Source organism: Frankia sp. CcI49 (genome assembly GCF_001983215.1).
Taxonomy (GTDB): Bacteria; Actinomycetota; Actinomycetes; order Frankiales; family Frankiaceae; genus Parafrankia; species Parafrankia irregularis.
On record NZ_MOWP01000039.1, the window covers coordinates 1 to 115343 of the forward strand.

At 69.9% G+C, this 115343-nt stretch carries 109 protein-coding genes, 1 other RNA gene and 4 pseudogenes (1 of these 114 running past the window's edge); 52 read left to right on the plus strand and 62 right to left on the minus strand.

The window, feature by feature from the left end:
- The 24 genes and pseudogenes from CcI49_RS41780 to CcI49_RS33415 all read left to right on the plus strand — a co-directional run.
- On the plus strand, window positions 1-245 hold a 245-nt coding region (locus tag CcI49_RS41780; protein WP_206745186.1), incomplete at its 5' end, for a hypothetical protein.
- A 55-nt stretch (window positions 246-300) separates the two neighbouring features.
- Window positions 301-732: a hypothetical protein gene (locus CcI49_RS33305; protein WP_076833344.1), complete on the plus strand. Its 432-nt coding sequence runs from the start codon at window positions 301-303 to the stop codon at window positions 730-732.
- Window positions 729-1076, plus strand: coding sequence for a hypothetical protein (locus CcI49_RS33310; protein ID WP_076833347.1), 348 nt, complete (start codon window positions 729-731; stop codon window positions 1074-1076). The genes CcI49_RS33305 and CcI49_RS33310 overlap by 4 nt, the downstream gene beginning before the upstream one ends.
- Window positions 1077-1124: 48 nt before the next feature.
- Entirely contained in the window at window positions 1125-1508 is a 384-nt protein-coding gene (locus CcI49_RS33315; protein WP_076833350.1) for a hypothetical protein, read from the plus strand.
- Window positions 1505-1888 carry a hypothetical protein gene (locus CcI49_RS33320; RefSeq protein WP_076833354.1) on the plus strand — a complete coding sequence of 128 codons (384 nt, stop codon included), beginning with the start codon at window positions 1505-1507 and terminating at the stop codon, window positions 1886-1888. Before CcI49_RS33315 ends, CcI49_RS33320 begins: the two co-directional genes overlap by 4 nt.
- A 133-nt stretch (window positions 1889-2021) precedes the next feature.
- A complete protein-coding gene (locus CcI49_RS41785) occupies window positions 2022-2540 on the plus strand; it encodes a hypothetical protein (RefSeq protein ID WP_131831265.1) in 519 nt (172 codons plus the stop codon).
- Entirely contained in the window at window positions 2522-3526 is a 1005-nt protein-coding gene (locus CcI49_RS33325; protein WP_076833356.1) for a DUF932 domain-containing protein, read from the plus strand. Before CcI49_RS41785 ends, CcI49_RS33325 begins: the two co-directional genes overlap by 19 nt.
- A gap of 101 nt (window positions 3527-3627) precedes the next feature.
- Window positions 3628-4035 carry a hypothetical protein gene (locus tag CcI49_RS33330; protein WP_241840378.1) on the plus strand — a complete coding sequence of 136 codons (408 nt, stop codon included), beginning with the start codon at window positions 3628-3630 and terminating at the stop codon, window positions 4033-4035.
- A 239-nt stretch (window positions 4036-4274) separates the two neighbouring features.
- Window positions 4275-4634 (plus strand): hypothetical protein, encoded by a 360-nt coding sequence (locus CcI49_RS33335; RefSeq protein WP_076833357.1) that lies wholly within the window; start codon window positions 4275-4277, stop codon window positions 4632-4634.
- A gap of 58 nt (window positions 4635-4692) precedes the next feature.
- Complete coding sequence (locus CcI49_RS33340; protein ID WP_076833359.1) at window positions 4693-5013, plus strand: hypothetical protein; 321 nt, start codon at window positions 4693-4695, stop codon at window positions 5011-5013.
- Window positions 5014-5206: 193 nt separating this feature from the next.
- Window positions 5207-5599 (plus strand): hypothetical protein, encoded by a 393-nt coding sequence (locus tag CcI49_RS33345; protein ID WP_076833362.1) that lies wholly within the window; start codon window positions 5207-5209, stop codon window positions 5597-5599.
- A 5-nt stretch (window positions 5600-5604) separates the two neighbouring features.
- A complete protein-coding gene (locus CcI49_RS33350; RefSeq protein ID WP_076833363.1) occupies window positions 5605-6147 on the plus strand; it encodes a hypothetical protein in 543 nt (180 codons plus the stop codon).
- A 303-nt stretch (window positions 6148-6450) separates the two neighbouring features.
- Window positions 6451-6990 carry a hypothetical protein gene (locus tag CcI49_RS33360; RefSeq protein WP_076833365.1) on the plus strand — a complete coding sequence of 180 codons (540 nt, stop codon included), beginning with the start codon at window positions 6451-6453 and terminating at the stop codon, window positions 6988-6990.
- Between the two features lie 44 nt (window positions 6991-7034).
- Window positions 7035-7415 (plus strand): hypothetical protein, encoded by a 381-nt coding sequence (locus tag CcI49_RS33365; RefSeq protein WP_076833367.1) that lies wholly within the window; start codon window positions 7035-7037, stop codon window positions 7413-7415.
- A gap of 157 nt (window positions 7416-7572) precedes the next feature.
- Window positions 7573-7863: a hypothetical protein gene (locus tag CcI49_RS33370; RefSeq protein WP_241840379.1), complete on the plus strand. Its 291-nt coding sequence runs from the start codon at window positions 7573-7575 to the stop codon at window positions 7861-7863.
- A 65-nt stretch (window positions 7864-7928) separates the two neighbouring features.
- Window positions 7929-8177 carry a hypothetical protein gene (locus CcI49_RS33375; RefSeq protein ID WP_076833371.1) on the plus strand — a complete coding sequence of 83 codons (249 nt, stop codon included), beginning with the start codon at window positions 7929-7931 and terminating at the stop codon, window positions 8175-8177.
- A 481-nt stretch (window positions 8178-8658) separates the two neighbouring features.
- On the plus strand, window positions 8659-9207 hold the full coding sequence (locus CcI49_RS33380; RefSeq protein WP_076833372.1) for a hypothetical protein: 549 nt from the start codon (window positions 8659-8661) through the stop codon (window positions 9205-9207).
- A 29-nt stretch (window positions 9208-9236) separates the two neighbouring features.
- Window positions 9237-9866, plus strand: coding sequence for a hypothetical protein (locus CcI49_RS33385; protein ID WP_076833373.1), 630 nt, complete (start codon window positions 9237-9239; stop codon window positions 9864-9866).
- A 262-nt stretch (window positions 9867-10128) separates the two neighbouring features.
- On the plus strand, window positions 10129-10860 hold the full coding sequence (locus CcI49_RS33390) for a hypothetical protein (protein WP_076833374.1): 732 nt from the start codon (window positions 10129-10131) through the stop codon (window positions 10858-10860).
- Between the two features lie 71 nt (window positions 10861-10931).
- Window positions 10932-11537 carry a hypothetical protein gene (locus tag CcI49_RS33395; protein ID WP_076833375.1) on the plus strand — a complete coding sequence of 202 codons (606 nt, stop codon included), beginning with the start codon at window positions 10932-10934 and terminating at the stop codon, window positions 11535-11537.
- Between the two features lie 244 nt (window positions 11538-11781).
- On the plus strand, window positions 11782-12312 hold the full coding sequence (locus CcI49_RS33400) for a hypothetical protein (RefSeq protein WP_076833440.1): 531 nt from the start codon (window positions 11782-11784) through the stop codon (window positions 12310-12312).
- 352 nt (window positions 12313-12664) lie between these two features.
- Window positions 12665-13144, plus strand: a complete 480-nt coding sequence (locus CcI49_RS33405; RefSeq protein ID WP_076833376.1) for a hypothetical protein — start codon at window positions 12665-12667, stop codon at window positions 13142-13144.
- 463 nt (window positions 13145-13607) lie between these two features.
- The gene (locus CcI49_RS33410) at window positions 13608-14462 is read left to right on the plus strand and encodes a hypothetical protein (protein ID WP_241840380.1); all 855 of its coding nucleotides are present in this window, start codon (window positions 13608-13610) and stop codon (window positions 14460-14462) included.
- Window positions 14463-14756: 294 nt separating this feature from the next.
- Window positions 14757-15287 (plus strand): annotated as a pseudogene (locus CcI49_RS33415) (helix-turn-helix domain-containing protein).
- A 37-nt stretch (window positions 15288-15324) separates the two neighbouring features.
- Here CcI49_RS33415 and CcI49_RS43805 read toward each other — a convergent pair.
- The 4 genes and pseudogenes from CcI49_RS43805 to CcI49_RS44600 form a co-directional block, all read right to left on the minus strand.
- Window positions 15325-15429, minus strand: a pseudogene (locus CcI49_RS43805) (NlpC/P60 family protein); the annotation flags it as partial.
- A gap of 79 nt (window positions 15430-15508) precedes the next feature.
- Window positions 15509-18019 (minus strand): site-specific integrase, encoded by a 2511-nt coding sequence (locus CcI49_RS33425; RefSeq protein WP_198955711.1) that lies wholly within the window; start codon window positions 18017-18019, stop codon window positions 15509-15511.
- Window positions 18016-18687: a site-specific integrase gene (locus CcI49_RS42840; protein ID WP_198955712.1), complete on the minus strand. Its 672-nt coding sequence runs from the start codon at window positions 18685-18687 to the stop codon at window positions 18016-18018. Before CcI49_RS42840 ends, CcI49_RS33425 begins: the two co-directional genes overlap by 4 nt.
- Window positions 18688-19418: 731 nt before the next feature.
- Window positions 19419-20066 carry a C40 family peptidase gene (locus CcI49_RS44600; protein WP_083749877.1) on the minus strand — a complete coding sequence of 216 codons (648 nt, stop codon included), beginning with the start codon at window positions 20064-20066 and terminating at the stop codon, window positions 19419-19421.
- A gap of 122 nt (window positions 20067-20188) precedes the next feature.
- Here CcI49_RS44600 and CcI49_RS33440 point away from each other — a divergent pair, with 122 nt between their 5' ends.
- Window positions 20189-20890, plus strand: coding sequence for a hypothetical protein (locus CcI49_RS33440; protein WP_076833442.1), 702 nt, complete (start codon window positions 20189-20191; stop codon window positions 20888-20890).
- A 79-nt stretch (window positions 20891-20969) separates the two neighbouring features.
- Here CcI49_RS33440 and CcI49_RS43815 read toward each other — a convergent pair.
- Window positions 20970-21335: pseudogene (locus tag CcI49_RS43815) on the minus strand (C40 family peptidase); the annotation flags it as partial.
- 594 nt (window positions 21336-21929) lie between these two features.
- On the opposite strand from CcI49_RS43815, the gene CcI49_RS41790 reads away from it, so the two are divergent.
- Window positions 21930-22904, plus strand: coding sequence for a hypothetical protein (locus tag CcI49_RS41790; RefSeq protein ID WP_131831266.1), 975 nt, complete (start codon window positions 21930-21932; stop codon window positions 22902-22904).
- A 13-nt stretch (window positions 22905-22917) separates the two neighbouring features.
- Here the strand turns inward: CcI49_RS41790 and CcI49_RS33455 are convergent, their stop codons facing one another.
- From CcI49_RS33455 to CcI49_RS33515, 12 genes are all read right to left on the minus strand, one after another.
- Complete coding sequence (locus tag CcI49_RS33455) at window positions 22918-24075, minus strand: TniB family NTP-binding protein (protein WP_076833383.1); 1158 nt, start codon at window positions 24073-24075, stop codon at window positions 22918-22920.
- The gene (locus tag CcI49_RS33460) at window positions 24075-25901 is read right to left on the minus strand and encodes a DDE-type integrase/transposase/recombinase (RefSeq protein ID WP_076833384.1); all 1827 of its coding nucleotides are present in this window, start codon (window positions 25899-25901) and stop codon (window positions 24075-24077) included. The genes CcI49_RS33455 and CcI49_RS33460 overlap by 1 nt, the downstream gene beginning before the upstream one ends.
- A gap of 501 nt (window positions 25902-26402) precedes the next feature.
- Entirely contained in the window at window positions 26403-27122 is a 720-nt protein-coding gene (locus CcI49_RS42310) for a TnsA-like heteromeric transposase endonuclease subunit (RefSeq protein WP_076833386.1), read from the minus strand.
- A complete protein-coding gene (locus CcI49_RS33475) occupies window positions 27119-28909 on the minus strand; it encodes a TniQ family protein (RefSeq protein ID WP_158230849.1) in 1791 nt (596 codons plus the stop codon). The genes CcI49_RS42310 and CcI49_RS33475 overlap by 4 nt, the downstream gene beginning before the upstream one ends.
- A gap of 135 nt (window positions 28910-29044) precedes the next feature.
- Complete coding sequence (locus CcI49_RS33480; RefSeq protein ID WP_277872773.1) at window positions 29045-30004, minus strand: bifunctional lytic transglycosylase/C40 family peptidase; 960 nt, start codon at window positions 30002-30004, stop codon at window positions 29045-29047.
- A gap of 39 nt (window positions 30005-30043) precedes the next feature.
- Window positions 30044-31057, minus strand: a complete 1014-nt coding sequence (locus tag CcI49_RS33485; RefSeq protein WP_076833388.1) for a replication-relaxation family protein — start codon at window positions 31055-31057, stop codon at window positions 30044-30046.
- A gap of 24 nt (window positions 31058-31081) precedes the next feature.
- Window positions 31082-33571 carry a TraM recognition domain-containing protein gene (locus tag CcI49_RS33490; protein WP_076833389.1) on the minus strand — a complete coding sequence of 830 codons (2490 nt, stop codon included), beginning with the start codon at window positions 33569-33571 and terminating at the stop codon, window positions 31082-31084.
- A gap of 35 nt (window positions 33572-33606) precedes the next feature.
- Window positions 33607-35496: a DUF87 domain-containing protein gene (locus tag CcI49_RS33495; RefSeq protein ID WP_076833390.1), complete on the minus strand. Its 1890-nt coding sequence runs from the start codon at window positions 35494-35496 to the stop codon at window positions 33607-33609.
- The gene (locus CcI49_RS33500) at window positions 35493-36776 is read right to left on the minus strand and encodes a PrgI family protein (RefSeq protein ID WP_076833391.1); all 1284 of its coding nucleotides are present in this window, start codon (window positions 36774-36776) and stop codon (window positions 35493-35495) included. Before CcI49_RS33500 ends, CcI49_RS33495 begins: the two co-directional genes overlap by 4 nt.
- Window positions 36773-38851 carry a hypothetical protein gene (locus tag CcI49_RS33505; RefSeq protein ID WP_241840382.1) on the minus strand — a complete coding sequence of 693 codons (2079 nt, stop codon included), beginning with the start codon at window positions 38849-38851 and terminating at the stop codon, window positions 36773-36775. The genes CcI49_RS33500 and CcI49_RS33505 overlap by 4 nt, the downstream gene beginning before the upstream one ends.
- A gap of 117 nt (window positions 38852-38968) precedes the next feature.
- A complete protein-coding gene (locus CcI49_RS33510; protein WP_076833392.1) occupies window positions 38969-39388 on the minus strand; it encodes a pilin in 420 nt (139 codons plus the stop codon).
- Window positions 39385-40200, minus strand: coding sequence for a hypothetical protein (locus CcI49_RS33515; protein ID WP_241840383.1), 816 nt, complete (start codon window positions 40198-40200; stop codon window positions 39385-39387). The genes CcI49_RS33510 and CcI49_RS33515 overlap by 4 nt, the downstream gene beginning before the upstream one ends.
- Before the next feature lie 552 nt (window positions 40201-40752).
- Between CcI49_RS33515 and CcI49_RS33520 the strand changes: the two genes are divergently transcribed.
- The 5 genes and pseudogenes from CcI49_RS33520 to CcI49_RS43820 all read left to right on the plus strand — a co-directional run.
- A complete protein-coding gene (locus CcI49_RS33520) occupies window positions 40753-41466 on the plus strand; it encodes a hypothetical protein (protein WP_076833394.1) in 714 nt (237 codons plus the stop codon).
- Window positions 41463-42254: an SAM-dependent methyltransferase gene (locus CcI49_RS33525; RefSeq protein WP_076833395.1), complete on the plus strand. Its 792-nt coding sequence runs from the start codon at window positions 41463-41465 to the stop codon at window positions 42252-42254. Before CcI49_RS33520 ends, CcI49_RS33525 begins: the two co-directional genes overlap by 4 nt.
- A gap of 74 nt (window positions 42255-42328) precedes the next feature.
- Window positions 42329-43048: a recombinase family protein gene (locus CcI49_RS33530; RefSeq protein WP_076833449.1), complete on the plus strand. Its 720-nt coding sequence runs from the start codon at window positions 42329-42331 to the stop codon at window positions 43046-43048.
- Window positions 43049-43220: 172 nt separating this feature from the next.
- Window positions 43221-43367: a hypothetical protein gene (locus CcI49_RS42315; protein ID WP_158230850.1), complete on the plus strand. Its 147-nt coding sequence runs from the start codon at window positions 43221-43223 to the stop codon at window positions 43365-43367.
- A gap of 382 nt (window positions 43368-43749) precedes the next feature.
- Window positions 43750-44766: pseudogene (locus CcI49_RS43820) on the plus strand (recombinase family protein); the annotation flags it as partial.
- Window positions 44767-45036: 270 nt separating this feature from the next.
- On the opposite strand, the gene CcI49_RS43825 reads toward CcI49_RS43820, so the two are convergent.
- Window positions 45037-45333 carry a hypothetical protein gene (locus tag CcI49_RS43825; protein ID WP_241840384.1) on the minus strand — a complete coding sequence of 99 codons (297 nt, stop codon included), beginning with the start codon at window positions 45331-45333 and terminating at the stop codon, window positions 45037-45039.
- 91 nt (window positions 45334-45424) lie between these two features.
- Window positions 45425-45801, minus strand: a transfer-messenger RNA (tmRNA) gene (gene ssrA, locus CcI49_RS33550).
- Window positions 45802-46113: 312 nt separating this feature from the next.
- Here ssrA and CcI49_RS33555 point away from each other — a divergent pair.
- Both CcI49_RS33555 and CcI49_RS33560 read left to right on the plus strand, forming a co-directional pair.
- The gene (locus CcI49_RS33555; protein WP_076833396.1) at window positions 46114-46581 is read left to right on the plus strand and encodes a VOC family protein; all 468 of its coding nucleotides are present in this window, start codon (window positions 46114-46116) and stop codon (window positions 46579-46581) included.
- A 113-nt stretch (window positions 46582-46694) separates the two neighbouring features.
- Window positions 46695-47666: a YoaK family protein gene (locus tag CcI49_RS33560; protein ID WP_241840385.1), complete on the plus strand. Its 972-nt coding sequence runs from the start codon at window positions 46695-46697 to the stop codon at window positions 47664-47666.
- A gap of 218 nt (window positions 47667-47884) precedes the next feature.
- Here the strand turns inward: CcI49_RS33560 and CcI49_RS33565 are convergent, their stop codons facing one another.
- The 4 genes from CcI49_RS33565 to ftsE form a co-directional block, all read right to left on the minus strand.
- Window positions 47885-49465 carry an SAM-dependent methyltransferase gene (locus tag CcI49_RS33565; RefSeq protein ID WP_076833397.1) on the minus strand — a complete coding sequence of 527 codons (1581 nt, stop codon included), beginning with the start codon at window positions 49463-49465 and terminating at the stop codon, window positions 47885-47887.
- Window positions 49466-49470: 5 nt separating this feature from the next.
- Entirely contained in the window at window positions 49471-49947 is a 477-nt protein-coding gene (gene smpB, locus CcI49_RS33570) for an SsrA-binding protein SmpB (RefSeq protein WP_054570638.1), read from the minus strand.
- A 79-nt stretch (window positions 49948-50026) separates the two neighbouring features.
- Window positions 50027-50899 (minus strand): permease-like cell division protein FtsX, encoded by an 873-nt coding sequence (gene ftsX / locus CcI49_RS33575; RefSeq protein ID WP_076833398.1) that lies wholly within the window; start codon window positions 50897-50899, stop codon window positions 50027-50029.
- Window positions 50899-51789: a cell division ATP-binding protein FtsE gene (gene ftsE, locus CcI49_RS33580; protein WP_076833399.1), complete on the minus strand. Its 891-nt coding sequence runs from the start codon at window positions 51787-51789 to the stop codon at window positions 50899-50901. Before ftsE ends, ftsX begins: the two co-directional genes overlap by 1 nt.
- Window positions 51790-52019: 230 nt before the next feature.
- Here ftsE and CcI49_RS33585 point away from each other — a divergent pair, with 230 nt between their 5' ends.
- The gene (locus CcI49_RS33585; RefSeq protein WP_006544938.1) at window positions 52020-52202 is read left to right on the plus strand and encodes a hypothetical protein; all 183 of its coding nucleotides are present in this window, start codon (window positions 52020-52022) and stop codon (window positions 52200-52202) included.
- Here the strand turns inward: CcI49_RS33585 and cobA are convergent.
- The 4 genes from cobA to CcI49_RS44290 all read right to left on the minus strand — a co-directional run bounded on the left by cobA (window position 52190) and on the right by CcI49_RS44290 (window position 56378).
- Window positions 52190-52969: a uroporphyrinogen-III C-methyltransferase gene (cobA, locus tag CcI49_RS33590; protein ID WP_054570635.1), complete on the minus strand. Its 780-nt coding sequence runs from the start codon at window positions 52967-52969 to the stop codon at window positions 52190-52192. The genes CcI49_RS33585 and cobA overlap by 13 nt on opposite strands.
- A gap of 425 nt (window positions 52970-53394) precedes the next feature.
- Window positions 53395-54270: a polysaccharide deacetylase family protein gene (locus CcI49_RS33595; protein WP_054570634.1), complete on the minus strand. Its 876-nt coding sequence runs from the start codon at window positions 54268-54270 to the stop codon at window positions 53395-53397.
- A gap of 582 nt (window positions 54271-54852) precedes the next feature.
- Window positions 54853-55953, minus strand: coding sequence for a peptide chain release factor 2 (prfB, locus tag CcI49_RS33600; RefSeq protein ID WP_054570696.1), 1101 nt, complete (start codon window positions 55951-55953; stop codon window positions 54853-54855).
- A 299-nt stretch (window positions 55954-56252) separates the two neighbouring features.
- Complete coding sequence (locus CcI49_RS44290; protein WP_277872774.1) at window positions 56253-56378, minus strand: hypothetical protein; 126 nt, start codon at window positions 56376-56378, stop codon at window positions 56253-56255.
- 723 nt (window positions 56379-57101) lie between these two features.
- Here CcI49_RS44290 and CcI49_RS33605 point away from each other — a divergent pair.
- A complete protein-coding gene (locus tag CcI49_RS33605; protein WP_054570633.1) occupies window positions 57102-58178 on the plus strand; it encodes a hypothetical protein in 1077 nt (358 codons plus the stop codon).
- 84 nt (window positions 58179-58262) lie between these two features.
- On the opposite strand, the gene CcI49_RS33610 is transcribed toward CcI49_RS33605, so the two are convergent.
- Window positions 58263-58730, minus strand: a complete 468-nt coding sequence (locus tag CcI49_RS33610; RefSeq protein ID WP_054570695.1) for a pilus assembly protein TadG-related protein — start codon at window positions 58728-58730, stop codon at window positions 58263-58265.
- Window positions 58731-58764: 34 nt separating this feature from the next.
- Complete coding sequence (locus tag CcI49_RS33615; protein ID WP_076833453.1) at window positions 58765-61236, minus strand: molybdopterin-dependent oxidoreductase; 2472 nt, start codon at window positions 61234-61236, stop codon at window positions 58765-58767.
- A 625-nt stretch (window positions 61237-61861) separates the two neighbouring features.
- On the opposite strand from CcI49_RS33615, the gene CcI49_RS33620 reads away from it, so the two are divergent.
- Window positions 61862-62398 (plus strand): 2,4'-dihydroxyacetophenone dioxygenase family protein, encoded by a 537-nt coding sequence (locus tag CcI49_RS33620; RefSeq protein WP_076833400.1) that lies wholly within the window; start codon window positions 61862-61864, stop codon window positions 62396-62398.
- Between the two features lie 3 nt (window positions 62399-62401).
- Here CcI49_RS33620 and CcI49_RS33625 read toward each other — a convergent pair whose 3' ends face one another.
- The 3 genes from CcI49_RS33625 to CcI49_RS33635 all read right to left on the minus strand — a co-directional run bounded on the left by CcI49_RS33625 (window position 62402) and on the right by CcI49_RS33635 (window position 66109).
- Window positions 62402-64732, minus strand: coding sequence for a serine/threonine-protein kinase (locus CcI49_RS33625; RefSeq protein WP_076833401.1), 2331 nt, complete (start codon window positions 64730-64732; stop codon window positions 62402-62404).
- A gap of 424 nt (window positions 64733-65156) precedes the next feature.
- Entirely contained in the window at window positions 65157-65543 is a 387-nt protein-coding gene (locus tag CcI49_RS33630; RefSeq protein WP_054570630.1) for a VOC family protein, read from the minus strand.
- Between the two features lie 89 nt (window positions 65544-65632).
- Window positions 65633-66109 carry a ferritin-like domain-containing protein gene (locus CcI49_RS33635; protein WP_076833402.1) on the minus strand — a complete coding sequence of 159 codons (477 nt, stop codon included), beginning with the start codon at window positions 66107-66109 and terminating at the stop codon, window positions 65633-65635.
- Window positions 66110-66313: 204 nt separating this feature from the next.
- On the opposite strand from CcI49_RS33635, the gene CcI49_RS33640 reads away from it, so the two are divergent.
- The gene (locus tag CcI49_RS33640) at window positions 66314-67180 is read left to right on the plus strand and encodes a helix-turn-helix transcriptional regulator (RefSeq protein ID WP_083473847.1); all 867 of its coding nucleotides are present in this window, start codon (window positions 66314-66316) and stop codon (window positions 67178-67180) included.
- A gap of 94 nt (window positions 67181-67274) precedes the next feature.
- Window positions 67275-67739: a DinB family protein gene (locus CcI49_RS33645; protein WP_158230851.1), complete on the plus strand. Its 465-nt coding sequence runs from the start codon at window positions 67275-67277 to the stop codon at window positions 67737-67739.
- Window positions 67740-67761: 22 nt separating this feature from the next.
- Here the strand turns inward: CcI49_RS33645 and CcI49_RS33650 are convergent, their stop codons facing one another.
- From CcI49_RS33650 to CcI49_RS33665, 4 genes are all read right to left on the minus strand, one after another.
- Window positions 67762-68628 carry a hypothetical protein gene (locus tag CcI49_RS33650; RefSeq protein ID WP_054570627.1) on the minus strand — a complete coding sequence of 289 codons (867 nt, stop codon included), beginning with the start codon at window positions 68626-68628 and terminating at the stop codon, window positions 67762-67764.
- A complete protein-coding gene (locus CcI49_RS33655) occupies window positions 68628-69146 on the minus strand; it encodes a SigE family RNA polymerase sigma factor (RefSeq protein WP_076833456.1) in 519 nt (172 codons plus the stop codon). The genes CcI49_RS33650 and CcI49_RS33655 overlap by 1 nt, the downstream gene beginning before the upstream one ends.
- A gap of 230 nt (window positions 69147-69376) precedes the next feature.
- A complete protein-coding gene (locus CcI49_RS33660; protein ID WP_241840386.1) occupies window positions 69377-70366 on the minus strand; it encodes a hypothetical protein in 990 nt (329 codons plus the stop codon).
- Between the two features lie 242 nt (window positions 70367-70608).
- Complete coding sequence (locus tag CcI49_RS33665) at window positions 70609-71352, minus strand: helix-turn-helix transcriptional regulator (RefSeq protein WP_076833403.1); 744 nt, start codon at window positions 71350-71352, stop codon at window positions 70609-70611.
- A 123-nt stretch (window positions 71353-71475) separates the two neighbouring features.
- Between CcI49_RS33665 and CcI49_RS33670 the strand changes: the two genes are divergently transcribed.
- Window positions 71476-72441: an LLM class flavin-dependent oxidoreductase gene (locus CcI49_RS33670; RefSeq protein ID WP_076833460.1), complete on the plus strand. Its 966-nt coding sequence runs from the start codon at window positions 71476-71478 to the stop codon at window positions 72439-72441.
- On the opposite strand, the gene CcI49_RS33675 is transcribed toward CcI49_RS33670, so the two are convergent.
- Complete coding sequence (locus CcI49_RS33675; RefSeq protein WP_076833404.1) at window positions 72415-73305, minus strand: class I SAM-dependent methyltransferase; 891 nt, start codon at window positions 73303-73305, stop codon at window positions 72415-72417. The two genes, CcI49_RS33670 and CcI49_RS33675, sit on opposite strands and share 27 nt — an antisense overlap.
- 68 nt (window positions 73306-73373) lie before the next feature.
- Between CcI49_RS33675 and CcI49_RS33680 the strand changes: the two genes are divergently transcribed.
- Window positions 73374-73973 carry a TetR/AcrR family transcriptional regulator gene (locus CcI49_RS33680; protein ID WP_076833405.1) on the plus strand — a complete coding sequence of 200 codons (600 nt, stop codon included), beginning with the start codon at window positions 73374-73376 and terminating at the stop codon, window positions 73971-73973.
- A 215-nt stretch (window positions 73974-74188) separates the two neighbouring features.
- Window positions 74189-75478, plus strand: coding sequence for a cytochrome P450 (locus tag CcI49_RS33685; protein WP_083749872.1), 1290 nt, complete (start codon window positions 74189-74191; stop codon window positions 75476-75478).
- Between the two features lie 166 nt (window positions 75479-75644).
- On the opposite strand, the gene CcI49_RS33690 is transcribed toward CcI49_RS33685, so the two are convergent.
- Entirely contained in the window at window positions 75645-76784 is a 1140-nt protein-coding gene (locus tag CcI49_RS33690) for an endonuclease/exonuclease/phosphatase family protein (RefSeq protein WP_158230852.1), read from the minus strand.
- A 636-nt stretch (window positions 76785-77420) separates the two neighbouring features.
- Here CcI49_RS33690 and CcI49_RS33695 point away from each other — a divergent pair.
- From CcI49_RS33695 to CcI49_RS33705, 3 genes are read left to right on the plus strand one after another with little or no spacing between them, the layout of a single operon-like run.
- Complete coding sequence (locus tag CcI49_RS33695) at window positions 77421-78263, plus strand: SDR family NAD(P)-dependent oxidoreductase (protein ID WP_054570623.1); 843 nt, start codon at window positions 77421-77423, stop codon at window positions 78261-78263.
- A gap of 59 nt (window positions 78264-78322) precedes the next feature.
- A complete protein-coding gene (locus tag CcI49_RS33700) occupies window positions 78323-80284 on the plus strand; it encodes an NAD(P)/FAD-dependent oxidoreductase (protein WP_054570622.1) in 1962 nt (653 codons plus the stop codon).
- A gap of 50 nt (window positions 80285-80334) precedes the next feature.
- Window positions 80335-80820: a polyketide cyclase gene (locus tag CcI49_RS33705; RefSeq protein WP_054570688.1), complete on the plus strand. Its 486-nt coding sequence runs from the start codon at window positions 80335-80337 to the stop codon at window positions 80818-80820.
- Between the two features lie 112 nt (window positions 80821-80932).
- Here CcI49_RS33705 and CcI49_RS33710 read toward each other — a convergent pair whose 3' ends face one another.
- Window positions 80933-81601: a histone deacetylase gene (locus CcI49_RS33710; protein ID WP_076833464.1), complete on the minus strand. Its 669-nt coding sequence runs from the start codon at window positions 81599-81601 to the stop codon at window positions 80933-80935.
- 232 nt (window positions 81602-81833) lie between these two features.
- On the opposite strand from CcI49_RS33710, the gene CcI49_RS33715 reads away from it, so the two are divergent.
- A complete protein-coding gene (locus CcI49_RS33715) occupies window positions 81834-82238 on the plus strand; it encodes a YchJ family protein (protein WP_054570621.1) in 405 nt (134 codons plus the stop codon).
- 23 nt (window positions 82239-82261) lie between these two features.
- On the opposite strand, the gene CcI49_RS33720 is transcribed toward CcI49_RS33715, so the two are convergent.
- From CcI49_RS33720 to CcI49_RS33775, 12 genes are all read right to left on the minus strand, one after another.
- Window positions 82262-82756 (minus strand): SRPBCC domain-containing protein, encoded by a 495-nt coding sequence (locus CcI49_RS33720; RefSeq protein WP_198955714.1) that lies wholly within the window; start codon window positions 82754-82756, stop codon window positions 82262-82264.
- Window positions 82757-82821: 65 nt separating this feature from the next.
- Window positions 82822-83385 carry a hypothetical protein gene (locus CcI49_RS33725; RefSeq protein WP_076833406.1) on the minus strand — a complete coding sequence of 188 codons (564 nt, stop codon included), beginning with the start codon at window positions 83383-83385 and terminating at the stop codon, window positions 82822-82824.
- 555 nt (window positions 83386-83940) lie between these two features.
- The gene (locus CcI49_RS33730; protein WP_076833407.1) at window positions 83941-84483 is read right to left on the minus strand and encodes a hypothetical protein; all 543 of its coding nucleotides are present in this window, start codon (window positions 84481-84483) and stop codon (window positions 83941-83943) included.
- Between the two features lie 154 nt (window positions 84484-84637).
- Entirely contained in the window at window positions 84638-85525 is an 888-nt protein-coding gene (locus tag CcI49_RS33735) for a virginiamycin B lyase (protein WP_076833468.1), read from the minus strand.
- 595 nt (window positions 85526-86120) lie between these two features.
- Window positions 86121-86675, minus strand: a complete 555-nt coding sequence (locus tag CcI49_RS33740; protein ID WP_054570618.1) for a PIN domain-containing protein — start codon at window positions 86673-86675, stop codon at window positions 86121-86123.
- Between the two features lie 3 nt (window positions 86676-86678).
- Window positions 86679-87137 carry a helix-turn-helix domain-containing protein gene (locus CcI49_RS33745; RefSeq protein ID WP_054570617.1) on the minus strand — a complete coding sequence of 153 codons (459 nt, stop codon included), beginning with the start codon at window positions 87135-87137 and terminating at the stop codon, window positions 86679-86681.
- Window positions 87138-87393: 256 nt separating this feature from the next.
- Complete coding sequence (locus CcI49_RS33750) at window positions 87394-87831, minus strand: hypothetical protein (RefSeq protein WP_054570616.1); 438 nt, start codon at window positions 87829-87831, stop codon at window positions 87394-87396.
- Between the two features lie 122 nt (window positions 87832-87953).
- Window positions 87954-88310, minus strand: coding sequence for a TadE/TadG family type IV pilus assembly protein (locus tag CcI49_RS33755; protein ID WP_050795912.1), 357 nt, complete (start codon window positions 88308-88310; stop codon window positions 87954-87956).
- 149 nt (window positions 88311-88459) lie between these two features.
- A complete protein-coding gene (locus tag CcI49_RS33760) occupies window positions 88460-88663 on the minus strand; it encodes a hypothetical protein (RefSeq protein WP_054570684.1) in 204 nt (67 codons plus the stop codon).
- Between the two features lie 189 nt (window positions 88664-88852).
- Complete coding sequence (locus CcI49_RS33765; RefSeq protein WP_054570615.1) at window positions 88853-89974, minus strand: type II secretion system F family protein; 1122 nt, start codon at window positions 89972-89974, stop codon at window positions 88853-88855.
- Window positions 89971-90831: a type II secretion system F family protein gene (locus tag CcI49_RS33770; protein WP_054570614.1), complete on the minus strand. Its 861-nt coding sequence runs from the start codon at window positions 90829-90831 to the stop codon at window positions 89971-89973. Before CcI49_RS33770 ends, CcI49_RS33765 begins: the two co-directional genes overlap by 4 nt.
- A complete protein-coding gene (locus tag CcI49_RS33775; RefSeq protein WP_054570613.1) occupies window positions 90831-92180 on the minus strand; it encodes an ATPase, T2SS/T4P/T4SS family in 1350 nt (449 codons plus the stop codon). Before CcI49_RS33775 ends, CcI49_RS33770 begins: the two co-directional genes overlap by 1 nt.
- Before the next feature lie 702 nt (window positions 92181-92882).
- On the opposite strand from CcI49_RS33775, the gene CcI49_RS33780 reads away from it, so the two are divergent.
- Entirely contained in the window at window positions 92883-94799 is a 1917-nt protein-coding gene (locus CcI49_RS33780; protein ID WP_054570612.1) for a PAS domain-containing protein, read from the plus strand.
- Between the two features lie 45 nt (window positions 94800-94844).
- Here CcI49_RS33780 and CcI49_RS33785 read toward each other — a convergent pair whose 3' ends face one another.
- The 6 genes from CcI49_RS33785 to CcI49_RS33810 form a co-directional block, all read right to left on the minus strand.
- On the minus strand, window positions 94845-96509 hold the full coding sequence (locus CcI49_RS33785) for a hypothetical protein (protein ID WP_076833408.1): 1665 nt from the start codon (window positions 96507-96509) through the stop codon (window positions 94845-94847).
- 521 nt (window positions 96510-97030) lie between these two features.
- Window positions 97031-97522 (minus strand): hypothetical protein, encoded by a 492-nt coding sequence (locus CcI49_RS33790; protein ID WP_076833409.1) that lies wholly within the window; start codon window positions 97520-97522, stop codon window positions 97031-97033.
- Between the two features lie 23 nt (window positions 97523-97545).
- Window positions 97546-98907 (minus strand): patatin-like phospholipase family protein, encoded by a 1362-nt coding sequence (locus CcI49_RS33795; RefSeq protein ID WP_076833470.1) that lies wholly within the window; start codon window positions 98905-98907, stop codon window positions 97546-97548.
- A gap of 141 nt (window positions 98908-99048) precedes the next feature.
- Window positions 99049-99555, minus strand: coding sequence for a transcriptional regulator (locus tag CcI49_RS33800; protein ID WP_054570608.1), 507 nt, complete (start codon window positions 99553-99555; stop codon window positions 99049-99051).
- A 558-nt stretch (window positions 99556-100113) separates the two neighbouring features.
- The gene (locus CcI49_RS33805) at window positions 100114-101472 is read right to left on the minus strand and encodes a chromosome partitioning protein (RefSeq protein ID WP_054570607.1); all 1359 of its coding nucleotides are present in this window, start codon (window positions 101470-101472) and stop codon (window positions 100114-100116) included.
- Window positions 101469-102299 carry an SAF domain-containing protein gene (locus CcI49_RS33810; protein WP_054570606.1) on the minus strand — a complete coding sequence of 277 codons (831 nt, stop codon included), beginning with the start codon at window positions 102297-102299 and terminating at the stop codon, window positions 101469-101471. The genes CcI49_RS33805 and CcI49_RS33810 overlap by 4 nt, the downstream gene beginning before the upstream one ends.
- Before the next feature lie 541 nt (window positions 102300-102840).
- Between CcI49_RS33810 and CcI49_RS33815 the strand changes: the two genes are divergently transcribed.
- Window positions 102841-103077: a helix-turn-helix domain-containing protein gene (locus CcI49_RS33815; RefSeq protein WP_006541514.1), complete on the plus strand. Its 237-nt coding sequence runs from the start codon at window positions 102841-102843 to the stop codon at window positions 103075-103077.
- A gap of 71 nt (window positions 103078-103148) precedes the next feature.
- Here the strand turns inward: CcI49_RS33815 and CcI49_RS33820 are convergent, their stop codons facing one another.
- Complete coding sequence (locus CcI49_RS33820; protein WP_054570605.1) at window positions 103149-103718, minus strand: hypothetical protein; 570 nt, start codon at window positions 103716-103718, stop codon at window positions 103149-103151.
- A 217-nt stretch (window positions 103719-103935) separates the two neighbouring features.
- On the opposite strand from CcI49_RS33820, the gene CcI49_RS41795 reads away from it, so the two are divergent.
- Both CcI49_RS41795 and CcI49_RS33830 read left to right on the plus strand, forming a co-directional pair.
- On the plus strand, window positions 103936-105285 hold the full coding sequence (locus tag CcI49_RS41795) for a LysM domain-containing protein (RefSeq protein ID WP_158230853.1): 1350 nt from the start codon (window positions 103936-103938) through the stop codon (window positions 105283-105285).
- 78 nt (window positions 105286-105363) lie between these two features.
- A complete protein-coding gene (locus CcI49_RS33830) occupies window positions 105364-106041 on the plus strand; it encodes an Rv3235 family protein (RefSeq protein WP_076833411.1) in 678 nt (225 codons plus the stop codon).
- A gap of 151 nt (window positions 106042-106192) precedes the next feature.
- Here CcI49_RS33830 and secA read toward each other — a convergent pair whose 3' ends face one another.
- Window positions 106193-109132: a preprotein translocase subunit SecA gene (gene secA / locus CcI49_RS33835; protein ID WP_076833413.1), complete on the minus strand. Its 2940-nt coding sequence runs from the start codon at window positions 109130-109132 to the stop codon at window positions 106193-106195.
- Between the two features lie 343 nt (window positions 109133-109475).
- Between secA and CcI49_RS33840 the strand changes: the two genes are divergently transcribed.
- Entirely contained in the window at window positions 109476-110081 is a 606-nt protein-coding gene (locus CcI49_RS33840) for a GNAT family N-acetyltransferase (protein WP_054570601.1), read from the plus strand.
- Window positions 110082-110202: 121 nt separating this feature from the next.
- On the opposite strand, the gene CcI49_RS33845 is transcribed toward CcI49_RS33840, so the two are convergent.
- The 3 genes from CcI49_RS33845 to CcI49_RS33855 all read right to left on the minus strand — a co-directional run bounded on the left by CcI49_RS33845 (window position 110203) and on the right by CcI49_RS33855 (window position 113381).
- Window positions 110203-110916, minus strand: a complete 714-nt coding sequence (locus tag CcI49_RS33845) for a response regulator transcription factor (protein WP_054570600.1) — start codon at window positions 110914-110916, stop codon at window positions 110203-110205.
- Window positions 110917-111064: 148 nt separating this feature from the next.
- Entirely contained in the window at window positions 111065-111853 is a 789-nt protein-coding gene (raiA, locus tag CcI49_RS33850) for a ribosome-associated translation inhibitor RaiA (RefSeq protein WP_054570599.1), read from the minus strand.
- Window positions 111854-112511: 658 nt separating this feature from the next.
- Complete coding sequence (locus tag CcI49_RS33855) at window positions 112512-113381, minus strand: ComF family protein (RefSeq protein ID WP_241840388.1); 870 nt, start codon at window positions 113379-113381, stop codon at window positions 112512-112514.
- Window positions 113382-113653: 272 nt separating this feature from the next.
- Between CcI49_RS33855 and CcI49_RS33860 the strand changes: the two genes are divergently transcribed.
- Both CcI49_RS33860 and CcI49_RS33865 read left to right on the plus strand, forming a co-directional pair.
- Complete coding sequence (locus CcI49_RS33860; protein ID WP_054570597.1) at window positions 113654-114748, plus strand: hypothetical protein; 1095 nt, start codon at window positions 113654-113656, stop codon at window positions 114746-114748.
- Window positions 114745-115343: the 5' portion of a DUF4129 domain-containing protein gene (locus CcI49_RS33865; protein WP_054570596.1), read on the plus strand. 178 nt of this gene lie beyond the right edge of the window; 599 of the gene's 777 nt are visible here — the first part of the coding sequence; its start codon is at window positions 114745-114747; its stop codon lies off the right edge, out of view. Before CcI49_RS33860 ends, CcI49_RS33865 begins: the two co-directional genes overlap by 4 nt.

A 115343-nucleotide genomic window follows, 5' to 3' on the forward strand; every position in this document is an offset into this window, starting at 1 on the left:
AACACGCATCCGATCGAGACGAAAGGCATGTGGTCGTGTTCGACATCCTCGGTGATCGCGGGCGTGCGCTCGCGATTGTCCAGCGGCGCGGGCGGGATCACTTCCTGATGTTGCTGGATCGCTTGGCGTCGATTTACCACGGCTGCGACTGTGAGATCTACAAGTTCAGCCTGGAATGGATGGACGAACCGTACCTACTCAAGGCGCGGGGAATTCACGGCGACCTGTTGATCGGGTGGCGCTAGCCACCTACCGGCGGTGCACCTAAAGCGTGTCACCCGTCATGTGGAGGGAGGGTCTGTGACCTGTGACGTTCTGCCTGAGGAGTTCGCGCGCCGCTTTGAGCGGGGAGTATGGCGCGAACTGATCGAATCGGCGATGGTCGAATGGTCGCCGGACAAGACCACGAACCTGTACGGCAGTGGTTTCGACGGAACAGAAACCGAGTATCTGCGCGGCGATCCCGCCGACGATATCCGTGACTTCCTGGAAGGCGCCGAGCCCGACCTGTCGTCACTGATCGAGCGGCTGGGCGATCGGGCACCGGGCGCCGAGAAGCTGGGCCGGGACTGGGTCCTGTCGCGGCAGCGGCAGGGCGCGGGTCTGTGGTCCTGCGGCTACGGCCCGGAAGGCGACCGGATGCACGAACAGGCGATCTTCTACGGCGACATCCTGCTGGAGATCTCCGGGGTCGAGGAGGACTGCGACAGCTGGGTGGTGCGGGTCCTGTGACCGGCCGGCATCTGCGTCTTCACCATCGTTACTACTTCGAGCACGAAGCGTACGACGGAGACATCTACCCGCACGGCGAATGGTCCGAGGACCTCGACTGCGAACCGGACGAGTACGACCGTGAGGACGGGCTCGGTGCCGTGGACCTAGCCGTCGCCCGGTTGACGGGCTTGGGGGTTACAGAGCCTTCGGGCGGCCCGGACTTTCCTGGGCCGCACTGCTGGTGGGGCGGCAGGGTCACGCTGAGCCATTACACCGGTGAGATGCGGGAGACCTCCGCGCATCCGGAGGGGTTCAGCGACGCCGAGTGCCGCGAACTCTGGGCGCGGCTGACCGGCGCATAGCCGCCCCGCCTTCTGCGCTCTCTACCCGATTTTTCGAGAGGTGGCGCCATGCTCGGCGTGCTCGCGGACCCCACGGTGCGGATCGGGGTCCACATCGACGATGACCACGACTACTACCTGTCCCCCGTCGGCGACCTCGACGTGATCACCGAGGAACGGGACCGTTTCGCGGACGGGACGTGGGCTGCCTACATGCTGACGATCGTGGTGGAGTGCCTGCACTGCGACCACCGGTACAGCACGGACGTGCTCGGTGGCGTGGTGGTGGAGACGACCGCGCTGGCCGGGTCGATCATCTGGTCCGATGACCCGTTCCTCCTGGAGAACCCGGCCGACTACCTGACGATGCAGATCCGGGACCTGATCGCTCAAGAGCGTGACGACCCGACCCCGGTCACGGCCTGGCTGCCCCTGCCCGCGAACGCATCGTGAGCCGGGTCGAGTCGCTGCCGCTCGCGAACGGGGCGCCCGCCCGCCGGGGGACGGCCGCGTTGCTGGTGTCTCCGCATCGGGAGCCACTGACCGGTGGCGGCCCGGACGCCGTCCACGTCGAGCTGATCGTGATCCGCTCGGTGACCCGTGATGGGCGGGTTCGCGCCTATGAGGAGATGTGGCCGGGCGGGCGGCCCGTCCGGGTCGCCACGACCGCATGGAAGATCAGCAGCCTGATCGACGCGTCGGTGCTCGACCCGGACCGCGCGGTGGCGATCGCACGCGCGCACACCTACCCCGGCCACCGTCAGGTCCGACCGTGGGAGTCGCTCGCCGAGGCCCGTGCGGCGCTGAGTCCCGCGCGCACGCCCGCCCGGTAAGGCCGCCCCGGCCGAAGACGCCACCCGCCCGCACGGCGATGGACGTGCTTGGGCCCGCGCGTGGAGGGGGCCCCGCCTTCCCTGGCCGGCCCGACGCACGTGGTCGCGTGCTCTGCGGCAGAAAGGAACGGCAATGCGTGATCAACCAGATGTCAGCTCCGACTCGATCGCTACCGCGATGCAGGAAATGATCCTGGAGGATATTCGCGACGGACGGGTCCCCCAGACCGTCGACGCCTTCGAGCAGTTGCACGACTTTGTCGATGCCAACGATTACGTGCAGCAGGCGTTGGAGGCCCTCGGCCTGACAGCCCTACCGGACGATGCGGCCCGCGACAACGCGGCCATTGCCCTCGTCGACACATGGCTCGCAGGCGGATCGAGCCGCTGCCGCGGACGGGCGCCGGTGCTCGATCTGGCCCGTGTGGTCGTGATCGCTCGCGCACGCCTACCCGGACCACTGGCGGGTCCGCCCGTGGGCGCCGCTCACCGAGGTCTGCGCGGCGCTGAACCCCGCACGCACACCTGCCCCGTAGCTCCTTACCGCATGCCCGCCATCGGACGGCGTCCGGTGGCCCGTCGGCATGCCCTCACATCGCTACCCACCCCCGCCGCTCGATGGAAGGAAGCCGCATGTCGAAGGAAACCCTGACCTGGCTGAACGGCAACACGCTGATCGGTTTCACCGACAAGCGTGGCCACGCCTGGCACTACCGCGCCGACCAGCAGGGCGAGGCCAACCACTACCCGGGGCCGATCCCGGTCGACGACGTCGAGCGCCGGCTGTTCGACTGGGCCGCGCTCGAACAGCCGATCTACGTCGAGTCCCCGGTCACCGGCGGTCTGGACGTCGTCCCGGACCGCAAGGCGATCATCCGGTCCGACACCGGAAGCGTGATGGGGATCTTCAGCGACGGCTACCAGCCCCACCCCTACAAGGAATGGCTGGTCGACAACGTCGCGCAGCTCCTCGACGACGATCTCGCGATCGGGTCGGCCGGGCTGCTGCGCGGCGGAGCGGTCGCGTGGGTGTCGGTCGAGGTCCCCGACACGATCAAGACCCCGGAAGGCGTCGAGTTCCGTCCGAACCTGCTGGCCACCACGTCGTTCGACGGCTCGCTGTCGACGACCTACAAGCGGATCGTGACCAACGTCGTCTGTGACAACACGATGGCGGCCGGTCTGCGGGAGAAGGGCCAGCAGACCAAGGTCAAGCACTCCGCCCGGTCACACCTGCGGCTCGGCGAGGCGCGGGGGGCACTCGCGATCGTGCACACGATCGCCGACGACTTCGCCGCGGAGGTCGCCGAACTGTGCGCGCTGGACGTGTCCGACCGGCAGTGGGCGGCGTTCCTGGACGCCCACGCACCCATGCCGGAGGAGAAGGGGCGGGCGCGGACCAGCGCGGAGAAGCACCGCGACGTCCTGAACCGGCTGTGGAACCACGACGAGCGGGTCTCCCCGTGGCGTAACACCGGCTGGGGTGTGGTGCAGGCGGTCAACACCTACACCCACCACGAGCAGAGCGTTCGCGGTGCCACGCGGGCCGAGCGCAACATGCTGCGCGCCGTGACCGGTGGGGCCGACCAGCTCGACGGTTCCACCCTCACCACGCTGCGCACCCTGCTGCCCACCTGACCCGACACCCCACACCTGCCACTGCGCCCCGCCCCGGCCGCCCGCTGGGGCGGGCGCAGTGCGCTACCCGCACAGCTGACCGGAAGGGACCGGGTATCGCGATGTTCGCCGCACTGACCGTCGATGGCACGACCGTGAACAGCCTGGACGACGACAGCAGCATCAAGTTGATCTTCGACGCCGACATCGAGTTCCGCTGTTCCGCCTGCGGGGCGGACCTTGTCGAGACCCCGCACGGCTTTGACGACAACGGCGACAACGCATGCCCCGCCTACCAGTCGGACGAGCCCGGCGCGGACGGCGCCGGACCGCACACGCCTGAGCGGGTGGCGCTGTCGTGGTGCAACAGCGCTGGTATCCGCACCGACGAGGCCGACGACGCGATCACCCTGAGCCTGTCCACCGGCCACCCATTCGGCGCGTTCACGATCACCGTCCGACGGGTTCCCGACGATGCCGACAGCCCGCTCGCGGGACGGCTCCTGCTGCACCTGCCCTACCCGGACTAGCCGATGCCGCACGACCAGCTACACCCGCTGCAGTCCGGCACGTTCGTCATCGGCCGGCCCGTCCCGGCCCGACGAGCCCGCCTGACCGCCGCCTGAGCACGCGTTTCCCGACAGCCGGCGCCCCTCCCTGCCGCCCACCCGTGGCAGCCGGCAGGCGTCTGGCCCCGCCTGGGACATACCCGCCGGTCTGCCCCGGGGCCGGCGGTTCGCTACCGCCCCACGACCAGGAAGGCACACGCATGCCCACGACGCCGACGCTCGCGGTCGCCACTGACTTCATCCTGTCGCACGCCACCGAGCAGGACCTGACCCGCATCACCGAAATGGTCCAGCAGCGGCGGAACGCGCTCGCCGCGATCAGAAGCGCGTCCCTGACCACCGGGGCCCCTGTGCGGATCGCCAACATCAAGCCCCGTTACCTCAACGGGCTGACCGGCACCATCTGCCAGATCGAGGGCAAGCACGCCACGGTCATCCTCGACGTCGAGTCCACGGACCGGCTGCGCTTCATCCCCAGCAACAGGCGTTTCCCCGTTCCCTCCGAGGCGACCAGCTTCGACCTGCGTGGCGTGCCGCTGAGCTGCTGCCTGCCCGCCTGACCCTGCCGCTGCCGGCCGAGAGGCCGACGTTCAGCACTCCTCACAAGGGGGATCAGCAATGGACTCCGCGCGCACGACGATGCGTGTGACCCTCGATGGCCTCGGCGAGTACGAGGTACCAGCCAACGATCTGCGCTGGAACGGCTTCGCCTGCCCCGGCTTCACCCTCGACCAGGTTCGTGAGATCGCTGTCGATCTGCACCTGTCCAACCTGGCCGTCGGCTCCGACGACCAGGAGACGATCATCGTCGGAGACGACGAGACCGTCACGATCCACAACACCTGGTCGAACGAAACGGAGACGGTCGAGCCCAACCCGCGCGACGGCCTGTACTACGTCGGCGGTTTCCGTTGGACCTGGGAGATCGTCGGCGCGTAAGCGCCGCCGGACACCGGCCGGGGACGCGCCGTCCGCAACACCGACCGGGCCGCGTCCCGGCCCCGCCCGGCTCCCCCGTGCAGGACCCCGGTCACGGACGCCCCGAGCAGCGCCGGCAGCCGCACAGCTGGGCTCCCGCCCGCATGGCCCTGTGCACCTGCATACCCGCCCGCCCCGGAAGGGGGTTGTTCCTGTGCTGTTCGACCTGTCCGTGCTCCCGACCGCCGACGCCAATGATCTCAGCGCGGCCCTGTCCGCGATCAACACGGAGTTGCTGCGGCGGATCACCGCTGATGGCGGGTTCGCGGCGAAGGTCCGCGAGCTGTACCCGACGGCCGTCGCTGTGCTCTGCGACGTGGTGTGGGACGAGTACCCGACCGCGTCCGCGGAAGGCGTGCTCCTCGCCGACGGCAGAGTGATCCCCATCGACGCGCGGACCGCCCCGGACCTGTGGGGGGAGATCAGCGACGAGGTCGCGGATCTGGCCGCTGTCGACGGCGCGATTAGCGAGGACGTCACCCACGGCCATCTGATCCGCCTCGGCCCCCCGCCCGTGTTCCTCGGCGACGACCCGTCCCGGGCCTGATCCCGATGGGCCGCACCGCAGGCCGCCGGACGTCTCCGACGGCGGCCGACCTCGACACGCGCCGCCGCCGACCGGTCAACCCGGGCGGCCCGCCGACCGACGACGACCGTCTCGACGCCCGCGCGCTGCTCGCCACACTGACCGGAGGCGACACCAGCCGGCACACAGCGCTCAACGCCGCCCACCTCGCCGACCACACCGCCCCCAGCTACGACCCCGACCGGGTCGTCCGCATCCTGACCGCACTTCGTGACCAGCTCGCCGACGAGATCGACGCCTGGACCTATCACCGGATCTCCCGTGCCCGCGCCGAGGAGACCTGGCGGCACCACCTCGACGGCGGCGGCTGCGCCGCCTGCGTCGATCCGTGCGCGTTCTGCCTCACCTGGGCCAACACGCTCGATCTGGAACGGGTCGACGACGCCGACCGGCAGGTCTGGCGGCCCCGTCCCCGCGCGGACGCACAGCCCCGCCCGGCGACCCGACGCCGCCGCGCGGGCCGGGTCGCGGCACCCTCACCCGAACGGAGCAACGGCGAGGGCCCCTGAGTTCCCCCTACCCCCGACCTTCGTCGGCCACCCGGTCGTAGCTGGAATCTACGTACCCCGCACGTGCCACTACGCGCCACTGTGGGCTGTTGTCGCGGCAAGCGCCGCGCCCGGCGAATTCCACGTCGCTCTTCTCCACGACGACCAGAAATGTATCCGAAGCTGGTAGGACATTCCCGGTCTGAGTGAAGCGCTCGACCGGATGCGCGCCAAGGCCGATTTCTGGTCGGACTCCCCTCGACTAACCGCACCCTCAGCCCGGGAGGTTTCCCGGATTGTAGGCCGTCACGGAAAAGAGTGACAGTGAACCACGCCTCCGAGTTTCCCGAGCTGATGAGAAAGCTGCCGATCGACCGGCGCCGGAACGTTCCTATTCCTGCTGTCACCGCACATCATCCGGACGGGGAGCCAGATTTCTCGACCGTGGACGGCCGGGAGGCGTTCCGTCTCGCCTCCGAGGGACGGTGCGGCATCTGTGCCCAGCCGTTCGCCGACGAAGTCGCGTTTCTCGGCGGCCCCGGGGCCGCCGCTGTCGGGGCCTACCACGATCCGCCGATGCATGAGGGATGTGCCGAGGCATCCACCCGGCTCTGTCCTCACCTGGCCCGCCGCGACATGCGCCGGCTCACCGACCGGCGTTCCACCGGCGAGCTTCCCGCCGGCAGCTCTCCGGAGAAACCGGACGTGTGGGTGATGTGGATCTGCCAGGGATTCAGCGGGGCTGTCGTGAACGCCATGCCGGTGTTTCTTCCTGAAGCCTACACGCGGCTACGGATCTTCACCTATACCGCCGACGGCCAGTTGCACGAATCATTCGACACGACACCCGGCGTCGGCGGGTGAACCCGCAGCCCTGCCCTTCCTACTCCTGGAGAAAAGCGATCACGATGTGGAACGGTCCCCTGCTGCCCGGCGTGCGATTTCTGCGGAGGCGCCGGTGGGCCCCACCGCTGGACCCGCGGTCGCGGCGTGAGCACGCACGTGACGTGTTCGTCGACGCCCGCGACGCGTTGCGGATGGTCCTGGAAGACGACATCGAGACCGCCACGCGGACCGAATGCCCGTCGGCGACGGGGCTTGAGGTCGAGGTCTACGCGGACGAACTCGGGGAGGCCCGCGCCCGGTTGATCGCCGTCCTCACCGACGACGGTTCCACCGAGAACGTACGGGACATGCTCGTCGAATCGCTCGCCGACCTGCTCGACGAATGGGCGACCACCGCCAACGCCGACAGCACCGAGATCGTGTTCCGCTCACTACCCGAGTAGCACTGATCTCTGTTCGCTGCGTGCCCGCCCGCTGTGGCACCGGGCGCCTGGCGACCGGACCACCCCCACGCGGAGGGGCGTTTTCCCGCAGCGCTCGGTACGGACTTCCGCGCACGTTCTGAGTCTGGAAGGAACGACCCCGATGCCGGATTCATCGGTGAGTTACGGAACGATCGACATGTACGACGCGCTGCCTCCGCATCCCTGCGCGAGCTGGGAACCAGGAAACGTGGGCAGCTTCTCCCTCCGCATCACCGCGCTACTTGACGAGAGCGGCGGAATTCTCGTCCACGGCGACACCACGCGAACCCTGGAAGGCGCGGAGGAGCCGCCGATCAGGGTCCTGGTCGACGACGGAGAGGTTTACAGCAGTCCCGCCACGCTCAGCGGCGACTGTTCCGACCCCGACCACGGATATCCCGTTCCCTGGCGCACCGCCGAGGGCTGAGCGAACACCCGCACGTCGATGCCGGGCATTCCACCCGGCCCACCACGGAAAGGAACGTGATTCCCATGTTCTACCTGAGTCGCCGTCGCCGCCGGCAGCTGCGGTTCTGGGGGTTCGTCGTCCTGCTGGTATGGCTGCTGGGCGTCGCCGCCACGCACAACGTCACCATGTTCGCCGCCTATACGGCGGTCGCCCTCGTCGCGATCACCGTCGACCTGACCTCGGGCCGGCGCCACCGTGGCCGGCGCCGCCGCCCGGCCCGGCGGGCACGGCCGGGCAGCACCCGCGTTCACCGGCCCGGACGGGCTACCTGACCGTTTCTTCCGAAGGCCGGACTGCGATGCCGCGTCGCACCCGCATCACCGCCGTGGACCCGGAGCAGCATCTACGCCAGGCCCTCGTTCCGCACCCGGAAGCGGTCGAGGGTGCAACGACCCAGAGGAACACGCCGCTCTACAGCGTGGCTCTGGCCCACAACAAGAATCGCTCTCTCTGGACTACCGACGTTCGCGTCGAAGCTTTCCCGCGGCTGTTCGAGGACCGAACCATGGCGTTGGAGGTCATCGAGCGAGCGGCGGGGATCGCGCGGGAACTCAACCCCCAAGGTCGCCGTTCAGATCGCCTTTTTCGTCCACGACGACGGCGGCCGGTGAGCGGCGTTCGTGGACTAGCGGGAACACTTCCCGACAGAGGCGCCGCGCCCGCGTGAGGCCGGGCGGCCAATCAACGCCGGTTAGCGACACCAGCTTGCGGCGCACATGCCAACCACCAGGCTTGGAAAAGTGGAGTACAGCCATGCCCAAAAGCAAGATCGATCAGCTCGTGGCGGGCTACATCAACCTCGTCACCACCGCGATGTCAGCCCTCGACTGGGCCGAGGAGGAGATCACGCAGGCGATTGCCCGCCACCCGCGTAAGCGGGACCAGCTCTTTCACAGCTACCCGGCCCTCGTCCCGACCACAATCCTCTTTCCGGTCGAGTTCGTCTACCGAGGGCACTTCCGGGAGATCCTCGAACGGGTCGCCACCGGGAAAGACGCGCGCCCCGGTACGGCCGCCGAAGCGTGCTGCCTGCTGACCGAGGTCAGCAAGTCCACGCCTTTCCCGTCGTACGGCTACGGACTCTACTTCCGCTTGTGGGCGAAGGCGTTCCCCGACCACGCGACGATCGCCGCGGACTCTCAGATCGGCCACTACGAGGCGCTGTTCGGCCCGAAGATCGACGAGCTGGAGGGCGATATCCGCAAGGACCTGACCGTGCAGGACCGCCAGCTCGGCCCGATCACCTGTGACGGCGTACACAACGGCGTGATCGTGGACTGCGCCTACACCCGTACCCGGTAGCCAAGGGACTCACGGAACGGAGTACAGCCATGTCCGAGTCCAGCACACCGCTTCCGGCTCTGGCGGAGAGGATCGCCGCCGAACTGGGAGGCGACTGGAAGGTCGAGGCCGGTAACTGGCCGGAGGACGCCTTCCTGGTCAATAAGTCGAATCCGCTCTGCAAGATACACGTCCAAATGGGCCGGCACTACACCAAGCGAGACAAGGTCGAGATCTCTGGTATCTACCCGCACCGCGCGTCCGAGTACCAGACCGGTCGCACATCCAGGGACAGGACCTATGCCGCGCCGAACAAGTCGGCACTGGCGATCGCACGGCAGATCCAGCGATATGTCCTGCCAGGCTACGAGGCTGAGCTGGCGCGGGTGTGTGAGATTCTCGACGGCCGGCGCAGAACGCAGCAGCGCGCGGAGGAGATCGCGCGCGGCGTCATGGCCGCGTTCGGTCTTCCCTGGACAGGGCTCGACCGCACGGCCGACGAGTACCAGCGAGACCGCTGGCTTCCGGTCGCCAGCTTCTGGCGCCATCCCAAGGAGACGATCCGGAATTTCAGTGCCGAGCCCACGCACAGGGGCGAGGTCGAGTTCACGTTCTCCGCGCACGCCGGCCACGCTGTGAAGATCGCCGAGTTCCTGGCCTCTCTTCCTCCGGTGGATTAACGTCCGGCGTCGCCTCGACCGGTCGTGCGGCCGGCACGGTTGAGCGCCGCGATCTGCCCTCGGGTCGGGACCTGACCGACCTGGCCCCCACTGCCGGTTCTCACCGGCCAGGGCGGAACGAGGCCGATGGTGGCAGCCGACGTGCCGCCGTCGGCGCCTCGGCCCCCGCGCACCTCTCGGTCCGGGCCGTCACGCCCTGGCCTCCTCATCTGCTCTGCGATCAGCCTGTCCGCTGTGCCGCGCCCGAAGGGAGCGCCCTGCCATGCCCTCGACCCCGCATCTGCTCGGCTTCGCCGAACTCCTCGGCCGGCTCCGCCATGTCCTGACCGTCAACGGCGAGGACACCGTCACCCGCCGCCCCGTCGATCTGACCTACCAGCCGTACTTCGGCCGGGACGGCTGGCCCCGCCGTCTGCACGGGCACATCCTGTTCTGGCTGAACGGCCATCTCGATCCGTCCAGCCTGCTCAACCTCGATTCCGCCGCCGACGTCCTCGGGACGCTCGGCTACCCGCTGACCGTGAAGGCCGCCGTTCTCGCCAGTGAGGCTGAGCAGCTCAGCTTGCAGGGCTGGACCTGGGGCCACGCCGTCCACACGGCGGTCCTGCGCACCGTCGAGGACGACCAGCCGGAAGACACCCGCATCGGCGACGCCACCGTGATGGCCGTGCTTTCCCACGTCGCCGCCCACCATGCCCCCGAGACGACCAGCCCGACCCGGGCCGTCCCGCTGTTTCACCGCGGCTATCCGACCGGGCTTCTCGGCCACCTGGCCGCCGAGCTGCGTCTCGATGCCGTCCACGCCTCCGCGCTCGGGGACACCCGTGCCCTGGCGCTGTTCGGCCACCTCGGCTGGACGCTGTCCCCCCGCGCCAGCGCGGTCCTCACCACCGCCGAGGAGGTCGAAGCGGACGGAGCCACCTGGACCGACGTCGTCATCCAGGCCCGGGATACCCCCCTCGACCACCTGCCCCGCGAGCCCTGGGACCGCTGAACCGCGCCCAGCGCCCACAACCCCTCGGCCCCACCAACCTGCAAGATCACCCATTGGAGGGAAGACCCCGGATGGACACCACGACTGGTGGCACGGTGACGGAGACGGCCGCGCAGGACGATTCGGTGCTGGCCGCGTGGCAGGCGGAGATCACCCGCCTCGATGCCCTGTTGACCGATGCGAAGCGGGCATACATTGCCGCGCAGATGGGTCTGGTTGCCTACCAGATCCGCAGCTGGAAGCCGGAGGGTGAGCTCGCGGTCGACATGACCGATGCAGCCAAGGTAGAGACCACCGTGACGCACAACGGTGAGGATCTCGTTGTGACCGTCGACAGTATTCTCACCGCGGACGGATCGGAGATCGCTGCCTGGTTTCCTCGCCCGGGGCAGGCAGAACTCGACGGGTTGGACGAGCTGGTGTGCGGCTCCATCGAGGCCTGCATCGCGAACGGGTTGGAGCGTGACGGCGGGGAGATCACTCTCCCGCCACCCAGCGAGCCGGACCCCGCCGCAGCCGCCCACGACGAGGAGTTCCGCATCGACGGTCTGTGGCAGAGGGTCCAGGAGATCGGACGGCGCCGCGGCTATTGGAACGGCGCGGATGTCGTCCAGATGCTCACGGAATGGTTCGCAGAGCTCGGATTCCGTGTCGATGACACGGACGAGGAGGCCTGAGACCTGACTCTCTGGATGCAGGCACATGAGGTGGAAGGCCGCGGTCGCCGCCTTCGCCGTTGATCCCACAGCCCAGACACGATCGGGCCGCTGGGCCAAGCGGTACAGGGGCCGTGATGGCGCTCCCGGTGTGGTGTCCACCGGCCAGGCGCGATCAGACTGGTGTGACGGCCGGTCCGGCACCTCCCTCGCGGGTGCGCCGGACCAGGCTGCCGCTGCGACCCGCGCCCCCAGAGGACAGCTGATGAACTTCGAGTCCCACGTCTTGGTCGACATGACCGTCAAACAGGTCCAGGACGCCCTGGCGAAGGGTGACCAACCCGCGATCGCGGTCCTGGAAGGAGAGCCCTCGCGCACTCTGAGTAACTCGGCCTACCTGCGTGACCCCGCCCGCGCGGAAGCGTTCGAGCGGCAGGTCGCCGAGGAGGCGAACCACATCGATCTCGAACGTGTGATCTTGGCCGTCCCGCAGATCAGCAGGCCCGAGACCATCGACGAGGAGACCTCTGTCCGGCTGCGTTCCCCCTACACCGGCGGGCCGGTGCTCGAGGACGACGGCGAGATGCACGTGATCCTGTGGGTGCTCTGGGACACGGAGGAAGGCCACGAGTCCGGGATGGTCCCCTACCGGCGCAAGCGCGACGGCACACCCGTCTTCGACGCCTTCGACGGCTCGGACTACATCTTCTCGATCCCCCTGAACGTCGGCGGCGGCCCCGGCCTCGTCCTGCTACGGGAACTACTCAGCGAGAAGCTGCGACGCACCGGTCCCTGACCTGCCCCGCCGGACGGGAACCCGCGAGCGCGAGGTCCGCGCGCCGCCAGCCCGCGGCGGCCAACTGGGCAGTCCGTCGGCCAGCGCGCCGCTGCCAACCGTCCGGCAGCGCCCGTGGTCGTCACCACACACCCGCGGCCGGCGACGATCCGCGTCGTCACCGTCATGCACCGAACCACGGGGACTGTCCCTGTCCGCCGAGACCGGCATCGCGACCCCAGAACGCCACAGCCAGCCGGCGGCGGGTTGCGCGCCTCGGCATACGGTGGACACGCCCACGAGCCGTCTACACCTCGACCACCGTTCCACCGCCCTGGGATCCGGAACGGGATTTGGACCACTGGAGGCCGCGATGAACGACGCCACCTGGACCCTGGTGACCGACGTCGTGGACCGTGTCCAGCAGTCCATCCGGATGACCGATTACCCGGCCATCGTCGTCCTCGACGGGGACAGCCGCCAGGTCCTCTCCGACTACGACTACATCCACGGCGAGAACGCCCGGACCGACTTCGAGACCCGCGCCGCGGACCACGCTCGAGCCCTGCAAGCCCGCCGGTTCACCTTCGCGGTGCCGCAGATCATCGAGATGATCCCCGGCAGCCTGCAGGCCCACGAGTTCTCCGTCCGGCCGCTGCGCGACGGCGAACAGGAATGTGTGGTCTGGACCGCCTACGACGCCGACGACGGCGTCGACTACGGCTGGGCCCCCTACACCCGCCGGCCGTCTGGCCAGCCAATCTTCGACGAGCCCAGCACGTTCCACCTACCGGCGATGCCGACCAGCGGCTTCCCCGGTCTCCGCCTGCTGCGCCTGCTCACCGCCGACTAGCCCAGCGCCCACCGGGCACTGGTCGCGTGCGTCAGCCGGGCCGGCATGTCCGTCCCGGGCGCTCGCCGCGGTCCTCTACGGGCCGCGTTGCGGGCAGAGGCCACGCCCAGGCAGCCGGCGCTGGGTACCCGTCCCGAGGGCTTGACCGCGTAGCGCGGGTGATGGCAGGTTCTCCGGTTCTCGGACGACCACTCGCAGGTGAAGGGCCATCGGCGATGACGCCCTTCGGCTCTTCCGTAGCTGTCCCCTGACCGGCACCGTCGTCCTGCTGGGCAGGCAAGCCGCCGCCCTCGCCCAGTGCGCGGCGCGTGCAGACATCGCCCTCGGCGACACCCGGCCCCAGCCTGCCGAGGCACGCCCGCACAGCGACACGTCGCACGGGGCTGGCATTTGCCATTCGCGAGCACCGTCGGAGATCGCCATGTCCCCCTTCAATCACTGTTCGCTATCGGAGCAGTATGCGATGCTTCGAGTCTCTTCCCGTTCCCGGCTGATCCACCTGACGCTTTCCGGGATGACCGTGGCCCTCTGCGGTCTCCCCTTCCGCGAGCAGATTCCCTCGGACCAACCAGGCCCCACCGCCCCCGTCTGCGGGCGCTGCTCCCGCACGGCCGCCCTGCATCCGCTCGACCGGGACCCGCCCGGCTACGACCTCACCGTCACATCGACCAGGCCCGGCCAGGTCACCGCGGCCGACTCCGCCGGACGCACGATCAGCACCGCGGACACCATTGGACTTGCCCGCTTCCACGCCTGGGACCACGCCCACACCACCGCACTCGCGACCGCACGTCTGCGCCGCGACCGCCGACGGATGGGCCCCGCCGACCACGAGGCGTGGCGGGTTCTCCTCGCCATCCCGGCCGGCCGTTGGCGGCCCGCCGGCACGATCCACACCCGTACCGACGGGTTCCTCGCCGACCTCGACTATGCCGACGCACACAGCCAGCAGCGGTTTCACAGCCGCCATCAGGCACGCCGATGGATCATCGAACACCGCGTAGTGCACGGCTGGCCCCACTCCGGATGGTTCGTCCTCGACGGCGCCCGCCTCCTGCGCCGCACCAGCAGCCGCCACGCCGCCACCCGGTGGCTGCGCGGCTACCACGCGACCTTCACCGGACTGCACGCCACCGCCATCCGGCCCGCCGGCCCCGACGCATACCAGCACCACTATCCCGACGGCAGCGTCTTCACCGTCGCCCGCGCCACCCACGCCGCCGACCACGGCATCGGCCTGTCGACCGCACCCCGATACCCCTACGACGATCTCCCTTTCGACGAAGGCCCCACCCCCACCCTCTCCGGCACTCCGTAGGCGGAACCGGCGCCGACGCCAGCCGCGTGGCGCGGCCCCTCGAACCCCCACCGGATTCCCGCAGGAACCGCCGCGATCGTGCCCAGCCGTACCTGTCCGACCGCGTCCCTCCGGCTCCGGCCGCACCGCGACGGCCGGACGGCCGGACTGCTCACCGGCACCCGTGCAGCCCATACCGGACCCGACCGCGCTCCCGGCCTCATTAGGCCGGAGCCGCGATCCCGCCTGGGCGCAGAGACCCGGACCCCGCCTTTCCCACACCCGTTCCCGGCCCACCAATCCCAGGGAGGAAACATGTCCACGACCAGCGACAACCGCTCCTACGCCCGCGAGGTGGGCGCCCGACTGCGCGCCATCCGCACCCGGCAAGGCCACTCCCTCCAGCAGATCGAGACCCGCTCCGACGGCCAGTGGAAGACCGCGGCACTCGGCTCCTACGAACGCGGCGACCGGATGATCAATATCGAGAGGCCCGCCGCGCTCGCCGACTTCTACGGCGTCCCCGTCCACACCCTGCTGCCCAGCGAACGCCCCGAGCCCCTCCCACCGCAGGCCGCCCGCGTCGTGCTCAACCTGCCCGCCCTGGCCCTTATACCCGCCGACGACGCCGGGACGCTGCGCCGCTGGGTCGCCGAGATCTAGCGGGAGCGCGGCGACTACGCCGGCCGGGTCCTCTCGATCCGCGAGGGAGACCTGCGCACCCTCACCACCCTTTACACCCTCGACCGCGACCAGCTGCTCGACATGCTCCAGCAGTGGAAGGTGCTCGACTCCACGAGCACCCTCGCGAACACCTCTGTCGCGGCAGGAACGCAGGCGCTGTGATCCAGCCTGCTGTGCTTCCGTCCGCGTGTCCTCCCGCGGGCCCAGCCTTGTCCTGAGTCTGCGCGGTGCGGGGCAGATCGATTCCTTCGGCCTGGTAGGCAGCTCTAGTGAGTCCGGAGCAGTCGAAGCCGCCTTCGGCCGGTTCTCTGAACTTGCGCAAGTCGGACAGATCATATTTGTCTCGGTTGAGTCGTTAGCTGGACGGGTGTGAGAGGGTGGCCCTACTCGAGTGACCGGTTCTCGGGCGCATTAGTGGTGATGGTGCGTGCGACGAGGTGATGGACACTGGGCATGCCGAGATGGACGGTGGTCTGCCGGTTGGTGAGGCGGTCGAGATCGGCGAGTTTTGCTTCGGCGGCGGCGAGGCTGATGGTGAGGCCCTCGATTTCGCCGAGCCATCCTTGCTGTTCGGCTTCGCTGATGCGTGCTTGCAGGTTGTCGTGAACCTCGACGAGTCGTGGCCGCTGGGCCGGGTCAGGCCGCAGCATCGGGCATCGGATGCAGGCATGTTCATGGATGCACGGAGTGTTGTAGGCGCGCCCGCAGGTGCCGAGGGATACTTTGCGCCGTTGAAAGTGGCCAAAGAAGTCTTCCCATTCTTGTTCCGTCGGTGTCCGGTATTCTTCGCTGGGGCGCACGGAACGGCGTCGGGAGATCCACGCGCGGTGCGCTTCGATCGTTTCCTCGGGGTAGGTCGCCTTGTAGCCCATCGTGGTGTTGATGTCGCGGTGCCCGCAGATGGCCTGGGCGATGTGGGGTGGGAGGCCGCTCATGACAGCGTCGGTGACGAATATGCGGCGGAAGTCGTGCGGGGTGAAGTCGAGGGGCTTTTGGTCCGGTCCGGTCAGTCCGGAGTGCGCGAGGGCGTTGCTGAGCGCCTTCTCGATGGACCGGCGTGGTAGCGCTCGGTTTTCGGCGCCCCAGCGTCGTTGGAACAGCAGTGGCATCGGCGGAAGCCAGACGCATTCGTGGATGTCGTAGGAGGGGACGAGAGGCACGGTTCCAGTGGCGTCGCGGACGCGGCAGACCACGGCGCTGAGGACGTCGGCGAGTTCCGGGCTGATCAGCAGAAGGCGTTCGGTGTCAGTTTTCGACGGCGCTATCTGTAGGAGGGGAATCAGCTCGCCGGTGGCGGGAAGCTGGTATTGGATGAAGCTGTGGTGGGTAAGTTCGAGGAGCTCCTCTGCCCGGATTCCCGTGTGTCGCAGGATTTCCACCGTTGCCCATGCCCAGAACGCTTCGTGTTCTTCAAAGGTCAGGTCGTGGCGAACGCCGCTGTTCTGGTCGTCGGCCCAGACCTTCGTGCCGCCAGCGGTCGGCATGACCGGCCGTAGAAAAGTGCGGTCCGCGATGGTGAAGATCTCACCGGGGTCGGTGCGGCGAGCGACCGCGAGACGCTCCGCGGTGTCATGGCGGCGCTGTTCAACAATGCGGACAAGGGCGGGCAGGTGCGGCAGACGCTCGCGGGTGCGCTGGTCCATCCGCGCCTTGCGGCGCATCCGCTCTTTCCACCGATTGACGTCGGCAGGAGTGACCGGGCAGGGTGCGGCCCAAGGGCCCCAACGGGCTGGGTCTTCCAACGCCCACTGCGCAATGTCAAGATAGAAGGCACGGACTGCGAACATGCAGCTCTTGGCGTTCGCCCGCGGGGTCTCAACGTCGACGAAACCCCCGTCAGTGTCGGCCGCCTTCGTAGTTCTCACTTGGATGCGTTGCTTCCAAGCCGTGGCGACCTCGTCGGGAAGGTGGAGGGAGTAGATTCCGGGATGGTGGCGCTCCAGGTCTCCCCAGAACAGGCCCGCGAGCTTTTCCGCGAGTTCCTTCAGGCTGACGTAGTCCACTGCTGGCTGCCGGTAACGCAGATACTCGACGAGGAGATTCCGCACTGGCCGGCAGCGTAGAGCGAACCGATCCACGAGCGCCTCGACGGTGAGCTGTCCGGTTGCGCCGCGGAAGGCCCGTATCGTGGGTGGCGCATCGGGAGAGAAGATCCCGGCGTCGTGCAGGAGCTGGTAGAAATAGGTCTTGCAGGTTCCACCTTTGGCCTGCACCGAGCTTTGGACGTCCAGCAACTCCACGCAGTCGCCGGGGACGATATCGGAGATGATTCCGCCTTTGCAAGCCATGATCGTGGCGGTGCGGTAGAGAGCGAGACGGACCATCAGCGGCGCCGCGGCAGGGTTCTCCCGCGCGCAGGCCCGCAGCCGGGAGAAGCCGTCGGGGTCACGGGAACGTTCCATGGCCGCTTGGAAACGCGGGGAATGACGGGTCATCATCCACCGCACCCCGGGCCGGATCACATCCCCGCAGATCAAGGCGAGCAGGCCAGTCGAGAGACAGGGCTCGTTGGTGTCGTCGCCGACGCCCCGCAGCCATTGCACGGCTATTTCCCGCCAGTGCTTCCCGTCGAGCTCCTGCACTCCTGTGGCGAGCCATCGCTGCTGCCAGGTAGCGCCTGAATGGCCCTGCAGCCACCGCAGGACGCCGGTGATGCCGCTGCGTCGTTTCCATTGCACGGCCTGCTTGTCCGACCCGTAGGGCGGGGGAACAAGAAKCTCAACGATGTCACGACTGCCAAGGAAGGTTTCCGGCCACGACCCCGGAACTGCCCGTGGCGGGAACTGTATCCGCAGACGCGCAGCAGCGCCTGCGGTGCCGCGCATCGTCCCGGGTTTCCTGACAATGGATTGCGACCCGGCGGAAGGATCCGGCCGATCCAAGACCTCGGTCACGGTGTTCTCCCGGGGAAAAGGACCTGCAGGCTGTCAGGCCGGTATCCCACGGCCGGCGGAGGCGGTGGCGCGGCAAGGCCTGCGGCTTGGCGGGCATGGTGAGCGCGCATTCCGGCGAGGACCTCGCCTTCGAACGGGGTCGTGTAGATCTGCGTTGTCGTCAGGCTGGCGTGCCCGAGGACCCATTGCACGTCGGTCAATGCCACCTGGGGATCCCGTGCCATACGGTAGGCGGCCGTATGACGAAAATCATGCAAGGTCCAGTTACTCCCCAACATGGCCTGCGCCCGGTTGAGGGCCGCCCTGGCGGCATGATAAGTCAAGGGGCGAGCCGGCCGCCGCAATGTCCACCAGAGGGGGCAGTCCGGTCCGGACGGCACCAGATCATGAACCTCCTGCTGATACAGACGAAGCCATACGAAGGCGTCCGGAGACGCCGGCAGCCGCTGGATCGTCCGGGAACCTTTCCTCACAACGCTGATCAATTGCTGGCCCGAGTCAGCATCAGCCTGGGTAGCCCCCAACAGCTCGGACGCGCGAGCACCAGTTGACACGTAAAATGCAACCAGTGCACGGTCGCGGTGACTCAGCAGCGCCGCGAACAACTCGTTGAAACGCTCGTCCGGGATCGCGCGAGGTACCCGCTTCGGGATGCCCGGACGATACAAGCCGACCCTCGTGTTGCGAAACGGCTCCAACGGATTATGGTGTGCGTGGGGCCGTCCCTGGTCCTCCCGCTGCCGGACCAGCGGAAACGGATTTATGACAGGCCCATTACCCCAGCGCCGGTGGCAATCATAGAAGGCGCGTAGGACGGTTTCGCTATGCGCGACTGTACGGGCCGCATACTTCATCCCCGGGGAGGGCCTTCCCGTGACTGGGTTCGGGCGCCCCGCCCCCGATGCTTTCCTCGTTCGCTGGCTCCGCGCCGGCTTGTCGATAGTTCTCAGCCAGCTGGAGAAGTCACGTGCCTCGGCTCTGCCCGCCGCATCCCAGGACACATCAACCGCCCACAGGAAACGGAACCAGCGAAGAAGATCCAGCCCATAGGAGCGTTGCGTTGCCGCCGACCGGCCTGACGCCTGCAGATCCTTCAAATAGACCGTGACCGGCTCCACAACACGCCCAGTTCCGTCCAGCAGACGGTACGGCTCGAACAGCTCGCCCGTGTCTCGCAGGCATCCGACACAAGGCACTACCAGCGCGGCCAAGTCTCGCGACGCATTCCCAGTATCGATCATCGCCCTACTCCAGCGGACAGACGCACAGAACGGACGCTCACCACGCCGGAACCTCCACGCGATCCAGTGGTCTGATTGTCGCCATGCCCTTCGGTTACGACGGCGGACGGACACACGGCGAAAATCACCATTCCTATCCAGCCACGCCGTGGTCGCCTTCATCCCCGATCCGCAGGCCGTGTTACCCCTACAAGATTGCGCCAGATCGAGTCGATGCGGACGACGGCACCCCGATGAGGAGCATTAATCATTTGAGTTGACGAGATTGCAATCCCGACGTGCGTGACATCACCAGGCCCGGTCCCGAAGAACAGCAGGTCCCCCGGCTGCAGGACCGAGCCTGCGGGAACCAGCGGTCCCGCTTCGTACTGTTGCTGGGCGGTTCGGGGCAAGTTGACCCCGGCTGCCGCATAGGCAGCACGAGTCAGACCCGAGCAGTCAAAACCGCCGGTGACCTTGACCCGGCCATCTGGTAGTTCAGTCAACTGGGGGCCGTCTCCACCCCACAGGTAGGGGATGCCGAGTTGGCCCTGGGCGTAGACGACGGCAGCGTAACCGGCGTCGGACGGCGCGGTGTCGGCTCTGAAACCGCCACCGGTCGAGTGGTACTTGTCAACCGCATCGGAGCCTTTCAGCGGGCCGGCGCTGCGACCTGGCCACTGAACCTTCCGAGTGCGCTGGGCGGGCGCCTGCTCAGGTAGTGGATCTTTCAGTGCTCGCCAGGATTGGCTGTGGTTCGGTGGCCCGCTCTGCCTCCCGGGCAAGCAGCTTCTGGAAGAATCCGCCGTACGGGCACCCCACCCCATCGTGCGAGTGCGGCTCCCGAGCCGAACCAACTGTCGGTGCGAGTTGGTTGGACTCGATCAGCGTTGCTTCGGCTTCTGGCCGCTGGGCTCGCGTGAGTGTCACGCTGGAGGTGGTGCACCCTATGGACAAGCCGCTGATCCTCGATCCGACGGTCCTTCGAGCAGTCCGCCGCTACCGGCGCCGTCGGCTACTCGTCTCGGTCGTCGCACGCCTGTTCCTGCTGGTCCCCGCTGTCGTCTGTGCGGTTATGTGGCCGCCGTTCACGAGCCAAGATCTTGTGCACCAATGCGCCCTGCCTGTCGCGGCGTTTCTTGGCGGCGTTGCCAGCTTTGGTCTGTCCTCCGATCGCGTCACGTGGGCGTTGGACCATACGCCTCTTGCCTCCACGACCACACGCCTCGCGTCGCATGCCTTGGCGCTCCACGAGCTGCCGGCCGAAACCGACCCCGTCGAGGCCGTCAGGCTGCTCGATGTGCTGGCCTTCACAGCGGTGCGCATCACCGGCCCCGAGGACACCATTCCCCGGCTGGCAGCCGGGGATCTCGCGCTCCTCGCAGCCGTGGGCGCGGAAGCGGCTTACGAGGACATCATCGCGAGCAGGAGCTGGATACTCGGCACGATCCGCTACGCCCAGCACGTCGTGGCAGATACCGCCGACGACGACGAGATACGTGATCCCGATCCACGGGGCCCCGCCGACTACGCCAGGGACGCTGCCGCGGTTCTGGACTACACCGCCCGCAGCGTGCTCGCGCTGGTCTCGCTGGCCACGACCCCGCCGCCGCGAAAGGGCCGATGGCACAGGCGCCGACCGGGCCGCTAGGGCAAGCTGTTCGACTACGACACCGACACCAGAGATCGCCCTCACCGGCAGCAAACCCTGAAAGATCACAGGCCCTCCGCTACAAGGCAAGCCTGGACGCGCCCGCAAAGTCCGAGAAGGCACTGAAATTCCGCTCCGTGACTGTCCTTCCGAAATCGGGCGCATCGACCATGATGGTCCCTCCCAAAGAGATACCGACGTGATGGATGTTGCCTGGGGTTCCGAAGAACACCAGGTCGCCGGGTTGCAGCGGCGTTCCGGACGGCAGCAGCGGACTGGCGTCGTACTGCGTCTGGGCCGTCCTCGGAATCTGGATACCGACCGCGGCGTATGCCGCGTGCGTCAATCCCGAACAGTCGAACCCGGGATTGCCGTTGCCACCCCACACGTACGGCTTACCAATCTGCGCACAGGCGTACGCGACCGCCGCCAGCGCCGTACTACTGAAACCATCGGAACCCGACTGAACAAGCTGGCAGCCGAATGAAGACTTCAACGGCGGTTCAGAGCTGTTGTCGAGCGGTCTCGAACGCTTCAGGGAGACGGCGCTCGGAACTGGGCACTGAAGTCTCGGAACGTGCCGATAGGGCCGCCCCCGGTCCGGCGGATCTTTCAGTGGAGGGGCCTTTGAAGCTGGTACTTCGGCGGCGGCGCTACCCAACCCAGGCTCCCGCGACTCCAAGTGGGCGTCGCCCTGGGCGCCGCTGCTGGGTGGCTGAGGATGATCGCGTCGTCGAGGCCATGGGACGCAGAAGATCGGCAAGGCCGAGGCCCTCACCCTCCCCGACCTGCATCTTTGCGTCCTATCCGGGTCGAACGCCATTGCCTGTTCGCGAACCAGGCTAAACCTGTCGTACCTCCCAATTACCCTTCTCGCAGTGGAACGGGGGCGTCGTCGCCTGCTTGAGCAGCGGGGCGCCGGAGGCGAAGGGGATGTCCGGGGATGGCGCACGGCCGTAACTATGGGGCTGGAACCCGCGAGGCACTGTTCATGCTCAGTCGGGGATATTGTTACGAACCGAACTGCAAGGCGCGCGTCATGCGCGCGGTCGGTGACCGCTGGAGAATCAGCGTTATCATCGCCCACATATATGGCTTGAATGCCAAGAGTGCGCGTCACGATCCCACCAAGTCGGTGACCTATCTCAACAGTCCGAAGAACCTTATTCTCCTTTGCGTGGAACATTCTGACGAGATCGACGGGCCCGAGTGGAGAAAATACCCTGTCGAACTCCTCCAACAGTGGAAGGCCGAGAGGGAGGGTGATGCCGCGGACGAGCTAGACAAGCTGGACTGGCTGAACCGGGAACGGCTCCAGGAACTGATGAGCGAGGCCATCGTCGACACCAAAACGGAAATCGTAACGGCGATCGACAAAGTTTCCGATATCAGCCAAGGAACTCATAGAATCTTGAAGGAGATCGTAGCTGAGTCCTTCCATCTGGCGTATCTCGACGCCGATACCGTCGCATCCCTGGAGAACTCGGCTCGGGTGTTTCGAGAACTTCCGGATCATGTTCCTTCCCTGGAGAGCTCGGCGCGTGACCTTCGATCCCTACCGGATCATGTGGAGCTACTGCTGGCCGCAGCACGCAACCTTCGGGATCTTCCGAGCCATGTCGACGAACTGCATGGTGCAGCCGACCTCCTCAGGCGCCTTCGGGGAGAGTATGTGGAATTCGTGGAGCTGCTCGGCGTTCACTCAGAAAGCCTGCGATTGTCGGTCCGTCACGCTCAACTCTACGAGCTCATCGAAGAACTCCAGGGTGTGAACAGGCTGGCCGATCAGGTTCACAGCGCTTCGCGTTCCCTGGCTGGGAGGACTGACACGATTGAGGCGATGGAGCGAGCATCGAAGAATCTAGCGGCGGCTGCCGCGGCGGCGACGAGAGTGCGGATGCCACAGCCTCACCAGTGGTCCTGGAAGTCCTTCGGGTGGGGTGTCGCGGTCTGTGCGGCGTTTGTGATCGGGGTTCTTGTCCTGTGGGTCAACGGAACGAGCGCCGGCGGATGAAGATCGACACTGATCAGCTCGATGTTACCGGTTCATCGGTATTGGCGATGTCCGGCTGAGACTCGACTGACGGACGCTTCCGTTGCTTTCCCTGTGAGGATGATCGTGTCCGCCGGTAGTTTTCCTGTGCGAGCTCGCTGATCTCGATGGTGTCCATGAGGGTGCGGGTGATGGATTCCTGGCCGGTGTGGATGGCTTCGACGGCGGATTCGCGGATGAGGTCGGACAGGCCGCAGATGCTTCCTGCGCTGCGGTCGTGGAGATAGTCCCAGAGGCGGACGAGGCTGCCGGGCTGGTGGTGGTGGAGCAGGAGGGCGTCTTCCATGGCTTTGATGACGCCGATCCATTCTTTTTTCTCCGGGTCGCCGCCGAGAGTGAAGGGCCTCATTTTGTGGAGGGTGTTGCGTCCTGAAGTCTGGGTGGCGCGGGTGCTGCCGTGGCCTTCGAGGAACAGGCCGGAGGTTTTCAGGTCGACTCCGGTGTAGATGAAGGTGGCGGCGGTGTGGTTGGCAAGGTATTTGAGATGATCGTTGACGATCTTTCCTTCGCGGGCCGACAGGTCGAGGAAGTGGACGTCGTCGATGATGACGAGTTCGACGCCGCAAAGCCGCATGGCGTCGAGCACGGCTTTGGTGATCTCGTTTTTGGTGGCGTGGTTGGAGTGGGGGTGGCCGAGGTAGTCCGCGAGGATGACGGAGAGATCTTTCGGCGTGGCCTGGGAAGGGATGTTGAGATAGACAACCGGGGTGTAGTCGACGAGGTAGCCGTTGATGACGCTGGGTTCGGTGTCAATAGCGAACCGGTCCGGATAGCGGCTGCGGAGGGCCTGCTCGAAGTCCGCGGCGAAGATTTTCACCAAGGTTGATTTCCCGATGGTGGCTGGGCCGTCGAGGACAATACCGCGGCGGGCTCCGGGGGCTTGCCGTGCGTTGGTGCGCATGCGCCGATGAATCAGGTGGTGGATGCGTTTCATCTGTTCGGTGCGGACGAGGATCAGGGCGCTGTGGTAGTCCTCGCGAGCCTCGTCGAGGAGGGCGCGCTGGCCAGGGTCCATGCGCAGGTAGGCGGCGTGGGAAGGCATGGATGGCGGAGTGGGTGGGGCGGTGTCGAGATAGGCGCGCCATTCTTCTTTGGTGCGTGGCTCGGCAAGCCCGGGGTGCGCGAAGTGCATCAAGGGGTCCGAAGAAGGCGGGGTTTCCAGGTCTCGGCCGCGGGGATCTCGTCGAGATCGAACTCGTCGGCGGGAACTGGTGGCAGGTCTGTCGGGGGTTGACGGTCGTCGGCCGGCGGGCCAGCCCGCTCGGCGTCACGGTGTGCCGCTCGGCCGCGGTGGCTGTCGCGGGCGTGCCGGCTGCGTGCGGTCCGGGTCCAGGTCGCAGGGTCGTCAGCGCGGTTCTGAAGGTCCAGCAGAGCGGTGGCGATGTCGTCCTGGTCGGTGGGGTTGCGTCCGCGCTGGGAAACGAGTCGGCGGGCTTCACGGATGGTGACGTCGGTGAACGGCTGGTGGACGTCGAGGGCGTGAGTCCAGCGCAGGACATGCCACCGTCCGTCGTCGGGGTCGTGGAAGTAGGCGTGGAGCAGGTTGCGAGGGTCGCGGCGGATCGGCCAGAGGCCGTCCGGGTAAGGCGAGCGGGTCTTGCGGTAGCGGTAGAGGATGTCGGCGTTGTAGGTGAGATAGCCGATGCGGACGCCGGCCGGTTGGATGGTGCGGCCTTTCCCGTCGGCGATCGGCAGGAGTTCGTAGTAGAGGTCGGGATCGTTGGGGCAGTCGACGTAGCCCGCGGCGGCGATCGCCATGGCGTATGCCTCGTTCGGCGAGGCGCGTAGGTCGGGAAAGCCGTGGAGGATCAGCCCCTGATGGTGACGGCGCTGGTAGATCCCGACCGCGTATTCGGCGAACAGCTCGGCGATGTCGTCGATGCTCCACCGGGCGGTGTCCTCGGCGTGCAGGCCCCGGTGGGTGATGTCGGAGCCCTTGTAGCCGGCCAGGTGTTCACAGAACTGCCGGTTGATCGTCGCGAAGATGCGTTCGACATGGGGCTTGTCGGTCGGGGTGAACATCCTGGCGTCCTGGATGCTGATCCCCAGCCGCCGGCATGCGCGGGTGACGACCTCGGACTTGTAGGGCTTTCCGTGATCGAACAGCAGCGTCTCCGGATAGATGACCGGCCGGGCCGCGGCGTGCGCGAGACGCTGGTCAACGGTGAGGATCCGCTCGTGCGGGATCCGTAGCGACGCGAAGCGCAGCACGTCGGGCCAGTGCGGGCGCATCGGCTCCGGGGTCATCACATCCGCGAGCAGCAGGCCGATGTCGACGCTCTTCGTGCCGCGCGGGGTAAGCCGCCAGGCCAACAGGGACCGGGTCGCCAGGTCGAGGGCGACTGTGAGCTCGACCGGCACGGTGTCGTCGGTGTCCGGGTCGTAGGCAATCACGTCGAGTCCGGTGGTGTCCATCATCACGACCTCACCCGGGCGGGTGGCGGTCGCTTTCCCGAAGGTCCGGTCCGGCTGGTTCGCGGTGCGGATCCGCAGCGTCGCCGGGTCGTCGGGTCGGGGCCCGACCAGCGCCTGGTTGACGATCCGGCGGAAGCGGTCCTTGCCAGGGAGGACGACCTCGCCGGGACCGTGCTGGGCGTCGAGCCGGTTCTGGGTGCGCCGGTGGAAACGGTTCCCAATCGTCGCCGAGGATTCCAACCGGTCAGCGGCGGCCTGTTCACGGATCGCCGTGATAACCCGCGGGTCGACGGGGGCCAGCGGGGCGCAGGGGCGGGTCTTGCGCCGGTCAGCGAGGCCGACCAGGCCATCGTCCTGCCAGGCCCGGCGTAGTTGCCAGAGCCGTCGGCTCGTMAGACCCAGCTCGGCCGCCTTGGTGTCGATCCGCGCGGTCAGCGTGGTCTGGGCGGGATCGTAGGCAGGGTCGGGTTCGCTGTGATCGGCCGCGGTGGCGGTCGGGAAACCAGTCTCGACCTGGTGCAGGTGTTTCTCCAGTTCTTCCACGCGCGCAGGGGCGGGTCTTGCGCCGGTCAGCGAGGCCGACCAGGCCATCGTCCTGCCAGGCCCGGCGTAGTTGCCAGAGCCGTCGGCTCGTCAGACCCAGCTCGGCCGCCTTGGTGTCGATCCGCGCGGTCAGCGTGGTCTGGGCGGGATCGTAGGCAGGGTCGGGTTCGCTGTGATCGGCCGCGGTGGCGGTCGGGAAACCAGTCTCGACCTGGTGCAGGTGTTTCTCCAGTTCTTCCACGCGGGCACGTTCACCGGCGGGCAGGCCGAGCAGGATCGCTTCCCGGTCCACCGCCCCGGTGCRCACCTCACCTGCCTCCGCCGCCGCGCTATCGGGGATGGTGCGGAAGTCGGGGGCGGCGAGCAGCGCTGCCAGCAGGATGATCTGCATGCGGCCGGTCTCCGACCGCAGCCGCACGCCGGTATCGGTGAATCCCACGATCTGCTGGGTCTCGTTGTCGAACGCGACCCAGTCACCCAACGCCAGCCTGGTCGGCGCGGTCATCGGCCACGCACCCCGGTGCGTTCGGACAGCGGAGTGTCCAGATCGCAGACCAGCTGCTGACACCAGAGCAAGTGGAAGATAACTGGACGGGCCAGCTCCGGGGCGCCCGTCGCGGCGGCTAACTCCGCCACCGTGGTCTGCGCCGCGGCCTGAGTCGTGATCGACGCTGTCAGCCCGCTGGCGGCCCGCAGCGGCCGGCGGTAGCCAGCCAGCCAGGCGACGTTGGCGTAACGCTGCGAGGGCGGAACCGTCACCATCTCGTAGGCCCAGCCGATCCGATCGCAGGCGGAGGCAGTCCGTTCGGCCTGCTGAACCACCCGCGGATCGTGCCGGCGGCGAGGATTCTTCACATCGACGATCAGGACCGACCCGTCCGCGCGGCGGGTGAAGATATCCGGGACGTGCCGCCAGTCACCAGCGGCGTCGGTGCCATGCAGCTCCAGGGCCTGGGTGGCGATCGCGGTCACCGGGGCGTCGAAGTCCAGCAGCGTCAGCCACTGGCGTTCCAGGAAGCTCTCGTAGGCCAGCAACCCGCCTGTGGTGGCGGACCAGTACCAGCCGGGCGTGTGACGCTGCCCATGGTAGGCGGGGATCACACGCACCGGCCGGCAGGACTCGAAGGCAACACTGCCGGCTTCCTCCGCGAGGACCAGCCGATCGACCCCACCCGCCTCGACGTATCGGATCTTCAGTCTTCGGGTGCTGTGTCGGCTCATGCCGGGACCCCTCGACCCGCCAGCAGGCCAGCGCCGTAGCGAAGCAGGTCCTCGCAGGCCGCAGGCGGCAGGGCTGCGACGAAACGACGGCGGTGGGCGCCGTCCAGTCTGCGAGCAGCGCCCCGCGTCGGGCGTCCGTCCGCAAGCCGGGCGGGATAGGCGGGGGCGTCGCGGATGTCCCCACCGGTCACCTGCGCCCAGACCCAGGCAGCAGCGTGCCGATACTGCCCCGGGCAGGTCGGCATGCCCGAGCGGACAGCGATCCCGTCCAACACCAGCCGGGGTATCTCCGTCAGACTGGCAAGAACCTCGCGGCGCGCCGCGTAGTCGACCGGCCCCCGGGCCGCCAACCGGTCCATCACCTCCGAGACCGCCGCCCAGAACGCCTCCGGATCCGCCAGCCCGCGGATCACGCCGGCGTTCCCGCTCACCACCCCGGCGTGGCCGGCCATTCCCAGCCTGCCCACGGCCAGATCCCAGGACCGGGCGCCGAGCAGACGGCCGCACGCGGCGGCGGTCAGCCGCCGTCCGGCGACCTCCGCGATTCCTGGCAGGCAGGAGGCGACCAGCTCTCCGTAGTCCGCCACGTCGATCAGCTGAGGGATATGGCGATACTCCAAGCCGGCTGCGGTTGTCGTTCGTAGCACCGGACGCACGTCGGCGTCGAAGATCCGATGCCGGGAACGGCGGATCGCTTTCCATAGCCGCGGCAGAATGCCCGCGCAGTCCACCGTCCACATGCGGTCACGCCGATCCGACGCTCCGGTCAACATCCGTGCCTCAGCCGCCGCCAACGGCAGCAGCAGTTCCGTGCAGGCACCCGGATCCGCGGCGGCCAGAACCGGCACGGCCAGAAGCAGGTCCGCTGCCGCGTGGGCAGCGTTCGGCGGGTTCCGTATCCGCAGCGCGCCTTTCTCGTCCCGGTGCGCCGCCGCGGCTATGAACGCGTCGGCTGCCTGCGGTGGCATCCCCTGATAGCTCGTCACATAGTCGACCGGGGCGAACAGGCGGTGCAACGCGGCAGCGAACCGCAGGCTTTCAAACCACTCCCGTCCTGTGACCGGACCACCCGCGATCGACCCGGGACCGCCGAACGCCATCTCCAGCACCACACGCTGCACGGTGAGCACCTCAATCGTCGCCGGAGGGCTTTCCAACACGTCCAGCCGTTGCTGGCATCTCGATGGATGCTGCGGACCGGCGTTCCCACATTGCAGCGGGTCAGCGCCCCGCCGTCGGGACACATCACTGCGCCGCAGGTGCCCACGGCGCAACGGCATACCGCAGGCCGGGCAGCGGTCCAGTAGAAGCAGGCCATGCCGTGGACACGCCGCCGCCACGCCGAGTCTCCACCACAACGGCCAGACCCCACCCGACTCCGCCAGACACGCCGGGCAGGCCCTGCTACCGAGGAACAGCGCCCATTCCCGGTGCGGCAGCGGCCGGAGTGACGAATCATCGGAGAGATCCAAACCGGTCAGGTCCAGTGCGGTGCCCGCGAACCGCGCCAGGCACATCTCCTCGAACCGCTCAGCCGCCAGCCCCGTCGCGGCCGTCAACCCAGCGATGCTCACCGCAGTCAACCCCACGCCGTAGAACCGGGGGCGCATCGTGCTCCCACCCGGCCCGAGGCGGCACTCCAACCCCAGCCAGCGCGCCGCGTTCCCCGTCGACGTTCCGAAGTCGGCCGCGACCCGATCAACCCACGAGCCCAGCGCCTCCCCGTCAGCCGGTGGAACGACTACCGCCAACCGACGCACCCGCGCCGGGAAAACCCCAGCGTTCACCATCGCATCCCTCTTTCGCTGACGAGTGGCACCATCCCCACCGAAAAACCAGATCCACGATGAATCATCGCGGGCACGCCGGACACGGCCATAGTCATCACCGACAGCAAGCCTCGATAGACCACAGAACCTCCGCTACCGCGCCGGCCTGGACGCACCTGCATAGTCCGGGAAGCTACTGAAATTCCGTTCCGTCACCGTCCTTCCGAAATCAGGTGCATCGACCATCATGGTTCCTCCCAAAGAGATTCCGACGTGATGGATGTTGCCGGGGGTACCGAAGAACACCAGGTCGCCTGGTCGCAAAGGCGTTCCTGCCGACARCAACGGACCGGCGTCGTGCTGCGTCTGGGCCGTCCTCGGAATCTGGATACCGACCACGGCATACGCCATGTAAGTCAACCCCGAACAGTCGAACCCGGGATCCCCGTTGCCACCCCACACATACGGCTTACCGATCTGCGCACAGGCGTACGCAACCGCCGCCAGCGCCGCACTACTGAAACCATCGGAACCCGACTGAACTGTCGACTGAACAAGCCGGCACTCTACTGAAGAGCTCGACGACGGTTCAGAGCTGTACTTGGTGGCCTGGATGACGACCTGGCCGACGTAGGCGTCCGAATGGTTGTAGGCCCACAGAGCGCCGGTCAGATCGGTCGCGACGCGATTGTCGCATAGATAGTACGCCGCGGCGTACACGGCGTCCTGGGGGTTGTAGAGCGACGGCGGGTTCACCCCGCCCGCCGGTAACGGGTGGCGGGCGACGACCTCGGCGAACGTCGGCGCGAGGAACTGCATGGGCCCGCCGGCACCGGCACTGTTGGTGCCGCTGGCCACGCCCGGCAGCCGACTCCGACCATGATCGGATTCGACTTTGCCGATGGCGGCGAGGGTCGTCCAGGACAGACCGGGGCAGCTCGGGGCGGCCTGCATGTAGAGGTTGAGGTAGCCGGCGGGGATGTCGTCGAGGGCGGTCTGGCTGGGGCTGCCGCCGCTGGAGCAGCCGAGGAACCAACCGACGACTGGGAGGCACAGGACTCGTTCGGCCGCCCCTACGGCGGCGGCGCCCGTCATCACGATGAGCAGCACCACCGCGGCGACCGCTCCGGCGAGGTATCTGGTCGTGGCCGCTCACCCCCGGTACTTCTCGGGAGGCATCGGCGCGGGCGGATGCAGGCCCGCCCCGGTGGGGATGGCGTCCGGTCGGTCGGACACCGGCGCGGGTGCGGGCAGCCGGGGCCAGGCCTGGGGCAGTTGGTCGAGGGTGAGCCGGCCGGCGCGGCTGGGGGTGAGGGGCAGCCAGCGGGCGGGGGCCGGGTCGAGCTGGTCGTCGGGTGGGGCGAGGGTGGCGGCGGTGGTCGCGACGGGGACAGTGTGCGGCTGGTCGAGCCCGGCGACGGCATCGGCCAGGGCACGACGCGCGCGGGTCTCCCGCCCGGCGGTCGGGAACCAGAACAGAACCGGGGTGGTGATCCCGGTCGAGGCGGCCAGCCGCCCATATTTGTTGATCTTCGTGGCGAGACGGGCGTAGGGTTCGGTGGCCCAGTCGAGTTCGAGGAACCATTCGATGTCGCTGCCGCGGCTGGTCCAGCGGCCGTAGGCGTCGGGGCGGACGATGTCGCCGAACGCGGCCCGGGTGCGGGTTTCGGACCACCAGGCGGTGAGGGCGCCGGCCGGGTCGGGTCTGCGGGCGTGGGCGATGAGGTGGGTGAAGAAGCCGTTGACAGCAAGACGGTGGGCGAGTTGGGGCCAGTAGGCGACCCCGAGGGCCCGCTCGTGGCGGTAACCGGTCGAGGCCAGGTCGACGCCGTCTTCGGCGGCGAGGATCGCGGCGCCGGCGACGTCGCAGACGTAGTGCGCGGGTGGCATGCCTTCGCCGACGGGGCTCAGTGGCTGGAAGCGGTCGATGACGCGCCAGCGGTAGAGCTGGAGGAGCCGTTCGTTGGCGGTGCGCCGGGTGGGCCAGCCGGCCTGGACGAGCTGGTGGGTGGTCAGGACTCGGTGTTCGTAGAGGAGTCGGGCGACCCACCGGTCCCGCGGGCTGAGGTGGGGGGTGAGGTTGGTGAGGTGTTCGGCGTCGGCGACGACGCGGGCGGTCGGGCGCATCGGGGCCCGCAGCGCGCGCTGCGGCAATGGCTTGGCCATCGGGGAATCCTTCGGGGCGTGCGGTCAGGGGACGCGGCGTGGGTCAGCGGTGGGCTGCGGCCGTGGACCGGTGGGCGCCGGGGTGGCGGGCGCGGCGGCGCGGCGGCGCAGGGCCCGGCGGATCTGGACAGCGCGGCCCGGCACCGGCGGCGGCAGCTTCTCCGTGACGACGGTGAACGCGGGGGCCTCTTCGCCGCCGACGACGAGGCGGGCGGCGGCGTGGAACACGCCGAGGTTGGCCAGGTCGTGTTCGGCGAGCCGGGGCTCGGTGTGCCGGGCGAGCCTTTTGGCGTCCGCCGGGCTCACCGTGAAATAGATCTTCGAGCGGGCATTGGCGCCGATGCTCTCTTCCAGGTGCCGAGGCAGCTGGACAAGGTTCTGATGTGCCAGGGTGATTCCGAGCCGGTAGCCACGTGCGGCGGCGAGCATGTCTTCCAACGCGTACGGAAGCGTGAGAAAATTGTGCGCCTCGTCCAAGTACAAACTGGCGTCCGGCCTTTTCCCTTGAGGTAGGCGGGCCCGGCGGGTGGTGGCCTGCCAGACCGCGGACACAACGATCGAACCCATCAGCGCCGCGGTTTCGACGCCGAGGGCGTCTTGGGCGATGCGGACCAGGCAGACACCGCCGTCGTTGAGCACGGCGTCCATGTCGACGGTGGAGGGGCCGGAGGCGATCGCGGCCCGTACGAACGGCCGTAGCAGGAAGCCGCGGAGTTTGTTCATCAGCGGGGCGACGACGTGGCCGCGGGCGGCGTCGGAGAGGGCTTCGTACCAGGTCCAGAAGCCGGCCAGGATGTCGTCGTTGATCTCACCGAGGGCCCGGTGCCGGTAGGCGGTGTCGGTGAGCAGTTTCGGGAGGTCGGTGAGGACGGGGACGCCGGGCTGGGCGGCGAGGGTGAGCAGGCCGGCGCGGAAGATGTCCTCGGTGCGCGGCCCCCACGAGTCGGCGTACACGCGGCTGAAGATGCTAACCAGGTTGTCGACGGCCCGTTGCCGGTCGGGCTGGTCGAGCGGGTTCAGGCACGGAGGCCGGCTGGACGATTCGGCGTCAAACAGGACGAGGCGGTCGAGGGCGTCCATCGGATAGCGGGCGAGGATGTCGATGATCTGGTCGCCCTTCGGGTCGACATTGACCACGCCCCGGTGGGCGGCGACGTCGTCCAGGGTCATGCGGGCGAGGAGCTCGGACTTTCCTGCGCCGGTCGCGCCCAGGACATGCAGGTGGTGCCGGGCGTCGGGGACCCGCAGGCCGACCGGCCGCGTGTGCCCGGCGTCGGTCCGCCCGATCGGGCGGACGTTCGGGCCCGGACCGGCGACGCCGGGCGGTGGGGCGACCGCTTTCGCGCCGGCACGTTGCAGGCCGGGGGTCGCCTCGTCCACCGGCAGGTGCGCCAGCGCGCCGAGTTCGGCGACCGAGAGCAGGTCACCGTGGCCGAACTGCCGGCTGGCAAGGACGGGCAGCGGATGGCGCAGCCGGACGCGGCGGTAGTAGTTATGTTCGCCGTAGGCCGCGAACGCCGACGCGATCGCGTGCGCACGGCCGCGTAGCTGGCTGGTCACCTGGGCGGCGGTGGTCTCGTCGGTCTGTTCGTCGAGGATCGCGGCGATGGCGTAGCGGACACGGACCTCGTAGGGGGCTCCGCGCTGCTTGGTGACGATGGCGCGGTCTTCCGCGGACTGTGCCAGTGACGTCTGCGGGTCGGCCTTCGTGCTGGTGGCTGTCCGGCGTCCCTGTCGGGTGCGGCCAGGACCGGGGGTGAGCAGGTCCAGCAGCCCACCGATCAGGTGTGCGGAGCCGCCGGTGCGCAGGCGGCGGGCGGCCATGCGGGATCGGGCGACGCGGCGGCCGGTGACCGGCCGGGCCAGGATCTGCACCGTCGCGCGCTGGTTGCGGGCGAGGTTGCCGGGTGCGCCGAGCAGGGCGCGGATCGGGTCTGCGTCGTGGTCGGTACGGATGGGCAGTGCTTCGGGGCGGGCAAGGCAGAGTTCTCCGCCAGCAGCCAGCAGCCGCCGACCGGGCCGGGCGGTGACGGGCAGTGGCGTGCGGGCGGGGGTGGTGCGGGTGTGTGCTCCGGGCCAGGCTGCTTCGACGGCGCGTTCGACGAATCCGTCGGGGACGACGCCGGGGACCCAGATCTGGATGCGGACCCCGTCGGCGGTGAACTGGTACTCCCACACCAGATGCGGCTGACCGATCAGACGTCGCCAGCCGGGGCGGAGCAGGCCGAGCAGGTTCGCCCACAGCGCGCCCGCGCCGGCCGGGTCGACGGTGGGCGGGGCCAGGACGGTGACGAGGCGGGCCCCTGTGGTGAGCCGTTGTTGGTAGCGGCGGCGCATCCGCCGCCGCAGGGTGAACAGGCCGGTGGCGGCTATGGCGAGCAGCGGGCCGGCGACGGGTCCCCAGACCGGCGCCCACGCCCGCAGATGGTCCAGCAGTGCGGGGAGGAAGCTCCAGGGGTCGTAGGGGGCGGTCGATGCTGACGGCGTGGTGGCTGCCGCGGCGAGCAGGTCCATGGGCGTCGGTCTCCGTACGGCTACGGCGGTGGCGGTCAGGCGGGGTCGAGGTAGATCTGGCCGTCGTCATCACCCGGCTCAGCCGGTACGGCAAGATCGAAGAAGCTGTCGTCGCCCGGGTCGTCGGGGTCGGCGGCGAGCTCGGCCGGGTTCGTCGTGACCAGGCGGTGCTCGACATCCGAGGCCAGGGCCTGGAACCCGACCCGCTGTACCCCCGCCGCGAGAAGTCCTTGACCGCGGTCGGCGGCCAGCAGGAACTGCCGCTCGCCCTCGGACAGGTCGAACACGGCAGTGATCTCGTCGATCGCCTGCGGCGCCTGGCGCAGCAGGATCTGGGTCGCAGCGTTGGTGACGATCGCCTTGCCGAGGTCGGTGGCCAGCACGTCGGCGGTGTCCTGGGTGGCGACGGTGAGCCCGGCCCAGTGTTTGCGGGAGGACTTGGCCATGCGGAACAGGAAGTCCGCGCCGGCGGGCTGGCGCATCAGCAGCCACGCTTCGTCGACCACGACGAGGCGGGGCCGGCGGTCGGCGGGGTTGGACACCCGCCGCCACACGGCGTCGAGGACGAGCAGGGTGCCGATGGGCTTCAACTCGTCGGCTAGGTCGCGCAGCGAGTAGACGACCAGGTGGTCGTCGCTGCTGCCGGTGGTCGGCCCGTCGAACAGGCCCGAGAACGCCCCCGCCGTGTATGGGTGTAGGCGGGCGCCGAGCGCCACGGCCGCCGGGTTGTCGGAGCGGGCGAGTGTGGTGGCGAGGTCCGCCAGTAGCGGCGCCGGTCGGCTCCAGCTGTGCGGGTCGGAGCTGATCCCCGCCGCCTGGTAGGTCGCCGCGATCGCGACGTCCAGTGCTGCGCGTTCGGCCGCCGTCACCTGGCCGACCAGCACGGAGATGACGGTGTGCAGGAACAGGCTGCGGCGTACCAGCGCGTCGCGGGGTGCGGTCCGGCGGCCGTCGGGGGTGGTCTGGATCGGGAGGTCGAACGGGTTGATGCGGACCCCGTCGCCGCCGAGGTGCAGGTAGCTGCCGCCGACCGCGCCGGCGAGGCGGGCGTATTCGTCCTCGGGGTCGAGTACGTGGACTTCGATGCCGCGGTACAGCGAGCGCAGGAGTTCGAGTTTGACCAGATAGCTCTTGCCGGCGCCGGAGCGGCCGAGGAGGACGGCGTTGTGGTTGTCGACGTCGCCGAACCGGTCCCAGTAGACCAGCCCGTTGCTGGCGACGTTCAGCCCGTAGAGCACCCCGGTCGGGGCGAGGGACGTCGGGTCGGTGGGCGGCAGATCCGGTGAGGTGAAAGGGAACGCCGCGCTGAGGGCATCGGTGTCGAAGGTGCGCCGCATGCGTACCTGGTCCAGCCCGAGGGGCAGGGTGCTGACCCAGCCCTGGAGAGAGCGGTAGCTGACCGGTTTGGCGTCCAGCAGCAGGCTCGCGGCCAGCGCGCGGACGGCGGCGACCTCGTCGGCCAGCTCGGCTTCGCTGGTCGCGTGGACGGTCAGGTACAGGCCGAGGCGGAAGAGTTTGCCTTCGCCGCGGGCGACGCGGGCGGACAGGTCGTAGGCGTCCTCGGTCGCGGCTTCGACCTGCGGGTCGACCAACCGGCCGTACTCGTCACCGAGCTGCCGGCCCGATTCGAGTTTCGACAGCTGGCGGCGGAGCCGGTTCGCCGCGATGACGGGGTCGATCGGCTCGACATGTACGGCGATGTCGACCCGGCCCGGGTAGGTCAGGAGCGGAGCGAGCCAGCCGGCGTGGACCTCCCGCGGGTAGCCGGTGATCGCCATCGTGGCCAGGAAGTCCCCGCCGACATCCAGGTGGCGGGGCGCGATCGACAGCGCGTCCGGGACGAACGCCGCCGCGGCGGTGTCCACCGACGCTGACGACGGACTGAGGGCCTGGGCCTGGGTGCGGCGTCGGGTTCGTCTGCTCATCGGCGGTGTCCCTTCCGGGCTGTGGGTCGTGCGGGCCGTCGGGAGCTGTCGTCGGAACGCCTGGCGGGCGTGCGCGGGGCGGGCGGGTCCCAGAAGTCGGGGTCGTCGAACTGGTCGTCGTAGCCGGGGTCGGCCACCGGGTCCGGGCCGTCGAACCCGTCGTCATCCAGGTCGCCGTCGTCGGGGTGGGACTGGAAGGCCGGGTAGCTGCCGGCAGGCTCGGGGAGGTCGGCGGTGATGACGTCGTCGGGGGCTGCGAGCGCGGCCGGTGGTACCAGGCCGGCGGGGTTGCAGGCGGCGGCCAGCACGCTGGTCGCCGTGCCGGCGTCCAGGGAGGTGACGACGATCCCGGCCGGAGCGAGCAGGTCGGTGGCCTCGCCGAGGCGGCGGGCGAGCCGTGTGTGCGCGGCCCGGCGCGCGGCGGCTCCGGCGCTGCGGGCGTCGCGGGCCGCCGCCCGCCGGCCGGACAGCGCGGCGAGCGGGGAGGCGCCGCCGAGCCCGTCGACCGGGCCGGCGGTGGCGAGCGGTTCGCGGAGAACGAGCAGTACCTGGCGGGTGAGGAGCTGCATTTCGTCGGCGAGCTGGGCCAGGTAGGTGGCGTGTTCGCGGGCGGCGTGTGCGAGCGCCGGGTGGGGCATCTGCTCGGCGGCGTTGTCGAGCTGCTGGATCTGGCTGGACAGGTCCGCGGGCATGGCCCGTATCAGGATCTGCACCGGCGCGGTCAAACTGTGCAACCAGCGGGCGAACACGGCGACCAGCCCGTCCTGCTCATCCGGTGTGCGCAGCGCGAAGTTGATCGTGCTCGCGACCGCGACGACCGCCAGCCCGTCCGCACCGAGGTCGATCACACCGACCCCGGCCTGGCGGGTGACGGTGCGGGCCGGCAGCCGCAGTGGCGCCGCGTTCTGCCCGCTGGCGGCCGATCTGCGTTCATCGGTGCCGCCGGTGGCGCGGGCGGCCAGCCACGGCGGCGGCGGTATCACCCCTTCGGGGGCGTTGATCCGATGCCGTGGGCTGGTGCGCTGGCGGACAGCGGCGACCAGCAGCCGATCCAGCGACAGCCCGTCGCGCTGGCCCAGGACAAGGACCCCGGCGCCCATGGCGACCGGCGCCGCGAGCAGCGCGAACACCGGCAGCGGCAGCAGGGCCCGGGTCGCGGCCCAGGCCAGGTAGAGCACGATGCCGGTGAGCGTGAGGATCAGGACCTGGCGGGCGGTCAGGTTCGCCACGATCCTGTCCTCACGATCAACATCAGCGGGAATCACTACCGGATGCGTCATTGCGGCTGATCACTTCCGTTCCGGGACTGGCGGGGGCGACGGGGCATGTGCGGCAACATCTGCTGCCGGTAGCGCGGCGGGACCGGCCGCGCCGGCAAACTCGGACGCGACGCCACCGGAGCAGGGGCCGGACGGGCGGGGCGTGGGGTGCGGTGCAGGCCCTCCAGCGGGAGGGCGTACTGGCCGGTGCGGTCCGGGCGGATGCCCCTGTACGGGTCAAACGGGAGCTCCGGCTGCCATGCCCGCGGCGGTGCTGGCCGAGACGGCGTCGGCCGGCCGGGACCAGACCGGCGGCCCGCACCAGCGCGCGCCGAGGCCGGACGCCGCATGGGCTGTGGGGCCGCGGTCGGAGAGCGGGGCTGGTCGACCTCGAACGGCAGCAGCAGCTGGCCATCGCGGTTCGCCCACGCACCGCCGCCGTGGGGCAGATACCGCCCGCCCGGGGCGACGGCCTGACCGAACGGGATGGTCAGCTGGCGGTGCCGCGGCCGGGCCCGGCCCGCCGGACCCGCCTGCCGGGGCGGGCGGGGCACACCCCGGGCCGTTCCGGGGCGGCGAACCCGAGGCACCTGGGTCAGCGGGAGCATCAGCTGCCCGGTGGCGGTGGCCCCGACATGCGCGTAGGGGCTGGGCGATCCGCCCCCTCGCCCCCCGCCCGGACCACCTCGCCGGGGCCGCCCGCGGCCACCGCCTCCGCCCCTTCCACGTCCGCCGCGGCCTCGGCCAGTCCGTCCACCCACGCGGCCGGCGCCGCGTCGACCCCGGCCACCGAGGAATCCCAGCGCCCGGCCCATGACGTAGGCGCGCACGACCCGGCCAAGAATGCCGCCACCACCATGGCCGATCCGCGGCATCAACCAGAACGGAATCTTGAAAAGGAAATAGATCAGGGTGATCGCGGCGAGCAGGTTCACGACCCCGTCCGGCGTCGGGCCGAACATCGTGAACCCGCCCGGAGTGAAGAACACCTTAAACGAGGCGATCAGGACGAACGACTGGGCGATCTGGATACCCAGGCAGCCGAAGAACGCCCGCCACCACCAGAACGCCACCTTCTCCGTCAGCGGATGTCCATGCCCCGCCAACGCCAGCGGTGCCGCACCGATGAGCGCCACCTCGATGACGACCCGGGCGATATAGGTACACAGCAGCGCCACGACCGACCCGGCGAGGAACAGGCCGAGGAAGATGACGAAAATACTCTTCCCGACACCGCCGGGTGTCGGCACGATCGCCGCCAGGATGATGGTCTTCAGCTGCTCGGCGGCGGCGTCCGGGTCCAGACCGTCGCTCAGGATCGCGCCGGGTAGCACGTTCGCGATCTGGATGGCTTTCGTCGCGAGGAACTGCGACAGCCCGGCGGCGAGGAAACCGATCGGGATCCGCGGCAGGACTTCTTTGACCGAGATACGGGACTGGACCGTCCCCAGCGCCATGACCGTGATCCCACCAAACATGATCAGCGTGCCGTAGGCGGTGACGCTGATCGCCCACGACGTCGACCACAGTTCCCCGATCGCGGGAAGCTCCGACAGTTCCGGAGTCGTCAACAACGTGCGGCCCAGCAGATCCAGCAACGGGTTCAACGCGGCAGTTACCAGCGCGCGGAAAAACGCGGTAATAGCGTCGTTGATCGCATCAGTGATCCACCCGACGATCCCACCGCCGTCACCGCTGGTGTCCGGCGCCGCCGGCGTCGTCTGCGGTGCCGGCGTCGGTGGCGGCGGGACCTCCGCGGCGGTGGAGCAGTCCGCCGTGTCGGCCGGGCACGGCTCGGCGGGACCACCGGCGCCGCCGCTATCGGTGTCAGTGTTGGTGTCGTCGGGCGGGGTGTCCGGAGCGTCGGGCGCGGGCGTGACACCTCCACCCGAGGGAGCCGGTGTCACCGGCGCCTCCTGGCCCGGTGGAACCGGGGACGGCCCAGGCTGGGCGTTCGGGGTCGGACCGGTGGGGGTGGGCGTGTCGGTGGACGGCGCGGTCGCGGGGACCGGTGGTGCGGGGGCCGCGGAGGCCACCGCGGGAAGCAGGACTACCAGCAGCAGGGCGAACGCCGCCGTCCCGGCCAGCAGCGCCACTCGGCCCCATCCACGGTCGCGAAGCCGAGGAACGCTCACCTGGCGGCGTGTCTGGGCAGGCGGCATGCCCGGGGTGCCGGAGGGCTGGACGCGGCGGCGGGAGGCGGCGGTCACGGCCTAGCCCCCGACGATCTGCTTGAGGACCCCGACGACGACCGGTGCGAGCGCGGTCAGCCCGTAGCCCCAGCCGGCGTTGCGGAACGCGTCCTTGGCCTTACCGACCTCGCTCGGCTCCCCGTTGGAGATCAGGTAGCGCACGCCCCCGACGCTCAGGAACGTCGTCGCGAGAAGCGCCAGAATCCCCATGATCCAGTTGCGGACGTTGGTCAGGACCGTGTCCAGATCGGGTGCCACCGGCACCGCCGGCACCAGTGGTGGCGTTGGAGGCGCCGATGGTGACGGTGAAACCGCGAACGCCGCCACACCGCCGGCCAGGACGAACATGCCCACGACAGCGAGGAGCAGGACCGCCCGGCGCCGTCCGACCCGCCGGGCCGGACGCAGGACGTGGATGTGCTCTGGTGGGGTCGGGCTCATGCCAGCACCCCCGCGACCGCACGAGCCGGCGCGAGGGAACCGGCGGCACCGGCCGGTCGATAGGACCGGGGCGGAAGCTCGTCGGCCGGCGGATGCGGGGCCCGGCCGGGGGCAGCCGGGGCGGCGAGGTGGTCGACGAGACGCCGTTCGGCCCGTTCGCGTAGCCGGGACGCCTGGCGGGGCGCGGTCGCGTGGCGGGCGGCCCAGGCACTGACTGGGAGGTCCTCCAGGCGGGTCGAGGCGATCAGGTCGGCTTCGGTACCGGTAAGGACCCCGGCGGCGACCGCGTCCGCGAGGACCTGCTCGGGACCGGCCGGTCCCGAACCGGACTCGACCACCTCGGCCGCGGCGACGGTCTGGAACAGGTCCGCATCAGGACGCGGGGCCTCCCGCTGCTGCACGGTCAGCGCCAGCCCGGCCCGGTAGGCGGCCCAGCGCAGCCGCACCGCGATCCGCGGCAGGTCCAGGCGCGCGGTGGCCACCGCTTCGAGGAACCCGGTGAGCACCTCGGCCTGCACGTCCGCGGCATCGAGGTCGCTGTGCCCGTCGAGTCGGGCGCAGACCCCGTGCAGAGCGGGCAGCGCCAGCCCGGCCGCGCCGACCGTCCACGCGCCGCCGTCACGCCGCGAACGGCGGATCACCACCGCCCACGCCGCGTCGCGCACGGCCTGCGGGCAGGAGCCGGACAGCAGCAGGTCACGCAGCTCGTCCAACGCCACCATCCGAGCCGGCAGACCCGCCACCACCGACCCGTCCAGCGCCAACGGCGCCGGCCCGGCAACCAGCAGGCCGAAGCAGTCCCGCAAGGTCACCAACGGCAGCGCGGATACGCCACGGCAGGCTGGCCGGGCGGGAAAGGAAGACATTCCGTCGGGCATTACCGCCGTCCTTCGCTGTCACGGAAATTCGGACAGCACCAAGGAACCCACACCATGCCCAGCGAAAAGTAAGAACGATCTTCCGGCAGATACACAGAAAACATCGCGGGCGCCCAGAAGAAGCACAGCGATCTCTATTCGGCGGTCTTGCCAGCCTCAGGGGTGGGGCGGTGCCAGCGGGAGCGCGAGCCTGCACAGCAGGGCCATGACCTGCAATGCTGTGCATCCTGCGAAGATCGCTGGGCACTGTTGCTGGGCTTCGCGGCAGGCGGACAGCGACGCCAGTAGGAAAAATCTTGAAAAATTCTGATGGCCTTTCGGGGCACCGCCCAGCGATCCGCCAGCGATCAATGGTCCGGTCGGACTAGGCACTGCCCAGCAGGAAAAATCTTGGAAAAAATCGCCGGGCTGGTGTCCGAGACATGCCCAGGAGACGGTCTCTCTTTACGGCCACGAAAACACGCTCGCCGTGAAAGGAACCTCTCGATGCCTGTATCCGACCCTGATCGCGACGGCCGCCCTGTCGTCCCCGCGGGACGGCTGGCGACCGTCTGGCCGTACCCGCCAGCCACACCCGACCAGGCTTCGGCCGGCTGGCTTCCCGCCGCCGTCGAACAGCTCGTCACCACCCACACCCGGCCCGGCGACCCGGTCCTGATCCTGATCCCGCCCGGCCTGGACACGCCCGCTGGAGGCCGCCGCGAGACACCGGCGGACCGGCCCGCTGATGCGGGCTGGTCCGTGGCCCGACTCGGCCGCCGCGTCCAGGTCCGGACCGCGCCCGCCGCCCAAGCGGTGCCACCGTCCCGGTCCGGACCCGGACCCGACACCCCCGACAAGGGTCCGGACGGCGACCGCCACTCGCTGATCATCACGGTCGTGGACCCGACCCGGACCGGCTGGGTCCGCGGTGTCCCCTGGGCTCGCCTGCTCACCCCCGACGGGCTGCTGGCCGTAATCACCCTCAGCGACAGCATCGACGGCTGGCTGATCGACCCCACCGCCGAGCTGACCGCCGCCGCCAGCCGCCACGGGCTCGCCCTTCTCGACCGGTTCGTCGTGTTGACGGTTCCCCTGGACGAACTCGACCCGCCGCCCGGACCGCTGCCACGGGCGAGCGTGGCCCGCCGGGTGCACATCGATCTCCTGCTCTTCGCCGCGAACACCGCCGTGTCGCCGATGCCGGGCGTGGCCCGATGACCGGCACGGCCCCACAGACAGGGCATCGCGACAGCCGGTGGGTGACGGTCTGGCCCACCGGTCGACACAGCATCGCCACCGACCCGGCCAGTGGACCGCTCGCGCCGCCCGGGGCTGCGGTGATCTCCCCGGCGGTCGCCGCCCACGCGATCGCGGTCTACAGCCGGCCAGGCGACACCATCTGTGACCCGGACTGTGAGCCGGGAGCCGTCGTGACCGAGGCCGTGCACGCCCACCGTCACGCCATCGGTATCACCACCGACCCCGGCCGGTGGGAGACCGCCCGCGCCTCGCTCACCCTGGCGAAAGCCCGGGGCGCCCGCGGCGACGGGATGATCCTCGACCGGCTACCCGACCGCGAGTCCTGGACCGGACTCGGACCGGTCGACCTGGTCCTGACCGCGATCGGACCACCCGACCCCGCCGGTCCCGCCGGTGACCGGCTACGCGAACAGCTGGCCACCTACCGGGACCCGCTCCGGCACGGCGGACACCTCGTCGTTATCACCGCCTACCACATCGCCGGCGGGATGGACCTGGCCAGCCAGGTCGCCGTCGCCGGGCGGGACACCGGCTGGCGCCCCATGCAGCGCGCCGTCGCGCTCACCGCCGTCCCCTACACCCGGGACCTCGGTACGGATCGGCCGCCGCCGCGGGCACGGGCCTACCCGGTCCACCAGGACGTGATCGTCTTCCGCCTCGATGGCCGGCGAGCGCACGATCCGCGGCCGCCGGGCCCGCCGCCGGCGCGCGCCGCCCTCGGCTCCTCGCCGCACTCGGCCGCCTAGACCACCCCTCCGCTGGCCGGGGCGGGGTGTGTTTACGCCGCCGCGGCCGGCTCTCGCTCTGGCTGGAGCCCCACATGTCCGATCTGCTGCCCATCCCCGCGTTGCCGCCCGCCCCGCCCACGCCGGCCGGCCGGCCCAGCTGGTGGTGGCGTCTGACCCACCGCCGCACCGCCCGTGCCGCGCGGCAGGCACTCCTGCTCGCGGACCATCACGCCTGGACCACCGAACGGGCCCGCGCCGCCCAGGTCGACCTGGTCCGCGCCGGTTTCCACCTCGGCCCCGTCCCCCTCGGCTACCGGCCCCGCCGCGTCACCGAGCTCGGCGCTGACGGGCGGGTCCGCCAGGGCATCCGCCTCGTCATCGCCCCCGGCCCCGCCTACATCATCGGGACGATCTACCAGTGGCGTGTCGAGGACAAGCTCAGCCCCCGCGCCATCGCCACCCGCCTCCGCACCGTCCACAACCACCGTCTCGTCCCGCTGGTGAGCCCTGCCACCGGGCGGCCGTGGCAGCTGACCTCCACCAACGTCGCCCGCGTCCTGGCCAACCCCGTCTACACCGGCGCCACCGTCTGGGGCCGCACCCACGCCGGCCAGCCCGTCTCACCCGACCAGTGGGTCGTCTGCCCGTACGCCCACCAGCCGATCATCGACGGCCGCACGTTCTTTCGCGCCCAGCTCCTCGCCGCCCCCGAAACCGCGATCATCAGCCCGTACCTGCCGCCCTGGGAGTTCCCCGCCGCCCCCACAGGTGAGCCGGGAAATGACAGCGGAAGCCACGGGGCGGTTACATGACGACACCGCCGCGGAACGTTTCTCGTTTCATCCGGCGGAGCGGCCTGGCCCGCGGATCGTGGCACGGCGGCCTGGAGTTGCTGCCGTGACGGCCTCCTCTCCCCGAAACGGGGAGGGAATGCACCGTCCGGCCGCAGAAAGCTCCGGGTCCCATTTCTACGGACGGCGGGACGTGGCCCGCCAGGTGGAAATCGAACGCATCGAGACCGTCGATATGACCGCCGAGGAATACGACGCCGCGGTGTCCGCCCTGGCCAATCTTGTCCTACAGTGGGAAAGGAGAGGGGCGCCGAACACGGTACCGAAAAAGACAGGCTGACCCCCGGGCCGACACTCCCTTCACGTGAACCACCTCGAAAACCCAGAAAGGAGAGTCGGTATGCCACGCTCATTTTCAGTCAGACAGTCCACCGAGAAGACCACGGCGAACGCCGCCCCCGTTCCCGGTGCCGTGCCGGTCGTAATATACCTCCGGCACGGCACCAACCACGGGTGCCAGTCCCTCGCCGAACAGCAGGAGAAAGCACTTTCCTTCCTCTCAGCCCACGCCACCCGCATCCAGACCGACCCGCGTGCTGCGGCCCGCAGCCAGATTCCGCTCCGACCCTCCGGCCGCCGGGGAAACCGGCACCGGCGGGCCCAGGAATAGGACGCCGGCAGCGTCTCAGCACACCCCATCCGGGAAGGAAGGGAACCTCACCATGCCGCGCTCGACCGCGCGCCGTACCACCGCGAAACGCACCAAGCAGGCCGTCGCCGCGCAACCCGAGATCGTCCGGGTCGGGATCTACCTGCGCCGCTCCACCGACGACGAGAACCAGCCCTACACGATCGAGGCCCAGGAAGAACGGCTGCGCTCCTACGTCGACTCCCAACCCAACTGGATCGTCGCCCTGCGGTTCGCCGACGACGCCTCCGGCGCCACCACCGAACGCAAGGACCTCCAGCGGGCCCTGGCCGCCGCCCGCAACGGACTCATCGACGTCCTGCTCGTCTACCGGGTCGACCGGCTCTCCCGCAGCCTGCGCGACACCGTCGATCTCCTCGAAGAACTCGAACAGGCCGGGGTCGTGTTCCGCTCGGCCACGGAGCCGTTCGACACCGCCACGCCCATCGGCCGCATGCTCCTCCAGATACTGGCGATGTTCGCCCAGTTCGAACGTGACATGATCATCGACCGGGTCATCGCCGGGATGGAACGCAAGGCCGCCAAGGGCCTGTGGAAAGGCGGCCGGCGCCCGTTCGGCTACCAGGTCGACAAGATCGCCAAAAAGCTCATCATCGATGCCACCGAAGCCACGATCGTCAGGCTGATCTTCGACCTGTACGTCCGCGACCGCCTCGGGACCAAGGCCATCGCCAGCGCCCTGAACAGGCGCGGCCTGCGTACCACCGTCGGCGGCCCCTGGTCCGCCAACCAGGTCCTGCGCATGCTTGACAATCGGATCTACGTGGGCGAACTGACCTTCCGCGAGATCACTGTCGAAGATACCCACGAACCGATCATCGACGAGGAGACGTTTGACGCGGCTCAGAAGATCCTCACTGAACGCAGCGAGTCGATCTCACGTCGGGCGTCCAACCCCTCCGACTACTACCTCACCGGCCGGATGCGCTGCCCCCAGTGCGGCACAGCCCTCATCGGCACCCGCGCGACCGGCCGCAACCACACCTACCGCTACTACACCTGCCACACCCGCAACCGCTACAACCGCCACGAATGCGATGCCCCCCGCCTCGACGCCGACGCCGTTGACTACGCCGTACTCACCGCCCTCGCCAGCTTCTACCGTAACAACCAGCAGCTCATCGCCGACGCCGTCACCAAAGCCCAGCGCAGCCACCGCGACGCTCGATCCGACCACTCGGCCGAACTCGCCACCATCGAGACCGAACTCACCCAGACCGACCAGGCCATCGACCGTTACCTTGGCGCCTTCGAGCGCGGTACCCTCGACGACGAGACACTCGCCACACGCCTCGAAGCACTACGCACCAAGCAGAAACAGCTCCGCCAACGGCAGGCCGAACTCACCGAAGAGATCGACCACGAACCCGCCATGCCGGCGCGCTCCAGCCTTCGCGCAGTCGCCCGACACATCGAAACGATCATCGAGACAGGCGACGACCTCGGGCGCAAGGCCCTCATCGAAGCCCTTGTCGCCGAAGTAAAGATCACCGGACCTGACCGGCTTATACCGATCTTCAAGGTCCTCGGACCCGTGGTTCGAAGGGACGTCGCCAACGCAGACACTGGAAACATCAGCCAGCCGAAACCGACCCAACCAGCCACGTCCCCCGCCCCCCGCGGGGGCGCCGCAGCTGTCCTACCAGCCACAACGCCCCCGAAGGGAGCGGTTCGCGCAATGCCTACATGGGTGGAGGTGGCGGGAATCGAACCCGCGTCCTCCGGCCCCGACACAGGGCTTCTCCGGGCGCAGCCTGCTTGTTTTTTCTCAGCCCCACCGGTCCCGCAGGCAAGCCGGTGAACAGGCTCAGTCGCTGTTAGATGTCCCGACTCACCCCGCGACCGGGTGGGACGGYGATCCTCCTAGCGACGCCAGATCCTGGGCCGGAGGAACTCCCAGGCTGACGGCTACTTGGTCTCTGCTCAGGCCGCGAGGGCGTAAGCGGAGGTAGCAGGCTGCGTCTTGTTGGCAGCTATTGGTTCGAACGGATCGTTTACGAGATAACCGCTCATCCTCGGCCCGCTTCCCCTGCCTCGACGTCCGGAGTCGAAGCCGGTCACCCCCTGGTGTGTGACGACCAACCAACTGTACCGAACCGCCAGCTCTCGCTGGCCGCACAGACGGTCCAACGTTGACCGCCGCACGTATGTTCCCATACCCGTCGGAGCACCGCCAGCGGGTTTCGCCCGGGCGCGCGACGGGTCGGGGCGGATGTTCCCGGCCGGCCAGCCCGCGCGGCCACAGGTCGCCGGCCACCGGTCGCAGATCACCGGACGCAGATCAGGTCGCGTCACATCCGGGACGTCTGCGCCGGAACAGGCAGACGGTCCGTATAGTTGAACATTCAAGCTTGTAGTTGGCGACACGGAGGTCCTGGTGGAGATCAAGGAACTTGGGCACCTGGTGCTCTATGTGCGTAACCTCGAGCGCTCCGCGACCTTCTACCGGGACGTCCTCGGCTGGCGCCAGGTGTTCCCCGAGCCGGACGGCGCGAACGCACTGGGCATCCCCGCCGCGGCGTTCTCCTCCGGGCGGACGCACCACGAGCTGCTGCTGATCGAGGTCGGCGAGGGTGCCGCCGCGCTGCCGCGCGGGCGGCGGGTCGGGCTCTACCACTTCGGGCTCAAGGTCGGCGACAGCGACGACGAGCTGCGCGCCGTGCTGGCCCAGATCGCGGAGGCCGGCGTCCAGATCGCGGGCGCATCGGACCACACAGTGACTCACAGCCTGTACATCTACGACCCGGACGGAAACGAGATCGAGCTGTACGTCGACGTGCCGGGTGTCGACTGGCGCAACAACCCCGCGCTGATCGCGGCTCCGATCCGTCCGCTGCGCCTTTGACCGAGACCGCCCGGCCCAGCCCGCCGCGGCGCTGGCCGGAGCCACCCTGACCAGGCATTCCGGGTGGCTCCGCTCCGCAGGACGAGCGGCTCCCGCTCCAGGACACTGACCGGGTGCGACGCGCGACCGACCCGAAGCACAACCAGCCGCACGCCCCGGGCCGCGACGACGCCACCGCCGGGGACGGCACCGCCGCCGAGGACAGCACCTTCGTCGGCGCACACGTCGGCGGCCCGGTCCATGGCAACGGGCACCGCCGTCTGACGGGCCTGATCAGGGTGAAGCCTGGTGCCCGCCCGCGTGAGGCAGGCAAGTGGCGGATCGTCGCGCTCCTGTTCACCATGACGGCCCTGACCGGCCTGGTGGACTCGCTGACCTTCCTGGGTCTCGGTGAGGTCTTCGTGGCGAACATGACCGGCAACGTGGTGGTGCTGGGCTTCTCGCTCGCCGACCCCCGCGGAATATCCGGTGTGCTCTCCCTGAACGCGCTGACCTGCTTCGTCATCGGTGCGTTGATCGGTGGCCGGATCGGTGCCTGGTCGGCGCACCATCCGCGGGCGTGGCTCGGGACGGTCACCGCCGTCCAGACCGCGCTCGTCACGGCGGCACTGGCGGTGGTCGTGGTCTGGCTGCAACCCTCGCTGGACCTCGCGGCCGACAAGGGCGGCCAGCTGCGCGATGAGCCCGGCACGTTCGCGGACTACGTCCTCGTGTCCACCCTGGCGATCGCGATGGGCCTGCAGCACGCGACGGCGCAGCGGCTGGCCAGGCCGGAGATCCCGACGAACGTTCTCACCACGGCGATCACGATGTTCGCCATCCAGACCCGGGCGGGTGGCGGTCAGGGCTCCCAGGGCCTACGGCAGGCGGCCGGGCCCGCGGTCATGTTCGCCAGCGCCGGCGCCGGGGCGCTGGGGTTCTTCCGGGTCTCCCCGCTGATGCCACTGTGCTGCGGCCTGGTGCTCGCCCTGGCGAGCCTCGCGCTGGCCGTCACGCCGCCCCCGCTGGCCCGCTCCGGGGCCCGGCCGGCGCCGATGACGTCGTTGAGACGCCCGATCGACGACGGTGCGACGTCCGAAGACTAGGACTCGCGAGCGTGGGCGCGACGTCTGCTGCTGAGCAAGATCCGAGGATCACCGGCATCTGGACGACGAAAATCATCGACTCCTCGAGTTGCCGCGCCGGACTGTCGCTGCGGCTGCGGCTACGGCCTGGCAGGAGTTGGGGATCGTGGTTGTTCTCGCGGCCAAAGGCCTCAGCCCTTGCGGATTGCCAAGTGGCTCTACGCGCCTTTTGTCGCCCTTCAGGTGATTTGGCGGTCGGGGATCTCCGTGCACAGAATGGCCCAGGGCTCGTCCCGCACCCGCGTCATGATCACGGTCATGGTGGGGCCGCCGGGAACCAGCTGGCGTCTCGCCGGCAGCAGCCGGCGGCGGATGCTCTCCACGTCACCGGCGAGGCCGCGCCGGCGGACGTCCAGAGCGCCGATGCCCGCCGCGCGTACCGCCGCGGCGACCCGCCGGACGTCGAAGGCCATCTCGGCCTCGACTCGGAGCACCCGGGCGAACGGGGTCGCGACCGGGTTCTGCGCGCACAGGAAGGCGATCATCGGGTCGATCTGCCAGCCATCGACCAGGCGCGCGAGCGTGCCGACGAGGCCGGCCCTGGTCACCGCCGGGTTCGGGTCGAACAGGAACCCCTCGGGTCGTCCCAGGGTGAGCCGCGTCGCCCCACCGCCGTCGCCGGCGTCGGCATCCGATGCGCCCCCGGGCGGGTCAGGCTCGCCGGTCAGGGTCGCGACCCGGAGCCGGGGCTGGTCCCCGTTCCGCCCGCTGCCGAGACCGTGATCAGCCCTGTCGCCAGGGGTGCCGCTGCCGGGGATGCTGCCTCCGGGGGTATTTTTGCTGCGGGTGCCGCTGCCGGAGGTGCCGCTGCCGGGGGCGTTGTCGCCGGGGGCGTTGTCAGGGCCGAGCAGGACGGTCGCGCGCCGGGGCGCCGAGGCGAGCGCCGGGGAGAACAGCACCGCTTCCTTGAGGCCGCGGCGGTCCGCGACGAACTCGACCTCCCAGCCGGGCGGGACGACCTCGAGCGGCAGGCCGGGGGCGGCCTTGACCGCCACGGCCGCGACCCGCTCCACCAGGCCGAAGCACCAGCTCAGGGGTGGTTCGCCGGCGCCCGCGGACCGGCGCTGATCGCCTTCGCGCCGGGCCGGGTCCACGAACACGCCGTCGATCCCGCTCAGGTCGGCGTCCCGGACGTCGCCCTCCCACGGACGCACCTCGTGCACCTCGTGCGACCCGTGCACCTCGTTGGACTTGTCCGGCTCGTGCACCTCAGGCGGCTCGTGTGATCCGCTGTGCGCTCCCCGGCCGGCGGTTGCGCTGTGCGCTCCCCGACCGGCGGTCGCGTTGTGGACGGCCATCCGCAGGTGCAGCGGGTCGCGGTCGACGGCGAGCACCGGATGCTCGCCGGCCAGCGCCAGCAGATCGCCACCGATGCCGGTGCACAGGTCAGCCAGCCGGCCCAGGCCCTCGAACCGGGCGGCTCGGTGCGCCGCGGCCCGCTCCGAGGAGGCCTGTTCGAGTCCGGGCCGGGTGAAGAACATCCGCTCCGGATGGCCGAACTTCGCCCTTGCCCGTGCCCGCAGCTCGGCCTGGCTGAAGGCCGCGGCGACGAGGTCCGGTGGGTGGCCGGCGGCGCGAAGCCGGGTTCCGGCGGCGAGCTCCGCCCCGCTCGCGAGCGCCTCCTCGGCACGTGCGAGCAGTTCCTCCCCCACCGGGGTCAGCAGCGCGTCGAATGTGGCCAGCCTGCCGGCGACGTCGGCGGCGTCACCAGCGGCGGCGTCACCAGCGGCACTGTCAGCGGCGGCGGTGTCGAGGTGCAACGGGGTCAGCCGCGGCGCTTGGCCTGCTGGCCCATGATCCGGCTCATCTCGCGGGCCGCGTCCCGCTCGGCGAGGGCGTGGCGCTTGTCGTAGCTCTTGCGGCCACGGGCCAGCGCGATCTCGACCTTCGCTCGGCCGTCCTTGAAGTACAGCGAGAGCGGGACGAGCGTGAGCCCGCCCTCCTGGGTCTTCCCGATCAGCTTCTCGATCTCGGCCCGGTGCAGCAGCAGCTTGCGGCGCCGCCGCGGCGCGTGATTCGTCCAGGTGCCCTCGGTGTACTCGGGGATGTGCACGTTGTGCAACCAGATCTCACCGTCGGCGATCTGGGCGAAGCCGTCGACCAGGGACGCCCGGCCGGCGCGCAGCGCCTTGACCTCTGTGCCCATGAGGACCAGCCCGGCCTCGTAGGTGTCGAGGATGTCGTAGTCGTGGCGGGCGCGCTTGTTCTGCGCGATCAGTTTGCGCCCGGTTTCCTTCGGCACTGCCGTCTGCCCTGCTTCCCATCCATCGCACGGTCCGTCGCGCGCTCCGTCGCACGGCCCGGCGCGCCTCTGGCCACCGTCACACCCGCAGGTGCCTGCGCAGCGCGACGGATGCCATGCCCGCCGCGGCGGTGACACCGACGGCAAGCACCGCCACGGCCGCCGCCCACACCGCGCCCCATCCGAACAGTGGGAACATTGTCTGATGGGCGAATCGTCCGTCCACCAGATATACCTTCGCGAGCACCAGTGTGCCGACTGCCAGCAGCCCGCCCACCAGACCGGCGAGCGCGCTCTCCAGCACGAACGGCGCCCGGATCGCGGCGTTGGTCGCCCCGACGAGACGCATGATCGCCGTCTCCCTGCGGCGGGCGTGCGCGGAAATCCGGATCATAGTGTAGATCAGCACGAACGAGGCGACGGCCTGCACGGCGGCCAGCGCGAACGCACCGAGGGTGAACCCGTCCAGGAACCGGTACAGCGGGCCGAGCAGGGCCCGCTGGTCCCGGACCGCCTCGACGCCGTCCCGGCCGGTGTAGGTGTAGACGATCTCCTCGGCGTCCCGCGGATCGGACAGGGCGAGGCGGAACGAGGCCGGCAGGTCGTCCGCGCTCACGCCGGCCACGACGTCCGGCGAACTGTGGAAGTCACGGCGGAACCGCTCGTAGACCTGCTGTTTGCTCTCGTAGCTGACCTTCGTGACGAGTGGGTCGGCCGCCAGCTCGTCACGCAGCGCCTGGCKGTCGGCTTCGGGTAGACCGTCCTGCAGGTCGACGACGACCTCGATCTGGTCGAGCAGGAACCTGTCGACGGTGCGGGCCTGCGCGCGCAGGAGCAGCCCCGCGCCGAGCAGCGCGAGGCAGATCGCGACGGTGACGACCACCGCGCAGGTCATGGCGAGGTTGCGGCGCAGGCTGGTGGCCAGCGCCCCGAACAGCGGCCCGGCTCGCATCAGGCGGCCCCCTCGCCGGGCCGCCCGGGCAGCCCGACCGGCCCCGTCGGCCCCAGCAGGCCCGCCGGTTTCGCGGGACGTCCCACGAGATCACCGGCGGACGGCGCCCGCTGGGCGGGGACACCAGAGGCACCGGGGACGCCAGCCAGCCCGGTGGCGGCGGAAGCGGGGGCGGCGGAGGCCGGAACGGTGGCCGAGGTAGCGGGGGTGGCGTCGTACCCGCCGCGGTGCTCGTCACGGACGAGGATCCCCGCGTCCAGCTCAAGGACCCGGCGGCGCATGGCGTCCACGAGGCCGGCGTTGTGCGTCGCCATGAGCACGGTCGTGCCGGCCTGGTTGATGTCGTCGAGCAGGTCCATGATCTCGGCGCTGGTCGCGGGATCGAGGTTGCCGGTCGGCTCGTCCGCGAGCAGGATCAGCGGGCGCCCGACGAACGCCCGCGCGATGGCGACCCGCTGCTGCTCCCCGCCGGACAGCTCGTCGGGGAAACGCTTCTCCTTGCCGGTGAGCCCGACCAGCTCCAGTACCTCGGGGACCACCGAACGGACCACGTGACGCGGCCGGCCGACGACGTCCAGCGCGAACGCGACGTTTCCCGCGACCGTGCGATCGGGCAGCAGCCGGAAGTCCTGGAACACACAGCCGACGGTTCGCCGCAGCAGCGGCACCCTGCGGTCGGCGATGCGGGCGACATCACGGCCGGCGACCTCGACCAGGCCCTCGCTCGCCCGCTCCTCCCGGATCAGCAGGCGCAGCAGCGTCGACTTTCCCGAGCCCGAGGGGCCGACCAGGAACACGAACTCGCCCGCGTCGATCTGCGCGGTGACGCCATGCAGCGCCGGACGGCCGCCGACGCCGTAGCGCTTGGTCACGGAGGCGAGTCGGATCACCGGAACCTCCCTTGCCCACCCGTCAGACCCATCACGATACGTAGTTGGATGGGTGAGGTCCCGTACCGTCGCCCGCGCGCGTCCGCGATCGTCGGGTTGGCGGCACCGTGTGCGGCAGCGAACAGCACTCCCCCGGCGTACCGTGGAGGCGTCGCATCGCGTCCAGCCGGTGACGGGTCCGCTCTCCGCAGGTCCGTCAGTCGCGGGACCGGGCTGAAGGAGGACGGCACATGTGCTGCGAGGACCTGGTCTGCGCTAGGTGCGCCGCTCCGGTGGCGGAAGGCCGCTGCCCCTCGTGCCGCGCCGCGCGTGAGTCGCTGCACCACTCGTCGTTCACGATCTCACCGCAGTTGTTGATCGCCCTGGTCGCGGTGCTGCTCGCGGTGCTGGTCGTCGCCGGCTACCGGGTCTGAGGCCGCTCGTCCGAGCCGAAGATTCGCCCGAGCCGAAGGCTGTCGCGCAGCCCGACCACGTCACCGATCACGATCACCGCCGGCGAGGAGACGTCCGCGGCCTGCGCCAGGTCGGCGATCTCCGCCAGCGTCCCGGTGACCAGACGCTCCGCGGGCGTGCCACCATCCTGGATGACCGCGGTCGGGGTCTGCGGCGAGCGCCCGCGCTTGATCAGTTCCGCGCTGATCCTGGACAGCGCCGCGACGCCCATGAGTACGACGAGCGTCCCCGGCCCGGTCGCCAGGGCGTCCCAGTCCGCCGTCGAGCCGGGATGGGACGGATCGATGTGCCCGCTGACAATCGCCACGTCCTGGGTGATCCCGCGGTGGGTGATCGGGATGCCCGCCAGCGCGGGAACCGCGATGGCGCTCGTCACCCCGGGGACGACCTCGCAGGGCACCCCGGCCGCCGCACAGGCCAGTGCCTCCTCCCCGCCCCGGCCGAAGACGAACGGGTCGCCACCCTTGAGACGGACCACGCCAAGGCCACGCCGGGCCCGGTCGACGATGAGGTCGTTGATCTGCTCCTGAGTCAGGTTGTGCCCGTGCGGCGCCTTGCCCGCATCGACGACCTCCACCGTCGGCGCCAACTCGTCGAGAAGGTCGCGGGGGGCCAGCCGGTCGACCACCACCACATCCGCACGGCGTAGCAGGCGCAGGCCCCGAAGAGTGATCAGATCACTCGGACCTGGGCCACCCCCGATCAACGCGACCCATCCGCCCCGCATCTGCGCACCACTCCCCGACGTCCGCTGCCATCGCCCGACAATCCGCCTGTCGCCGACACCCGCCTCCCGCACGACGTCTGCCTGCCCGGTCAGTGTGCGTCCTGACCGGGGTCGGCCGCGACCGCGGGCTGCATCGGGTGACCATGACACCCGTCACAGCCGGCGGGCGTGACCGCGCGACCACGGAGAATTCCGGCCACGGATTATCCGCGCCGGCGGGTACGCCGGGCGGGCGCTTCCACCTCCGGGCAGCCGGCGACACCTTCGTGTGCGGACCGAGCGATTCCTCGCCACCAGGAGACGGATCTCGCCGCCAGGGTGATTCCAGGCGGCGCCGTCAGGCGTGATTCCGCGTCATTCCCGCGAGATTCCTGGTGCGGCCCCGGGATTCCGCGCGAGGTCCCCGGCATTCCACGTGAAGGGTGTCAGGCGGTCTCCACGCCGAGGCGCCAGCGGATCGACCGATAGGCCCGCCAGCCGGCCCGGAACCTGCGCCGCGCGGCCAGGGCGGCGTCGCGATGCCCTTCCGTCACCAGCCGCAGAATGTCGCCCGCCCCCACGGAGCGCCCGACGATCAGCCGACTTACCTGGAAGCGGGAACGGCTACGCCGGTGGATGCGATATCCCACCTCGCAGGCCGAAGCAAATCCGGCATTCTCCACGATCTGCCGCACGCCCGGAGAATGGTAGCCAAAGGGATAACTAAAGCTCTCCGGTCGCTGCCCTGTCTCCTCGGAGATCGTCCGCATGCTCGCGGTCACGTCATAGCGGGCGATGGCGGGCGGGACGACATCAAGCTCCACATGCCGGTGCCCGTGAGCACCGATCTCGATCCCGCGGTCGACCAGGGCGGCCAGCGCCGGCCAGTCCAGCAGGGCCAGCTCGCGCCCCGCGTAGGGCTCCAGCCAGCGCGCCCGCTGCCCCACGTACGCGGTCGGGACGTACAGGGTCGCCCGCGCGCCGAACTCGGCCAGCACGGGCAGCGCCCTGGTCACGAAATCCTCGAAGCCGTTGTCGAAGGTGATCGCGACCTGGCGCTCCCGCGGGTTCGCGAGCGCGTCGGACAGGCTGGTGACGGTGTACCCGTGCTCGGCCAGGCTGCCCAGCTGCTCGGCCAGCGCACCGGCGGGCACCTCCCACCTGCGGAACGCGGTGGCGGAGGAGTCACCGATGCTGTGGTACATGAGCACGGGGAGCGCGACCCGGGACGATCCGGTCTCCGGCGACGAGCCGTCCTGAGAGGTACCGGGGGGCCACGTTCCGCCCGGCGAAGCCGTCGCGGCCGTCGACATTCCGGTCATCGGTCGTCACGCCTCGAGGCGACCACCGTGAGTTCGGACATTCCACCCGCCGTCTCGTCGAAGAAGCTCGGTCGGCAGTACGTGGAACGACAGTACTTCGATCTGGTGCGCTTCGAAGGACAGATCCACGAATCCACGTGATGCCCCCATCCCGCGCCACTGCCAACGGGCCTCAGGAACCACGTCGCACGGCGGCGCCAAACGGAGCGTCACTCTACACGCGCGCAGACGTTGAGCCAATCCCTGGATGTCTGTCCCGGCCCGATGGGATCCAATAGTCGGCAAGATGAGGGGACCAAAAGACGATCTCCGGCCGGTACTGTGGTGATTGAGCTTTTTCCGTCGTAGCCGCGGCCCCACCGCGACCGTGATCGACGAATGTGAGACGGAAAAGGCTCATCGAGCCTTTTCCGTCGTCGACGCGGACTCGCGACATCCCTGACCGTGGACCATGAGATGGAAAATGCTCGTCAATTCGACCGAGCCGTGAGGTGAGAAACGCGACAAAAGATCCCGTCTTTTCCGGCCGATCGCGACTGATTCCCTCGCCGAATCAGTACGGAGAGCAGCCGGAAAGACCCTTCATCCGTCCTTTTCGATGGCCTTGCGCCACCTGATCTCACCGTCGATGAAGTCATCGATGTCACCGTCGAGCACAGCGCCCGTGTTGGACGTCTCGACCTCGGTCCGCAGGTCCTTGACCATCTGGTACGGATGAAGCACGTAGTTCCGGATCTGCGACCCGAACGACACATCCTGCGGACCGCCGGTGAGCCGCTGCTTCTCGGCGGCCTCCTCGGCGCGACGCCGCTCCAGCAGCTTCGCCTGCAGCACCATCATCGCCGCGGCCTTGTTCTGCAGCTGGCTGCGCTCGTTCTGGCAGGTCACCACGATGTTTGTCGGCAGGTGGGTGATGCGCACCGCGGAGTCGGTGGTGTTCACACCCTGACCGCCGGGCCCGGAGGAGCGGAAGATGTCGATCCGCAGCTCCTTCTCGTCGATGTCGACGTGATCGGAGACCTCGACGGCCGGTGTGACCTCGACACCGGCGAACGACGTCTGCCGGCGGTTCTGGTTGTCGAACGGCGAGATCCGCACCAGCCGGTGGACACCGTGCTCGCTGCGCAACGTCCCGTAGGCGTAGGGGCACTTGACCTGGAAGGTCGCGGACTTCAGGCCCGCCTCCTCCGCCTCGGAGGTGTCGAACACCTCCGTCGCGTAGCCGTGCCGCTCAGCCCAGCGCAGGTACATCCGCAGCAGCATCGCGGTCCAGTCGGCCGCGTCGACCCCGCCGGCACCCGCCGAGAGCTGGACGATCGCATCGCGCTCGTCGTACTCCCCGGACAGCAGGGTGCGGACCTCGAGGGCGGAGATGTCGCGCGTCAGCGACGGAAGGTCCACCGCCATCTCCGCGAGCAGGTCCTCGTCGCCGAGATCGAGGGCGGCGATCAGGTCGTCGAGGCGGCGGCGCAGACCGTCGACCCGGCCGATGTCGCCCTTGACACCGGACAGCCGCCTGGTGACGGCCTGGGCGCGAGCCTGGTCGCTCCACAGGTCCGGATCCGCCGCCTCCTGCTCCAGTTCCTGGGCGCGGCGGCGCAGACCCTCGACATCGAGCACGGCCTCGATACCTGCCAGCGTCGCGTCGAGAGTCTTGATCTCCTCGGAGAGGTCGACGGCCATGATGGCCAGCCTACCGGCGAGCGCGGGTGCGCCGGCGGACGGTTGATCGGACGCGGATCCCGGACCATCCCGCAGGGCGTTCTCAGACCGTCCGGCCAGGCGCTCCGGGGCCGTCCGGCCAGGTACTCCGGGGCCGTCCGGCCCAGGGCGGGTGTCCCGGCCCGGCCACGCCGACCGCGCTGCCCGCATCGACCGCCCGGCCCACACCCGCCGCGGACCGATGACCGCGGTCGTCGAAACCTTCGCACCGCCCGCGAGTTCACCGCGCCCACGTGGCCTGCGCCACGCGGACGGTCGGGTCACCAGAAAGAAACATGCAACGGCACGCTGAAATACTTGGTTAACATCAGCCCGACCAGGTCACCTGCAGCAAGCGAAATGGCACGAGATGTTTCGGCGATGGCATCGGGAGAGGTGCGTTCCACATCACGCCCCGCACCCGAGCCGCTCCCGAGGCGGACGGAAGCGATATCGTCGTTTCCATCGCGGCGCGGTGAGGCGCGGCGTCCTCCATTCGCTCGGCGGGTGGCCCGAATGCTTCCGGGCGGCCTTCCGAGCCGGTGCGGGGCGGCGTGCCGCATGGTGGCTCGCGTGCCAGCGGACGACGGGGTCCGCGGAGCCGGGATCGAGGCCACCGCGCCGCGATGCCGGTGGGCGGCCCACACCTCGCAAAGGCATCCGCGCTGACGCGGGCACCGTGCGGGTTGATCGGGTTGCCGTACGAGAAGCGGGCGATGCGGCCCCGGTGGCAATGACGTAGCTCTGGCGGCAATGCTGCTGCCTGATCAGGCCCGGCATCGAAGGTGCTGCCGTCCACACGTTCTTCTGTATTCGGACTAAGCACGCTTTGGAGCAGGCATCGACCGGCGGGCCCACCACCGGTGTCTGATGTCGTCCCTTCCGGCCCGCGGCCAGCACCCGCGGCGCCGGTCCTGGCCGGCGACGTCAGCTGATGGCAGCGGCAAAGCATCAGACGTGAGGTCAGCGGATATGCGTACTCGCAACAGCCGGCATCCGATGCCCGCCGGATACCCGGCCGGGCCCGGACGACCTGTTTGCGAATGTCAGGCACGTCATTCCGCCCGACGGCGCCGTCCGGCATCCGACCTGCTGGCCTCCCCGGGGCAGGCCGCCCGGGCGTGGTCCCGATGAAAGCCGAGTCCCCCGGAACGGCGGGGCACGAGACCGCCGCCAGCCTGCACGACACCTGCCTGGCGGCGCTGCGCGCGGCGGTGGCCAACTACGAGACCGTCGACCTCGCTGTCACGGCCTCCACGCTCGAGCCGCTGGAGGAGACCACCCGGACGATTCCGCAGCAGTACCGCCTGCGTGGACGTCCGGCCATCGACTGGATGTGGCTGCACGCCGCGGTGACGACCGCCGCGGCGGCCGCCGCCTACGACCGCGGGCAGCACGCGCGGGCGGCGAGCCGCGCCGACCGGGCCGCGTCGCTGGCCCGGGCGGCCGGTGACGGCCCACTGGCCGCTCGGGCGCTGGCACTGCGCGCGCGGGTGGTACGCCCGCACAGCCCGGCGGTGGCACTTCAGATCGCCGGCTCCGCGGCCCGGATCGCCGGCCGCAGCCCGACCCGGGCACTCATCGCCGGCAAGGTGGCGACCAGCGCCTGTGCCGCCGCCGGGGACGCCGCCGGTGTCCGCGACGCGGTCGCCCGCGCCTGGGCGACCATGGCGGAGCTCGGCGAGGAGGCCCACGGCCGGCCCGGTTTCAGCCTCGACACCTACTCGCCGGCCGATCTCGCCCTCGCCTGCGCGGAGGCGCTCACCACGGTCGGCGCCGCCGACGAGGCGACGCCGTACCTCGACCGCGCGGCGTCACTCATCGCGCGCAGCGGCCAGACCGGCATGATCGTCTCGGTCCGGATGGCGCAGTCGCGGGCGGCTGTCGCCCGTGCCTGCCCCGACCGCGACGAGGCGATCGAACACGCCTCCGAGGCGGTGACGCTGGCCGCCCGCCGCCCCGCCGAATGGGTGGCCCGGCTCGTGCGAGATGTCTCCGACCTCGCGGAGATACGTACCGGGCACGGTTTCGACGAGCTGGTCGCGATCACCTCGGCCTGGATCTCCGAGCCTGAGCCGGCGCCGCTGCCCGGCGCCGGCGGCGGCGCCGACTTCGGCGCGATGGTCGCCGCCCCTGGGCGCGGCGGGATCGTTCCCGCCCCGCGCGCGGAGGCACCGGCCGGCTCCGGCACCACCGACGAGATCTGAACCGCCCGGCGGAGATCTCCGATGCTCAGGCGGCCCGACGGGGGCCGTCAGGCGGCCCGACGGGGGCCGGCCGCCTGAGCGGGGTCAGGGCCCGACGGGTGCCCGGACCCTCGCCTGGGCCTGCGCTCCCGCGCGCACGGTGATCGGCCCGACCCCGAGCACGCCGACCACGGGCAGCCGGACCTCCCGGGCCCCCTCGACCCGCACGGTAGCCGCGTCGACGAGCTCCGCGCTCAGGGCCGTCCGGCCGGAGGGGTCCGCCCGGGTCTCGTAGTCGGCGACGGTGTCCTCGATGTCACGCAGCGGCAGCGCCTCGAAGTCCTCCGTCGCGCTGTAGATCGCGTTCTCGTCGATGCGCTGGACGGCGGCGAGCGCGGCGCCGTCCGCCGCGGACGCGACCGACCGGCGGGCCAGGTAGACCACCGAGACGTCGGTGACGACCACGGCGAGCATCGCCGCCAGCATGAGGTAACCGAGCGTGAGGATCAGGATGGTCCCGCCGTCGGATGCATCACGGCCCCTGCCCCGGCTCGAGCCGCCGGGCCGAGGCAGGAGCCGGGCTCCTCTACGCCGCACCGAGTGCCGCTCAGCCAAGTGGGGTGACCCGCACCGGAATGCCGTTGAGCACGGCGGTGCCCGACAGCGGATCCAACCGGGAGCCGTCGGTGAGGATGTTGGTGTTCACGCCGGCATGCTGCGCGGCGACCGACATCCTGGTCCCGGCCAGCCCGTGGCCCCACCCGTGGGGCAGGCACACGACTCCGGCCATCACCTCGTCGCTGACCTGCACCGCGACGTCCAGCGAGCCGACGGCGGAGGTGACCCTTGCGGAGCCACCGTCGCGCACCCCGTGGCGAGCCGCGTCGAGGGGGTGAACCAGCAGCGTGCAGCGGTTACGCCCCTTCGCCATCGCCGGGACGTTGTGCATCCAGCTGTTGTTCGTCCGCAGGTGACGACGTCCGATCAGGGTCAGCTCGGGTGTGTCCGAAGCAGGCCTGCGGCCTGAGTCCGGAGGCGATGYCGCCTGGGGGGGTGCGTCCAGGGTGGCGCGCAGCCGGCCCAGCTCGGCCACGATCGGCTCCGGGCACAGCTCGACCGTCCCGCTGACCGTCCGCAGCGGGGCGGGCAGCCGCGGGGTGAGCGGGCCGAGATCGACCCCGTGCGGGTTCGCGAGCAGGGTGGTGAGACGAAGCCCGTCCGGCCGGGCGCCGAATCCGTCACCGAAGTGCCCTGTGCGTAGTGCGACGTCCAGCAGCAGCTCCGGAACGCTGTCACCGTCGAGCTGGGCGCGTAGCTCGGTGACGTCACGCCCCAGCACCGGCGAGCCCGGTTCGCCGACAGCACGCCGCAACGCGTCGCCGATCAGGGTCTCGTGGAAGGCCGCCACCGCGTCGGCACTCGGCACCCCCGCCGGCAGCTCCCCATCGCCGCCGTCGCCGTCGCGGCTGTCGCCGGTGCCGTCACCGGCGGCCAGCACGATGAGCGCGAGCCTGGCCAGGATGTCGTGCTCGGCCATCCCGCCCGGATCGGGTGGGAGCACCGGTGGCGAGTAGGCCGCCACCGTCCGGACGGCCAGCGCGCCGAGGCTGAAGTCGTAGTGGCCCACGCGCGCCGAGTCGGTCGGCGGGAGCACCACATCCGCATGCCGGGTCGTCTCGTTCAGGTAGGGGTCGACACTCACCATGAAGTCGAGCTGGGCCAGGGCCACGGCGAGCCGGCCGGAGTCCGGCGTGGACAGAGCCGGGTTACCGGCGACGGTGAACAGGGCCCGCAGCCGTCCCTCGCCCGGAGTGTCGATCTCCTCCGCCAGCGCGGCGACCGGCAGCTCCCCCATGACCTCGGGCAGCTGGCGCACCCTGGTGTGCCAGCGCCCGATGCTCCACCCACGGCCGCCGCCGGGCCGCCCGGGCTGCCCCGCCGGCCCAGCCGGCCCAGCCGGCCCTGCCGGCCCTGCCAGCCCAGCCAGCCCAGCCGGCCCTGCCGGCCCTGCCGGCACGCGGTCGGCCCGACCGTGCGCGCCGCGGCCGAACATCATGCCGCCGGGTGCGTCCAGATTGCCGGTGAGCACGTTCAGCACCAGGGTTAGCCAGCTGGTCGTCGCCCCGAACTCGACGGTCGTGGTGCCCATCCGGCCGTAGACGGCCCCCTGCGGTGCCGCCGCCAGTTCGCGGGCGATCCGCCGGGTCGTGTCAGCCGGGATGCCGCAGCTCGCCTCGACCGCCTCCGGCGTGAACGGCGCGGCGAGCTCGACGACCCGCTCGACCCCCGTCACGTGGCCGGCCAGCGCGCGCAGCCGGATCAGGCCTTCGGCGGCGAGCACGTTGACGATCGCCAACAGCCAGCGGGCGTCGGAGCCGGGCCGGATCGGCAGGTGCTCGTCGGCGAGCGTCGCGGTACGGGTCCGCCGCGGGTCGACCACGACGACCTTCCCGCCCCGCGACCGGATCGCGGCCAGCCGGCCCGCGAAGTCGGGAGCCGTGCACAGGCTGCCGTTGGACACCGCCGGATTCGCCCCGAGAACCAGCAGGTAGCCGGTGCGGTCCAGATCGGGCACCGGGATCAGGCCGGGATGGCCGAAGACCAGGCCACACGCCACATGCATCGGCATCTGGTCAACCGTCGAGGCACTGAACAGCGAACGGGTACGCAGCGCACGGGCGAAGGCGGGCAGGTGCTGGGAGCCGGCCATCGTGTGGGCGTTCGGATTTCCCGAATAGAGTGCCACCGCGTCCGAGCCGTGGGCGCCGACAACCCGGCTCAGCCCGGCGTGGACGGCGGCGAAGGCCTCGGCCCAGCTCACCTCGCGGTGCGCGCCGGTCGACCGGTCCCGAACCAGTGGGCGGYGCAGTCGGTCGGGGTCGTTCAGCAGCGCGGGAAACGATGCGCCTTTGGGGCAGAGGTAGCCACGGCTCAGGGGATGGTTCACGTCACCACGGGCGGTCCTGACCCGACCGCCGGCAATCTGTAGTTCCAATCCGCAGGTCGCCTCGCACAACGGGCAGATCCGCAGCGCGGTGACCGATCCGGTCGTCGGGTTCACTTCCGGTTTGGTGGTCATGATCCGCAGGATCGCATATTCCCGGCACTTCCGCGCGCACCGGTCCCGCCACCTGCCCGGSTGCCAGCCGGTGAGCGCCACCAGTCGACGGCTCGCGCGCATGTGATCCTTCGCACGGCGATCCACCGGCGAGCGCCCCTGGGGACCACCAGGCCGTGCGCGCCATCGCCCACCCGCTGGACGCCCGACTGCGATGGCCGGGCCAAAACAGCAGATGAGCGGCAGCGTGGCAGCCCAGACCGCAGCTGCGGTAACAGCAGAGCGGGAGGCCCGAGCCTGCGGGGTGCGCGAGAAATCCCTCGGACCCGGCACCGGATCGCACAATCACACCAGACCGGCCGAAAACAGAAGCCGCTGATCACAGCCCTTGCTCCGGATACCCATAAAGGTGATGGATCTCTCTTCATACCTATGCGGACCCGGCGAATCAGGAAGCCTTACGCTGCACAGACGTCCGGTTTACACCTGGCCGAGCAGCGCTACGGTGGTACGGACCGGAAACAGTGTTGCGGGCTCCTCTGCCGGCGGCGGGGACCAGGGCCGCGGAGTATTCCCGCCGTAACCGTGAAAATCGCGCGCGCGAAGCTGGGGGCACCTGAGCGCGACCATGAGGAACGAGGTTGCCATGGCGCCGACTGGTCAGGCCGAGGTCGACGAACGGGTTGCCTATCGTGGGCCACAGCCACCCGGCATGGTTTCGGATGTCGTCATCGCCGACGCCCTCGATCTGGACTGCGATGAGGAACTCTGGGTTCCGCAGGCGCCCGGTGTGGCCTTCCGTCCACTGTTCCTGTGCGTCACTCAGGGGTACTACGTCAATCTGCTGCGGGTTCGGCRCAGCGGGGTTCTGTCGCGGCATCGGCACGCCGGGCCCGTCCACGCGTTCACCCTGCGTGGGCGCTGGCACTACCTCGAGCACGACTGGGTCGCGACGGCGGGCGRCTACGCTTTCGAGCCACCCGGAGAGACGCACACCCTGGTTGTCCCCGAGGACGTCGACGAGATGGTGACCCTCTTTCACGTCTCGGGGTCGTACGTGTACGTCGATCCCGACGGCAACGCGGTCGGCCATGAGGACGTCTTCACCAAGCTGGAAACAGCCCGCCGGCACTACGACGCCATCGGGCTCGGCGACGAGGCCCTCGCCGACGTCGTGCGCTGAACATCACGGTGCCGTGCCGGCGGAATGGCCGGAGACGTCCCACACCCTGATCTCACCTCCCTTGCATCCGCTGAAGACGGTGCGGCCGTCCGGCGCGAACACGACGGCCAGCAGCTGGTCCTTGTGGTCGGTGCCGGACCTCGCCACCAGCCGCGGGGCCGCCGGATTCTCCACATCCCACAGGCGGATGGTCCGGTCCCAGCTGCCGCTCACCAGCCGGTTTCTGTCGCTGGAGAACGCCAGCGCCCACACTCTGCTCCTGTGCCCGGWCAGCGGCTTGCCGAGTGTCTTCGGATCGGTCGCGTTGGTCAGATCCCACAGGCGGATGTCGAGGTCCTTGCCCCCGGAGGCGAGCACGAGCCCGTCCGGGGAGAAGGCGAATCCGTGCACCTCGCCGCTGTGCCCGCGTAGGGGCCGTGGGATCCGCGACGGGGCGTCGAGGGCCGGCAGGTCCCAGAGCTGGATCGCCTCGCCGTCGTAGGCCGCGACGAGCGTGGCGTACGGGGCGAGCGTCGGCCGCGCCCAGGTGATCTTGCCCTGCCGGCTGTCGGCCACGCTCGGCACCGTGCCAACCGTGTTCTGCACAGCGTCGAAGAGGCCGAGTTGGCGCGGGTTCGTCGGGTCGGCCACATTCCAGATCCGCACCTCGCCGAACTGGCCCCCGCAGACCAGGATGCGCGGGTCATCGCCGAAACTCACCGACGTCACCCGGTCCCTGCCGGCCGGCAGGCGGATGGTGATCTCGGTCGGGTTCTCAGGGTCACGGACGTCCCACATCCGGACCTTCCGGTCCCAGTGCCCGCTCACGAGCTGATATCCGTTGGTGGACAACGCCAGCGACAGCACTCCCTCGCCGAGGTCCGGCGACGCCCACATCGCGCGCGGGTGCGCCGGATCCGAGACATCCCACAGCCGGAACGTGCCATCGCTGCTGCCGCTGGCCAGGATCCGACCATCCGGGAAGGCCACCAGGGAGGTGACCCAGCCGGTATGACCAGGCAGTGGTTCGCCGAGCGGACGTAGAACAGGTTCGTCCGGGGTGCTGTCACGGGCCCGGTTCACGGCGACCGCCGCGCCGACGCCAGCGGCCGCGACAGCCGCGGCGGCGGGAACGCCGATCAGGAGGCTCCGCCGGTTCAGGCCTCGACCGCTCTTGCCGGGGACAGCAGGGGCGCGGTGCTTACGTCGCGCCGCACCGGGGCGAGGAGTCTGCGACCCGCCCGGAGCGGGGGTTTCGCGAGCCGACAGGTCGCGAGCCAACGGGTCAGGGGTAGGCAGGTCGGGGACAGGCAGGTCAGGGGCGCCTGAAGTGGACGCATCCGGGTCCGGCGTGCCCACCACCGGCGTGCCCACCGCCGACTCACCGGGTACCGCCCCGGCTGCCGGTGGGAGTGGAAGCGGCGAAGGCGACTCCCGCTCGGCAACCGAGCGGACCGCCTCGTCCAGGTAGAGCACCAGGCCCGTGCGGGCGATCCACCCGCTGCCGTAGGAACTCGCGGCGGCCTCGGCCAGCTCCATCGCCAGTTCCCGGGCCGAGGCCGGACGCTGCGCCGGGTCCTCTGCGAGCGCCCGCAGCACCACCGCCGCGACCGGCGCCGGCACATCATCCGGCAGCAGGCGCCGCGCGGCGAGATGATCCTGCCACACCACCGGTGGCACGACGGCCGGCCCGTTCACCGCCGCCGTGCCACCCGACAACAGCAGATGCAGGACCACTCCGAGTGAATAAAGGTCGGTGGCCGCGCTCAACCGGCCGGCCGCCATCTGCTCGGGAGCCATGAAAAGCGGAGTGCCGACCACCGCGCTGGCCATCGCCTCCGGGCCGGTCACCAGTTTCGCGATCCCGAAGTCGGCGACCTTCAACAGCCGCGCCGCGTCGAAAAGCATGTTCTCCGGCTTGATGTCACGGTGCAGAACACCGTGACCATGCGCGCAGGTGAGCGCACTGGCCACCGCGAGGCCGACCGCACATGCCCGCGGACCGCCCAGGACATTCAGATGACTACTGAGCGGCCCCCCGGAAAGCCTCTCCATGACAATCAGGCGAAGGTCATCGAACTCGAGATAGTCGTACACCCGGACAATGTGCGGATGATCCAGGTTCGCCAGAATGACCGCTTCACTGGCGATGCCCGCCGCAGCCCGGTCCTCCCCGAGCCCAGGCGCGAGCTCATTCCCGGCCCGACCGGCTCCGGCGAGCACCTTGATGGCGACGTCGCGGGCCATACGACGATGCGAAGCGGCCAGCACCAGCCCGAAGCCGCCCGCACCCAGCTGCTCACCCAGCTCGTAGCCGGGCAGCGCCGCCTCCACCCGCGCCCGGTCAACCAGCACGGCGGAAACCCGTCATTCGACGGGATTTCCGGACCACCGCGGTGAGCCTACCCATTTCATGTGGCACGGCGCGGATCCTACGGCCGAGCACCGAAGCCCCGGAGAGGGGATACCCGTCCGGTTCCGACCGGGCAGTTCCCGACCGAAAGTGCGGCGGCACCGCCGCGCGGTAAACCGGTCGATTCGATCTACGGCATCCATTCGAGCGTCAACACTGGAACACCGCGTAGCCAGGGATGCCATTCACCGAATTCGCCGTGACGAACCGCGTTTCCGGCGGCACGCCCCGTCCGCGGCGAGGTGGGCCCTGGCTGGCGTACGCCCGCGGCGGTGACAGCATGGCCGTCAGGAGGCTCCTCGCAGCAGTCGCCACGGCGCCCTCACCCACCGGCCACGGTGTCCTCACCCACCGGCCACGGTGCCTTCACCCGGGCAGGAGTGCCTCCAGCGCGATGTTGTCCGGGTCGCGGAAGGCGAGCAGCCGCCCGAACGGCAGTTCCTGGGTCGGGGTGAACACGGCGCCGATGCCGGCGAGTCTTGACACCAGCCGGTCCAGGTCCGCCGGTTCCGACACCGAGAACGACAGATGGTCCAGGCCGGGCCGGGTCTCGTCGAAGGCGGTCGCGCCCGGTTGATCGTGTTGACGCAGGACGATGCTCAGCCCGCCGGGAAGCACCCCGTGGGCGAATGTCGTTGTTTCGCCGCGGTCGCGGAGCAGTTCCTTCCAGTCGAGAACGTCCCGATACCAGGCGGTGCTTCGGTCGAGGTCCGTCACGGTGAGGCTCAGGTGCGAGACACCATCAAATGCCATGGTTTCCTCCTGGAAGGGCCGGGAGACCGTCGTGAGACAGCCGGGTGGACGATGGAACGACAGAGCGGACAGGGAGATTTTCCGTGTTGTCAGTGGCCCGCGCCGAGCAGGTCGATCGCCTGGAGGAAGCGATCGGCGTGGCCGGCCTCCTCACGTCCGCTGGCCCGCAGGAGGCGGGCGACCTCGGGGTCTGGCTCCGCGTCCGCCCATCGCTGGTAGTCCGCGTCTCCCRCGCGTTCCCCGGCGACGACGGCGGCCAGCAGTGCCGCATCCACCATCGCGGGGGCCTCGACCGGGTAGCCCTCATCCAGGTCCGGCGTCGGCTGGAAGGGACGGCCGGTTTTGAGGGTGAGAGCGCGACGCACCCGATTGGCGTGCCCCAGCTCCTCCCTCGCGTTTCGCCGGACCAGTTCCGCGGCCTCGCCGCCGTCGATCCGGTCGGCCAGTCGCTCGTAGAGCCGGGCCGCGGTCCGCTCCAGCTTGTAGAGGGTCCTCAGCTCGGGTACGCCCAGGTGGTCCATCGCGGCCAACGCCATCGCGGCGGACCGGAAGTCATGCTCGTCCAATGGTCTCGTCGTCTCCTCGGCGGCAGAGATCCGCGAACGCGGGCCGCGGGGTCGCGGGCCGGTCACCAGGCCGGCCCATCGGCCCGCCGGCGTGCACGACAGTAGGGGGATCTCGACCCGGGGGTACGACCCGAACGGCCCGATTCCCCACCCCGACGGCCAGATCGCTTTCGGGCAGGCGACGCCCCGAACTACGATCCGGTCGTGCCGGACGCGCCGCTGATACCGATGCGCCGGAGCGTGACGGTCACCGCCGGTACCGTGGAACATCGCGCGACCGAACCGATTTCCTACTGGCACCGGCATGACCTGCACGAAATCGAGTACGCCGTCGACGGCCTGGCCGAGATTTACACCCCGCAGACGCATTACCTTCTGCCGCCCCTGCATGCGGCGTGGATTCCGGCCGGCGTCGAGCATGCGCCGTTGCTGCGGGACGTGACCACGATCGCGGTCTTCTTCGACCCCGCGGAGTTCGCCTTCCCACAGACGCGAACGGCCATCATCGCCGTACCGCCGGTGCTGCGGGAGATGATGCGGTACGCGGTGCGGTGGCCCATTCACGGTGAGAGCAGGGCGTGCGGGGAGAGCGAGGCGTGCGGGGAGAGCGAGGCGACGGGTGACGCCGCCGAGGCCAGCGTCTTCTTCCATGCGCTGGCCGGGGTCGTCCGCCACCAGCTCGCGCACACGGCCCCGCTGTCCCTGCCGATCTGCGACGACGTGATCGTCCAGGACGTGATCGCCTACACGGCGGGCCACCTCGCCGACGCCGACGCGGTCTCGGTATGCCGGGCCGTCGGCATCTCCGAGCGCGCGCTGCGGCGCCGGTTCGCGGCGGTGCTCGGCCAGACGTGGCGGGACCATCTGCGGCAGGCGCGGCTGTTCCGGGCCATGGCCATGCTCAGTACATCGACGATGTCGGTCGGCGAGATCGCCGTCGAGGTGGGGTTCGGCAGCGGCAGCGCGCTCGCCCGCGCCTTCCGCACCTGGACCGGGGAGAGCCCGTCGGAATACCGCGAACGCCGGCTCACACCGGGACCGAGGACGCCCGAGCCCGCGCATCTGGGATGACGGGCGGCGTGGCCGGCTAGCCTTGGGCATGGGTATCGTCGCCACCTCTGCGCCCCTGCCGCCGTGCGCAGCGTGCGGTTTCGACTCGGCCACCGTGCCACTCACCGAGGTCGCCGGGCGGCTCACCGCGCTCGTCGCCGTACTCGCCGAGCGCCTCGTAGCGAACCCCGTCGAACGGCTGCGGGCACGTCACATGCCCGGCTGGACGGCTCTGGAGTACGCGGGGCATACCGCCGACGTCCTCGAACTGTTCGCGCGCCGTGTCGCGCATCTGCTCGCCGCCGACGAACCGGAGCTCGAGGTCATCGATCACGACGCGCTCGTCGCCGCGGGCCGCCACAACGACCGGACACCCGACGAGACCGCCGACCGGCTCCGCTCCGGGCTCGCGGCACTGACCGCCGAACTGGCCGGGGTCACGGGCCCTGCCTGGGACCGCGGCGGAACCAGGGCGGGCGAGCGACGAACAGTTCGGGAGACCGCCTACCGAGCCGCCCACGAACTGATCCACCACGGTATGGATATCGACCGCCGCCTCGGCCCCGACCAGGCGAAGTAGCCCATCGGCCCCGGCCGTCGGCTCAGGAGGTTCCGACGAGGAACGAGTACGTGCTGGCGCTGACCAGCCAACGGCCGGCGACGCGGACGGCGTTCGCCTCCCGCCTGATCTGGTACCCCCACTTCGCACCGAGCGTGGGGTCGGAGTGGGTGATGAGGAGGCTCACCGTGGCCTGGTCGCTGGCGGTCAGTCTGATGTTCTCAGGCGATACCTTGAGGCTTGCGGCGACACCTGGATAGCGCTGCCTCCACTGAACGGCCATGTCGTGGTAGCCCTTCCCGCCCTCGACGTAGGCCAACCCGGCGTCGATATCGCCGGAGGCGTCGAAGGCCTCGGTGAACGCAGTCGTGATCTCGTCGATCGTCGCCTGGTCCGGCTGGGCGTAGGAGGGCTGCGGGGCGGAGAGCACCGGCGGCGTGGAGACCAACGGCGGGGCGGCTGTCGCGCTGGTCGCCGCCGCATCCGGATGTACGACCACCCCGGTGCCCGGCCCCGGGCTCGTGCTGCCGTCCGCTGATGCGATGGAGTAGACACCCCGGTCAGGAATGAGGTCCCGGACGACGGTCACACTGCCGAGGATCACGCCGCTCGTCGCCAGCACCACGGCTCCAAGCGCAAGCGCCATTCGCCGCCCAGGGCGGCCCGGTCGCACGGGAGTGCACACTCTGGCGGCCAGACCGGGCGGTGCGGTGACGGACTGAGTGGCCCGGTCGAAGAGCTCACGCAACGTCTGCTCGAAGACCGGATCAGGTGCGGGATTCCTGCTGGAACCGGCCCCGGAACCGGACCTGGAACGCCACACCGAACGGCGGGCGGCACGCCGCCCGGAGCGCACCCGCGAACGCGGCCCGGAGCCGGGACGATCGTCATCTGCCGGCTCGGCTGGCATCAGTGCCCCCTCTCGCTTCGGACGCGGATATCTCCCAGATGCTGGCTCGTCCGCAGCCGGGCCAGCGCCCGTGACGCGTGGGATTTGACCGCGCCCACGCTGCAGCCGAGGATCTCGGCGACCGCCGCTTCCGGCAGGTCGTCGTAATAACGCAGGACGACGACGGCGCGTTGCCGTTTCGGCAGTTCGTGCAGCGCACGCAGCACCTGGTCCCGTAATCCGAGCTCCGGCGCGCTGGACGCGTCGGCCTTTTCGGCGGCGGCGTCCAGCGGCACCTCCCGGAAGAACTGCCGTGACCGCCAACGGCGCGAGGCCGCGTTCACCATCACCCGGCGGACGTAGGCCTCCGGTGTGACGATCCGGTCCCGGTCCCATCGCTGATAGGTGCGTTCCAGGGCACCCTGCAGCAGATCCTCGGCCGCATGGCGGTTGCCGGTGAGCAAAAAGGCGGTCCTCATCAAACGGTCAGCCGAGGCGGTGATGAAATCCTCGAACGACTCGTAGGACGCCCCGTCCATCGAGTGCCCCCATCGATGGGCCCGGCTGCCCGGTTCCGCCGCATGGACGGCGACGGGGCGACGGTCCGCCGTGATGCGGACCGTCGCCCCCGCGGGCACGCTGAGCCGACTGTGAGTCGCCGGCGGCGCGGGGTTCGCGTCGCGCCGCCGGCGAGCGGTCAGGCAGTCAGCGGCTCCGGCGGCGCGGCGCATCATGGCCGCATGACCTCCGGAAACCGCTGGTCAGCGGGCTACGCCACAGCACCTCCGAGCCCGGACGCAAGTCCGAGAACGTTGCGGTAGGTCTGCTCCGAGACCTTCCAGGAGCCGCGGTCGAACACTGCCTGGCCGCTGCTGCCGATCGAACCGGAAAAGCCCCCGTAGCTGTAGGCGACGGTGAAGTTGACCGAGGCGCGGTCATGCGCCCAGATGTAGACCTTGTTCACGGTGATCTGCGCGGTCAGGCCCGGGTAGGTGGCCCGGAACTGCTCCAGGAGGCCGACCAGGCGCTGGCCGTTCTCGACGGCGGCCAGCGGAACCCGCGGCGGGGCATCGGAGCTGTTGAGGGCGGTCGTGAAGGCAGCCCTGATCCGCGGTTCCGACGCCTTCTGCCAGGCCGTCTGCGCCGGGGCCGGGCCGACGGTGAGCGAACCCGCGACGCGGAGCAGGTCGGCCTCGGGCAGCGGGCCCACCGTGGGGGTCCTGATCCCACCGACGGAGCCGCCGACGGTCAGCACCACGGACGGGTCACCTTCGACCCAGGTCAGCTCGTTGATTCCGCCGCTGCTGGTCCGCAGGGTGACGGCCTCGGTGCCGCGCAGCGCGATCCGTCCCAGATACTGCGCGGGGTAGTACTGGGCGTAGGCGCTGGCCACCTCATCGAGCGTGGCGTCCGGTGTCTCCCGCTGGATGGTCAGCGAAACGCGGGTGTCAGCGCCCTCGAAACGGGCGACGATGACATTCCTGCCGATCCGCGTGGTCGGCTGCACATCGACGAGGCTGACGCCCCTGGGCAGCCAGCCGACCTTCACCCCGTCCACGGTCGGAGCCGACGTCCGGCCGCCACCACCGCCGGGGCCGGCACCGCCGGGGCCGGCAGCCGTCGCCGGGCCCGCGGCTGTGGCGGTCACCAGCCCGACCAGGGCCACCGCCGTCAGCCTGCCGAGGGCGCGGGTCAGCCGCCGCCCCGAAGGACGCCACCGTGATCGGATGAGGGATGGGCTGTCAGGACGTTCCGCCATCGACGCCTCCTGCTCTGGTGGACGCTGGCGGCGGTGACATCACCCACCGGGTACCCCAGCTGCCCTTCGGCTGTTTCCACCTCCTAAGAGCGACTTCGGTGCGGCCAGGTTTACGTGCCAGCCCAAAACTTTCCCCAACGTTCGGCGCCGCTACGCAACATCGCGGCAACAGCGAGTACGTGTGCGTGTCACACCCGGCCCGGAAAGCCTCAGCCGGCCTCGGTAGCCGCCGAGAGGGCCGGCTACCGAGGCCGGCTGGCGGCGGAGAGGGCAGCTGTCGTCGCGGTGTCGACCGGCAGGAACGCCTCCAGCTTCAGCTCCGCGAGGGTCACATCGACGGCGGTGGCGAAGGACGTCACGGTTGTCATCAGGCGCAGCTCACCGCGTGATGAATCCAGGTGGAGCGGAACCGCGAAACCGAGAGACCCGTCCGACGGCGCCAGCTCGGGAACGTAGCCGGCGAGTTCGGCGCGCAGCTGCGTCAGATGGCCCAGTCGCGCCAGGATGTGCCGCGCCCATTCGGCGAGGTTGCGTATCCGCGGCGCGATGCCGTCGGGATGCAGCGCGAGCCGGTAGACGTTCGTTCCCGGGCCGACCAGCTCGGGCGCCGCACCCTCGGTGATCAGGTCGAACGTGTCGTTCGCCGCGATCAGGTCACCGTTGCGGTCGACGACCAGTGCCGGGTACGGCAGGTGCCCACGAACGATGTGCTCGATCGCCGCGCGCACCGGGGCCAGCGCCGGGTCGTCGAACGAGCTCTCCGGGTAGACGGGCGCGTATCCGGCGGCCAGCAGCAGCTCGTTACGCTCCCGCAACGGCAGTTCCAGTGATTCGGCCAGGCGCAGAACCATGTTCCGGCCGGGGACGGACCTGCCCGACTCGATGAAGCTGAGATGGCGCTGGGTGGTTCCCGCCCGCAGCGCCAGATCCAGCTGGCTGAGACGCCGGTGGGTACGGCGGTCGCGGAGCGCGCGGGGAAAGTCCACGGATCTGTTGTACCGGCGACGGCTCCCGGGCATTCCCCGACGGCCTTCCCCGCCTGGGCATCGCCGCTGGGCATTCCCTGCCGGGAATTGTTGCCGCACACCGCGGCCGCGAGCATCGTCGCCATGAACATCGGCGTACTGCTTCCGACCGGTGCCTCGCAGTGGGGCCCAGGCGATGATCCCCGCGAGCTGGTCGCCTTCGGGCGCCGGGCCGAAGGCCTCGGTTTCACCTCGCTCTTCGTCAACGACACGCTGATCAGCCCACGCATCGAAGCGCTGACGATGTTGGCCGCGCTCGCCCCCGCGACCGAGGCCGTGGCCCTGGGAACGGGCGCGCTGCTGCCGTTCCTGCGCCGGCCGGTGCAGGCCGCGCAGTCCCTGGCGTCGATCGACCTGCTCTCCGGTGGGCGGCTCACGGTGGCGGTGGGCGCCGGCTTCCCCGGCCCGTTCGGCCGCCCGTTTTACCACCTGTCCGAGGTGCCGTGGGAACGGCGCTTCACCCGACTGGACGAGACGGTCGCGTTGTGGCGGGCGTTGTGGAACGGCGCCGGCTCCTTCCACGGCGAGCTCCTCAGGTTCACCGACCTCCCGCCCGCGACCAGGCCGTTCCGGCCCGGCGGCCCACCGGTCTGGCTCGGTGGCGCGACCCCGGCCGCGCTGGGCCGCACCGGCCGGATGTACGACGGCTGGCTGCCCTACCCGCCCGACCCCGCCGACTACGCGTCCGGGCTCCGGGACGTCCGCACGGCGGCGACCGGCGCCGGTCGGGCCGACGGCGACATCACCCCCGCACTGTTCGTCTCGGTACGGATCGACGACGACCCCGAACGCGGTCGCCGAGCGATGGAGGACTACGCCCGGGCCACCTACGGGATGCCGCTGGACGATCTGGCGCGGATCCAGGCGGTGCTCACCGGCTCGGCCGACCAGGTCCTCGCGGGCCTGGCCCGGTATGTCGCCGCCGGAGCGCGCCACCTCGTCACCCGGCTGGGTGCCCTGGACCTGACCTCGCAGCTCGACCAGCTTGAACGGGTCAGCACATTGATCCCCGCCCTCCAGGCATCAGCGGACCGCGAACTCGCCCTGTGAGCCGACAGCGCCGGTTCGCGATGCGACGACCGCGACCGTGGCGTAGGACATCGTGAGGCTGCCGCCCATCGCGTCGATCGCGGTGCCGATGCTCGCCAGGACCGCCGCCAGCCCATCCGGTGGGAGCAGCGTGAGCCCGCCGTGGGTGGGCAGCTGGTCCAGCCACTGGTCCCGGGTGTAGGTGCGCTCCCAGTCGAACCGCCACTGCTCCGGTTCACCGAACCCGCCCGAACGACGGATACCATCAGCGATCTTGGTGAAAAGTGCCTGGTAGGCGTCCAGGGCCTGGCGCAGCGGGTCGAGGTTGACCGGCATGTCCGGCGCCGCCTGACGGTAGGCAGCACCGAGGACGTCCAGTATCTCCGGCGGGTACTGGAACACGTGGTGGAAAGGCGCGAGCAGGCCACCGGGCCGCAGCACCCGGGCCGCCTTGGCCGCCCCGGCGACCGGGTCGACCCAGTGCCAGGCCGTGCCGGCGACGACCGCGTCGAATTCCCGGCCGGCCGGGTCCCAGTCCTCGAAGGTCGCCACCTCGACGTCGGTTCCGCGGCGCCGTGCGAACCGGGCCATCCGGGGGTCCGGCTCGACTCCCAGCACCCGGCATCCCGCCGCCTGGAACTGCCGGGCCTCGATCCCGGTACCGCAGCCGACATCGAGGATGTCCAGGACGTCGACCACGTCGACCACGTCGGCCACGTCCCGTCCGGGACTCGCGGCGACGATCCGCTCGACGAGTGCGTCAGGATAGTGCGGGCGAGTCCGGTCGTAGCGCTCGGCGTCCGCCCCGAAGGACTCCGCGACCCGCCTGGCCTGATGAGGCTCGTTCCCCGATGGTCGCGGTTGGTCCCGCGAACTAGTGGGCATGCGCCCACCCTAGTGGGCGCATGCCCACTAGGGAACGATCGGGGCCTTCACAGGAGGAGGACGCGGCTGTGCCGACAGGGGTACACATCCGCGACGTGCGCACCCAGTTGTTCGACGCCACCGAACGGGTCCTGCGCCAGCAGGGGCCGAGCGCGTTGACCAGCCGGGCGGTCACCGCCGAGGCAGGGTGCGCCAAGGGCGTCCTGCACCGGCACTTCGAGGACTTCGACGACTTCCTGGCCGAGTTCGTGCTCGACCGCGCCGGCCGGCTCGGCACCGAGGCCACCGCCCTGCGCGAGACCGCCGGCACCGGAACCGTCGCCGACAACCTGACCGGCGCCCTGGCGGACCTGTTCGCCTCGGTGGCCGTGGCGATCGTCCCGCTCATCACCTTCCGGGACGAGCTGCGCGCCCGGCTGCGCCGGACCTGGCCGGTGGGCGTCCCAATCCTGACGGAGGCGGCAGCCATGATCGCTTCCTACCTCGCCGCCGAACGCGACCTGGGTCGCGTCAACGCCGACGCCGACATCGACACGCTCGCTCCCGCGCTGATCGGGGCTGGGCATCTGCTGTTCGCCGATCGCACGGGCACGCCACCTCGAACCGATGCCCTCCGCGCGATGGTGGTCGCGGTCCTCGCCGGCGCCCTGCGAGAAACAGAATCATGAACAACCAGCCGGCGAGCGAATGACGGCGAGCGAATGAATCGTTTGATTGCGGGTTCTGATCCGCCAGGCCGGGCGCCGGAATGCCGGGCAGGGTGCGGTGGGGAAGGGTCCAACCTGTTCCCCTCGCCCGGATGATCGGCCGAGGTTCGCCGCGCAGTACCGCTGCCGACGGGCTTCTGGATGTCGGGCGAGCCCGAAGCGAGGAGACAAGGGCGATGCCTGCCCCCGACCCGGCCCAGACGGTCCTCGACACGGTCCTCGACATGTTCAGCCTCGAGAACCGCAACGACCCGTACCCCTTCTACCACGCTGCCCGCGAGCTGGGCCCGCTCGTCGCGACCCCGTTCGACGTTCACCTGGTCACCGGGCACGACGACTGCATGACGGTCCTGAGCGACCCTCGGTGGGGCCACGGATACTCCGCGGGAATCAGCCCCATCCGACCAGGTGTCGTAGCCGAGAACATCCCGSGATCCTTCATCCGGATGGACCCACCCGACCACACGCGCCTGCGCGGGCTGGTCAGCAAGGCGTTCACCCCGCGGGCGATGGAGCGGCTGCGCCCGCTTGTCGAACGGACCGCCGAACGCGCGGTGGCCAGCGCGCTCGCCGCCGCCGAGTTCGACCTCGTCGCCGATCTTGCCGCGACCGTGCCCATCACCGTGATCTGTGAGCTGCTCGGCGTTCCGATCGAGGACCACCCGCGCTTCGACACCTGGGTCCGGGCGCTGGCCAGGGGCCTGGACCCGGATCCGCTGCTCGCCGAGGACGAGCTGCGCGGCCGGGAGATCGCCGCGGCGGCGTTCTCCGAATACTTCCGCGGGCTGGTCGCCGAACGCCGCGCCCGGCCGGGGCCGGACCTGATCAGCCAGCTGGCCACGATCGACGACGCCGGGGATCGCCTCACCGAGACGGAACTACAGGACATCTGCGTACTGCTGCTCTTCGGCGGCTACGAGACGACGGTGCACATGACCGGCAACATGGTGCTGGCGCTGAGCCGTCACCCCGACCAGCTCAACCTGCTGCGCGAGCGGCCCGATCTGATCCCCTCGGCCGTGGACGAGCTGCTCCGTTTCGATCCGCCGGTCCATTTCACCAACCGGGTCGCGCTCCAGGAGCGGCACCTGGCCGGCCGGGACTTCGGCCGCGGCGAGGCCGTCGTCATCCTGGTCGCCGGCGCCAATCGGGACCCCCGGGTGTTCCCCGATCCGGACCGACTGGACGTGACCCGCTTCGCCGGCCCAACTCCGGCTCCTCGCCACCTCGCGTTCGGGCTCGGCATCCACTTCTGCCTCGGGGCACAGCTCGCCCGGCTGGAGCTTGAGATCGTCCTGACGACGCTGCTGCGCCACGCGCATGCCTTCGCCGTGCTGGATCCGGAGCCGACCTATCGCGAGACCCTGACCATCCGCGGCCTGCAGAGCCTGCGGGTCAGGTTGGAGGGCTCGCGGGCGCCGGACCTGCCCCGCACCACCCAAAGCGCGACTCGAACAGCGCCGTAACCTTTTCGTGCGGATGAACCTTCTGAAATCGACGTGAGTGCAGTGGCCGTCGTCGTGCGCCACGCCTGCGCGGGCACGACGACGGCCACTCGGACCGGTCTCCCAGCACATCGTGGTGTCTGGGTACACCGGGCTTCTCGGGTGTTCCGGCTACGTATGACGGCTCTCAGCCGCCATACCCCCGGTCCGGCAGCCGCAGAGTCGCGACGACGCCGGCGTGGTCGGACGGCCACAGCCCCGACGGCGTGCGGTCGCTCTGCCGGTCCCCAACCCGGTGGACATCGGCCACGTCGAAGCCTCCGCGGAAGAGGACCAGATCAATTCGCGCGATCAGGGCGGAGACCGGATTACGCAGGTCGGGTGCCTGACAGCAGGTGAAGCCAGGATTCCCGGGGTTCTTCTTGGCCCAGGCGTCGACGAAACCGGAATCAAGCAGGAACTGGTACGTCGGGAATGTGGGGTTCTGAGGGTCGTTGGCCGTGGTGTTGAAATCACCGGCGAACACCACCGGGAGCCGGGTGTTCGCCGCACTCGCAACAAGATCCCGCGCCTGCGCCAGCTGCGTGGTGAACGGCGGGCTCGCCTCCAGGTGGGTCGTGACGAACCGGAAGGCGCGGCCACCGACGACGGCGTCGACCGACGTCCAGCCGTTGCGGAAGGTAATCGAGCCGACCGCGGACTGGAACACCTGGTTGACGGCGAACGTCTGGGCCTGCAGGTTCGAGACCCTGACGCGACCGACCCGGGCAAGGATCACGTTCCGCGCGCTGATGCGCACATCGAAGCCAAGGGTGCTCGGGTACTCGGCATCGAGCTCGGGCACGATCGCCACCGGCTGGTAGGGCTGGCCCTGCGCGCGGAGCGCGGCGAGGAGAGCCTTGAGCTGGTCTGACTGCACGTTCGTCGCCGGTGCCGCACCGGTACGTACGATGTCCGCCTCCTGAAGGGCGACCAGATCGGGCTGGTTCCGCACGATCTCGCGGGCAACCGCGGCGGCGCGCGCCTTCGGGTCTGACGCCAGAATCTGCTGGTATGTCAGCGTCACCGCCGCGGCGAACTCCGCCGGCGTCTTCGCGTCGACAATGGCCTGGTAATCGCTGCCCACATACGTGTTCTGCGTCATGACACGGATGTTCGCCCGGTCGGGCCCGTCCGCGAGCGCGGCCGTGTTGGGCAGCGTCGCGACACCGACCAGCGCACCCAACAGAAGTGTACCGACGATACAACTGGACCGGACTTTCGAACCAAGCCCGGTGAATCGAGCGACTTTCATGGACCTCTCTCCCAAAAACACCGCGCCAGCCACGCCAGAATTTCCAGCGGATCTTCCCGCGGACGAGAGGAGCATCGGTTGCCGGACAGCGAAGCCGGGCTCGACACGCCGGACCGGACTCGTGCTCCCGCGGGACTCCTGTGGAGAAGCCGGCCCCGCCGGACTATCAGGTACGAGCCCCAGCCCACGTTCTCCGCTGCCGAGACGCAAAGACACGATCACGATTCAGAAGTGAATGGGAGCGCACCTGTTCACCGTGGCGTCGTCGATTCTCATCCGCGTTGTCCGCCGAGTCCGAGAGTGACGGCACGCCCATCTCGGCTCCGATCCGCAGCCTGTCGCCGGCCCGCCCCGACAGGAAGCACGAAGATCGCCTCACGCGTACCGCATCAGCACGAATCCGAGAGCACGAGCCGCCGGATGGTCCGCCCTGCCCGGTGATCGGCGGGGCACCGACGCGGTGTCCGTCTACTCCGTCCGCCTACTCCGCGCCGGCGCGCACCAGCCGAGCCGCGTTCATCAGCCGCGCCCTGCGGGCAGCCCGGATGACGAGCCGTCACCCGACCCGATCTGGACTCTGGCCGGCAAAGAAAGTGAACACCCACTTGTGACGCCGTCCTGTCCGAACTAACGTGCTGGTCAGACAACGCGCCGACCGGGAGTTTGCGAATGACCACGCAGGGGCGTCTCAGCGGCAAGGTCGCCGTCGTCACCGGGGCCGGCTCGACGCCGGGCCCCGGCATGGCAACCGGCCGGGGCTGCGCCATTCTGCTGGCCCGCGAGGGCGCGCAGGTCGTGCTGGCCGACATCGACCCCGACCGCGCCACCGAGACCAGGAAGATCATCGAGCGTGAGGGCGGGGAGGCCGTCGTCTTCGCCGGGGACATGACGAAGGCGGCGGACTGCGAGGCGATGGTCGCCACGGCCGTCGACGCCTTCGGCACGGTGGACGTCCTGGTGAACAACATCGGCGTCTCGGCGGCCGGCACCGTCGTCGACACCAGCGAGGCCGACTGGGACCGGGTGCAGGCGCTCAGCCTGCGCACGATGTTCCTCGCGAGTAAGAGCGCGGTCCCCGTGATGGCGGCCAGAGGCTCCGGGTCGATCGTGAACATCGGCTCGATCGCCGGGGCCCGCGGTGGCGGCTATGCCAGCTATGCCGCGGCGAAGGGTGGCATGCACGCGCTCACCGTCGACATGGCGTATGCGCACGGCAGGCAGGGAATCCGCGTGAACGCGATCGCCCCCGGCCACATCACGACCCCGTTGTTGTTCTCGGTCGTCGGTGTCACTCCGGAAGCGGACTACCGCCAGCGGATGGCGGCGGCGTCAACGATGCTGGGCACGGGCGGCGACGGCTGGGACGTCGGCTGGGCCGCCGTGTTCCTCGCCAGCGACGAGGCCCGCTGGATCACCGGGGTCGTCCTGCCGGTCGACGGCGGGGTGATGGCGGTTACACCGCTGATGATGGCGGACCATCTGCGGGCTGTGCAGCCGCCGCCACCAGCCTGAGCGACTGCTCACACTCCTGCGAATGTCGCCACCACGGAAAACCGGAGGTAGTGGAAGACGTGACCACGGGAAACGGGCAATCTCGGCCGGAGCTTCTCGACGCCAGCGACGAGCAGATCGACGATGCGGTGACCTATGCCGATCCTCTAGCCTTACGCGGGCTGCTGTACCAGCTCACCGGGGATGAGAGCGTCGCCGCCACGAAGATCGGCCCGGTACCCGGCTATGTGGGTGGAAATCTCTCCTTCGGGCTGACCGACCCAGCCGACGTCGACATTCTTCGGCGCCGGACCGCCCGTTTCCTGAAGGACTATCGCGACTCGGGTGCGGGTCCTCTCGGCCCCGGCCCGCGGGAGCGGCTCCCGCGCAGCCTGGCATTGGCCGGGGGTGTGGACGAGGTACCGGCCGAGGACATCGAGCTGTGGATGGAAGAGCTCGGCCTCGACCCGTGGGCCCGCGGGCTGTCCTGGGACGCGGACACCCCAGCGCCCGACCCGCAGCGCCTCCAGAACTTCTCCGTCATCATCGTCGGTGGCGGCATGGGCGGCCTGAACGTGGCGGCCCAGCTCAAACATGCCGGAATCGCCTTCACCCTGCTGGAGAAGAACTCCGGTGTCGGTGGAACCTGGTATGAGAACCGCTATCCCGGTGCCCGCGTCGACTCCCCCAGCCGGGCCTACACCCACATCCTCGGGGTAGCGGCGGAAACCCCGTCGCCGTGGTGCTCACGGGACGAGAACCAGCAGTACTTCAACTGGTTCGCCGACGAGTTCGGGGTGCGCGAGCACATCGTTTTCGACACCGAGGTCTCCACGATGACCTGGGACGAGGACACCTCGACCTGGGAGGTCGTGGCCAGGGGCCCGGATGGCGAGCGGGTGCTGCGCGCCGACGCGGTCATCAGCGCGGTCGGGCTGCTCTCCCGGCCGAGCATCCCCCACATCGACGGAATGGAGACGTTCGAGGGCCTCGCGTTCCACACCGCGCGCTGGCCGGTCGACCTGGACCCCGCAGGCAAGCGGTTCGCCGTGATCGGCACGGGTTGTTCGGGAGTGCAGCTCGTCCCCGAGCTGGCCCGGCTCGCCAGGCATGTCAGCGTCTTCCAACGGACCCCGCAGTGGCTCTTCGAGCACACCGGATACCTCTCGCCCTTCCCCGAACAGGTCGGCTGGCTGGACCGGAACCTGCCGTTGCACCCGCACTTCATGCGCTTCCGGACGACGTGGCTGCTCGGCCCGTACCAGTCCGGCCCGCTGCGCGAGATCGACCCCGACTTCGACGACGAGTTCGCGCGCAGCGAGGTCAACAAGGAGATCCGCGACGAGCGGGTCGCATTCATTCGTAAGAAGCTGGCGAGCCGGCCGGACCTGGCGGAGAAGATGATCCCGCCGCACCCTCCGTTCTCCGCGCGGCCCGTTCAGGTCGACGCCGCCTACAACCTGTACGACGCGATCATGCGCGATGACGTCACGCTCGTCACCGACCCGATCGAGCGGATCACCCCCACCGGCGTACGCACTGCGGACGGCACCGACCACGAGGTCGACGTCATCGTCTACGCGACCGGATTCCGCGCGAACGAATGCCTCTGGCCGATGGACGTGATCGGGCGGAACGGGCTGTCGGTCCACACCCTTTGGCAGAAGGACGGCCCCCGCGCCTACATCGGAACCATGCTCCCCGGTTTCCCGAACCTGTTCCTGATCTATGGGCCGAACATGAACCCGTACGGCGGGCTCGGCGTCATCAACCACCAGGAGATGGTCACCCGCTACCTCCTCGACCTCGTCAGGGAGCTGATCCTCACTGGGAAGCGCACCGTCGAGGTCACCGAGGAGGCCTACTGGCGGTACAACGACCAGCTCGACGCCCGCGAGAAGCACAAGATCTACATGGATCCGCGGGCGAACAGCTACTACCGCAACGACCATGGCCGATCGGTCACGAACTGTCCGTTCCCCGGAAACGAGATGTGGCACCGGCTGCGGAGGCCGAACCACGACGACCTGGTCATCGGATAGTCGGATGAGACCGTGGAACAGGACAGCGGAACAAGGTGGAGGAGCGTCCGGTGAGTGACGCCAGATTCGAGGTGCGGCGGTATATCTCGGCGCCGCCCGAGAGAATTTTCGAGGTGCTCCGCGACCCGCGAGGCCATGTGTCGATCGACAGTTCCGGGATGCTCCAGTGGAGCGACGGAAAGCCGGCGACAGGCGTCGGCGACGAGTTCGTCATGCACATGGACCGCGAGTCCCTCAACGACTACCCGCTCGGAAGGTACGAGGTCACCGTCGTCATCACGCGGTTCGTCGCCGACGAGCTGATCGAGTGGACCATCCGAGGGGTGATGCTCGATCCCCCACCGCGCCACCTGTATGGATACCGTCTCGAACGAGAAGACGCCGGAACCATGGTCACCTCGTACTACGACTGGAGCGAGATCGACGAGGCGTATCGCACCAGAGGCGCCTTCCCCGTCATCCCCGAGGCCGCCCTACGCGCCACTCTCGGCATCCTCGCCCGCACGGTGGAACATCCAGGGCAGTCGGCCGGCTAGAAGCCGAGCCGAGCCGATCCGGCCGGGCTGCCGCGATGCCGTCAGCCCGCCCTGGTGCGCAGGCGTGCCGATGATGGCAGCGTGTCGCCTCACCCGCGGCGAGAAGGAATCATCAGGCGGGTTCGGTCGCCTCCGCCGCGATGAGACGTCCGGCGATCTCGTCGGGCTGCCAGACGCCCCGGGCGCCGGGCAGCCCGGCCAGGTAGGCGGCGATCCGCGCCGGCGGCCAGCCGTGGGACTCGCCCAACCCGGCCGCCAGCATGTCCAGATAGGCCCCAGAAGGAGCGGTGAGAGCGACATCGGCCAGCACCCACGGGGCGGTGAACGTCAGCAACGGCACCGGGCCCCAGTACCCGACGAGCAGCACCGTCTCGTACCGGCCGGGCCCGAGAACGGCCCGGCCGGCGCCGCGCCGACCGGCCGGCGCGGTCAGAGCGGTCAGGTCGAGGTCGCCGCCGGGTTCCCGGTGCATCTCCTGCGCCGCGACGTCGACGAACTGCTGACGGCTGAGCAGGTACGCGCGGGCCGCGGCCAGCCCTGGCACCGTCGGATCGTAGAACGCCATGCCACCGCCCCAGACCTTCGATTCCAGGGCGAAGTACACCGATCCCGGCAGCAGGAGCGGTGCGGCGGCACGCGGCGGACGGCGGTCTCGGCAACCGGGGTAGGTGTGGGTCGTGCCCGGCATCACCCCACCCGCCAGGTAGTAGGCCAGTCGCGACGACCGCAGGTTCGACCCGTAGCTGACGTACCAGACCAGCGGCGTGCCCGCCCGATCCATCGTCTCCTCGGCCACCGCCACCTCGGCTTCCCTGCCCACCACTCGCCGCCGGCTGACGTCCGCGCACGTCCCGGCCCCGTTCCGTCCTGGACCGTTGGCAGTTTGTCATCCCCGCCGCACCCGCGGATCATGGCGCCCGACGGCGGGCCCCCCACCGCGATAGCGTGTCGGGCACCAGCTCAGCCCACGCTATGCGTTCCTGGGGGCCCGTCGTGATAGCGCGTCATACGGCATGAGCGTCGTGGACCGGTGCCCGTGCGGCTCCCGCCGTGAGTACGCGCAGTGCTGCGAGCCTTTCCACCTCGGGAGCCCGGCGCCGACCGCCGAAGCTCTCATGCGGTCCCGCTACAGCGCCTTCGCCCGCGGCCTCGCGCCTTACCTGCTGCGTACCTGGCATCCCTCAACCCGTCCCAGACGCCTGGCGCTGGACGCCGGTCTGACCTGGCGCGCCCTGCAGATCGTCGACACCGTGAACGGCGGCCCCGGCGACGACAGCGGTGCCGTGGAATTCCGCGCGATCGCGCGCACAGCGGACGGCGAACGCCACGTGCAGCACGAACGCAGCACGTTCACGCGGGTCGACGGCCAGTGGCTCTATGTGGATGCCGGCACGGGACCGCTGCTCCGCGACCGGTGATGCCGTCGCCGTCTCCGGCCAGCTCAGGGATGGCCTACGGCCGATTCCAGTCCGTTGAACTGCAACCGCATGCTGCCTTCGAGATGGGCGACGTCGACCCCGCCATCACCCGTGAGAACAAGGAACACGTACTGTTCGGTGCGGGTCACACGTGTGCCGGATCCCGCCGCGGCCAGCTCCACGGTGACGAGTGATATGGAGTGGCGGCGACCGTCAACCGTGATCGCATAGGTGAACACAATGCGTTCATCGGGGACGATGTCCAGGAATTCCGAGTGATACTCGACCTGCTCCGGAACACCGGCGGGAGCGAACGTGCCGCGGGCGACCTCCCGCCCACCGACACGGAAATCCAGCTCGTGGTGGGCCGCCCCCGGCTCGCTGGGTATGCGGAACCAGCGTTGGCGCAGCACGAGGTCGGAGAAGGCCGCGAAGACGCGGCCCGGTGGCACCGCCAGATCACGGGTCAGCGTGCAGGACCCATGGATGAGGGATGAAGCAGCTGCAGCCGTCGTCACCGACCCATCATCTCAAGGGTTTTCGGAGACGATCGACCCCGAGCAGGCGAGACGGAAAACGACACTCACTGCCCGTGTAGCCGTTCCTCAGCCGGCGCGCCTTCCAACGGCGTGGCCAGCACCCGGCGGATCGCGTCCGCCGGGTTGTCCGCCTCACCGGCGATGACCACGCCCTGCTTCGGGATCAGATCCACCGGCGCGACCCCCCAGACGTACGCACCGAGATCGACCCGGACAGCCCGGCGGAACAGCGCTGTCACGTCCGGCCGGCCGGTCACATCAGAACCGCCCGCGTCGTAGTACCGGGCCACCGTGCCCGTTTCCGGCTCCACCCGCCAGCCCGGCGCCGCCGCGATCAGCGCGGCCAGCATGATGGCTGGCCGCATCGCCAGAGCGAGCGCCAGGCGCTCCGGGTCGTCCCGAGTGTCACGGGCGGCGCGAATCGCCTTGTCGACGCCGCTGATGGACGCCATGCCGAGCTCGCCGCGGACCACCTCGCGACCCCGGCGTGCGCAGGCGTCCGCGACATCCAGGGCCCGCAGATCAGCAACGGCCCGACGCCAGAGGACCGGGTCGGCCGCATCGTAGGCAGCACGGAGACTGTTCTCGGGACCCCCATCCACCACCATGAATTAACTATACACATGATGGCAACACCATTCGAAGGAAAATAGATCTCAAAATCAGACGCCTGACCGATGCTGGTCGGAAAGTCGGCCGGTTGCAGGGTGCGTTGCGGCTCGGTGCGCTCCACCAGGCCATTCATGATCGCAAAGTCGTCCTGCCAGCGCGTGAGGAGGTCGCGGCACTGCTCCGCCGGCCAGGTGAAGAAGTCAGAAGGGTGCCACTCGGAAGGTTCAGCCAGCTCCGGGCATTCCTGGAAACGATTCTCCTCGGGACCCTTCTGCGCCTCGCGGAAAACCCCGGGGACTGTGGATAAGCCCGGGGACATACGATTGCGGGCTGCCGAGCCGCAGGAAGACGCGGATCGCGACAGGCCCACCTCCGGCTCCCTCGCCTCGTCGGATGAGATTGCTGACCGTTCTGCGCCCGCACTCCTGGCGATGGCCAGCGGGCTACAGGCGATGGCCAGCGGGCGACGCGCCGTCAACGCCGTCCGGCCCGCCGAGTCCGGGAACGGATATGCGTACGCCCAGTTTCTCCGTTACCGCCCGGGGGTCGCGTCACCCCCGGGCGCCGGGCTGATTCAGCCAGACGTCGATGATCTGGGCTGCGGTGGTCGCGATCGTCTGGCCGGTGGTGTCGATGACCGTTGTGCCTGACGGGTCACACTGGTCGATCATTTCAAGCTGCCGGATGGTTCGGGCGAGCTGCGCCTGCGCACCAGATCCGATCTCTCGACGGTGGATCCGGCTGGCGAGCGTGGGAAGGTCGGCGGTCAGGCGGACGACGGTGACGTCCGCACCGGGCACCGCTTCTGCGATCCAGGCCGCCTCCTCGGCGAGGGCGACGAAGACGCCGGTGAGCAGAAGCCGTGTGTGGCCGAGGGCTGCGAAGGTGCTCCAGATCGCGGCGAGGTTGCGTCGGGACAGCTCACTGGCGGGCAGTCCGGGGGGCGGCCAGGGGTGGACTCGGTCAAGCTCATCAGAGTCGATCATCGCGTGTGCCACGTCGAGGGCACGCAGCCGATGGGCGACCTCGTAGGCGGTCGACGATTTACCGACGCCTGCCGCGCCGCAGATCAGCAGGATGTGGGTGGCGGACATGGACTGGATTCTCGGCGTCTCATGGAGGCGGTCGCTATTCGGTTTCCACGTCCGTGCCTGCAGCCGAGCGTGGGCGCGCTGTGGACTCGGCCGAACTCATCAGCTCACCATGACATAGCCGATCTTCCAACCGCTGTGGCCGTAATCAACGGGGTCAGTTCTCAGAAACGACCGCAGTCCGCTCCAGGCGCGCGAGTCCTCCGGTTTCGAGTGCGACGAAGACGGTCCCTTCTCCGGTGACGGTGAGACCGTGCGGTTCACTGGACGGCGTCGGCAGCTCGTATTCGTCGATCCTTCCGTCGGGAGTGATGTGACCGATCCGGCCCGCGGCCCAGGTGGTGAACCAACAGCCGCCGGTGAGCGGGTCAGCGATGATCGCGTGAGGCCGGGCCTCCCGATCGGGAAGGGGAAACTCCTCGATCCTTCCGTCGGTGCGGATCCGGCCGATCTGACCGGCGGCGATCTCCACGAACCAGATCGCACCATCGGTGTGGCGGCAGATCCCGACCGGAGCCGCGCCCGGGGTGGGCAGCGGGTGAAGCGTGATCTTCCCGGCGGGAGTGATGCGACCGATCGCGTTCGCCTGGTTGAGGGTGAACCAGACGGCCTGGTCGGTTCCAACAGTGATCGCCGCCGGCAGGGCGCCGGTCACGGGGAGCGGGTACTCGGCGATCGTGCCGTCGGTGGTGATGCGTCCGATCCGGTCACTGTTCATCTCGGTGAACCACAGGGCGTCGTCCGGGCCGGTCGTGATACCGAAGGGCCCACCGTCCGGAGTAGGGACGAGGTAGGACGTGGTCGCGCCGTCGCGGGCGATCCTTCCGATCCGGTGGTCACGGTTGCGGGTGAACCACATCGCGCCATCCGGACCCTCGGTGATGATCGACGGCCCGCAGGAGGCCGGGGCGAGCTGATACGAGTCAAGATGACCACCAGGGGTCAGCCGCGCGATCCGCCCGGCGTGAACCATCGTGACCCACAGCGTCCCGTCTGGCTCGGCGCTCAGGTCGTAGGGGCCGGCGTCAGGCCCAGCTATCCGCATCTCGCGGATCAGGGCGCGTCCATGGTGGGGAACCACGGGTCTCCTCACGGAATAGGCGCGGTCACGGTCATGGCTGCCGGAGACAAGGAGTCGACCTGCCGCCAGCGCTGATCAACGCGACCGGATCATCGCAGCCCCTTGCCCCTGGCCAGCCGACGCACGCACCGACGAGGCTCTCGCCAGACCCCCGCCCGCAGGCCGCACTCCTGCCAGTTACCGGTGTTCCGAGCGCTGTTCCACGGCGCCACAGGTCATCAGAACGGCACAGCCGCTGGTCAGAGGCCCGAACGATCAGCCCGATAGGCATCGACGACCACCGTGAACTGGCCGTTCATTTCACGTTATCGCTGTGCTCACCTGCGAAGACCCTGATCCGGCGCGAACGAAAGTGCGCCACTTTACCGTGGTGTTGTCGATCTTCTATCGGGGTCTTCCACCGAGTCGCCTGGCAAAAGCCGACTATCAACTCCGTCGTTTCAAAGGGCTCCGTCGTCGCCCCGTCCGCGAAAGGCTCGTCGCCGCAGACAGCCAGACCCTCTCTGCCCCGCCGACGCCGATCCCGTAGGCCGAACACCCGCGCACCATCGCTGGGTGGCTACAGCGCGCGAAGCGCCGCTATCGACTCCACGAGTCCGCTACGTTCAAGCTGCCGCAGGACGTCGTCGACGGACTCCGGTGGCTTCGTGCGGGAGTCAGCGATCTGCTGGATGGCTGCGACCACCGCCTGCCCTCGAATGCTCAGCTGGTCCAACACGAAGGCATCGGGCGACTGCGCTTCGACGGCCCACAGTTCCAGATCGGCAGCCGGGAAATCCTTCAGGTTCCGGGTGACGATGACCTGTGCGCCAGCCTTGATCGCGGCTGCCAGCACGTGCCGGTCATCGGGGTCGGGAAGTTTCAGCCCGTCAATCAACGGCTCGTAGCCAGACACCAGGACGTCCCGAACAGAGGCGTTCATGAGGCTGCGGAGGCGATCACACTTCTCAGCCGAGACCTCCGGTCTGTTTCGCCTGATCGCGGCGAGCATCTCGTCGAGGATCTCTTCGGTCCACTTCGCCTGGACCAGACCCGACTGCGCGATCCGGATCAGCAGATCGCGCAATGTGTTCGGGTAGAGCACGTTGGCGTCGTAGACCACCGTGAAGGCCATCGGTCAGTACAGCCCCAGTTCCTGGGTCAGCGCGGTCAGGTCGTCGGCCGCACCCCTGCGCTCCAGATCGTCGCGGCTCCGGTACTCGTGAAGGTCACGGAACCTGACCCGCCGATGGGTGCCAACCAGGCGGAACGGGATCTCTCCGGACTCCAACAGCCTGATCAGATAGGGCCGGGAGACGTTCAGGAAGTCAGCCGCCTGCTGCGTGGTCAGCTCAGCGGAGTCAGGCGTGACGTTGACGCTCTCCCCCTGTGCCAGGAGCAGGAGGATCCTGGCGAGCAGAACGGTTGCCTCCCGGGGGACAACCAGGGCGTCGTCACCCGCCAGCTCCCCCCTGATCGTGTCCTGATCAGCACCAGGGTGCGTTGTGAGGTACTCACTGATGCGCCGTGCCGCCCGCCGGGCAAGCTCCGCACCGGAGTCGCTCCGCGCTGCCGCATCGTCAACCAGGCCAGGCATCGCACCACCCCACCAACATCCATGCCTCTCGTCCGCTGATCCTCAGCGACCCCAACCGCATCATCCGCAACAAACGCAATATCCGCAAGCCCTGTGCGCAGACACGCACGCGGCTCCTGCAGCCCCTGGCCAGCCGACGCAGGCACCGACGAGGCTCTCGCCAGACCTCCGCACCCAGGCCGCACTCCTGCCAGTTACCGGTGTTCCGAGCGCTGTACCACAGCGCCACAGGTCATCAGAACGGCACAGCCGCTGGTCAGAGGCCCGAACGATCAGCCCGATAGGCATCGACGACCACGGTGAACTGGCCGTTGACGGTAACGTCGGCGAGGCCGCCGGCGATGGCTCCAACGCCGGGCAGGGGGACGAGGGCGCGCACGCAGATGACGAAGCGGGCGCCCGGTTCCAGGGTGGCGGCGCCGTCGCCCGGGTTGCCCGCGCCGCAGTCGGCTCCCTGCGGGGCGAACCTGATCTCCGGCGCGGCGTGGATGCCCTGGTCGGTGAAGGCGAGCTGGGCCGCGAGTCGGGCGCGTTCGAGGCCGGCCGTCTCGTTGGGGGCGGTGGCATAGGCGCGGCCTGCCTCGCGGGCAGCCTGAGTCACCCCGAACGCGGCGCGTTGGACGGCGAAGACGGCCAGGAACAGGTAGACGAAGGGAATCAGCAGCACCAGGGACAGCCCGACGAACTCGATCATCGCCGACCCGCGGTCTGCCTCGGCCGGTCGCCGCCGCGACAGGCGCCACCGCGACGGGTGCGGACGTCCGCCGGCACGGCGGCTGYGGACTCGTCCAGAGCGCCGGCTGCGGATCGAGGGCCTCAAGGGGTCTCCTTCAGCGCGTGGCCGGTCACGGTCACGGTGACGCCGTCACCGAGCGGGACGAGGCTCAGCGGTACGACCACGGTGCAGGTGACCCGGACGAGCGGGATGTCACCCGGCCCGTCCTCCTCCTGGCCGGTGCAGACGGCGTCGGAGCGGCCGGGCAGCGACTCGGCGATGAGTCGCTGCGCGTAGCTGCCGCCCTCGATCGCCGGCACGTCGAGGTTCGCGGCGTGCCGGGCGCCTTCCGCCGCGTCCGCCGCGAGGGTGTTGCGCACGTGCAGGACGAGCCCGACCTGGATGACGCCCAGGATGAGGATCAGCAGCAGTGTCCCGACCAGGACGAACTCGACGATCGCCGAACCGCCGTCCGCAGGCCTGGTCTCGCCGGCAGGGCCGGCAGGGGCAGTGGGGCCGGCGGTATGGATGTCATCCGGCTGCGGGCCCCTGGCGCCAGGCAGGAACCTCCGGATTCGCCCGGGCACGGCCGTGCGAGGGCGGTCGATCAGTTCCCGCCGATGCCGGTCACCTGTTCGATAGCCGAGGTGAAGAGGGTCTGCAGTGCCGGCGTCGCCAGGGTGGCGATGGCGACGACCAGCGCGGCCGTCATCACCGTGACCATCACCCAGCCGGGCACGTCGCCGCGGTCGGCTCCGGCCGCCACCAGCCGGGCGCGCCGCGACTCCCAGCGAGCCGCCGCTCGTGACACGGCGGCACCGACTCGCTGGCCCGCCGTACGACCAGCGGAGCGGCAGGCCGTGTCGCCGTCCACGTTGCCGACTGTGCGGTCGGCTTCGTCGCTGGTGTTGCCTCTGATCCTTCTCATGTCCCCTCCCAGGATCCGATCAATCGGTGCCATCGGTTCGGCACCGCCCGGTGCCGGATGGCACCGGAAGCGTCACTGCGCGATCACCGTGAAGCTGACGAGCGCCGGGTAGAACGCGAAGATCACCGTCGTCGGGAGAATCAGGAAGACGACCGGAATCATCATCGCGATCTCCTTGCGCCCGCCGGCTTCCAGCAGCTGACGCTTGCCGGCCTCACGGACGTCCACGGCCTGTGCCCGCAGGACGTCCGCCAGCGGTGTGCCGCGCTCGATCGCCACCGCCATGCCGTCGACGAACCTGGTGAGCGGCGGCAGCGAGGTGCGGGCGGCGATGCCTTCGAGGGCCTGGACGAGGGTGGCGCCGGCGCGGGCGTCGGCCAGCGCGAGCCGCAGCTCGGTGCCGAGCTCGCCGCGGGTGAGGCGGCTGACCCGTTCCAGCGCGCCGATCGCGGACTCCCCCGCCGTGACGGCGAGCGCCAGCAGCTCGGCGACGGTGGGGAACTCCATGAGCATCCGGTCCTCGCGCTCGCGGATCGCGCGGGTGAGCCACCAGTCCCGGGCCAGGATGCCGCCGGCCGTTCCGGCGACGACGAGCGCGACGCCGACGAGCGCCGGCGGGCCGATGCCGAGCAGGGCGCGCAGCGCCAGCACGGACGCCCCGAGCAGCGCACCGACCACCGCGGTGATCACCTGCTGGACCCGGAACTCCTCGATGGTGGTCCGGCCACCGGCCTGGACGAGCCGGCGGGTGAGCGCGGTCCGGCCGCCGAGGAAGCGGTCGAGGCGCCCGGCGGCGTCCGCGATGAACGGGCGTAGCAGCGCCTCCACCGTGCCCAGCCCGACCAGGATCCGTGTCTCGGCACCGGCCGCGCGCCGGCCGTGCGCCCCGCGCCGGGAACCCGCGGCGAACCGCGTGCCTGACCCGGCTGACGCCGACCCCGACCCCGGCCCCGACCCCGGCCCCGAGGCGGTGGCGGAGGAGGTCGAGGTGGAGTCGGTGGCCCGGCGGCCGGCGGCCGCACCTGGCTCGGGTGCGTCCGAGAGCAGCCTGGACGGGGACGGTGTGTCCCGCAGGTAGGGATCCATCCGGTCGGCGAGGCGCACCTTGCGGGCTGGCGGCGATCGGAAGATCACGATGACCAGGCCGACGCCGAAGAGGAGCCCCACCAACGCGCCTGTCGCCGCAGTGCTCATGGCCGCAGCACCCGCTCCTCCTCGGGCAGCCGCCCGATCCGCTTCATGATCAGGTAGGCCAGGACGGACACGCCGGCGCCACCGGCGAGCACGGCCACCCCGGTCGGGCTGTCATAGGCCCGCACGTTCTCGCCGCGGCTGGCGAGCAGCAGCAGGACGATCCAGGGGGCCGCCATCGCGAGCCGGGCGGCGTTGACCGTCCAGGTCTGGCGGGTCTCCAGCTCGGCGCGGGTGCGGGCGTCCTCGCGCAGGAAGGTCGACAGGGTGCGCAGCAGGCGGCCCAGGTCGGTGCCGCCGACCTCACGGGCCATCCGCAGCGACTCGATGATGCGGTCCGCGACGGGGTCGGCCAGCTCGTCGGCGAGCCGGTCGAGGCAGGTCGAGAAGGAACCGGTCGCCCGGTAGTCCTCGCCGAAGCGGGTGAAGGCGGGGCGCAGCGCCACCGGGCCGCGCACGCCCACCGCCGCGAGCGCCTCGGGCAGCGACAGCCCGGCCCGCACGGCGCTGGCGAGGTTGTCGACGACGTCCGGCCACACCTCGCGCAGGTCGTGCATGCGGCCCCGGCGGCGGCGCAGCACGAGCTGGCGGGGCAGCAGCGAGGCGAACACGCCGAACGCGCCGGCGAGGGAGAACGTCCCGGAGAAGGCCAGTACGACCAGGCCGACGACCAGCCCCAGCGCGGCGCTGATCAGGACGAACTGCTGGGGGCTCACGCCGCGGATGCCCGCCTGGACGAGCGTCTCGCGCAGGTTGCGGGCCCAGGTGGGCTCGGCTCGTTGCGCCCTCGCGCGGGGGCGCCCGCTCATCACGATCAGGAACAGGCCGAGGCCGAAGAGCAGGCCGATGAACATGCCCATCAGCGCTCGACCGCGATCTGCGGGTGGTGCGGGTAGGGATTCTGCTGGTACGGGTGCTGCTGGTTCTGGTGTGGATGCGGGTGCGGGTAGCCGCGCTCGTGGCCGGGTGCGGCGAGCAGCGCGGCCAGGTCGTAGCCGGCACGCAGGAACCGCTCGGGGTGGGGCGGGTAGCCGTCGGCCCGCAGCAGCATCGAGCCGTGGGTCTGGAAGATCTGGGCGACCTCGACGATGTCGCCCTCGGCCCGGCCCGGCAGCGCGACGATCTCGCTGACCCGGCGACGTCCGTCCGCCTCCTTGGCCAGGTGGACGACGATGTCGACGCTGGAGGCGACGGTGGGCACGACGAAGGCGTGCGTGACGTTCTCCCCGGCCAGCAGCGGGAGGGTACACAGCTTGGTCACGGCCTCGCGCGCCGAGTTGGCGTGCAGGCTGCACATGCCGGGCAGCCCGGAGTTGAGCGCGATGAGCAGGTCGAGGGCCTCTTCCTGGCGCACCTCGCCGACGAGGATCCGGTCGGGGCGCATCCGCAGCGCCTCCTTGATGAGCCGCCGCAGTCGGATCTCACCGGTGCCCTCCAGGTTCGCCTGCCGGGTCTGCATGGCGACCCAGTCGGGCGCGCGCAGTCGCAGCTCGAAGACCTCCTCGACGCTGATCACCCGCTCGCGGGCGGGGATCGCGGAGCCCAGGCAGTTGAGCAGCGTCGTCTTCCCGGCCTGGGTGCCGCCGGCGACGATGACGTTCAGCCCGGAGATCACCGCCGCTTCCAGAAACAGCGCCGCGTGCGGCGTGATCGTCCCGAGCGCGACAAGCTCGTCCAGGCTGGACGCGGACAGGACGAACTTGCGGATGTTGACGGACCAGTGCACCCGGGTGACGTCCGGAATGACCACATGCAGGCGGGATCCGTCGGGAAGCATCGCGTCGACAAACGGGGTGGACAGGTCAACCCGGCGCCCGGATGACTTCAACATGCGTTCCACCAGGTCCTGGACCTGGTCATGGGTGAGAATCACGGTGGTCAGCTCGCTGCGGCCGTGCCGGGCGACAAACACCCGGCCGGGCTCGTTGATCCAGATCTCCTCCACCGTCGAGTCGTCGAGGTACCGCTGCAGCGGGCCGAAACCGGCGACGGCGTCATAGACCGAACGGGCGGTGGCATCCCGGTCCACCACCGGAGGAAGGTCACTGGTGAGAGCACGCTCTTCGTAGTCGGCGACCACGTCGTCGACGAGCTGGCGAATGTGCGCGGGTTCCCGGACCGGGTCGAGTGATCGACGACGTATCAGTTCACGGACCTCTCCTTCCACGTGAGAGGTCGCATCCATCCAGTTCCCGCGTACCGCCGCCACGGAGAATCGCCGCTCCTCACCGCCATCGACGCAACCTGCCGCACACACTTCGAAAGACCTGCCACGAAGCGTAGAAAGTCGGTCACTCCCTATCAACCCTTCCAAGCAGGTACTCAAGCAACAACGTTCGCACAACCTCTGGCACCCCTTGGCGCCGGGTCGGACCACCAGCGGCCACCCACCGCGCGCGATCCGACCAGATCCCACCTCAGCGATTACTTTCCGTAACCATCATCCCGGCCCGGCAACGATCTCCGTGAGCACTTTTGCCCGAGTTGTGGTGACGCACCCGCGCGGTCGGACGGGTTTGCCATCCACCCCGGCAACGGGTCGACAGATCGGCATCGAAACGCCGACCGTATACGCCGGGATCAAGGTGCTGGAGCGGTAATCTGCCGGCGGCCAGAAAGCCAGCACACACCCACACACCGGAGTACCGGAACTCGCCACTCCACCGAACTGGAACGCCGCGCCACCGCACTCAAAACCGACAACGCACGGTCCGCGCCGCCCGGCGGTACTTCCCCCACACCGCCCCGCACGTCGCCGACCGCCGCCGAAGCCTGCCTCGGGGGTCATTCACGTGCCCGGTCAGCCATTGACCCGTACCGCCGAACGCCCATCGGGCACGGCTGCCCCAGCGTCGTCGCGGAATGCGGCGGCGTTCAGAGCACGCCGACCGACACTCACCCGGGGACAGTGATGAACACCCACCACGGTGCCGAGCCGTCCGATGTGTTCGCAACCGCATGGGATGTATTCCGACGAATTGTCGACAACTGTCCGGTCGGTGTGTTCACCGCCGACGTCTCAGGTCGGCATGTTTTCGTGAACCGACACTGGTCCGTACTGACCGGAGTCCCTCGCGACAAGGCGGTCGGGCGCGGCTGGGAACGCGCCGTACATCCCGAGGATGTACGCACCGTGACCAGACAGTGGCACCTCTTGGTAACCGAGGGTGACGAGCTCTCGATCCCGGTCCGGCTGCTTCAGCCGGACGGGACGGCACGGCCGGCGATCCTGCGCGCGGCCGCGGTCGTGGGCGAGAACGGACATCGCCGTTTTGCCGGCACGCTGACCGCGGTACCGGACCGTGGCGAGGCGGATGCCGAGCTACCGGACCCGAACCCAGGGGCAAGGCCCGGCCAGAGGCTCGGGTTCGACCTCGACCTGGGCGACCTCGAGCTCGGCGATCTGGAACTGGGCGATCTGGAACTGGGCAGCCTCGACCCTTCGCGGTGGGCCGCCGAGCTGCTGGGTCCAGACGCTGCCGAGCCCGCAGTCGACCAGCCTGCGGGCGACCGTGGCAGCACGCAGATCGAGTGGCCCGGCGAGACCACGGCCAATGATCGAGCGGTCGCCGGGTCCGAACCCACGAACGATGACCGCGCTGCCGACGACGGCGGACCAGATGACCTGCCGTTGGACACCGTCGAGCTGCTCCGAGAGGAACTCGACCGGTTCGATCTGGCCACCGACGACCTTTGGCTCCTCCCCGGCGACGATGAGGAGCCGGCGGGTCCGGGCTGGACGGTTCCGCCTCCTCGGCGGCCCTCCGCGGGTGAGGTCGATCCGCCGGCCGTCGAGCCCGCGGAGCACCCAGGCCGGCCGTTCAGCGAGCGGCCACTCCCCGAGCGGTCCTTCACCGAGACGCCGTTCGACGACGCCGGACCTGGGGAGATTCCGTTCAACGACATCCCGTTCGGCGAGATCCCGTTCGGCAAGGCCACGTTCGGTGAGATCCCGTTCGGTGAGACTCACGTCGAGCAGGCTTCCCTCGGTGATCAGCCCGGGACTGAGCCGCTTACCGGCCCGACCCGGGCGCGTGCCACGGGACGGGCCGCACCGGGACCGGAATCGGCCGGCGACGGCAACGGGAACTTTTCTGCCGGTACGGGCGGTCTTCGTCCACCGGCGCCTGGGCCCGGTGCGAGGCCGCTGCGCGGCGGCGCGCTCCCCCCGGGCGCGGAATGGCGGGCGGCGGTCACCCCACACGGCGATCTGGGAAGTGCCCATCACCGCACCAGCCGCTCCGGGCCGGCGGGCGGTTCGCACCCGCTGGCCTCAGGGCCGACCGGCTCCTTCGGGCCGCGCCGTGGGTCGTCACTGTCCTTCGGTGGCCCGACGGCTCCGGGACCGGCGAGCGGCTCCGGGCACGACAGCTGCGACTGCGCGTTCGCCGAGATACGTCGTCTCTCGGATGCGTGCCATGAACGCGAACGTTGGCTGACCGCGCTGATGGCTGAGCTGCCGTCAGCGGTGCTGGTCGCCGATGCGGACGCCCGGGTCGTCGCTGTGAACCAGACCTACTGCGATCTGTTCGATCTCGCGGAGTCTCCGGTCGATCTGGTGGGCACGGACTGTCGCGCGCAGCTCCGCCCGCTGCCCGGCCTGGTCGAGGACCCGGCGGGCTTCGCGAGCCGGCTGGACACCCTGCTGCGGCGCCGACGGACCATGCGGCGCGAGACTGTGATGTTCGCGGACGGAAGGGTCTTCGAACGCAGTCACATTCCGCTCGCGGGACCCAACGGATACCACGGCCACGTGTGGATCTACGCCGACGTGACCGATCGACGCATCGTCGAGGCGGAGATCGAGGGCCTCATCTCCGGTCTTTGACGGCTCCGACCTTCGACAGGTCTGCGGCTCGCGACGGCGGCACCGTCAGGCGAGACCGCTGTGGTGCCGAGCCTGAAGATCACGGGCCTGGCCGACCCAGTCGTCGGAGATGATCCGGCCACCGAAACCATCCAGCATCTTCGCAAGCCGGTCGACTTCGGTGTCGCCCATTTCTGCGAGCTGGCGGAAGGTGGTGATCCCCAGCACCCGCAGCCGGGACTCGACCACCGGCCCGACTCCGACGATCTCCTTCAGATTGTCGGATGACGGGACGGGTTCGGCGGGCCCGCCCCAGGACGGCACGACGGCCACGGACACCGGCATCCCGTCAGCAGAACCTGATCTGTCGGCATCCATGCTCGCTCGATCATGGTGCTCGTTCATCGAAGCGGACGTGGCTGCCCCGACAAGCGCCGCACCGATCAGTTCCAGATCCTCCTCACGGGAGCCTGCGATGGCGCACAGCAGCGGGCCGGCGTCGAAGGCCCCGGCGGTCGACGGCACGTCGTCCGCCGGCACGTCGGCCGACGGCGCTCCCTCTGTGGACAACACGTCATCGAACGGCAGGTCGTGGGACTGCTCGCCCTGGGGCCACCCGCCCGAGGATGAGTTCTGCTGCTCGTGGCCTTCGTCGCCCTCGATCGGACCAGCCGCCAGCACCGGCTGGGCGGGACCCGCCGACCCGGAGCTGGGCTGCGGATCGACGGCGAGGGGAAGCTCTTCCTGATATCCGGCGAACTCGTCGGCCGGCGGCAGCGCCATCGATACCCGCACCTCCTCCGCCTCCGCGATGCGAGCAAGCAGCTTGATCCGTTCAGCCGCCCATTCCGCCTGGTGGCGGTCCAGGCGTGTGCTCATCGTGGCCACCTTCCGCTGAGCGTCCTCCGCCTCGGTGCGGACCATGGCAAGCCGCGAGGAGAACTTGGCCGCACGCGCCTCGGCCTCCTGGAGCTGCTCACGCAGCTCGGCCGTCTCGCGGGCCAGATCCGCAACGGATTCGAACCCGGACCCGGCTTCGACCGGATCAGCCGAAGGCGCAGGAATGCCAGGAACCGTCAGAACTGCCGGTGACACCGGCTGAACGACCGTCGGCGCACTCGCGGCGTCGACGTCGACGGGTGCCGCCCGCAGGGCTGACTCGATCTCGCCGATGCGGGCCCGCGCATCGGCGACCTGCTGCTCGGCGACCGCAACCCGCCGCTCGGATTCGACGGCCTGACGCTCGGCCGCGCCCAACCGGGTGACCAGCTCCGCCTTCTCCGCTGACCACCTCTCCTCCTGCTCCCGCAGGCGGCCGAGAAGCGCCTCGATGTCTCCGGCGGCGCCCCTGGGCTCCGCTGCCCGGGCCGCCGCCTCGGTCTCGTGGGGCACGCCCGTGTCGCGTTCCGGGACCACGCCAGACGTCACAGACACGCCAGACGTAGCCGGCCGGGCAGCGTTCGGACTGCTCGGCCGCGCCGACTGCTCGTGATCCTGGGAGTCGGCGGCGCCCTCTGCCGCGACCACGCGCTCGCCCACGGCCAGCGGATGCTTCGCCGCCGTCGTGCCCTGGGCGGAGACCGAGCCCGCCTCCGGACCGCCGGTGGCCGACACCACCGCGAGGCGCGCCTGCCGCCGCAGCGGCGCGACGAGGAAGAGCCAGGCCAGACCCGCGCCGATCAGCATCGCCACGAGGACGAAGACCAGAATCTGCCCGGCGAGATAGAGCACGGTTCACCAGCCTCCTACGTCACGCCACAGATATACCGAGGCCAAGGAACACGATGGAGAACCGACGACAACCCCCGCGAAGCCGTGGAGCACGCCACGAGCCAGCCGCAGCCGGACCCGTCGGCACACCCACACAAGGTGAGCCATGAGGGAGCAACCAGTTCCGCAACAACACTATTCGGAGCATCGACCGATGCCCGCCGCGGGGCGTCAAAAGCAACGTCGAGACGACACGACCGTTACATCACGCGGCACGGAAGATCACTTGGCGACGCCGAGGAGCTACACCCGCCGGACATGGTCAGGCAAAAAGACAATCAATCAGCAATTGACGACAACGACCACTGTCGGATCAGCTGCCAGCGTGTCGGCGCTGACAGGACAGGGGAAACACGACGGATCACACCGCCACAGCTCACCGGAAGTGCGACCGGGCGGCACCGGCCCATGCGAGCGAGGCGGCGCTACCCGCCGCCAGGGCTGGCGTGCCTGCCACCGCGCACCGGCGTGACTGCCACCGCTCAGAGGAGGTCGGCGAGCTCCTGGGTGGCGAACCACAGGAGCTCGAAGCCCTCGGCGCCGTCGACGACGAAGGCGGCGTCGTCGCTGCCGAGATCAGCCTCGAGCACCGCATCGACAGCCGCCCGCACGGCGGCCTGCGCCTCGCTGTCCGCCGGATCGTCCGTGTGGACGGCGCGGACGGAGGCCAGCGGGACGGGCCCGAGCACCTCCACCGCGCCCCGCTCCAGGTCGTCGCGGACCCGGACGCCCTTTTCCTCCACATCGGCGGCGAACACGAACCGCCGCGGCGGGGCGTCAGGGTCGGCGCCCAGCAGGCGCAGGCATGCCCGCGCCGCGTTCTGCAGCGCCGCGAACTCCATCTCCTCGGTGTCGGACTGGCTGTACCACTCCCGCAGCGCCGGAGTGACCGCGAACGCGGTGCCGGCCGGCACCGTCCGATCCCGCAGCACCGCTCGGGCGGCCGTGAGCGTGGAGGGAAGGTAGACGCGCATGGGGTCAGTGTGGCAACCCCGCGTCAGCCGACCAGACCGAGGTCCGCGTTCTGGTCCTCCACACCGCCGCCAGCCGCACCGCCGGTCGTGGCCCGGGCACCCCGGCCCGGCTGGTCCAGTGACTTCTCCGACCTCCGTGGGCCGGTGGCACCGGCACCACGGCCGGTACCACCCGCTGCGTGTGGTCCGGTCGCACCCGCACCACGCGGACCGGTCGCACCCGTACCGCGTGAGCTGGCAGCGCCCGTGCCGCGCGGACTGGTAGCGCCCGTACGGCGCGGGCCGGTGGCACCCGCGCTCGCGGCGGCACCGGCCGCGGCGGCGGCCCGCGCCGGACGTACCGGCACCTGCTGCAGCGCACGCAGGGCCTGCGTCGACGTACGCAGCGACGTCTCGAACACCTCCGCGCGCCGGGTCAGGTCCATCATGTTGCCGCCGATGACCTCAAGATCCTCCGGCCCCGGGCAGAGCACCGTCACCCGGATGCCCGCGGCCTGGACGAGTTCGATCTCGCGGGCCAGCCGGCGGGTCGCGGCCCGGCGCATCTGCCGCTCGACGAGCGCGACGGCACCGCGCGGGCGGTCACATTCGAACGAGCAGGCGGGCGCGAGCACCGTCACCTCGTCCAGGTCGGAGTCCGCGAGGAGGTCGAGGGAAGCAGGCGAGCGGGTCCCACCGTCGACGAACCGGCGGCCGGCGATTCTGATCGGCGCGTACCAGCCGGGAATCGCGCAGGACGCCATCACCGCCTCCGGAAGCGGGGCCGGGGGAGCGCTCTCGGAGCCGAACAGCACCCGGCCGCCGGTGTCGAAGTCCATCGCCACGACGCGCAGCCCTGGGCTGCGCGGCCAGCCGTTCGGCCTGAGTGCCGTCGGCGTCCGTCCGCGCCGGGCACCGGGCGGGACGGACGCCGAACGCTTCGCCGAGAGCGGATCGAGCGGCTCGTCGAGGCGCGCCACCGCCGCGGAGACCAGGTCGCCGATCGCCGCGATCTGCCCGCGCCCCTGCGGGAGCAGGGCCGCCAGCGCCACCATCGGCGACGCCTGGCGGGGATGAAGCGCAGTCGCGGTCAGCAGCCGCGGCGACCCCATCCGCATCCGCGGCCGGGGCGGCAGGGAGGCGCCGAGGTCCCGGTAGTCCAGCACCGGATAGCCCGGCTCGAAGATCCCCCGCTCCGAGTTCACCATCACGTCCGCGCCGACTCCGAGACCGAGCAGCGCGGCGATGACCGATCCCGCCGACGTTCCGACAACGACATCATGGTCTCGGACGTCGATGCCCTGTTCCGTCTCGATCGCGCGCAGCGCGCCGATCATCCAGGCGGATCCGAGCACACCGCCCGCACCGAGAACGAGTCCCCTGTGCGAAGCCCGCTTCCTCGGCATTGCGTCACCTCCCGGCGCGGTGCGTTCGGCCACCACACAGGTCCGGGTGTGCATGTGACACCGATGTCGCCGCTCCCTCGCGGGCCGCCCGCGCCTGCTGGCTACAACCGGCCCGACCCGACAGAAATGCCGGCCCTGCTCCTACTCCGGCGGCTCTTGCGGCTCATGTTCCTCGGGGAAGCTGGTCTCGAGCACTCCCCAGGAACGTAGCCTCTCGGCGAACTCCTGGGGGGTCGTGTCGTGCAGCAGTGCCAGCGCCCGGACGTCACCGTCGCGGATGGACAGCACGTGACCGGCGTAGTCGTCACGCTGCCGCTGAATCTGCGCGACCCATCTACGCACCAGGGCAGACGAGTCCGGCGGCGCCGCGGCGAGCTTCTCGAGATTGAGCACTGTGCGCGGCCTGCGTTCCCGCGGTGGCAGCTGGTCCTCGTTTGGCAACAGCGCGGAGACCGGCACGCCGTAGAAGCCGGCGAGCTCCGACAGCTGATGGACGCTGATCATCCGATCGCCGCGTTCATAGGAGCCGACCGCGGCGGTCTTCCACCGACCACGCGACTTCTGTTCTACGCCCTGCAGAGACAACCCCTGCTGGATCCGGATTGCCCGTAGGCGAGAACCCACGGCCTTCGCGTACTCCCGGCTCATCCGACACACCCCCTGTCGTCTCGACCGAGCGATCGACGTGTTCTGTCAGCGCGCTGACCTGCGCGATGACGCTCCACGCACACACTAACTTAACGTCCCCGAAAGCGACGATTCACCATCCGATCACCATCCGACAGGCGAATGATGCGGATAGCGGCGAGTCCGCCACCCAGCCGGACCTGGTTAACACGAGCCGCGGCGTACCGCTCACCACGGGACGCGATTTTCGACCTCCTTGTCGCTCATAGCCAGGACTTCGCCACTGCTCGCGGATAACCGCTCGACGATTCGATGCCCCTGAATCGCTCCCCGTAACCACCGGGGTCACCGACGGCCGGCGCCCGCCCGACGAATGTCACAACGATCCGATCGGCGGCCGTGGAATTTGTCCGTACTGAGCGTGAAATCACGCGGTTTGATTCGTCATCTCAGGTATGGGCAGTCCGGAACGACTGGAGTCGGCCGCGATGGCAGACCCCCCGTGACGGACCTCGGCGCCGGACTCGGCGCCAGCCGCGATGACAGGGATGGAAGGGATGGAAGGCGGATCAACGGCGATCAGCGTTGCGCCCGGCGCAGCGTGGAGCGACGCCGCCGTGAGGTGGCCGTGGCGCCGGCCAGCGCCGCGGCAAGGTCGCGAACCGCGAGCCGAGCCGGTGAGGCCGGTGCGATGTCCCGCAGGAGCTGGCCGGAGGCCGCCGCCGCGTCCAGACCGGCGAGATCATGGGGAACCAGTGCCACCGGCTCGCGCCCGGTGTGCCGGACCATCGCACGCGACACCTCGCGGCGCGGATCCCCGCCGACCACCGAGCCGCGCAGCTTGTTGACCACGATCAGTGGGTCGGCGTGCGGGACGACCTCGCGCAGCTCCGCGAGCCCCCGGACGAACCGCACCAGACCGACCGGCTCGGCGGACGCGACCGCGAGCACGGTGTCCGCCGCCTCGAGGACCGCAAGCGTCGCGCCGTTACGCCGTGGCGCCGTGGTGTCGAAGGACAGCTCCTCGTCCGTTTCCAGACAGAAGCCACAGTCGACGACCACGAACGAGGCGAGCCGGCGGGACAGCGCGATGACCGTCTCCACCGAGGTGGGCCGAAGCTCGGGCCAGCGCGACGGCCGGGAGATCCCCGGCAGCACCCGCATACCCCCGCCGAGGTCCCGGCACAGCATGGCGAGCCGGGGGACGTCCAACAGGCCCTGGTTCGCCGAGCGCGCGGCGGCCGCGAGGCCGGGCGCCTCCTCCAGCAGGCCGACATGCTGACCGATGGAACCGCCGTACGAATCCGCGTCGATGAGAAGAGTGGGGCGGCCGAGGCCGGCGAGCTCGGCCGCCAGCCCCAGCGCGATCGTCGTCCGGCCCGGAGAACCGACGGGACCCCAGACCGCGATCACTCGGCCCTGCGCAAGCTCGCCGGTCGCGCCGACGCCGTCGATGCCACCGAGACCGGCGACGCTGCCGACGCCACCGGCGGAGGAACCCGGCCCGAGCGGTCGCAGGCCGGCGAGCGGCTCGCTGAAGGCCGCGGGGAGCGCCGGTGGACCGGCCAGGTCCGTCAATGCCCGGGTGGCCTCGACCACCGCGGTCGCGACCACCTCGGCGGTGGCGTCCGCAGTGATCACAGCGACGACGCCGAGCTGACGCAGCCGACGATCCGCGTCCTCGTCACCGGGCGCTATCAGGCCGACGACGGCGACGCCGGACATTGCCAGGCGAGCCAGGGCCTCCCTGTCCAACCGCCTCAGGTCGGCGGAGAGCAGCGCGGCCCGCGCCGCGCCGGTCGTCGCGGCGGCGAGCAGGTCGGGAAGGTCGACGCAGCGACGCACGACAGTGACACCCAGGTCATGACGGTCGAAGGCCGAGACGAGCCCGGCCTCCACGACCGAGTCGGTGACCGCGGTCAGGATCGGCAGGCTCACCGCCCGTACCCCGGCACCGCGGACGGGCCAGGCACCCCGACCTCGCCCCGCGCATCACGTTCGAGCTTCACCACGTCGACCCGTTCGCTCTGGGACGCGGCGACCGCGCGGATCGCGTCCTCCACCGGCACCCGCAGCTCAAGGGAGTGGTCGCCGCCGCTCAGCCGGTCCTCGGAGACGAACTCGACGTCGTGCAGCACCTGGATCTCGGCGCCCGCGCCACTGGCCGCGGCCCGCTGCTCCGCACCGCTGCCCGACGAGCCGGAGCCAGCGCCCGAGCCCGAACCTGCACCCGAACCAGAACCAGAACCCGTACCGGCATCGGTCGAGGGCGGCGCGGCATCCGGCTGGTAGACGAAGACGTCGACATGATCGCCCGGGGTGAGCGCCGGCAGCCGGCCAGCCTTGACGATCACCGGCACGAGCCTGGTCGCCGTGGTGCTGGCCCCGGCGAAATCGGCGCCACTGAGCAGCTCCCCGCGGCTGACCGGACGCGCCAGCGTGGCCCCGACGAGCTCACCGCGCCGATCTCCGGGGTAGTAACGGTCGGATGTGGCGTGGTCCAGCTGCGCGCTGACCGTTCGAAGGTCGCCTTCGACGACGAGATGGCCCACCGGGAGGTCCGCGGCGGCGACGACCCACTGCCTGCTCTGATCCGCCGCCGTGAACAGGCGGGTGCCAGCCACGACGGACACCAGCACCAGCAGCACACCGACAAGCAGCCGCGAATCCCGCCAACGGCGCCGGCCCAGTCTTCGCGCCGCGGGCGACGGCGGAACTGGCGGGGTCGGTTCCGGTCGCGCCGGCGCGACGGTCAGCTCGGTCACCGGGCCCTCCTCATTCCTCGCTGCTCCAGCCGCGTCGAGCCGCGCCCCGGCCACAGCCGGTGCAGGGCGGGGTGAACCCGCCGGAAGCAGCGGACGCCTGGACGAACCCTACGGTCGCAGAGCGTACGTAGTCGACGACCACAAACTCCTCCATTCGGCCATACCGCATGGAGTCGTCACCATCGCCGTCCGCCGCCGCCCCATCCGACCTTCCTGACATATGACGCCTGACGGCCCCCTCACGATGCGCAGCGGCCGGGCCGGGCATAAGGCTGCTGGGTGCGCAGACCGCCGCCACCGTGCCTGACCTGGCCTGATGGAACTGACCCGGAGGGAGCTCGGCGCAGAATGGACGACAGGGCGCCGGGGAGCGCCAACGTGTCGTCGGCCTCGAAGCGGCCGCGGGGCAACTGTCAGATGACAGCCCATCAGGCGGTATCGCGCGCAGTTATCCACAAGCCGAGGCATTCGAACGCGATGCGATGCGGGAACTCTGATACACAGGGAAGACGCGCCGACCGTCACCGGAGAGGAGGCGTTGATGAACGACCGCTTCCTTCAGCTCAGCGATGTGGCGGAGATCCTCAACATCTCTGCCAGCCAGACGTACGCACTCGTCCGCTCTGGTGAGCTACCGGCCATCAAGATCGGCGGGCGGGGCCAGTGGCGGGTTGAGCGCACCGAGCTCGAGGCCTACATCCAGCGCGCCTACGAGCAGACGCGGGCCTTCGTCGCGGCGAATCCGATGAGTCGCAACGAGGCCGTTCCCGACGACTGACCAGGCGGCCGATCAGACGGCTGACAGGCCCGCCCCTGGCCTGCTACGGCCGTTCTGGCGCTGCGCGCCCCTCAGCTCCGGCGGATGAAGGCGAGCCCGTCGAAGGGAATCGTCCAGCCGGAGCGGATCTCCGTCCTGCGGGCGAACTCCCCGAGCGGATGTTCCGCGAGTTCCAGGAAGTCCGCGCCGACGCGCAGCAGCGTGCCGGTCAGCGCGGCGCCTCCCAGCAGCGTGACCGCGCAGACCGACCGGTCTCGCACGAGCCCCCGCACGACATGCCGCAGATCGAGGCGCGCGGCCAGGCGACCCTCATGCCCCGGCTGAGCCGAGACCGCGGTCAGCCCACGGACCGCGAGCAGCGAGGCTCTCGGCACCAGCAGCTCGGTCGAAGCCGTCTCGTTCAGCAGAAGCCAGTCGACACCCAGCGCGGAGAGCCTGCCGTTGACGGCGAACGGACCCGGGCCGGGCCCGCCGCGCAGCAGGCAGCGCACCTCGGAGCCGATGGCCGGCCGCATCCGGTCGAGCATGCGCAGATAGGCGGCCTCCCTGCGGGTCCGGTCCGCGATCTCCGCATCCAGCTCGGCCGCCTCCGCGGCCTCCCATTGCAGTTCGAGATCCGAAAAAAGATCTTCCCAGCGCATCCGCGCGTCCGCCTCCGCCCTCACCGATCAACCGTCACCAAGACGAGCAAACGCCCCAGAGCGGATTGACATCCACCCTCTCGCGGGTTACACAAGCAAACGTAACCAAACTGCACCGTTCGCGCATCAGCTCCCTGACCCCGAGCTAATGCGCTTTACAGCACGGTCAGCGATCGTCATCCCTGCCTACTCACGGCCAGCGCAAAGAAGATCGTCCGTGTCAGGCACCCGAATCCACATCGGACGGACGGGTACGAAGAGCATGATCTCAGGGGCAAGACGGGACATCGCCGCTCGGGTAGGCGGCGCGACGGCCGCCCTCGGCATCGCCGCGGTACTGGTCCTGCTCGGTCCGCGGTTGGCCGACTTCCCCTCGAAGCCGGGCGAGGTCTGGCCATGGTTTCGCGGAACACCCGAGCTGGCCCTCGCCAACTGTCTGGGGCTCATCGCCTGGATCTGCCTGCTGTGGTTGTGCGCGGGGGTGGTCCTCGGAGCACTGGCCGCGCTGCCGGGTGCCGCTGGCCGCGTCTTCGCCGCCCTGGCCCGTCGGGTCCTGCCCAGGGCCGTCCGCCGGATCGTCGAGGTCGGGCTCGGGGTCACCCTCGTGGCCGCCAGCGTCAGCCCACTCGTCGCCGCCAGCCCCGCCTCCGCAGCCACCACCACCGGCTCAGCGCACGCGACCGCCGTCACCCAGTCGGTGTCCGCGGCGCCAGGCGGCACAGGCACGGCTTCGCCGCAGACCAGTCAGAACAGCTGGCCCTTTCTCGGGCATGACAACACGGGGCCGAACAACACCGGGCCGAACGGTTCGGGGCTCGAGAGCACGTCCACGGGCAGCACGTCGACGGGCAGTGCCGACGAACTGCGCGCCTCCGTCGGAGACGTCCTTCCGGACGACCTCCTGATCGTGCCGCTGACTCCGGTGCGAGCAGCGGGAACGGCCACGGCCCCGGCGCAGTCGACCGGGCTGACCGCCCATGCCCCCGGCAGTCAGCCCGCGGCCACGACGACAACCCCTGCTTCGGAGCAGGGGTGGCCCAGCCTCAGCCATCCCACGAACAGCAAGCCGGGCCCCCCGCCGAGCCAGCCCGGAGCCTCCGGCACCACCAGCCAGCCCAGCCCCACCCGCCAGTCCAGCCCCACCAACACCACCAGCCCCACAAGCCAACCCAGCCCAACCCGCCCCACCAGTGCCACCAGCCGACCCGCCACAGGCCAGTCCACTCCCAGCAGCCAGCCCAGCCAGCCGGACACGACAACCCGACCACCCGCGGCAACCGTTGATCCTGTCGTGCCGGCCGCACCGCTGGGCACCGGCACACCGGCGACGGCACCCGGCACACCGGCACAGAACCCGATGTCCAGCGCGGACGGATCAGCGGAGATCGTCGTGCTGCGGGGGGACAGTCTCTGGACCATCGTCGCCCGCCACCTCGGCCCGGGCGCGACGTCCGACCAGATCGCCGCCGAGTGGCCGCGCTGGTGGTCCGCGAACGCCGATGTGATCGGGCCTGACCCAGATCTGATCCTGCCGGGTCAGCGACTCGTCCCACCGCCTCCGTCCTGAGCCGGCCGTCTCCGACCACCCAACGCCCTACACCCGACAGCCGACTACCCAACGCCCGACCGCCGTGAAAGGCCCGCCGTGACTGCGACGACTGCCCTGACCCTGCCCCGTCGTCGGCGTCCCCACGTGGTCGCCGTGCCCGGGCTGCTGCCCGTGCGCTCCGTCGACCCGCCCTACGACGACGAGATCGCCCCGGGCACCGGGGCTGCTCCCGGTGCCCGGCACCGCTCGATCGACCGGCCACGACCCGCACGGGCCACCGGCGGCGCCGTCTCGACAGCGCCGCGGGAGGTCACCAGCGGGGCGCACCGACTCGCCGAACGGGGAGCGCTCCGCCCATTGCTGCCGGAGCAGCTGACCTTGCCGCTGTCCCGCCAGCGCGAGCAGCGCCCGCCGCGCCGTGCAGCATCCGCCCCGGCGACGAGCGGGCACCCACGGCAACAGCAGGCACCGGACCCGCGGCGCACCGCCGCCGTCGTCGTCCGCCTGATCGTCGAGGTTCTCTCCGGTGCGCGCCCGATGGCGCATCTCACCCCATGGACGACCGCCGACCTTCAGCACGACCTCCAACGGACCGCGGCGGCGCTCACCAACCGCCAGCCCAGCCAGGTACGCAGCGTGCGGGTCAGTGAGCCGACGCCCGGCATCGCCGAGGTCAGCGCCGTGATCAGTCGAGGCCAGCGCATGCGGGCGCTGGCACTCCGAATGGAGCGCGGCGCGGACCGCTGGCAGGTGACCACCTTGCAGCTCGGCTGATCAGGCCCGCCCCGCCGTTCTGGAACCGGGGTTGCTCAACCGAGCAGCCCCGGTTCTGCTGGGCCCGGCAAAGCTAGGCCCTGGCAATGCCGAGTCGCGGACACTCAGGCCAGCGGACCGCGGGCATGCCCCGCCAGTCGCTGCGCCGTGGTCAGTCGTTGCGCCGTGCCGGGTCACCGTGGCAACGCTTGAACTTTCGACCTGACCCACAGGGGCACGGCGCGTTGCGCGCTGTACGCGCCGCGCCGCCGTCACCGGCACTGACACCGCGGCCCATCGCGCCGCCAGGGCCCGAACCGCGGCCGGCACCCGTCAGCCCAGCTCCGCTGTCGACGGTGACGGTGGGCGTGGCGTCACCGTCAACGCTCGGCGCCGAGTACTGCAGGTTTCCCGATGGACGGCGCGGTTCCAGGCCCTTGACGAAGACCGGTGGCGGCGCCGGGGCCGGGGTGGGCACCGGAACAGCTGGTGACACCGGCGAAACCCGACCGGCGGCACCCGACCCACCGGCATCGGGGGCAGGCGGGAGCTGCAGCTCAGGCGCGGCCGGTGCGACCGCTGGCGCCTCCGGCGCGGCAGCCTCCGCGTCCCGACCGGGAACCTGAACGTCGACGTTGAACAGGAGGCGGACCGACTCCTCCTTGATTCCCTCCATCATCGTCTGGAACATGTCGAAGCCCTCGCGCTGGTACTCGACGACCGGGTCGCGCTGACCCATCGCCCGCAGGCCGATGCCCTCCTGCAGGTAGTCCATCTCGTACAGGTGCTCGCGCCACTTGCGGTCGAGCACCGCCAGCACCACCCTGCGCTCCAGCTCGCGCATCACCGCCTCGCCGTCCGGCTTGTCACCGAGGTCCAGCTCACGGCGGTCATAGGCTTCCTGGGCATCCGCCTGAAGATCTTCGAGAAGCAGGTCGGAGGTCAGCCCCTCGCGGTCGTCCGTGCCCGGCGCGTCCACTCCGACCGGGTAGAGCTGCCCGAGGCCGGTCCAGAGCGTGTCGAGGTCCCACTCCTCCGGGTAGCCGTYGCCCGTGGCTCCCCGGACGTACCCCTCAACGGTGTCGTCGACGAAGTGGCGAACCTGCTCGTGCAGGTCGGCTCCCTCGAGAACCTTGCGGCGCTCCTCGTAGATCACGGTGCGCTGCTTGTTCATGACCTCGTCGTACTTGAGGACGTTCTTGCGGATCTCGAAGTTCTGGCCCTCGACCTGGGTCTGCGCCGATCGAATCGCACGAGTGACGATCTTCGATTCGATCGGCACGTCGTCCGGGATGTTGAGGCGATCCATGATGCCCTCGACCGCGGCGGCGTTGAACAGCCGCATGAGGTCGTCTCCCAGTGAGAGGTAGAACCGGGACTCGCCGCGGTCACCCTGGCGCCCGGCACGACCGCGCAGCTGGTTGTCGATACGGCGGGACTCGTGGCGCTCCGTGCCCAGAACATAGAGACCGCCGGCCCCGACGACGTCCTCGTGCTCGGCCGTGACCGAGGCCCGCGCCTTCTCCAGCGCCTCGGACCAGGCGGCCTCGTAGTCGTCGGGAGTCTCGACCGGAGACAGACCGCGCTGACGGAGCTCCCCCTGCGCGATGAACTCGGGGTTGCCACCGAGCATGATGTCGGTGCCTCGACCGGCCATGTTGGTGGCCACGGTGACAGCGCCCCGCCGCCCCGCCTCGGCGATGATGTGGGCCTCACGCTCGTGCTGCTTGGCGTTCAGCACCTCGTGCTTCACACCGCGCTTGGTCAGCTGCTTGGACAGGTACTCCGACTTCTCGACACTGGTCGTGCCGACGAGGACCGGCTGCCCCTTCTCATGGCGCTCCGCGATGTCCTCGACGACGGCGTCGAACTTGGCGACCTCGGTCTTGTAGACGACGTCCGGCTGGTCCGCCCTGGCCATCGCCTTGTTGGTCGGAATGGGGACCACGCCGAGCTTGTAGATCTGGTGGAACTCGGCGGCCTCGGTCATGGCCGTGCCGGTCATCCCGGACAGTTTGTCGTACAGCCGGAAGTAGTTCTGGAGAGTGATCGTCGCCAGGGTCTGGTTCTCCTGCCGGATCTCGACCTTCTCCTTGGCCTCGATCGCCTGGTGCATGCCCTCGCTGTAGCGGCGACCGTGCAGAACCCGGCCGGTGAACTCGTCGACGATGAGGACCTCGCCGTCGGTGACGATGTAGTCCTTGTCCAGCTTGTAAAGCTCTTTGGCCTTCAGCGAGTTGTTGAGGTAGCCGACGAGCGGGGTGTTCACCGACTCATAGAGGTTCTCGATACCGAGCTGGTCCTCGACCTTCTCGACCCCGGCCTCGGTGATCGCGACCGTGCGCTTGCCTTCCTCGACCTCATAGTCGACGTCCCGCTCCAGCAGCGGGGCGATGCGGGCGAACTCGGTGTACCAGCGGGTCGGGTTGTCGGCCGGGCCACTGATGATCAGCGGCGTGCGGGCCTCGTCGATGAGGATCGAGTCGACCTCGTCGACCACCGCGAAGTGGTGACCGCGCTGGACCAGCTCGTCCGCACTCCAGGACATGTTGTCGCGCAGGTAGTCGAAGCCGAACTCGTTGTTCGTGCCATAGGTGATGTCGCACCGGTACTGCTGGCGACGCGCCGCGGGTGGCATCTGCGGGTGGATGACACCGACCGTCAGGCCGAGGAAGCGGTGAACGCGGCCCATGTTCTCGGCGTCACGCCGGGCCAGGTAGTCGTTCACCGTGACGATGTGGACGCCTTCCCCCGCCAGCGCGTTGAGATAGGCGGGCAGAGTGGAGACCAGGGTCTTGCCTTCACCGGTCTTCATCTCGGCGATGTTGCCCATGTGCAGCGCCGCGCCGCCCATGATCTGGACGTCGAAGTGACGCTGGCCGAGCGTCCGCCGGGCGGCCTCACGCACCACCGCGAACGCTTCGGGCAGCAGGGAGTCGAGGGTCTCGTCCTCGTTCGCCAGGCGCTGGCGGAACTCGTCGGTCATCCCGCGCAGCTCGGCGTCGGTCAGCCCGGTGAAGTCGTCCTCAATGAGGTTCACCTGCTCGGCGATCGCCTTGAGCTTGCGCAGAATCCGGCCCTCACCGGCACGCAAGATCTTGTCTAGAACCACGGCGGAACCCCTCCGGCAGGCATGTCGGCGAACTCACCGACACCACGATGCTAGTCCCTCGATCGTCGCCCACGGCCCCAGCTCGGACCACTGGCGACGCGGTGGGTTCACCGGGACACATCGGCATGCCCGGACAGCCTCGTTCGGCCCTCTCCCACCGACATGTCCAACGACTGTGGGGTGGTGCCGGTGCCCGCCGGCGACTCCGACGGCGGACAACACGCCCACCCGGCACCAACACGGCCAGTCGTGCATCAACCTGCCCGCCCGACGCCGACACGCCCGGTCGACGCCGACACGCCCGCCTGACACGGCCACGCCGGACGCTGGCATCGTGACGGTTATGCGTCCCGACATCAGGCCCGATCGACACGGGGCGGTGCCGCTCCCGGCCCGGCCGCCGCTGGAACCGGTCGAGATCACGGCGGGAGCACTCCATCTGCGCCCCTGGCGAACGACCGACGCGGGCGCGATGTTCAGCGCCTGCCAGGACCTGGAGATCCAGCGGTGGACACAGGTCCCCGCGCCGTACACGCGGGAGCACGCCGAGGACTTCGTCGGCCGGCAGGCCAGGGCGGCCTGGGCCGCGGCCACCAGCACGCCGCTCGCGGTCGTCGACGCCACCACGGAGGCGCTGCTGGCCTCCGTCACTCTGCAGAGCATGACCGACGAGGGTGACGCCGAGATCGCCTTCTGGTGCGTCCCCGAGGCGCGTGGTCAGGGGGTCACGACCCGCGCCGCCGCCGCGTTGCTGCGTTGGGGATTCGGGGCGCTCGGGCTGGAGCGGGTCGAGTGGCGGGCCGCGGTGGGCAACCACGGGTCCCTGCGGGTCGCCCAGAAGCTGGGCTTCTCCCTGGACGGCACCCTGCGCCACGCCATCGTTCTCGGCGACGGCGCCCGGCACGACTGCTGGGTCGGCTCACGCCTGGCGACAGACCCGCCCGTCTGAACAGCCCGCAGGCACCCCCTGGGCCTGCCGGGAACCGGAAGCGGCCGCCGGAGGCGCCATGGCGCCTCCGGCGCCGAAGGCCAAGCCCGATGCCCGGGTGGCCAGGGGCGCATGCGGCCTGTCAGGTGATTTCGAGCAGCTTCTCCCGAACCGCGTAGACCACGGCCTCCATCCGGGAGTGCAGCTGCAGCTTCTCCAGGATGTTGCGGATGTGGTTCTTGACGGTGTTCTCGCTGATGTAGAGCTGCTTGGCGATGTCGCGGTTGTTCAGCCCCTTGGCCACCAGCCGGAGGACCTCCATCTCCCGGTCGGTCAGACGCGGAGTCGGGAGCTGGGGGCGGTCGTCCTTCGTCTTGATCATCGCGGCGAACTCGCTGAGCAGCTTGGACGCCATGGACGGGCTGATGAGGCTCTGGCCGTTGTAGACCGCGCGAATGTCCGCGGCCACCTCGTCGATCGAGATCTCCTTGAGCAGATAGCCCATGGCACCCGCCTTGATCGCGTCGAAGAGATCGGCCTCCTCATCGCTGATCGTCAACATGACGATCTTCGCGCTCGGCACCTTCTCCTTGATCGCGCTCGTGGCGTCGATCCCGCCGCGGCGCGGCATGCGAACGTCCATGAGGACGATGTCCGGCGCCATCTCGGCCGCCATGGTGACCGCTTCCGAGCCGTCGGCCGCCTCACCGACGACCTCGATGTCGACCTCCTGTGCCAGGACCATCTCCAGGCCGCGGCGGAACAACGCGTGGTCGTCAACGATCAGCACCCGGATGGGATTCGCCTCCGATGGCGTCCGCAGCGCCTCCTCGGAACGCCGCTCGTCCACCGTCATCTCCGACCTCCCCTGGAACCGCCCCGGTGGGGCGTGCCTGCGACGACCCCTCGTCGCAGGCACGCCCCACGGAACCCGCCGTGTGCACCGATGCCGGGAGTCCGACACCCGAGGCAAATGGTCCCACGTCGGCCGGGGGGATCGACCCTCACACGGCGGAAATGACCGCCGCCGCGCGTTCTCGCGACCCGTTCATGTCGCCCGAGCCGTTCTGGCCCGCCGAGCCCGCGAGCCGGATGACGCCGTAGTCGTATCCGCACCTGCGGTACACGACGCTGGGCAGACCGCTGTTCGCGTCGAGGAACAGGTAGAAGTCGTGGCCGACGAGTTCCATGTTGGACAGCGCGTCGTCGAGAGTCATGGGCGCGGCGGCGTGGGTCTTCTCCCGTACCACCATCGGTGAGTAGTCCGATTCGTGGCCGCTCTCGGCATCCGACCAACGGTCGCTGTCGGCACGCCCGCTGCCCGCCGCGGCGGCGGTGGACTCCCCACCCGGAACACCGTGCAACACGCCCCTGGCCGCCTTGGCGGCCCCGTTGGAGGCCGGCTCGCCCGTGCTCTGCAGGACCAGGTCCGCCTGCAGTGCTCCCGCCCGGCCGGGCCCAGGATGGTTCGCGCCGGCGTGGTTGGCGTGGTGGCGGACCCTCCGGTCGGCAGCACGCCGCAGGCGTTCGGCGAGCTTGGCCGCGGCGCGATCGAGCGCCGCGTACGGGTCGCCCGCGGAAGCCTCCGCACGGATGACCGGGCCGCGTGAATAGACGGTCAGCTCGACACGGTCGGACATGCCGGACAGTCGAGGATTGGTCTCCTTCGAGTGTTCGACGTCCACCCGCATCACTCTGGAATCGAGCCGCTCAAGCTTGGCGAGCTTGGCCTGGACATGCCTGCGGAACCGTTCCGGAACCGCGGTGTGCCTGCCCTTGACCACGATGTCCACGCGATCCACCTCCCGTTCACCTGGCCCGGCCGGCCGATCCACCTTCGATCAGCACGGCCAGCGAGTCGGTTGCCTCGGTGGTTTTCCGGAACGGATCCAAATGTCGACCCGCGCCGGGGGATCCCACCGAAGGTTGTCAACGTTCCTGGTGTCAGTCATCGAGCCTTTTCCACCGCACGGCCCGCGGTCTCAGGGGTGCCGCGAGCCCGAGTCGACCTCGGAAAAGGCTCGTTGGTGCCGGCTTGTGACAGTGGCGCCGCGAGACGTCTCCTTTCGTGAGAGCACCTGACGCTCTGCCCGGTGACCACGGCATCGGCGCGATTTCCACCGACCCGCCACGCTCGGCTCCTTCCCCACATCGGGCGGATCCATGCCGGAACCGACCTGCCGAAATCGGGAGATTCCGACCCGGCCTACGGAGCCCCTGAACGCGCCGCAGCGTCTCTGGACACGGTCAGCGACACCCGCCTCGCTCCTACCCCGGCCCGGCAGCCTTCGACGGCAGGCAGGGCGGGGGCCGTGGGCCACATCCGCCGCGGTGGCAGGTGTGCCACGGTGCCCTCACCCCGGATGACCGCATCTGCGCTGCGGTGCGGCGTTCGCCATGAGCTCACGCCGTCGGCTCCGGGAGCGGAGCGCGTGCACCCAGTTTCCTCCTTCAGCCGGAGTACGGCGGGCAATCCCGAAGGGTGGCGCGTCGCGTCGGCGCACCCGCGCTCCGCAGTGGTGTCGCCGCGATCGCGGCCGCACCGGACGGCGCCCAGCCCCCTGCCCGCAGCGCACGGATCGCCTCCGCGGCCGTCGCGCCGGTGGTGATGATGTCGTCGACCACGATCACGATCTCGTGCCGACACGGCGGCCGGGCCCCGGGGTGCGCGGTGAAGGCACCCGAACGGTTACGACGCCGATCCGCCGCACCGAGGTCGGCCTGGTCCACACCGGCCCGCCGGACACGCAGCGCGCCGCTTACCCGAGCCCGCCTGCCCGACCGGGTCAGCACCCTGGCCGCGACCGCCGCGAGGCGAGCGACATGATCGAGCCCGCGCCTGCGCCGGGCCGCCGCGGTCGTGGGGACCGGCACCAGCACCACATCAGCCCGTGGCCGCCGGTGAAGATCGCGACCGGCCACCGCCACGGCCCGCGCGAGCGCACCGCCCAGGACCCGGGCCAGGTCGACGCGCCCTCGCTCCTTGTAGGCGATCAGCAGCGCCCGGGCCGCCCCCTCGAAGCGAGCCGCGGCGACGGTGCGGAACGGCGACGACGAGGCACCAGCGACGTGACCTCGCCGCCCCGGGCTGGCCGTGGGACCCGGAGCGGCGAGAACCAGGGGACCCGTCAGCGCGGCGGCGCACCGGGCGCAGGCCGCGTACCCCGGCAGCCCGCAGCCGGCACAGGCCCGCGGCAGGACGAGATCCGCGAGAATCGCCAGCGCCTCACGCAGACGCGGCAGGCCTGCTGCTTCGCGGTGTTGACCTGGCGCTTCGCGGTGTTGGCCTGGCGCTTCGCGGCCGACGGGAGATGTGGTCACGGAACGAGCATGAATCGCGCCCACCGCGCCACGCCCGCCGTGGGCCGCTCTGTGGACAACGACAAACGCAGTGCGCTTCTGTGCACAGACCCGCCCGGTCTCGATCCGGACACCCAACCGCGACCATGAACCGCAGACGAACATCAACGGTTCGCGGTCGTCGTCGACCGCCCGATCGCGTTGTGGACGTAGCCAATCTGCGACGATGTGCGGTGCCGGGTACGCCAGTCGGCAGAAGCCGCACGGCACGGCACGAGCACAGGGAGACCACGATGGCGGACGGGGCCGGTCAGACCCCTCCCGATGAGCCCGGACCGGCCGGGCCGGCATCCCCCGGTTCCTGGGGCGCACCAGTTCCCGGATCCTGGAGTCCGCCGTCAGCCGGCGGCGACGGGGGCACCCCGGGCGGCTGGCAGGCTCCCGGGCAGCCGCCGGGCGGCTGGGGCTCACCCGGCGGCTGGGATCCGTCCGGCGGGCAGCAGCCCTGGCCCGGGCAGGCACCGGGCCAGCCTCCCCCGGGCTGGGGCCCCGGCCCGTGGGGCCGGCCGCCGATCGCACCCAAGCCGGGGGTGATCCCGCTGCGCCCGTTGTCGGTCGGCGAGATCCTCGACGGGATCTTCTCCACGATCCGCGCGAACCCGGGCGCGACGCTGGGGCTGACTCTCGGTGTGTCCGCGGTGGTCGAGATCGTGATCACGATCATCATGATCGCCGGCGAGGACTCCTCGACCGGGGCGTCGATCGTCCTCGAAACGCTGATCTTCATGCTGACCACCGCGTTGGGGATCTTCCTCTCCGGCGTGCTCGCCGTGGTGGTGAGCGAGGCGGCGCTCGGTTCACGGATCTCGGCCGGCGCGGCGATCAGGCAGGCCGCACCGCGCCTGGGCGGCCTGGTCGTGTTGAGCATCGCCGTGATGCTGCTGTCCGTCCTGGGGCTCATTGCGCTTGTCGTCGGCGCGATCGTGGTCGCCGTCTTTCTGAGCCTCGCCTCCCCGGCCTACGTCCTGGAAGGGCAGACCGTGCGAGGGGCGCTGCGCCGCTCGCGCGACCTCGTCCGCGGGGCCTGGTGGCGGGTGTTCGGCATCGGGCTGCTCGCCGGCCTCGTCGGCGGCATCCTGATGATGATCGTCAGTGTCATCACCACCGTCATCCTGGATTCGTCCGACTCCCTCGCCGACTCGACGCTGACCGACCTGACCGTCGCCGGCCACATCGTCAACGCGATCGGAACACTGATCGGAACGACCATCGCCACCCCGATCTTCTCCGGCACCGCCGTCCTGCTCTACATAGATCAGCGCATCCGCAAGGAGGGGCTGGACGTGACGCTCGCCGAGGCGGCTCGGCAACGCAGCACCGGATCATGACCATTGCCCGCCCGGGCGTCCACCTGACGACCGCGGCCGCGTCGTCCGGCGGCCTTCCGGGTGGGCCGGTCACCAGGGACGGCGCCCGCGAGGAGGCCCACCGGGAGCTGTCCAGGAGCATCTACCGGGATGACGAGCGCGGCTGGTTCAGCCGAACGATCGACTGGATCAACGACCGGCTGGCCGACCTGTGGCACTGGCTCACCCCGGATCCGGACTCCGGCCTCGGCGGTTTTCAGGGCCTCGGCGTCCTCGCGCTGGTCATCGCCCTGGTCGCGCTCGTTGTGGTGCTCCGTGTGTGGCTGGGCCCGGTCCGGCGCTCCGCCCGGCTCCAGCTCGACGAGGCCACGTCGCCCGGTCCGCTCACGGCGGCGCAGCTGCGGGCGCTGTCACGCACCCAGGCCGAGCAGGGGGACCACGCGGAGGCTGTTCGGTCCCGGCTGCGCGCCATCGCCCGGATGCTGGAGGAACGCGGCGTTCTCGATCCGCGGCCCGGGCGCACCGCGAACGAGCTGATCAGCGATCTGCGAGCGGTGGCAGGCCCGTCCGCAGTCCGGCCGCTGGCCGGCGAGACCACGGGCGGGGGGCCGTCCGA

Bases quoted from the DNA above. Each gene is read 5' to 3' on its own strand.
- CcI49_RS33715 (WP_054570621.1), top strand. From the start codon at position 81,834: ATGAGCGTCGTGGACCGGTGCCCGTGCGGCTCCCGCCGTGAGTACGCG.
- CcI49_RS33655 (WP_076833456.1), bottom strand. From the start codon at position 69,146: ATGGACGGGGCGTCCTACGAGTCGTTCGAGGATTTCATCACCGCCTCG.
- CcI49_RS33390 (WP_076833374.1), top strand. From the start codon at position 10,129: ATGCCCTCGACCCCGCATCTGCTCGGCTTCGCCGAACTCCTCGGCCGG.
- CcI49_RS33765 (WP_054570615.1), bottom strand. From the start codon at position 89,974: ATGAGCACTGCGGCGACAGGCGCGTTGGTGGGGCTCCTCTTCGGCGTC.
- CcI49_RS33710 (WP_076833464.1), bottom strand. From the start codon at position 81,601: ATGGATCGGGCGGGCACGCCGCTGGTCTGGTACGTCAGCTACGGGTCG.
- CcI49_RS33395 (WP_076833375.1), top strand. From the start codon at position 10,932: ATGGACACCACGACTGGTGGCACGGTGACGGAGACGGCCGCGCAGGAC.
- CcI49_RS33725 (WP_076833406.1), bottom strand. From the start codon at position 83,385: ATGGTGGTGGATGGGGGTCCCGAGAACAGTCTCCGTGCTGCCTACGAT.
- CcI49_RS33375 (WP_076833371.1), top strand. From the start codon at position 7,929: ATGTTCTACCTGAGTCGCCGTCGCCGCCGGCAGCTGCGGTTCTGGGGG.
- CcI49_RS33315 (WP_076833350.1), top strand. From the start codon at position 1,125: ATGCTCGGCGTGCTCGCGGACCCCACGGTGCGGATCGGGGTCCACATC.
- CcI49_RS33335 (WP_076833357.1), top strand. From the start codon at position 4,275: ATGCCCACGACGCCGACGCTCGCGGTCGCCACTGACTTCATCCTGTCG.
- CcI49_RS33780 (WP_054570612.1), top strand. From the start codon at position 92,883: ATGAACACCCACCACGGTGCCGAGCCGTCCGATGTGTTCGCAACCGCA.
- CcI49_RS33380 (WP_076833372.1), top strand. From the start codon at position 8,659: ATGCCCAAAAGCAAGATCGATCAGCTCGTGGCGGGCTACATCAACCTC.
- CcI49_RS33340 (WP_076833359.1), top strand. From the start codon at position 4,693: ATGGACTCCGCGCGCACGACGATGCGTGTGACCCTCGATGGCCTCGGC.
- CcI49_RS33650 (WP_054570627.1), bottom strand. From the start codon at position 68,628: ATGCCAGCCGAGCCGGCAGATGACGATCGTCCCGGCTCCGGGCCGCGT.
- prfB (WP_054570696.1), bottom strand. From the start codon at position 55,953: ATGGCCGTCGACCTCTCCGAGGAGATCAAGACTCTCGACGCGACGCTG.
- CcI49_RS33510 (WP_076833392.1), bottom strand. From the start codon at position 39,388: ATGAGCCCGACCCCACCAGAGCACATCCACGTCCTGCGTCCGGCCCGG.
- CcI49_RS33595 (WP_054570634.1), bottom strand. From the start codon at position 54,270: ATGACCGGAATGTCGACGGCCGCGACGGCTTCGCCGGGCGGAACGTGG.
- CcI49_RS33660 (WP_241840386.1), bottom strand. From the start codon at position 70,366: ATGGCGGAACGTCCTGACAGCCCATCCCTCATCCGATCACGGTGGCGT.
- CcI49_RS33365 (WP_076833367.1), top strand. From the start codon at position 7,035: ATGTGGAACGGTCCCCTGCTGCCCGGCGTGCGATTTCTGCGGAGGCGC.
- CcI49_RS33820 (WP_054570605.1), bottom strand. From the start codon at position 103,718: ATGCGCTGGGAAGATCTTTTTTCGGATCTCGAACTGCAATGGGAGGCC.
- CcI49_RS33490 (WP_076833389.1), bottom strand. From the start codon at position 33,571: ATGGACCTGCTCGCCGCGGCAGCCACCACGCCGTCAGCATCGACCGCC.
- CcI49_RS33440 (WP_076833442.1), top strand. From the start codon at position 20,189: ATGGACAAGCCGCTGATCCTCGATCCGACGGTCCTTCGAGCAGTCCGC.
- CcI49_RS33745 (WP_054570617.1), bottom strand. From the start codon at position 87,137: ATGCCTGGCCTGGTTGACGATGCGGCAGCGCGGAGCGACTCCGGTGCG.
- CcI49_RS33750 (WP_054570616.1), bottom strand. From the start codon at position 87,831: ATGATCGAGTTCGTCGGGCTGTCCCTGGTGCTGCTGATTCCCTTCGTC.
- CcI49_RS33400 (WP_076833440.1), top strand. From the start codon at position 11,782: ATGAACTTCGAGTCCCACGTCTTGGTCGACATGACCGTCAAACAGGTC.
- CcI49_RS33860 (WP_054570597.1), top strand. From the start codon at position 113,654: ATGGCGGACGGGGCCGGTCAGACCCCTCCCGATGAGCCCGGACCGGCC.
- CcI49_RS33350 (WP_076833363.1), top strand. From the start codon at position 5,605: ATGGGCCGCACCGCAGGCCGCCGGACGTCTCCGACGGCGGCCGACCTC.
- CcI49_RS33325 (WP_076833356.1), top strand. From the start codon at position 2,522: ATGTCGAAGGAAACCCTGACCTGGCTGAACGGCAACACGCTGATCGGT.
- CcI49_RS33500 (WP_076833391.1), bottom strand. From the start codon at position 36,776: ATGACGCATCCGGTAGTGATTCCCGCTGATGTTGATCGTGAGGACAGG.
- CcI49_RS33530 (WP_076833449.1), top strand. From the start codon at position 42,329: ATGTCCGATCTGCTGCCCATCCCCGCGTTGCCGCCCGCCCCGCCCACG.
- CcI49_RS33495 (WP_076833390.1), bottom strand. From the start codon at position 35,496: ATGAGCAGACGAACCCGACGCCGCACCCAGGCCCAGGCCCTCAGTCCG.
- CcI49_RS42310 (WP_076833386.1), bottom strand. From the start codon at position 27,122: ATGAGCCGACACAGCACCCGAAGACTGAAGATCCGATACGTCGAGGCG.
- CcI49_RS33410 (WP_241840380.1), top strand. From the start codon at position 13,608: ATGCTTCGAGTCTCTTCCCGTTCCCGGCTGATCCACCTGACGCTTTCC.
- CcI49_RS33485 (WP_076833388.1), bottom strand. From the start codon at position 31,057: ATGGCCAAGCCATTGCCGCAGCGCGCGCTGCGGGCCCCGATGCGCCCG.
- CcI49_RS33790 (WP_076833409.1), bottom strand. From the start codon at position 97,522: ATGCGCGTCTACCTTCCCTCCACGCTCACGGCCGCCCGAGCGGTGCTG.
- CcI49_RS33845 (WP_054570600.1), bottom strand. From the start codon at position 110,916: ATGACGGTGGACGAGCGGCGTTCCGAGGAGGCGCTGCGGACGCCATCG.
- CcI49_RS33670 (WP_076833460.1), top strand. From the start codon at position 71,476: ATGAACATCGGCGTACTGCTTCCGACCGGTGCCTCGCAGTGGGGCCCA.
- CcI49_RS41790 (WP_131831266.1), top strand. From the start codon at position 21,930: ATGCGCGCGGTCGGTGACCGCTGGAGAATCAGCGTTATCATCGCCCAC.
- CcI49_RS33695 (WP_054570623.1), top strand. From the start codon at position 77,421: ATGACCACGCAGGGGCGTCTCAGCGGCAAGGTCGCCGTCGTCACCGGG.
- CcI49_RS33520 (WP_076833394.1), top strand. From the start codon at position 40,753: ATGCCTGTATCCGACCCTGATCGCGACGGCCGCCCTGTCGTCCCCGCG.
- CcI49_RS44600 (WP_083749877.1), bottom strand. From the start codon at position 20,066: ATGGGGTGGGGTGCCCGTACGGCGGATTCTTCCAGAAGCTGCTTGCCC.
- CcI49_RS33840 (WP_054570601.1), top strand. From the start codon at position 109,476: ATGCGTCCCGACATCAGGCCCGATCGACACGGGGCGGTGCCGCTCCCG.
- CcI49_RS33605 (WP_054570633.1), top strand. From the start codon at position 57,102: ATGAAAGCCGAGTCCCCCGGAACGGCGGGGCACGAGACCGCCGCCAGC.
- CcI49_RS33585 (WP_006544938.1), top strand. From the start codon at position 52,020: ATGTGCTGCGAGGACCTGGTCTGCGCTAGGTGCGCCGCTCCGGTGGCG.
- CcI49_RS33735 (WP_076833468.1), bottom strand. From the start codon at position 85,525: ATGCGGATAGCTGGGCCTGACGCCGGCCCCTACGACCTGAGCGCCGAG.
- CcI49_RS33455 (WP_076833383.1), bottom strand. From the start codon at position 24,075: ATGCACTTCGCGCACCCCGGGCTTGCCGAGCCACGCACCAAAGAAGAA.
- CcI49_RS33525 (WP_076833395.1), top strand. From the start codon at position 41,463: ATGACCGGCACGGCCCCACAGACAGGGCATCGCGACAGCCGGTGGGTG.
- CcI49_RS33770 (WP_054570614.1), bottom strand. From the start codon at position 90,831: ATGGGCATGTTCATCGGCCTGCTCTTCGGCCTCGGCCTGTTCCTGATC.
- CcI49_RS33675 (WP_076833404.1), bottom strand. From the start codon at position 73,305: ATGCCCACTAGTTCGCGGGACCAACCGCGACCATCGGGGAACGAGCCT.
- CcI49_RS41785 (WP_131831265.1), top strand. From the start codon at position 2,022: ATGCGTGATCAACCAGATGTCAGCTCCGACTCGATCGCTACCGCGATG.
- CcI49_RS33385 (WP_076833373.1), top strand. From the start codon at position 9,237: ATGTCCGAGTCCAGCACACCGCTTCCGGCTCTGGCGGAGAGGATCGCC.
- CcI49_RS33330 (WP_241840378.1), top strand. From the start codon at position 3,628: ATGTTCGCCGCACTGACCGTCGATGGCACGACCGTGAACAGCCTGGAC.
- CcI49_RS33730 (WP_076833407.1), bottom strand. From the start codon at position 84,483: ATGTCCGCCACCCACATCCTGCTGATCTGCGGCGCGGCAGGCGTCGGT.
- CcI49_RS33740 (WP_054570618.1), bottom strand. From the start codon at position 86,675: ATGGCCTTCACGGTGGTCTACGACGCCAACGTGCTCTACCCGAACACA.
- cobA (WP_054570635.1), bottom strand. From the start codon at position 52,969: ATGCGGGGCGGATGGGTCGCGTTGATCGGGGGTGGCCCAGGTCCGAGT.
- CcI49_RS33795 (WP_076833470.1), bottom strand. From the start codon at position 98,907: ATGCCGAGGAAGCGGGCTTCGCACAGGGGACTCGTTCTCGGTGCGGGC.
- CcI49_RS33815 (WP_006541514.1), top strand. From the start codon at position 102,841: ATGAACGACCGCTTCCTTCAGCTCAGCGATGTGGCGGAGATCCTCAAC.
- CcI49_RS33630 (WP_054570630.1), bottom strand. From the start codon at position 65,543: ATGGCATTTGATGGTGTCTCGCACCTGAGCCTCACCGTGACGGACCTC.
- CcI49_RS33800 (WP_054570608.1), bottom strand. From the start codon at position 99,555: ATGAGCCGGGAGTACGCGAAGGCCGTGGGTTCTCGCCTACGGGCAATC.
- CcI49_RS33405 (WP_076833376.1), top strand. From the start codon at position 12,665: ATGAACGACGCCACCTGGACCCTGGTGACCGACGTCGTGGACCGTGTC.